77 protein-coding genes, 1 tRNA gene and 1 pseudogene (1 of these 79 cut by a window edge) are annotated in these 115343 nt (G+C 42.0%); 35 read left to right on the top strand and 44 right to left on the bottom strand.

The genetic code is table 11. From position 1 onward, the window contains the following. The first annotated feature begins 63 nt into the window (after window positions 1-63). Window positions 64-375: a hypothetical protein gene (locus tag CDC37_RS21325; RefSeq protein ID WP_096624911.1), complete on the top strand. Its 312-nt coding sequence runs from the start codon at window positions 64-66 to the stop codon at window positions 373-375. On the opposite strand, the gene thyD is transcribed toward CDC37_RS21325, so the two are convergent. After that, on the bottom strand, window positions 376-1296 hold the full coding sequence (gene thyD / locus CDC37_RS21320; RefSeq protein ID WP_096624909.1) for a thylakoid membrane protein ThyD: 921 nt from the start codon (window positions 1294-1296) through the stop codon (window positions 376-378). A gap of 321 nt (window positions 1297-1617) precedes the next feature. Between thyD and CDC37_RS21310 the strand changes: the two genes are divergently transcribed. The 4 genes from CDC37_RS21310 (at window position 1618) to CDC37_RS21295 (ending at window position 5033) form a co-directional block, all read left to right on the top strand. After that, window positions 1618-2637 carry an ABC transporter ATP-binding protein gene (locus CDC37_RS21310; protein WP_096624905.1) on the top strand — a complete coding sequence of 340 codons (1020 nt, stop codon included), beginning with the start codon at window positions 1618-1620 and terminating at the stop codon, window positions 2635-2637. A gap of 320 nt (window positions 2638-2957) precedes the next feature. Beyond that, on the top strand, window positions 2958-3848 hold the full coding sequence (locus CDC37_RS21305) for an ABC transporter permease (RefSeq protein ID WP_442861052.1): 891 nt from the start codon (window positions 2958-2960) through the stop codon (window positions 3846-3848). 108 nt (window positions 3849-3956) lie between these two features. Then, window positions 3957-4310: a hypothetical protein gene (locus CDC37_RS21300; RefSeq protein ID WP_096624901.1), complete on the top strand. Its 354-nt coding sequence runs from the start codon at window positions 3957-3959 to the stop codon at window positions 4308-4310. 264 nt (window positions 4311-4574) lie between these two features. Continuing rightward, a complete protein-coding gene (locus CDC37_RS21295; RefSeq protein ID WP_096624899.1) occupies window positions 4575-5033 on the top strand; it encodes a YbjN domain-containing protein in 459 nt (152 codons plus the stop codon). A gap of 86 nt (window positions 5034-5119) precedes the next feature. Here CDC37_RS21295 and mutS read toward each other — a convergent pair whose 3' ends face one another. Beyond that, the gene (gene mutS / locus CDC37_RS21290) at window positions 5120-7741 is read right to left on the bottom strand and encodes a DNA mismatch repair protein MutS (protein ID WP_096624897.1); all 2622 of its coding nucleotides are present in this window, start codon (window positions 7739-7741) and stop codon (window positions 5120-5122) included. A 564-nt stretch (window positions 7742-8305) separates the two neighbouring features. On the opposite strand from mutS, the gene CDC37_RS21285 reads away from it, so the two are divergent. Next, complete coding sequence (locus tag CDC37_RS21285) at window positions 8306-8941, top strand: hypothetical protein (protein WP_231943140.1); 636 nt, start codon at window positions 8306-8308, stop codon at window positions 8939-8941. 122 nt (window positions 8942-9063) lie between these two features. Beyond that, window positions 9064-10320 (top strand): molybdopterin molybdotransferase MoeA, encoded by a 1257-nt coding sequence (locus CDC37_RS21280; RefSeq protein WP_096624895.1) that lies wholly within the window; start codon window positions 9064-9066, stop codon window positions 10318-10320. Window positions 10321-10567: 247 nt separating this feature from the next. On the opposite strand, the gene bchH is transcribed toward CDC37_RS21280, so the two are convergent. After that, complete coding sequence (gene bchH, locus CDC37_RS21275) at window positions 10568-14272, bottom strand: magnesium chelatase subunit H (protein WP_096626508.1); 3705 nt, start codon at window positions 14270-14272, stop codon at window positions 10568-10570. A gap of 39 nt (window positions 14273-14311) precedes the next feature. Further along, window positions 14312-14533 (bottom strand): hypothetical protein, encoded by a 222-nt coding sequence (locus tag CDC37_RS21270; protein ID WP_096624893.1) that lies wholly within the window; start codon window positions 14531-14533, stop codon window positions 14312-14314. Between the two features lie 594 nt (window positions 14534-15127). On the opposite strand from CDC37_RS21270, the gene CDC37_RS21265 reads away from it, so the two are divergent. Then, window positions 15128-16471, top strand: a complete 1344-nt coding sequence (locus CDC37_RS21265; protein WP_096624891.1) for an APC family permease — start codon at window positions 15128-15130, stop codon at window positions 16469-16471. A gap of 165 nt (window positions 16472-16636) precedes the next feature. Next, window positions 16637-17257 (top strand): SAM-dependent methyltransferase, encoded by a 621-nt coding sequence (locus CDC37_RS21260; protein ID WP_096624889.1) that lies wholly within the window; start codon window positions 16637-16639, stop codon window positions 17255-17257. A gap of 204 nt (window positions 17258-17461) precedes the next feature. Here CDC37_RS21260 and crtO read toward each other — a convergent pair whose 3' ends face one another. The 5 genes from crtO to lysS all read right to left on the bottom strand — a co-directional run bounded on the left by crtO (window position 17462) and on the right by lysS (window position 24564). Further along, window positions 17462-19156: a beta-carotene ketolase CrtO gene (gene crtO / locus CDC37_RS21255; protein WP_096624887.1), complete on the bottom strand. Its 1695-nt coding sequence runs from the start codon at window positions 19154-19156 to the stop codon at window positions 17462-17464. A gap of 163 nt (window positions 19157-19319) precedes the next feature. Then, complete coding sequence (locus CDC37_RS21250) at window positions 19320-20801, bottom strand: cytochrome P450 (protein ID WP_330220823.1); 1482 nt, start codon at window positions 20799-20801, stop codon at window positions 19320-19322. Between the two features lie 192 nt (window positions 20802-20993). Next, window positions 20994-21224: a hypothetical protein gene (locus tag CDC37_RS21245; protein WP_096624885.1), complete on the bottom strand. Its 231-nt coding sequence runs from the start codon at window positions 21222-21224 to the stop codon at window positions 20994-20996. 744 nt (window positions 21225-21968) lie between these two features. Then, the gene (locus tag CDC37_RS21240) at window positions 21969-22898 is read right to left on the bottom strand and encodes a DMT family transporter (protein ID WP_096624883.1); all 930 of its coding nucleotides are present in this window, start codon (window positions 22896-22898) and stop codon (window positions 21969-21971) included. A 169-nt stretch (window positions 22899-23067) separates the two neighbouring features. Next, complete coding sequence (gene lysS, locus CDC37_RS21235; RefSeq protein WP_096624881.1) at window positions 23068-24564, bottom strand: lysine--tRNA ligase; 1497 nt, start codon at window positions 24562-24564, stop codon at window positions 23068-23070. Window positions 24565-25206: 642 nt separating this feature from the next. On the opposite strand from lysS, the gene CDC37_RS21230 reads away from it, so the two are divergent. From CDC37_RS21230 to CDC37_RS21220, 4 genes are all read left to right on the top strand, one after another. Continuing rightward, window positions 25207-26394, top strand: coding sequence for a WD40 repeat domain-containing protein (locus CDC37_RS21230; RefSeq protein WP_096624879.1), 1188 nt, complete (start codon window positions 25207-25209; stop codon window positions 26392-26394). Window positions 26395-26769: 375 nt separating this feature from the next. Then, window positions 26770-28269, top strand: coding sequence for a DEAD/DEAH box helicase family protein (locus CDC37_RS21225; protein WP_096624877.1), 1500 nt, complete (start codon window positions 26770-26772; stop codon window positions 28267-28269). 152 nt (window positions 28270-28421) lie between these two features. Beyond that, window positions 28422-28562 carry a hypothetical protein gene (locus tag CDC37_RS24780; RefSeq protein WP_172892809.1) on the top strand — a complete coding sequence of 47 codons (141 nt, stop codon included), beginning with the start codon at window positions 28422-28424 and terminating at the stop codon, window positions 28560-28562. Window positions 28563-28791: 229 nt separating this feature from the next. Then, entirely contained in the window at window positions 28792-31674 is a 2883-nt protein-coding gene (locus CDC37_RS21220) for a glycerol-3-phosphate acyltransferase (protein WP_096624875.1), read from the top strand. Between the two features lie 308 nt (window positions 31675-31982). Here the strand turns inward: CDC37_RS21220 and CDC37_RS21215 are convergent, their stop codons facing one another. After that, entirely contained in the window at window positions 31983-33395 is a 1413-nt protein-coding gene (locus CDC37_RS21215; RefSeq protein WP_096624873.1) for a lysophospholipid acyltransferase family protein, read from the bottom strand. A gap of 337 nt (window positions 33396-33732) precedes the next feature. On the opposite strand from CDC37_RS21215, the gene topA reads away from it, so the two are divergent. Further along, window positions 33733-35913, top strand: coding sequence for a type I DNA topoisomerase (gene topA / locus CDC37_RS21210; protein WP_096624871.1), 2181 nt, complete (start codon window positions 33733-33735; stop codon window positions 35911-35913). Between the two features lie 394 nt (window positions 35914-36307). Here topA and CDC37_RS21205 read toward each other — a convergent pair whose 3' ends face one another. Next, window positions 36308-37582, bottom strand: coding sequence for a lipopolysaccharide biosynthesis protein (locus CDC37_RS21205; protein WP_231943139.1), 1275 nt, complete (start codon window positions 37580-37582; stop codon window positions 36308-36310). 58 nt (window positions 37583-37640) lie between these two features. Then, window positions 37641-39914 carry a GumC family protein gene (locus CDC37_RS21200; protein WP_096626502.1) on the bottom strand — a complete coding sequence of 758 codons (2274 nt, stop codon included), beginning with the start codon at window positions 39912-39914 and terminating at the stop codon, window positions 37641-37643. A 1281-nt stretch (window positions 39915-41195) separates the two neighbouring features. Here CDC37_RS21200 and CDC37_RS21195 point away from each other — a divergent pair. The 5 genes from CDC37_RS21195 to CDC37_RS21175 all read left to right on the top strand — a co-directional run bounded on the left by CDC37_RS21195 (window position 41196) and on the right by CDC37_RS21175 (window position 47859). After that, complete coding sequence (locus CDC37_RS21195; RefSeq protein WP_096624869.1) at window positions 41196-42500, top strand: O-antigen ligase family protein; 1305 nt, start codon at window positions 41196-41198, stop codon at window positions 42498-42500. A 74-nt stretch (window positions 42501-42574) separates the two neighbouring features. Beyond that, window positions 42575-43768 carry a glycosyltransferase gene (locus CDC37_RS21190; protein WP_197707025.1) on the top strand — a complete coding sequence of 398 codons (1194 nt, stop codon included), beginning with the start codon at window positions 42575-42577 and terminating at the stop codon, window positions 43766-43768. Window positions 43769-43791: 23 nt separating this feature from the next. Beyond that, window positions 43792-44964: a glycosyltransferase gene (locus CDC37_RS21185; protein WP_096624867.1), complete on the top strand. Its 1173-nt coding sequence runs from the start codon at window positions 43792-43794 to the stop codon at window positions 44962-44964. 498 nt (window positions 44965-45462) lie between these two features. Then, window positions 45463-46665 carry a glycosyltransferase gene (locus tag CDC37_RS21180; protein ID WP_096624865.1) on the top strand — a complete coding sequence of 401 codons (1203 nt, stop codon included), beginning with the start codon at window positions 45463-45465 and terminating at the stop codon, window positions 46663-46665. A gap of 465 nt (window positions 46666-47130) precedes the next feature. After that, window positions 47131-47859, top strand: coding sequence for a hypothetical protein (locus CDC37_RS21175; RefSeq protein WP_442861051.1), 729 nt, complete (start codon window positions 47131-47133; stop codon window positions 47857-47859). A 93-nt stretch (window positions 47860-47952) separates the two neighbouring features. Here CDC37_RS21175 and CDC37_RS21170 read toward each other — a convergent pair. The 4 genes and pseudogenes from CDC37_RS21170 to CDC37_RS21155 all read right to left on the bottom strand — a co-directional run bounded on the left by CDC37_RS21170 (window position 47953) and on the right by CDC37_RS21155 (window position 50587). Further along, window positions 47953-48044, bottom strand: a tRNA-Ser gene (locus CDC37_RS21170). Between the two features lie 112 nt (window positions 48045-48156). Further along, on the bottom strand, window positions 48157-49089 hold the full coding sequence (gene crtB, locus CDC37_RS21165; protein ID WP_096624863.1) for a 15-cis-phytoene synthase CrtB: 933 nt from the start codon (window positions 49087-49089) through the stop codon (window positions 48157-48159). Further along, window positions 49073-49231: pseudogene (locus CDC37_RS21160) on the bottom strand (15-cis-phytoene desaturase); the annotation flags it as partial. The gene crtB and the pseudogene CDC37_RS21160, both read right to left, overlap by 17 nt. Window positions 49232-49699: 468 nt before the next feature. After that, window positions 49700-50587: a PhzF family phenazine biosynthesis protein gene (locus tag CDC37_RS21155; RefSeq protein WP_096624861.1), complete on the bottom strand. Its 888-nt coding sequence runs from the start codon at window positions 50585-50587 to the stop codon at window positions 49700-49702. A gap of 423 nt (window positions 50588-51010) precedes the next feature. Between CDC37_RS21155 and CDC37_RS21150 the strand changes: the two genes are divergently transcribed. Further along, window positions 51011-52285 carry a septal ring lytic transglycosylase RlpA family protein gene (locus CDC37_RS21150; protein WP_096624859.1) on the top strand — a complete coding sequence of 425 codons (1275 nt, stop codon included), beginning with the start codon at window positions 51011-51013 and terminating at the stop codon, window positions 52283-52285. 477 nt (window positions 52286-52762) lie between these two features. On the opposite strand, the gene CDC37_RS21140 is transcribed toward CDC37_RS21150, so the two are convergent. Continuing rightward, entirely contained in the window at window positions 52763-53896 is a 1134-nt protein-coding gene (locus tag CDC37_RS21140) for a cob(I)yrinic acid a,c-diamide adenosyltransferase (RefSeq protein ID WP_096626496.1), read from the bottom strand. Between the two features lie 713 nt (window positions 53897-54609). Here CDC37_RS21140 and fraC point away from each other — a divergent pair. From fraC to CDC37_RS21125, 3 genes are all read left to right on the top strand, one after another. Then, on the top strand, window positions 54610-55164 hold the full coding sequence (gene fraC, locus CDC37_RS21135; RefSeq protein WP_096624856.1) for a filament integrity protein FraC: 555 nt from the start codon (window positions 54610-54612) through the stop codon (window positions 55162-55164). Between the two features lie 348 nt (window positions 55165-55512). Then, a complete protein-coding gene (gene fraD / locus CDC37_RS21130; protein WP_096624854.1) occupies window positions 55513-56604 on the top strand; it encodes a septal junction protein FraD in 1092 nt (363 codons plus the stop codon). 194 nt (window positions 56605-56798) lie between these two features. After that, the gene (locus tag CDC37_RS21125) at window positions 56799-57575 is read left to right on the top strand and encodes an ABC transporter permease (RefSeq protein ID WP_096626494.1); all 777 of its coding nucleotides are present in this window, start codon (window positions 56799-56801) and stop codon (window positions 57573-57575) included. 131 nt (window positions 57576-57706) lie between these two features. On the opposite strand, the gene CDC37_RS21120 is transcribed toward CDC37_RS21125, so the two are convergent. Further along, the gene (locus CDC37_RS21120) at window positions 57707-59290 is read right to left on the bottom strand and encodes a sugar transferase (RefSeq protein ID WP_231943137.1); all 1584 of its coding nucleotides are present in this window, start codon (window positions 59288-59290) and stop codon (window positions 57707-57709) included. Between the two features lie 1756 nt (window positions 59291-61046). Here CDC37_RS21120 and CDC37_RS21115 point away from each other — a divergent pair. The 3 genes from CDC37_RS21115 to CDC37_RS21105 all read left to right on the top strand — a co-directional run bounded on the left by CDC37_RS21115 (window position 61047) and on the right by CDC37_RS21105 (window position 65525). Then, complete coding sequence (locus tag CDC37_RS21115; protein WP_157780811.1) at window positions 61047-62444, top strand: hypothetical protein; 1398 nt, start codon at window positions 61047-61049, stop codon at window positions 62442-62444. 138 nt (window positions 62445-62582) lie between these two features. Continuing rightward, window positions 62583-62990 carry a hypothetical protein gene (locus CDC37_RS21110; protein ID WP_157780810.1) on the top strand — a complete coding sequence of 136 codons (408 nt, stop codon included), beginning with the start codon at window positions 62583-62585 and terminating at the stop codon, window positions 62988-62990. 354 nt (window positions 62991-63344) lie between these two features. Then, entirely contained in the window at window positions 63345-65525 is a 2181-nt protein-coding gene (locus CDC37_RS21105) for a GumC family protein (RefSeq protein ID WP_096624848.1), read from the top strand. Between the two features lie 660 nt (window positions 65526-66185). Here CDC37_RS21105 and CDC37_RS21095 read toward each other — a convergent pair. From CDC37_RS21095 to psbQ, 18 genes are all read right to left on the bottom strand, one after another. After that, a complete protein-coding gene (locus CDC37_RS21095) occupies window positions 66186-67670 on the bottom strand; it encodes a glucose-6-phosphate isomerase (protein ID WP_096624846.1) in 1485 nt (494 codons plus the stop codon). A gap of 20 nt (window positions 67671-67690) precedes the next feature. Beyond that, window positions 67691-68665: a glycosyltransferase family 2 protein gene (locus CDC37_RS21090; RefSeq protein WP_096624845.1), complete on the bottom strand. Its 975-nt coding sequence runs from the start codon at window positions 68663-68665 to the stop codon at window positions 67691-67693. Next, window positions 68595-69791 carry a glycosyltransferase family 4 protein gene (locus CDC37_RS21085; protein WP_330220822.1) on the bottom strand — a complete coding sequence of 399 codons (1197 nt, stop codon included), beginning with the start codon at window positions 69789-69791 and terminating at the stop codon, window positions 68595-68597. The genes CDC37_RS21090 and CDC37_RS21085 overlap by 71 nt, the downstream gene beginning before the upstream one ends. Window positions 69792-70240: 449 nt before the next feature. Further along, window positions 70241-71125: a glycosyltransferase family 2 protein gene (locus tag CDC37_RS21080; protein WP_096624843.1), complete on the bottom strand. Its 885-nt coding sequence runs from the start codon at window positions 71123-71125 to the stop codon at window positions 70241-70243. Between the two features lie 130 nt (window positions 71126-71255). Continuing rightward, window positions 71256-72236, bottom strand: a complete 981-nt coding sequence (locus tag CDC37_RS21075; RefSeq protein ID WP_096624841.1) for a glycosyltransferase family 2 protein — start codon at window positions 72234-72236, stop codon at window positions 71256-71258. Window positions 72237-72558: 322 nt separating this feature from the next. Further along, the gene (locus CDC37_RS21070) at window positions 72559-73521 is read right to left on the bottom strand and encodes a glycosyltransferase family 2 protein (protein WP_096624839.1); all 963 of its coding nucleotides are present in this window, start codon (window positions 73519-73521) and stop codon (window positions 72559-72561) included. Window positions 73522-74006: 485 nt separating this feature from the next. After that, a complete protein-coding gene (gene hepA, locus CDC37_RS21065; RefSeq protein WP_096624837.1) occupies window positions 74007-75839 on the bottom strand; it encodes a heterocyst formation ABC transporter subunit HepA in 1833 nt (610 codons plus the stop codon). Between the two features lie 624 nt (window positions 75840-76463). Next, a complete protein-coding gene (hepC, locus tag CDC37_RS21060; RefSeq protein ID WP_096624835.1) occupies window positions 76464-77252 on the bottom strand; it encodes a heterocyst development glycosyltransferase HepC in 789 nt (262 codons plus the stop codon). 885 nt (window positions 77253-78137) lie between these two features. After that, entirely contained in the window at window positions 78138-80372 is a 2235-nt protein-coding gene (locus CDC37_RS21055; protein ID WP_096624833.1) for a GumC family protein, read from the bottom strand. Between the two features lie 29 nt (window positions 80373-80401). Next, window positions 80402-81496, bottom strand: a complete 1095-nt coding sequence (locus CDC37_RS21050) for a glycosyltransferase (protein WP_096624831.1) — start codon at window positions 81494-81496, stop codon at window positions 80402-80404. Window positions 81497-81974: 478 nt separating this feature from the next. Further along, complete coding sequence (locus CDC37_RS21045; protein ID WP_096624829.1) at window positions 81975-83330, bottom strand: NAD(P)H-dependent oxidoreductase; 1356 nt, start codon at window positions 83328-83330, stop codon at window positions 81975-81977. A 550-nt stretch (window positions 83331-83880) separates the two neighbouring features. Continuing rightward, window positions 83881-84435 (bottom strand): dTDP-4-dehydrorhamnose 3,5-epimerase, encoded by a 555-nt coding sequence (rfbC, locus tag CDC37_RS21040; RefSeq protein WP_096624827.1) that lies wholly within the window; start codon window positions 84433-84435, stop codon window positions 83881-83883. A 57-nt stretch (window positions 84436-84492) separates the two neighbouring features. Further along, window positions 84493-85533 carry an NAD-dependent epimerase/dehydratase family protein gene (locus CDC37_RS21035; RefSeq protein WP_096624825.1) on the bottom strand — a complete coding sequence of 347 codons (1041 nt, stop codon included), beginning with the start codon at window positions 85531-85533 and terminating at the stop codon, window positions 84493-84495. Window positions 85534-85787: 254 nt separating this feature from the next. Beyond that, a complete protein-coding gene (gene lhgO, locus CDC37_RS21030; protein WP_096624823.1) occupies window positions 85788-86999 on the bottom strand; it encodes an L-2-hydroxyglutarate oxidase in 1212 nt (403 codons plus the stop codon). A gap of 181 nt (window positions 87000-87180) precedes the next feature. Next, window positions 87181-87954, bottom strand: a complete 774-nt coding sequence (rfbF, locus tag CDC37_RS21025) for a glucose-1-phosphate cytidylyltransferase (protein ID WP_096624821.1) — start codon at window positions 87952-87954, stop codon at window positions 87181-87183. Window positions 87955-88808: 854 nt separating this feature from the next. Beyond that, window positions 88809-89672, bottom strand: coding sequence for an alpha/beta fold hydrolase (locus tag CDC37_RS21020; protein WP_096624819.1), 864 nt, complete (start codon window positions 89670-89672; stop codon window positions 88809-88811). A 276-nt stretch (window positions 89673-89948) separates the two neighbouring features. Beyond that, window positions 89949-91070, bottom strand: a complete 1122-nt coding sequence (locus CDC37_RS21015) for an NAD(P)/FAD-dependent oxidoreductase (protein WP_096624817.1) — start codon at window positions 91068-91070, stop codon at window positions 89949-89951. Window positions 91071-91203: 133 nt separating this feature from the next. Next, the gene (gene psbQ / locus CDC37_RS21010) at window positions 91204-91686 is read right to left on the bottom strand and encodes a photosystem II protein PsbQ (RefSeq protein ID WP_096624815.1); all 483 of its coding nucleotides are present in this window, start codon (window positions 91684-91686) and stop codon (window positions 91204-91206) included. A 387-nt stretch (window positions 91687-92073) separates the two neighbouring features. On the opposite strand from psbQ, the gene CDC37_RS21005 reads away from it, so the two are divergent. Both CDC37_RS21005 and CDC37_RS21000 read left to right on the top strand, forming a co-directional pair. Further along, complete coding sequence (locus CDC37_RS21005) at window positions 92074-92505, top strand: hypothetical protein (RefSeq protein ID WP_096624813.1); 432 nt, start codon at window positions 92074-92076, stop codon at window positions 92503-92505. Window positions 92506-92754: 249 nt separating this feature from the next. After that, a complete protein-coding gene (locus CDC37_RS21000) occupies window positions 92755-93450 on the top strand; it encodes an HAD family hydrolase (protein ID WP_096624811.1) in 696 nt (231 codons plus the stop codon). 180 nt (window positions 93451-93630) lie between these two features. Here the strand turns inward: CDC37_RS21000 and CDC37_RS20995 are convergent, their stop codons facing one another. After that, window positions 93631-94254, bottom strand: coding sequence for a CPP1-like family protein (locus CDC37_RS20995; protein WP_096624809.1), 624 nt, complete (start codon window positions 94252-94254; stop codon window positions 93631-93633). Between the two features lie 704 nt (window positions 94255-94958). Between CDC37_RS20995 and CDC37_RS20990 the strand changes: the two genes are divergently transcribed. After that, window positions 94959-95690 carry a response regulator transcription factor gene (locus CDC37_RS20990; protein WP_096624807.1) on the top strand — a complete coding sequence of 244 codons (732 nt, stop codon included), beginning with the start codon at window positions 94959-94961 and terminating at the stop codon, window positions 95688-95690. 216 nt (window positions 95691-95906) lie between these two features. After that, on the top strand, window positions 95907-96224 hold the full coding sequence (locus CDC37_RS20985) for a hypothetical protein (protein ID WP_096626488.1): 318 nt from the start codon (window positions 95907-95909) through the stop codon (window positions 96222-96224). 145 nt (window positions 96225-96369) lie between these two features. Here the strand turns inward: CDC37_RS20985 and CDC37_RS20980 are convergent, their stop codons facing one another. From CDC37_RS20980 to CDC37_RS20970, 3 genes are all read right to left on the bottom strand, one after another. Beyond that, window positions 96370-98475: a cation:proton antiporter domain-containing protein gene (locus CDC37_RS20980; protein ID WP_096624805.1), complete on the bottom strand. Its 2106-nt coding sequence runs from the start codon at window positions 98473-98475 to the stop codon at window positions 96370-96372. A 103-nt stretch (window positions 98476-98578) separates the two neighbouring features. Continuing rightward, window positions 98579-100459 carry a protein kinase domain-containing protein gene (locus tag CDC37_RS20975; protein WP_096624803.1) on the bottom strand — a complete coding sequence of 627 codons (1881 nt, stop codon included), beginning with the start codon at window positions 100457-100459 and terminating at the stop codon, window positions 98579-98581. A gap of 493 nt (window positions 100460-100952) precedes the next feature. After that, complete coding sequence (locus CDC37_RS20970) at window positions 100953-102947, bottom strand: amylo-alpha-1,6-glucosidase (RefSeq protein ID WP_096624801.1); 1995 nt, start codon at window positions 102945-102947, stop codon at window positions 100953-100955. Window positions 102948-103085: 138 nt separating this feature from the next. On the opposite strand from CDC37_RS20970, the gene CDC37_RS20965 reads away from it, so the two are divergent. Continuing rightward, window positions 103086-103685 (top strand): peroxiredoxin, encoded by a 600-nt coding sequence (locus CDC37_RS20965; protein ID WP_096624799.1) that lies wholly within the window; start codon window positions 103086-103088, stop codon window positions 103683-103685. Window positions 103686-103936: 251 nt separating this feature from the next. Here the strand turns inward: CDC37_RS20965 and CDC37_RS24565 are convergent, their stop codons facing one another. The 3 genes from CDC37_RS24565 to CDC37_RS25605 all read right to left on the bottom strand — a co-directional run bounded on the left by CDC37_RS24565 (window position 103937) and on the right by CDC37_RS25605 (window position 106801). After that, on the bottom strand, window positions 103937-104119 hold the full coding sequence (locus tag CDC37_RS24565; protein WP_157780809.1) for a hypothetical protein: 183 nt from the start codon (window positions 104117-104119) through the stop codon (window positions 103937-103939). Window positions 104120-104259: 140 nt separating this feature from the next. After that, window positions 104260-104715, bottom strand: coding sequence for a DUF2141 domain-containing protein (locus CDC37_RS20960; RefSeq protein ID WP_096626485.1), 456 nt, complete (start codon window positions 104713-104715; stop codon window positions 104260-104262). A gap of 541 nt (window positions 104716-105256) precedes the next feature. Next, on the bottom strand, window positions 105257-106801 hold the full coding sequence (locus CDC37_RS25605) for a FecR domain-containing protein (RefSeq protein ID WP_096624797.1): 1545 nt from the start codon (window positions 106799-106801) through the stop codon (window positions 105257-105259). A gap of 331 nt (window positions 106802-107132) precedes the next feature. On the opposite strand from CDC37_RS25605, the gene CDC37_RS20950 reads away from it, so the two are divergent. The 4 genes from CDC37_RS20950 to CDC37_RS20940 all read left to right on the top strand — a co-directional run bounded on the left by CDC37_RS20950 (window position 107133) and on the right by CDC37_RS20940 (window position 115187). Further along, window positions 107133-108677 (top strand): hypothetical protein, encoded by a 1545-nt coding sequence (locus CDC37_RS20950; RefSeq protein ID WP_096624795.1) that lies wholly within the window; start codon window positions 107133-107135, stop codon window positions 108675-108677. A gap of 47 nt (window positions 108678-108724) precedes the next feature. After that, on the top strand, window positions 108725-109405 hold the full coding sequence (locus CDC37_RS20945) for a serine/threonine protein kinase (RefSeq protein WP_096624793.1): 681 nt from the start codon (window positions 108725-108727) through the stop codon (window positions 109403-109405). Between the two features lie 407 nt (window positions 109406-109812). Beyond that, the gene (locus tag CDC37_RS24560; RefSeq protein ID WP_157780808.1) at window positions 109813-109953 is read left to right on the top strand and encodes a hypothetical protein; all 141 of its coding nucleotides are present in this window, start codon (window positions 109813-109815) and stop codon (window positions 109951-109953) included. An 86-nt stretch (window positions 109954-110039) separates the two neighbouring features. Further along, window positions 110040-115187 (top strand): nSTAND1 domain-containing NTPase, encoded by a 5148-nt coding sequence (locus CDC37_RS20940; protein ID WP_096624791.1) that lies wholly within the window; start codon window positions 110040-110042, stop codon window positions 115185-115187. Window positions 115188-115285: 98 nt separating this feature from the next. Here the strand turns inward: CDC37_RS20940 and CDC37_RS20935 are convergent, their stop codons facing one another. After that, window positions 115286-115343, bottom strand: partial view of a chromosome segregation ATPase gene (locus CDC37_RS20935; RefSeq protein WP_096624789.1) — the 3' end only. 236 nt of this gene lie beyond the right edge of the window; only the last 58 of its 294 coding nucleotides appear in the window; its start codon lies beyond the right edge, outside the window; the stop codon is at window positions 115286-115288.

Genomic DNA, 115343 nt, shown 5'->3' with positions numbered 1-115343 from the left:
AGAGTCAAATTCTATCTCGACCCGGCTCCTGTATCTTGTCTCCTGTATTCTGTCTCCTGTATTATGAAAGAAAAATTTTTAAACCTCCTAAACTTGATTTTAGTAGCCGATGTTTTTCTGGTATTTTTGGGGTTTGCTTGGTTTGCGATCGCAGCTATCGGCAAAGCTTCAGGGATAAATCTCGGCTTTGATTTATGGCATCAACTTTGGCAACCTGTATTTAACCCAGCTATCGGCATTTTGATGGCTGGTGCGCTGGTTTCCGGTGGATTAAGTTGGTTAAATCGGAAATTTGCTCAGAAAGCGGAAACAAACCGTCAGGTCATCTCTACTCCGATGGGAAATGCAGAAGAAAGGATACCGGAGAATAATTAATTATCCCAAAATATCCTTTAGGGCTGGTTGAATATTTTCAAACTTGAAATTAAACCCGGATTCCTGGGTACGTTTCGGTAAGACCTGTTGCCCTTCTAACACCACTACCGCCCCATCACCTAGGAGGGCTTCAATAGCTAAAGAGGGAACGGGAAGCCAGGAGGGGCGATGAAGTACTTTACCCAGATTTTGACATAATTCATGCATCCGTACAGGTTGGGGAGCGGTGGCATTATATACTCCTGCCATGTTATTGTCATTGAGGGCTTGGATAATTAAACTGACCACATCATCAATGTGAATCCAAGAAAACCACTGTTTCCCACTACCGATGGGACCACCAGCAAATAACTTAAAGGGAGTCACCATTTTTGCTAAAGCACCTCCATCCCCTAGGACGATTCCCAGACGGAGAATCACCAACCTGACCCCAGCATCCTTCACCTTTTCGGCTTCTGCTTCCCAAGCTCGACAAACCTCCGCCAAAAAATCATTACCACTTGCACTAGTTTCGTCAAAAGTGGCAGTTTCACTGGTACCGTAAAAACCGATAGCCGACGCATTTACCAGGACTTGTGGTTTCGGATTTGCTTGGGCGATCGCACTCACTAAGTTTGCCGTTGTCAGTTTGCGACTATTAAGAATTTCCTGCTTACGAGTTGGAGTCCAACGACCTTCCCCAATCGGTTCCCCAGCCAAGTTTACCACCCCATCACATTGACTCAAAACCCTTCCCCATTCAGCCTGATTCGCGGATGGAGCAGCAACAATTTCCACATTCGGGAATGCAGAAGCGGGAAAAACCTTTTCTGCCTTGACAGCATTGCGAGTTAATACAAATACTTGGGTTCCCTGCTCACATAAACGTTTTACTAAATTGCTGCCCACAAAGCCAGTTGCACCAGTAATGGCTACTTTCATCAAAATCCTCCCTTCACAAACCCGCTTGAGGTCGAAAGCTGCTGATTATCCTGCATTTCTCACAAGGGAGTCCCCCATTTTGCTTGAACACAAACAAGAAAATAGTTTATTTGCACTTCCTACTCCCCTGGAGACAACCCAGTGGGTCGTCTCTACTCCCCACTCCCGACTGGCTGAAAGTTTGAGGAATTTATGAGAAATCCGGGATTATGATTATTGTATCGGATTTAGAGATTGATGAAATCAGGCAACTCCAATCGCAGTATCATCGCTAAGATAGGATTAAAAGTGTTGAGATTTGTATAGTTAGGAATCTGATCAATGGCTCCCGCAGTTTCGATCCAGAATCTAAAAAAGCGCTATGGGGCGGTTGAAGCCGTAAAAGACGTTTCGTTTCAAGTGGAACCAGGGGAAATTTTTGGTTTACTTGGTCCAAACGGTGCGGGAAAAACAACCACCCTGCGAGCGTTGTGTACACTGACTACCCCTGATGCTGGAAAAATAGAGGTTTCCGGCGTTTCGGTGCTAGAAAACCCCCGTGCAGCTCGTAAACGCTTGGGTTACGTAGCCCAGGAGGTGGCCCTAGATAAAATTTTGACAGGTCGTGAATTGCTGCAACTACAAGCAGCTTTGTATCATTTACCTGCATCCGTGACTAAGGAACGGATTAATACAGTTTTAGATTTACTGGATTTACAGGAGTACGCAGACCAAAAAACCGGAACCTATTCCGGAGGTTTACGGAAACGCCTAGATTTAGCAGCCGGATTATTACACGCACCCGATGTGTTAGTTTTAGACGAACCTACGGTGGGCTTAGATATTGAAAGTAGATTTATTGTCTGGGAATTTTTACGTAAATTGCGCGAAGCTGGAACCACCGTCGTTATTACTAGCCACTATTTAGAAGAAATAGACGCATTAGCGGATCGGGTTGCCATTATCGACCGAGGAGTAGTGATTGCCCAGGGAACCCCCTCCCAACTCAAAGATCAGGTGGGAGGCGATCGCATTACTTTGCGGATTCGGGAATTCTCACCCGACTCGGAAGCCGCACAGGCAAAAGAACTACTCGAAAAATTACCTTTTGTCAAAGAAGTAATTATTAACAATGCTCAAGGTAATTCCTTAAATTTAGTGGTCGCGAATGAAAATAATGCGATCGCCACCATCCAAAATGCTTTAAACACGGCTGGATTACCCATGTTTGGTATCGCCCAATCCCGTCCCAGCCTAGATGATGTCTACCTCGCAGCTACCGGACGCACCCTGATGGATGCAGAACTAGCCGCAGTCAGTAGCAGAGACATCAAAGCTGAGAAAAAAGCCAGTATGAAGTAGCAGGGAGGGAGAGGAAATTTGGCGTTGCTGAATCCTGATATGAATAAAAATGTAGAGAAGCGATATATCGCGTCTCTATGGGGGTTTTACATATCCAACGAAGCAATTTCATACATCAAATCAGCAACCCTGGAAATTTAATCAGTAAGTCGGTGTAAATAAAATTATCGCTGCCGAGCCAAATACGGAAGCTCTACTTTTCTTGACTTAGTACGGTTTTTCTCACCGACTTACTTAATCTGAGTATTTTAGTATTACTAATTATTCGCTGTCTCCCGTCTCCTAAATTCCCAATCCAAAATCCAAAATCCAAAATCAAAATGACTGTCCTTCGTAGCAAACCGGAAATTAACTGGGAGCAAGTTGCATCACCGCAACTCTATGCTGATGCTCCCTCCAGTTGGGTAAGCGAAATTGTCCAAGAAACCTTAGCGCTGACCCGTCGTCTATTTATTCAACTGCAACGTCGTCCTTCTACATTGCTCGCAGGTATTGTTCAACCCGTGATGTGGTTAGTGTTATTTGGAGCTTTGTTCCAAAATGCACCTAAAGGCATCTTCGGAGAAACAAGTAACTACGGGCAATTTCTCAGTGCGGGGGTAATCGTTTTTACCGCCTTTGGGGGAGCATTAAATGCGGGTTTACCAGTCATGTTTGACCGGGAATTCGGCTTTTTGAATCGCTTGTTAGTGGCTCCCCTAGCATCCCGTTTTTCGATTGTTTTTGCCTCAGCAATTTTTATTATTAGTCAGAGTCTATTGCAAGCAGCGGTAATTGTTGCTGCTGCTGCCCTTCTTGGTGCGGGTTTACCGGATGTAGTGGGATTAGGCGCGATCGCCTTAATTGTTTTTCTGCTAGCTTTGGGTGTAACAGCCTTGAGTCTAGGGTTAGCTTTTGCCCTACCCGGACATATTGAGTTAATTGCTGTTATATTTGTCACAAACCTTCCCCTACTGTTTGCCAGTACAGCCTTAGCGCCACTGACATTTATGCCAACCTGGTTACAAGTAATTGCGACCCTCAATCCTTTGAGTTACGCAATTGAACCCATTCGTTACCTCTATACCCATCAAACCTGGGGATTAAACAGCGTCGTCATGCACGCATTTTGGGGAGATGTCACCTTTGGTAGTGCTTTGCTCGTCCTATTTGGATTTGCATTTATTGCCCTATTGGTAATTCAACCCCGTCTACGTCGTACCCTTTCCTAAAAATATGGATCGAAATGTAGAGACGACCCGTCGGGTCGTCTCTACCGTCGGGTCGTCTCTACAATAAAATCAAAATAACAGGTATCAAAATTTGAGGAGTCAAAAACAATGCGTACCCCAACATCTCTATTGACAAAAATTGCCCTTGTGAGTGCTGGTTTGAGTGTGGCAATTATTGCTACACCCCAGACAACCCTTGCACAACAATCAATCAACCTCCAAAATTACGAATCCCCTAACCCAAAGGACCCCTTTTCCCAGGGAGTAGAACAAAATAACTTTAGTATGTTCCAACTTCTACATAATGCCACCCTGGGGAATCTCAACGAAAACTTCCAACCAGGGGAAAGTATTACCGATGCGGTTTCTGCCTTTCGCGCTCGGCAAGCGGAAGCTTTTAGACTGCGACAAAATGGTAATTTGCACAATGGAGCGCCTAATAATTCTACTTCGGAAAAATAATTATTGTTAAGGTCGTTTTTGTGTATCATGAGCGGGCAGGATGCCCGCACTACAATAATAATTCACAATAATAATTAATGATTTTGGAAGTTTTTTTGTAAAATTCCCCATCCCTAAATAACGGATGGCGGAGATAGAACTGCCATTGATTGTTTTTTACCTCTCAAATCTTCTGTTCAATATAACTACCTCATTCAATGACTGCGCTATAACTATAGGGGATAGGAACGGTAAGTATTTAGTTAGATGGAGGAGCATACTGGTATGGCAAGCTACCAAGCAGATTTAGAGCAATTTGGCATCGAAAATAGCGGTATCAATCATGTGGAAGTCATTGAAAATGTGATTGATTCTCTGGAACAGGATGATAGTGCAATGGTGAGCCATCCGGAAGGGGGTGGTTATCTGTGGAAGTTTAAGTACGGAACCGTGGAAGTTTTTGTCCAGTTGACTGGAACTACGGATGAGGATACTTTAACGGTTTGGTCTACGGTGTTAAAGTTACCTGTGAGCGATGAGTTGGGTTTGATGCGTAAGCTATTGTCCATGAATTGTTCAACCACCCTGGAAGCTCGATTTGGGATTATTGATAATCAGGTGGTGGTGTTAGGAAAACGGACTTTAACGGATATTTCTGCGGGGGATGTTTCTCGTTTGATTACCATTGTGGCAACGATTGCTGATAATCACGATGAGTTGTTGCAAGAGGAGTTTGGCAAGTAATACCAGTTTGAATAATTTGAATTTGAAATTGTAGAGACGCAATATATTGCGTCTCTTTACGTAATATATTGCGTCTTTTTATGAACCTATTCCAAATTTTGTAACCCGACGGCGATTTTACTGTGTTGTTCGATTTGTGACATCACCTGTTTGGCGCGTTGGATGACTCTGGGGGGTAAACCCGCTAGTCTTCCCGCTTCGATGCCGTAGGATTTTTGCGCACCTCCGGGTTGAACTTGGTGTAAAAAGATGATTTGGTCGGGTAGTTCCTTAACGGTGACTTGGTAATTAGCAACATTGGGTATAATTCCGGCTAATTCGTTTAATTCGTGGTAGTGGGTGGCAAAAATTGTCCGCCCTTTGATTTCCATTGCCAGGTGTTCTGCTACTGCCCAAGCGATGGAAAGTCCGTCAAAAGTTGCTGTTCCCCGACCAATTTCATCTAGTAAAATTAATGACCTATTAGTGGCGTGATTAAGTATATTTGCAGTCTCATTCATTTCCACCATAAAGGTGGATTGTCCGGTGGCTAAATCATCAACTGCACCGACACGGGTGAAAATGCGATCGCAAATTCCTAATCTTGCTGATGTGGCGGGGACGAAGCTACCGATTTGGGCCATGAGTTGAATTAATCCGACTTGCCGCAGGTAGCAGCTTTTACCACTGGCGTTGGGACCGGTGAGGATAATCAGGTCAGGATTTATCTGGGGCTCGCCGTGTCCGTTGTTCGGAGCAAAATCTAGGGTCAGTTGTCCATTGTTATCGATATTACTCCCTAAATATGTGGAATTGGGGACAAAGAATCCGGCTGGGAGGGATTGTTCCACCACTGGATGTCTGCCATCGACGATGTGAATTTCCCGTCCATCCACCATTTCTGGACGACAGTAACCCTGCATTACGGCGAGTTCGGCAAATCCACACAGCACATCAGCCGCAGCAACTGCCCGTGATACATTACGAATTGTTTCGGCATGATGGCCGACCTCATCCCGGAGTTCGACAAAGATTTCATATTCCAGTTTATTTAAATCATCACGAGCGCTGAGGATACGAGCTTCCCGTTCCTTGAGTTCGGGGGTAATGTAGCGTTCTTCGTTGGTGAGGGTTTGTTTGCGGATGTAGTTGTCAGGAGCTTGGTCAGCTTTGCTGCGGGGGAGACTGATATAGTAACCAAAGGTTTTATTAAAACCCACCTTCAAATTGGGAATACCAGTGCGATCGCGTTCTGTGACTTCGAGGTTAGCAACCCATTCCTGGTCTTCTTTGACCAAGGATTTACGTTCATCCAAAATCGGGTTGACTCCTTCACGGATAATTCCCCCTTCTTTGATGTGGATGGGGGGAGATTCAACGATATGAGCGCGAATTTTGGCTCCTAAGGCTTCTAATTCGGGGTGAACCTGTTGTAAAGCCTTGAGAAAGGGGGATTTAGCAGCAGCCACCAATTGGGCTAAATCGGGTAGTTTGCCTAAAGATTCTGCGAGGGCATATAAATCCCGTGCATTAGCCGTTCCCGACCCTGCACGTCCCGTTAACCGTTCTAAATCGTAGATTTGTCGCAAGAGGCTGCGTAAATCCTGTCTTAATCCCGTATTGGCAACTAATTCGGCAATGGTATCTTGACGAGCGCGAATACCCTTAATATCCAACAGAGGTTGGAGCAACCAGCGTCGTAGAGCGCGACCACCCATAGCCGTATTTGTCCGGTCTAAAGCCCAAAGCAAGGAACCGTGGTAGGTTCCATCCCGGACGGTTTGCATAATTTCCAAGTTGCGACGGGTTTGATTATCAACAATTAAAAAATCCGTCAGGGTATAGGTCTTCAAGGGTTGCAGGGGGATAGAACCCTCCTTTTGGGTATCCTCCAGGTATTCCAACAAACCACCCGCAGCTCGCACCGCCAAAGGTAAATTAGCACATCCCAACCCCTCCAAAGACTTGAGACGAAACTTTGCCAACAACCGACTCCGAGCTTCTCCCTGGGAAAAGGGAATTTGCGATCGCAGACAATAACAAAAACTTCTCGGTAAACATTCCGGTAAATGGGGTGAAGATTCCCCCGGACGCAACAGGGTTCCTAAATCCGGTGCATTCACGGGAAACAACACCTCTGCTGGTTGTAACCGCATCAACTCCTGGGCTAAATGCTCCAAATTACTACCCTGACAGGTGAGAAATTCCCCCGTGGAAATATCTGCATAGGCTAACCCCCAATGCTCATTCGTAATTACCACCGCCGCCAAGTAATTATTGCGACTGGCTTTGAGCATCCCATCTTCCAATAAGGTACCCGGTGTAATAATCCGCGTCACCTCCCGACGCACCAACCGACCCGCAGCCTCCGATGCATCCTCCACCTGGTCGCAAATTACCACCGCAAACCCTTTTTGCACCAGCTCCGTCGCGTGACGTTCCCAAGCATGGTGGGGAACCCCCGACATCGCCACCCGACCCTGTTCCCCAGCTTGTTTACTAGTTAACACCAACTCCAACTCCTGAGCTAGCGTCACCGCATCCTCAAAATAACACTCAAAAAAATCACCCACCCGATAAAACAGCACCGCATGGGGGTATTGTTCCTTCACCTCCACATAATGCTGATACATCTGACTAAGTTTACTTACATCCACCGCACGGTGGTCAGTAATCGAAGAAGTGGCAGAACTTACACCCGTTTGAGACGAAGAATAGGCAGCAGTCATGGTGATGGCGATACCAAGAACAATGAGACAATATCCATCCGATGATATCGCGATCGCCCCGTTGATGGAAAACCAATTGGATTTTATTTATTTTTCCAGAGTTTTTCCCCTAGGGATGCAGGTCAGGAATTAGGTGCTTTTTTATCTGGTGACTATGCTCTGCGTAGTCACCCAGTAATGAGGGCTACCGCCTTTATTCACGAGGCTGGAGCCTCAAAACTTGGACTCCCACGCGGAGCATGGGAGCTAGGGAAAACCAGAAACCCCATATTTGATCTGGTGACTATGCTCTGCGTAGTCACCCAGTAAATGAGGGCTACCGCCTTTATTCACGAGGCTGGAGCCTCAAAACTTGGACTCCCACGCGGAGCATGGGAGCTAGGGAAGGAAGCATCTAAAAACTCATTCCTGCTCCCAACTCCCCACTCCCCATTTACTGCTATTTAAGGGCATTTTCCAAATGATTTGTTAAATTAGGTGGTCATTGAGTCTGTCTTTTGTGCAAGTTTTAACACCAGTGGACAGACAACATACGTAATTTCGTCACAGCCCGTTGAATTAACTATGACATTTAAATTTCCGCTCAAGCTACACAACCAACCCTATCTGCGGTGCATCTTTGCCATTGGATTCGCCACGGCAATTTTTGCCGGTGTCGGGACAACAAGCGTCCAAGCTCAAAGACGGAATCCAGCACCTAAGACCAATCCCGAAGAAGCAGCCAAATATCGTTGGCGTGTTTTTACCCCCCCTGATGGTTCTTTTTCCGTACTCATGCCAGGAGAACCCCAAGCCACCAGTCAAACTCAAAGAACATTTATGGGCGAAATTAATTTACAATTATTTATCGCCCAACCACCTCGACAGGAAGTTGCCTATATTGTTGCCTATAACGATTTTCCCGATAGCTATGGCAAGATGGCTGACCCCCAACAGGTGTTACAAAATGCTCAAGAAATGGCGTTAAAAACCACCCAAAGTCGGCTAGTTAGTCAACGCACTATTCAAAGCAACAATGGACACCCGGGACGGGAAATTGAATATGTCAATCAGGGGGGAAAAATTACCAGAAATCGCCTATATTTTGCCCACGGACGATTATATCAGGTCATGGTAATTACCACACCCCGTCAGCAAAGATTTTTGACCAAAAGTATTCCCGGATATTTAAATTCATTCCAAATCGTTTTGCAACGGTAAGAGGTTGTGTAGATGTAAACGCATGTTGTTGTAGAGACGTAGCAACGCTACGTCTCTACGATAATTGTGGTTTGAACCCAAAATGTGAATAAATATAATTCACCCCTATCCACGGATGACCCATGCTAAATGTAACTACTGCTGCACAGATAATTCTCGATTTAATTCAACCCCTTGACCCCCATCAAGATGGGGAGAGTATTGATTTAAATCATGCCAGGGGGCGAATTTTAGCAGTACCCGTCATCAGCAATTTAGATTTTCCCCACTGGGATAATTCGGCAATGGATGGTTATGCCGTCCGTTATCAGGATGTGCAGGGGTGTGACGAGCAGCACCCAGCAATTTTAGAAATTATTGAAACCATCCCCGCAGGTTCTCAACCCCAAAAAACCCTGGAAGCAGGAAATGCAGCCAGGATTTTTACGGGTGCAATGATGCCAATTGGTGCGGATACGGTGGTAATGCAGGAGGTTTGTCAAGCTACAGGTGATAGGGTATACGTTAAATCTGCTCCCCAACTGGGTCAATTTGTGCGCAAACAGGCTGCTTATTATCAAGCGGGAAATACCCTACTTAGTCCAGGGATAATGATAAATCCGGCGGAATTAGCGGTATTAGCAGCAGCCCAATGTACTCAAGTACAGGTGTATCGCCGTCCCCAGGTAGCGATATTTTCTACGGGGGATGAGTTAGTTGAACCGGATCAAAGTTTACAACCTGGACAGTTGGTAGATTCTAATCGTTATGCACTGTTAGCTGGGTTGCAACAATTGGGGGTGGAAGTAGAGGTATTGGGGATAGTACCTGACCAACCGGAAGCACTCAGGAAAACGATGGAGAAGGCTGTCACCTCTGCGGATATGGTGATTTCCTCTGGGGGTGTTTCTGTGGGTGATTATGATTACGTCGCAGAAGTTATGACTGCACTGGGGGGTAAAATTCAAATGGAAGCAGTGGCAATTAAGCCGGGAAAACCGTTGACGGTGGCGGAATTTGTGGGGAAATTAGGGAATTCGTCCCGTTCCTGCTTATATTTTGGTTTACCTGGAAATCCGGTTTCTGCTTTAGTGACATTTTGGCGATTTGTCCAACCAGCAATTAAAAAGTTATCTGGTTTATCTGGGGGGTGGAATCCCAACTTTGTGAAGGCAATTAGTATGAGTGTTTTGCGCAGTAATGGTCAACGGGAGAGTTATCTCTGGGGAAATTTATATTTGTCTGGGGGAAAATACGAATTTCGGTTAGCTCCGGGTGGTGATAGTTCGGGTAATTTAATTAATTTAGCGGGAACTAATGGTTTGGCGATGATACCTGTGGGAACGAGGGAAGTTGCTGTGGGGGAAGATGTATTAGTTTTGATGTTGTCGTGGATTTGAATTGTATTTTTGGCGACACATATGATTATTTTTTGAGCTTCGCCTATCACATCACGAATTATACGGATTCAAAAGATGTTTGCAGCACATACTTAATAATATGAGACGTAGCAATGCTACGTCTCTACGAGATTTAAATTGGTATTACTTCCCGACTCAAAAAGCGATCGCGATACCCAAAATTTCATATATAGCAATGGTCCTTGAACTTTAACACAGTCGCTACCTGGAATCAAAATACTGTATTTTATACCCTATATCCTGTATTTTCCCTAGGATTCACTCCTTCTAATTCCTCATCCGTCAAGTCATATAATTCCCGTAATTTTTGTAATTTTTCCTCACTTGCATTCCAAAAACCACGTCCGTGAGCTTCTAACATCCGACCGATAATATTCCGAAAGGCTTCGGGATTTGCTTGACGTAATTTGTCTGCCATTTCCCTATCTAAGGCATAGGTTTCTGTTGCTTGGTCATATACCCAATTATCGGTAAAATTAGCGGTTCCTCCCCAACCAATGAGGGCAGTCATGCGTTGAGAAATTTCATACGCACCTCCTGAACCTTGATTTGCCATTGCTTCTGCCCATTTCGGATTTAAAAGTTTGGTGCGGTATTCCATCCGTAATAAATCATCTAATTTCCGAGGTGTGGTATCTTTGGAAAAACTTTCCACAAAGCTAGCAGTCACCTTTTTTCCACTGGTTTTTTCCGCAGCTATTTTTAAACCTCCGGTATTCCCATAATATTCTTGAATATCGGTTAAACCGTATTCCACAGAGTCAATTTCTTGGACGATTTGATTTGTGGTTTGCAGCAAAGTATTTAATACCTCTGGTCGAGCTTGTCCCTTATCTTGACGACCAAAACTAAAGGAATTACGACTTTGCCAAGTATTAGCTAATTCCTCACCCGATTCCCAATTTCCGTCTACCACTTGGTCATTAACCAGGGAACCAAAATCCCCTGCTGGGTTGGAAAATAATCTGGCGGTGGGATTTGCTATTCCTTGAGCTTTTAGAGCTAAAGCATGTTTTCTAATAAAGTTTTCTGATTCTGGTTCATCCAGTTCGGCTGCCCGTTGAAATAGGTCATCTAATAGTTCTATAATGTTGACGAAACTATCCCGAAAAATGCCTGATAAATTGGCTAAAACATCAATGCGGGGATGACCAACTTCTGTCAGGGGTTTTAATTCATATCTGACAATCCGTCCTGTACCCTCCTTGACGGGTTCTGCACCCACTAATTCTAATAAAATTCCCAGGGATTCTCCCTTGGTTTTAATCGCATCTAAACCCCACAACATCACAGCTACGGTTTCCGGATATGTCCCGTTATCCTGTAAATGTTGAGCAATGATTTTTTGGGCGATTTCCCGACCCCTGGCATAGGCAGCAGGGGAAGGCATACGATAGGGGTCTAATGCATGGATATTTCGACCGGTTGGTAATACTCCAGTTCCATCCCGCAGTAAATCACCACCGGGTGCAGGGGGGATATATTCACCGTTCAAACCTCGGAGGAGATTGGTGATTTCGTCGGTATTTTGGTTGAGGAGATTTTGGATAGTTTCGACTTCGGTCGGTTCCGGGTTTTGAGTAGCGAAATATGCATCCAAGTAGGATTGCATTTCTTCTGGGGTTGGTGGTTCTCCCAGGATGTGTAAACCGGAGGAGAATAAGCGGTTTTCTAAAACCTGTAGATATGAGTATACTTTGAGCAAATAATCATTAAAAGCGTGATTACTAAATAATTTAATATTTTCTGGAGTGAAGGCAATTCCTAATTTTTTGGCTTCTGTAAATTCACAATCAGCATCTAATCCTGTGTCAACTATTTTCTGACAAATTGCTGGTTTCAGAAGATAATTTTTCTCCGGGTCTTCTCGATATTCGGCAATTAAATCCCGCAAATTAACTAATTCCTTGTATAAACCTGCTCGACCGTAGGGGGGAACATTGTGGGAAATTAAAACACCGTAACCGCGACGTTTGGCTAAAATCGATTCCGAAGGATTATTGGCTGCATAAATATATAAATTAGGAATATTTCCCAACAAAATATCCGACCAGGAATAACCCGTATTTCCTAACGGAGAACCGGGAAGCCATTCTACAGTTCCATGCATTCCCAAATGGATAATTGCATCAGCTTGGAATTCATTTTGTAACCATTTATAGTAAGCTGCATACTGGGGATGGGGTGTCATATCCCGTTCAAACATTAATCGCATGGGGTCTCCTTGAATTCCCAAGGGTGGTTGGACACCAATCCAGATATTCCCCAGATTTATCCCCCCAATTTGTAATTCATCACCATAGGTTTTGATTCCTGAACTAGTAAGGGATTTCCATTGCTTTTCAATGCGAGTTGTTTGTAAGTAACCTAGCCATTTTTCTAGGGTATGCACATTAACGGTTGTAATATTATTGGCAATGAGTTCCTTGTGATTTTGGGGGTCAAAAACTTCCGCTTCATTTTTAATTGCTTCGTCAGCTTCCTTGACTAACCTGATTAATTCTTCCCCATCGTTCGGAAAATCTCCCACTGTATAACCTTGCTCTTTTAACGCTGTGAGCAACTTAATTAAACTGCGGGGAACATTCAACAAAGCCGCAGTTCCTACTGCTCCATAACCAGGGGGAAACCCATATAAAATAATTGCTATTTTCCTCTGTGCAGGAGGTTTTTGACGCAGATTTATCCAGTTTTTGACCCGATTAATTAACCTGTCCACCCGTTCGGGAATTAAATATATATCTTCACCAACTAATCCACCTAACGGAACCGTATCGATGGCTCCATCTAATTCTGGTAAAGCATATAAAACCACACTTTGTAATCCACCGATTCCCTGACGAGTCCAGGAATAAATATCTTGAATTAACAGGGGTGCAGCGACAAAATAGGGAACATTTTTGGCAGATAAAATGCTTTTAGCAACTTCAATTTGTCTGCCTGCTTCCATTGAACCAGCAGGACCTCCCACCAGGGGAAAACCGATAGTGGAAACAATGGCATCCACACAAATTGCTTGGGGGGATAGGGATTTTATTTCTAAATTACCCTGTTGTCGCTGTTGAAGTTCGTAATTTGTGGTTAATAAATCCCGAACGGCCACATGTGCTTCCACACCATTAATAAAAATGGGGATAGGAATTAATCCAGCTTGTTCAAAGCGACGAATTAATTGGTAAATATATTTTTGCTTAGTAATGACATGTTTACGGTAGAGAAGAATGGCTACCGTAGGTAAAGGTAAGTTAATTTTGTGATGGGATTTGTACCATTGCAAATAGTCTGGGGGAGATTCAAAATAACCCTGATATTCAGGATGCAGTAAACCGATATTTGGGGTTTCGATGACAGGAGGAATTGTACCAACTTGTAAACCCAAATATTTCTCTGCTAGCACCCAAAATAACGCCGCTACATTTTCACTACCACCCGCATTCCAATAACCGTAAATAATCAACCAATTGCGTAAATCTTGAACCTTACCAACAGGAATATATTTAAGTAACTTCGGACCAACTTTCAAAAAACTAATATATCCAGCTAATTTATCCTCTTCCCGACCATTACTAAACTTATCCAAAATAAACTTCACCGGTTTTGGCATTCCCTTAGGTTTATCCCCAATTACAAATGCACCTAACCGGGTCATAGCCATTAATTCCAAAGCCGACTCAAACACCAAACGGATGGGTATATTGCTGATGCGATCGCGCAACCACATCACCTGGTCATAATCAAATAATAAACTGCCAAAAAACCCGTCCGCACCCTGTAAAGCACTTTCCACTATCTCTGGTTGAGTAGTCAGGTCGCGATCGCTAAATACTCGTATATCCAATTCCCGACAGCGCTCCACTGCTATTTTTGCAGCTTGACGGTACAAATCGGCGTTAAATGACTCAAATCCGGCAATCAAAACAATCCGTTTCATACCCCTAACAATCATGCGATCGCGTATTTTGATTTTTCTCTAGGTTAATTTTAACCTGATCCACCCATTTCCGCCTTGATTTTTCCACCGACGACCCACCGAAAATGACCCACCGAAAATGACCCACTGAAGATGACCCTCTGAAAACTGAAGACGACCCACCGAAAATGACCCACTGAAGACGACCCACCGGGTCGTCTCTACTGAAATTTTGGGAAATTCGGGTATACCGTGATTGTATTTTGCATGACTTTTTTTCATGGTTTTCAATATTTGTACATCTATCTCCGGCTAGATTTCAAATAGTTTTTTTTGCTTTTAGATATTGATAACCAAAATATTAATTGTATTTGTAGTTGCAAAAACATTTTTGCTACTTCTTGAGTGTCTAAATCATCAAATTTGGGATAAAGGTTAAAATAGTTTTAATAATCAGGGGGTATTTTTGCCAGTAATTTCTCTTATAATTTATTGTCGAATTTCATCTTCACAAGACTAACGCACAAGCAAGTTATGTCATAGCGACGAAAATTCAGTAATCTTGCAACCGAATTATTTTCCTAGTGATTCGCCCATGTAGGCAAAGCCTTGTCCTAGAAGATGTTTGCACACCCAACTATAACCATGTATATTGAGTTTGAAGTGTAAACGCACATGGCGCAGTTTCTCCCAGAGAAGATTCCAAATAGTTTATTTCTACTCCCTAATCCCTACTCCCTACTCCCTACCAACAAGGGAATGCGGCAGTTAAAATTAATTACTTTTCCAGTCATCCATCTTAATGAAATCATAGAAGAAATTGTGAATAAAGTCTATACTAATTAGACACCAAAAAGTATCACTAACAGTTTGATTATGACATCAAAAACGACAATCACTTCCCCCAGGGATTCCCAGATTAAACCAACACTTTCTACTATTGATGCCGGTGCTTTAATTGTGGGGATGGTGGTTGGTGTCGGTATATTTGAAACACCAGCCTTAGTTGCAGCAAATACGGCTAATTCCCAGATAGCAATTATGGCTTGGATTTTGGGTGGAATTGTATCCTTGTTAGGAGCGTTATGCTATGCCGAATTAGCAACCACCTATCCCCATGCTGGTGGTACTTACTATTATTTGCAACGTGCATTCGGACCTAGATTAGCTTTTTTATTTGCTTGGAGTCGGATGACAGTAATTCAGACTGGTTCGATTGCTTTATTAACCTTTGTATTTGGAGATTATGCTTCCCAAGTATGGCGGTTAGGGGAATATTCATCAGCGATTTATGCAAGTATGGCGATCGCATTATTAACTGTTGTCAATATTCTGGGGATTTACCAAGGCAAACTCACCCAAAATCTCCTGACTTTGGCCAAAATACTGGGGATATTATTGGTGATTGGAGTAGGTTTATTTATCGCGACAACACCAGCTGCACCTGTTACTTCTAATCCGAATCAAACAACTACCTTTGGACTAGCAATGGTATTTGTGTTGTTAACCTATGGTGGTTGGAATGAAGCAGCTTATCTATCGGCGGAGGTGCGCAATGCTCAGAAAAATATGGTATCAGTATTATTGGGTAGCATCCTGGCAATTACCCTCATTTATTTATTGATGAATTGGGCATATTTACATGGTTTAGGATTGGCAGGAATGGCAAATACCCAAGCACCAGCTGCGGAATTAATGCGACGTGGTTTTGGGGAAACCGGTGCGAAATTTGTCAGTTTTCTCATTGCAGTTTCGGCTTTTGGTGCTGCTAATGCTACCGTTTTCACTGGTGCGCGTAGTAACTATGCTCTCGGACAGGATTTTCAGATTTTTGCTTGGTTAGGTAGATGGAGTCGTAATCAAACACCAACAAATGCTTTAATTGTTCAAGGAATTATCGCCATCCTACTAGTTGGTTTTGGTGCATTCACCCGCAACGGCTTTAAAGCAATGGTGGATTACACCGCACCCGTATTTTGGTTGTTCTTTTTGCTATCGGGTATCGCCCTGTTTGTATTGCGCGATCGCGAACCAAGACAAGTCCGTCCCTTTCGAGTCCCCCTGTATCCCATCATTCCTTTACTATTTTGCGCCACCTGTGCCTACTTACTTTACTCCAGTGTCAATTATACCGGTATGGGTGGTAGTCTCGGTCTAGGAATTTTAATTGCTGGTATACCAATTTTATTCTTGGAACAACAAGGGAATCTCAACCCATAAATCATTACCAAACATTACCAAACCAATTCATGTTTGTTGACTGTATTCAGAGGAAAAGCTTTACCGATGACTGTTAATTTTCAACTGTTAACAGGTAACTGTCAATAATTCATCAATTTTCAAGTTTCCATATGCAAATTCATCATCAAGGAGCAAAGTAAACCAATGTTTAGAATTGCACTCGCAACCATTGCCAGTTTAATGTTAGCAAGTTGCGCGGAACAAGTTAGTTCTGTACCGAATAACGAAACCCCATCTAACACAGTTAATGTTCAACAAACAACACCAGCAGAAGCACCCACTAGAACACCGGATGTTGTTTTCGTTCCCACCCCACCGGAAGTAGTGGATAAAATGTTAGAAATGGCTAATGTTGGTAAGGATGATGTCCTCTATGACTTGGGTAGTGGAGACGGACGAATTCCCATCGCTGCTGCTCAAAAATTCGGTACTCGCGGTGTTGGTATTGATATTGACCCGGAACGGGTTCGAGAAGCCAAAGAAAATGCGAAAAAAGCAGGTGTGGAAGATAAGGTTACTTTCCTGCAACAGGATTTATTTAAAAGTGATTTTAGGGAAGCTACCGTAGTTACTCTCTACCTCCTCCCGGAGTTGAATGTTAAATTACGACCACAACTTTTTGAACAACTCAAACCAGGAACTCGGATTGTTTCCCATGCGTTTGATATGGGTGATTGGAAACCAGAAAAAACAGCTACTGTCAACGGACGTACTGTCTATTTTTGGACAATTCCAGAGAAAGTTCCCGCCAATCTTTCTAAATAAATTGACTGGAAATATCTAGAATTTATCTGGTGACTATGCTCTGCGTAGTCACCCAGTGGCTGGAGCCTCACACCCTTGGACTCCCACGGGGAGCATGGGAGCTAGGGAAATGGTAGGCATATTTCCGCCGACTTGTACTAGTCCCATTTGAGTTAAATATTTAATCGTGTTGACTGTCAACAACTAACAGTCAACACATCTATTCTATCGACTTTTCAAAACAGAACTTACCATCGATAACAAAGCTTCCCTCGCATCTTTTAAACTTTGTGCCATTGGTTGTTGAGTTTGCAAAAAGACCCGTGCGCAATTGCGTCCTGGCATTCCGGAAATAGAACCACCGGGATGGGTTCCCGCACCAGTTAAAAATAAGCCTTCAAAGGGGGTTTTATAATTAGCTAACTCTGGTAAGGGTCGGAAGAATACCATCTGTTCTAAAGTCATGTCAATGTGGTAATAATTACCCTTATAGGCTCCTAATCTTTCTCCTAATTCTGCTGGACTTTCCACCCGACGAGCAATAATTGTATTTTTGAGATTAGGTGCATATTCGGCAATTTTATCAATCACCTTATCCGCCACTTGGTGTTTTAAATTCTCTGTCCATCCAGTTCCTTTTAAACCAGTTCCTTCCGTCCCTTTAATTTGATAGGGGGCAAAAAATTCAATCCATAAGGTGTGTTTTCCAGGCGGTGCTAAACTTGGATCAAGGGCACTGGGTAGCGCCATATAAACAGAAGGATTACTATCAGGAATTTCCCCCATCATACACTTGGCATGGGCTTCTTCTACATGGGCAACCGAATCAGCAATTAAAATCGAACCAATGAGATATGCATCTTGATGTTGATGGTGTACAAACCTTAAGGGTTCATCTAGTGCCAAATCTATTTTTAATATAGTTTCATTATTGTTAACAATGCGCCGTTCTAACCGTTCCCATAATGCTGGATCAACTGCATCTACATCAGTTTTATCTAACATTTGTAAAAATAATCTTTGGGCATCAATATTAGAAATTACGCCACACCTCCCTCGATATTCTTGACCACCTTGAACGCGCACACCCACGGCTTTACCATTATCAATTAAGACTTTTTCTACGTGTTTATCAGTGAAAATATCTCCACCTTTACTCTTGACTAAATTTACCAAAGCTTGAACTAAAGCACCCGTACCACCTCGCGGACGCGCCATTCCGGGATTATGGCGCATTGCCATCATCATTGCTCCAATTCCCAAATTTTTCTGGGAAGGTGGAACACCCATTTCTGCTGCTAATCTAGCCAAAGGTGCTTTTAAAAATTCTGAGTCAAACCACTCATTTAAAATATCCTCCGCACTCGATAGCATGTTACGAACAAAATCCATTGTTTTATTCACCGAACCGAGTGTGCTAACTAAATCCTTGATTTTACTGAAATTATAATTACCAGCAATATCAATAATTGATTTTGGAGGTGCATTGAACATTGGTGTTAGAGCATTAATTATCTTTAACCAATATTCCGTATATTCAGCATATTTTGCCGCATCTCTAGGACTATATCGAGCAATTTCCCCACAGGTTTTTTCCAGGGATTTATGACCTAAAAAGTACTTACCATCGGGATGGGGACAAAAGACCACCGGGTCACATGGGAGATATTCTAAACCATATTTTTCCAATTCTAATTCCTGGACAACCGGTCCGAGGTGAATAAATTCGTGGTCAATGGCACATAAATTAAATTTAAAACCGGGTGCAGTTTCTGGTAAACATTCCTCTGTAGTTGCTGCACCTCCAGGTACAGGACGTTTTTCTAACAGAAGCACACTATAACCAGCCTTCAGCAGATAAGCTGCACAGACTAACCCATTATGTCCAGCACCGATAATAATTACGTCGTAGGTTTGCATAGGGAAGCTAAGGTGAAAAATCTATCCAGTTCATATTTCTCATACATCCCTAGAAATTATCAAATTATAGGGAATAGTCTGTGACGGAAGTATGGTAAAAGTGTTTTCTGACTTCATACTTACCACTCACTGACGAGAAATTCTGAACAAGATACTCCTATTGTTATACTTTTTGGGAAATAGTGGACACAGAAACAGAACTTGATTTAGATTTAATTCGCATCGGAACTCCACCACTGGGGACAATTGTAATACCTCGACGCTGGGGATATACGGTTTTTCGGTGGAGTAATTCGAGTTGATAATTTAACATAATAGTTGCGAAAATTAATTTCAATTCATACATGGAAAAGGCTGAACCAATACAACCTCGATAACCTCCACCAAAGGGTAGGTATTCAAATGATGAAAATTTACGTTCGAGAAATCTTTCGGGAATGTATTTGGTCGGTGAATTATAGGCATGGGAACGACGGTGAGCAAGATAGATACAGGGGATTAAAACCGTACTGGGGGAAAATTGATATTTGTCTATTTGCACAGGTTCTTTGACAATGCGAGGGGTACAAATTAAAGCGATGGGATGGAGACGCATTGTTTCTTTACAAACTACATCTAAATAAGGTAATTGAGTAATTTCCTCTGGGGTGGGAATGGGATTCAAACTATTTAATTCCTGAAGCAATTTAGTTTTGACCTGGGGATGGGAATGAACCAGATGGAACAGCCAACATAATACTCCGGAGGTGGTTTCATAACCCAGGAGTAATAGGGAAATTAATTGGTCTTTAAGTTCGGTATTATTTAGAGATTTTCCTGCACTATCACGCGCTGATAGTAACAGGCTTAAAATATCTTGTTTTTCCGATTTTCGCTGGAAATTTGCAGTTGAATTTAGCTGCTGACGACGTTGACGAATTTCCTGATAAATCAAATCATCAATTTGCTTTTTGCGATACAAATAATTACCCCAGGGACTAAATTTTCCCCAATCTTTTTGCAAACTAGGAAAGAAGAATAAACTGGAATACCAAGGAGTGGTAATATCATGCAGCAAACTAGTTAATAAGCGCCGTAGTTTCTGATAATTTTCGCCAGGACTTATCCCAAATACTACTTGTAAGATAATTTGTAAAGTAATGTCTGGCATCATGGATTGCATTTTTACTTCCCTTCCCAGGGGCCATGTGCTGATAGCTTCTTGGGTGATTTGACAAATTATTTCCCCATAGGCTCGAATTTTTTCTCCGTGAAAACTTGGTAATAATAAGTTGCGTTGACGACTATGTTCGTAGGTCGGTTGGAGGACAAGGGAATTATCCCCAAACAACGGTCTAAAAACATAGGTAGGGGTTTGAAAATCGAGTTTGCCGGCCGGAATTGCAAATACTTGCGCGATCGCATCCGGACTACTCAGAAAAACAATAGGAGGGGAATTCCAACCCATAACACGGGTAGTAAATATATCACCTGCCATCGATGCACACCGGTCGAGAAATCGGGTGGGATTGGTAATTAGTTGCAGAGTCTGGATAACTGGAGGGATAGGAATTTCCTGGGGTAAATGCATGGAAATCAAAATACTTAATGAACCTGAGTAGAGAGTTTTCCCTATTTTCCCATTAATCAACTCATTGGTATTCACTGAAAATGAAAATCACCCCGACTTTTTCTGTTTAAGTCGAGGTATGATTTCCTTGCTTGATATTGGAGCTATAGGTAGGTGGATGGTGAAAATTGTCGTTAAGATCAGGGGGTACTTTAATTGCACCTACCAACTTACTTTACTGTCACCTGTCAACCGTCAACGAAACAAAAGTGAAATATCAAGTATGGTCTATTTGACTGTAATATAAAGCTTGCTACCTTCCCCATCTCCACTACGCCATTCTCGTGACCAGGTTTTACCTTTAAGATTATCCAGGTTGAGGTTGTATTTAAATACGCCGACTTTATCATCCGATGAAGCAGTATCTCGATCCATCAGTGTTAAATCAATACGGAAATTAGCATCATTGGTGCTGTAACCATTCAAAATTTGAATCGTATGACCACATTCTTTTTTCACATATTTATTTCTAGCTAAATTCCATGTGACTGAACCATTTACTCTGGCAGTACCATATACTTCTAGAGTATTATCCGCCAGACCATCATTGCATTGTGTAATTTCAGCCTATGCATTGACTGTAAATCCCTGGGTTTGAGCATTTACAGTACCTGGTAACATTGCGGTCGTGGACAGTAAACCCAAAGAAAGTAATAATTTTAAAGATTGAGAACGGAGATTAAACATATAACTTTTATTCCTTTTAGTTAATAAATTAATTCCTAAATTCAACTCTCAATTCTAATTACAAGCAAAGTTGATTTTTATATAGCAAAATTCAATAAATATCCAGAAAAAGTTTTTAAAAACTCTTTCTCACAAGCCTTTAAATATGATAAATGATGTATTTTTACTTGCAATGTGAGACATATAGCAATCCTATTCCAGGAGTAAAAATATCGGTTTTGCCTGTATCTTGTGGGAAAGCTTCCCCTATGACCTGTCAGCTTAACTATCAACAAACCTAAACTGAATATTTTACAAATCCTCAACGGATTGCGATCGCGACTGAACCGCTAGAAAATCACAACTAGGCTGAAATTTTTGTTTGAGAGTCATTGACTACTCTTTTATTTTGTCCAATACCAACTTTTGTTATCAGTACCCTTTGGGGTGATTTATTCACACCAGGACAACGGATAACAATCCAAATTTATCTGCGGTGGAAGTATAAAATCCAACTCACAAAAAAAACTATTTTTTTCATGTATAGGGGATGACATTTGGCGGTTGGTTGAGATAGAACAGTAATGCAATCCCAGCGATCGCAACTAAAACCCCTGCGATCGCTCTTCCAGATATTTTTTCTCCGGTGAACACTGCTAGGGGCAAAATAAAGATAGGACTGGTTTGGAGCAAGGTTTGGGCTATACCTGTCGGAGTTAGTTTAATCGCTGTTTGTTGTAACCAGATGCCTAAATAGGTTCCGCAAAAGGCGGCGACAATGGTGGCAATCACAATCTTCAGGTTTGTGAATTTGCGGAAATCAGCGAAAGATTTGCCACGTGAAAATACTGTGATTAATAGTATTAAAGTCACTTCTCCCGCACTTAAACGTAGCAGAGCGACCCATAGGGGACTAGCCGTTGTCATCTTGAAGGCAGCGCGGGATAAAATAGCACCAATAGAGTTCGTAATGGCAGCTAAAAGACCCCAAGCGGTTCCCCGTAGCAATTGGGAATAACCTCTAAGCAGCTGGTCAGTGGTTCGTTCCGTTATCACCCAAGCGACACCGATAATAGTCAGAAAAATTCCCCACCAAGCTTGAATTTGAAGTTGCTCATCGAGAAATAATAATCCAAAAATGGCAGTGAGGGGGGGAGCTAGGGTTCCCAGGAGTAAGGTTCGACGCGCTCCCAAGGAATTAATCGCCGCAAAAAAAATCGTGTCACCCACACCAATACCGATGACACCACTCAATAATATCAAAGTGAGGGACAATAAGGGTAAGGAGGGTAGGGAATCACCGACAAGGAAAATTGTCAAAATTAAAAATGCGATCGCAATTATGCCTTTGAACAAATTTAATAACAATGGTGGAATTACTTCACCAACTCGTCCGTATAATACAGAAGCAACAGCCCACAACCCAGCTGCACTCAAGGCTGCTATTTCCCCAACAAAGTTACTCATCACCAATTTTCTCCACCACAACACCCATAAGTTTCAATATCTAATATGAAAATGATTTCCTCGATTCCATCTGCTATCTAGTTGGAGATTTGAGAGAATTGGTATTACCTTCATGCAAAAATGGGGGACGAAGAATACCATCCCCCTCCTGTATTCCGTCTCCTCCTTCCTAAGTTTCCGGTTTCAATAAGGGAAAGGCAATCACATCCCGGATACTGGGACTATCTGTTAATAACATCACCAAACGGTCAATACCGATACCTAAACCACCCGTTGGAGGCATACCGTGTTCTAAGGCAGTTAGAAAATCCTCATCCACACCCTGAGCTTCTAAATCACCTGCGGCTTTACGTAGAGCTTGTGCTTCTAAACGCTGACGTTGGTCGATGGGGTCAGTTAACTCGGAGAAACTGTTAGCGGTTTCCCTCCCGACAATAAATAATTCAAATCTTTCCACCAAACCAGGCTTACTCCGGTGGGGTTTGGCTAGGGGGGATATTTCCACTGGGTAATCGAGGACAAAGGTGGGTTGAATCAAGGTGCTTTCCACCTTCTCTTCAAAAGCCAAATTTAGTAGTTTACCGATGGATGTACATTCATCCACACCAGGTATACCCGCATTTTTACAGGCAGTTTTTGCCACTTCTAAATCAGTAAATTCCGTAAAGTCTAAACCCGTGGCTTCCTTAACTACATCATGCATCGTTACCCGTCGCCAAGGAGGTGTTAAATCTACTGGTTGCTCCTGGTAGGTAATTTTCAAAGTTCCCAAGGTTTCTTGAGTGACAGTGGTAATAATCCCCTCCGTTAAATCCATCATATCGTTATAGTCGGCGTAGGCTTGGTACACCTCGATGGAAGTAAACTCCGGGTTATGACGGGTAGAAATTCCCTCATTACGAAAAATCCGTCCTAACTCAAATACCTTTTCAAACCCACCTACAATTAATCGTTTCAGGTGCAACTCGGTGGCAATGCGCAGGTACAGTTCCATTTCCAAGGTATTATGGTAGGTGATGAAAGGTCGTGCATCCGCACCTCCAGCTTCTGCTTGGAGAACAGGAGTTTCAATCTCCAAAAAGCCCCTTTCATCTAGGTAACGACGAATACCTGCTGTAATTTGGGCACGACGGCGAAAAGTTTGACGGACTTCAGGATTAACAATTAAATCTACGTATCTTTGGCGATAGCGTTTAGCAACATCCGTTAAACCATGCCATTTATCCGGCAAAGGTAACAGGGATTTAGTGAGAATGGCAAATTCATGGACATGAATCGATAATTCGCCCTTTTGAGTTCGCTTAATTGTCCCTTTCACGCCGACGATATCACCAGCATCCGTCAACTTATCTAGGGATTTGAAAAAATTAGGAATTTCTGGCATTGCTTCCTCAATCGTCTGCTTTTCCAGATACAACTGGATTTTGCCAGATTCATCTTGCAGCGTACAAAAAGCCAGTTTTCCCATAAATCGCCGTGCCATAATTCGTCCGGCGATCGCAACTTGTAAATCCGCTTCGGCTCCACTTTCCAAGTCTACAAACATTTCTTGGAGTTGAGCTGCTGTGTGGGTTATCTCCCAACGGTAGGCATAGGGGTTCGCGCCAAGTTGCTTAATTTGTTCAACTTTCTCTAAGCGCGTAGCACGAATATCTTCTTCCGACATGGTTAGGAACTCTATGGGGCAAAGTTCATTATAGAATTTTTCGCGTAGAGACGACCCCTCAAGTCGCCCCCAGATTTAACCGGAAAACATGAAAATATATTGTTGATCTCTACCTTTTGGCCTTGTTTTTCTCTGCTGAAATTCGCTAATCTAATAATTAAGATGGAAACCTCGTAGTTGATTGCATCGAAAGTTGTTTAAACTTCGATTATTGGTCTTATGTATAGATACATTAAGGTCCATAAGTAGTGGCGAGGCGACTTTCTTAAATAAATGTAAAATCAAAAGTTTCATCCGTATAAGTACGAGTGACATTTTTTGAAATAGCAAGTTAGAACTTAGGGGAAATCTTGCGTAAGTAAATTTCCATACAGAGTCAAGTAAACGAGTAGATATACTCATAATCTTTAGTACCACCAAGTTTCTATTTCCGAGAATGTCCTGACCGACTTTGAGCGGTATAAGTGCCTATTTTGGCGGGGACTAAGCAACAAATAGTATTTTTTCTAAAACGCGTCCCGTCCTCGCTAATTTTGTGCTAGGCTTTCTTTACTAAGCACGGAATATTACACAATTCCGACAAATCTTAACCACGATTAAGAATAGTGTTATTTTCCAGTTATTGGCATTTTCTGGCAGGAAATGCTGAATTCTGATGATAATTTCTGGTTAATACTGGTTGAGAAAATTATCCCCAAAAAACTCTTTTATCCCACTAATATTTTCCAGCGAGCTATGTTTTTAGAATCCCGTAAAACAAATAACATTTCGATTGTTTCCAAAGCTACAAATTCCCAATTAGAAGCAGTAGCGAAGCAAATCTTAAAAGATAATAAAGAAAATTTAGTTTCCGTTCATAGCGCTGCGACGGTAGCATTTCCGACAAGCAATGAACGAGAAGTTCCCCGTTATGCAGATGCGCAACAGCCACCGATACGTAAACCAGCACGACTCAAATCGCACATTTGGCGGTGTGTGCAGACTTTACCAGGAAATTCACCAGCAGTAGCAATTAGTCCGAATGGGGAATTGTTAGCGAGTGGGAGTATCCAGATTAAACTGTGGGATTTGCAGACAGGGAATTGGGTGGACACCATATCTGGGAATACGGGAATTCTCAAGGCTTTAGCATTTACCCCTGACGGGAAACAGTTGATTAGTGCGGGTTTGAGTCAAACGATTCGTGTCTGGAATCTTCAGAGTGGGAAACAGGTACGTGCATTTACCCCCCATGCTTATGCGGTGAATTCAGTGGCTATCCATCCCCAAGGAAAAGTATTTGCGAGTAGCGATCGCGGTAAAGGGATACAGCTATGGCAACAAGATTGTGAGAGTGCGATCGCTTCATGGTTAACCCATCAGGATTGGGTTTGCAGCGTTAAATTCAGCAGTGATGGTCATTTATTGGCTAGTGGTAGCTACGATAAAACCATCAAGGTTTGGGATGTGGAGGAAGGAACAGAAATTGCCACATCACCGGAATTTTCATCCCGACTCAATCAAATCGCGTGGAGTGGGGATAACTCAGTAATTGCTTGTGCAGGTGCAGATGGAACCTTGGGTCTATGGTTTTTACTCACAGGTGAAATCAAAACCATCAGTGCGGATAGCGATGAAATTTATACCGTTGCTTTTCATCCTCAAGGGAACCTGGTGGTGACAGCAGGAAGCGATCGCACAGTCAAATTCTGGAGTATTCACACTGGTCAAGAAATAGTCCGATTGACTGGCCATGAGAATACAGTGAAAAATATCACCTTCAGTCGGGATGGGGAAACCCTCGTCAGTGCGGATAACGATGGTGTGATTAAAGTTTGGCAACAAGCGTAGTCACCTTCATGGGATTTGGAATGGGGATGACTCTGGGTAGACGGAGGTTCCTTCTTTAGATGTGCAAACAAACAGACGTAGTGAAGAACTGCGTCTTTTTTGTGTTGCGAAAACAAGAGCAGGGAATAGAGACGACCCGATGGGTCGTCTATATAGGGAGTAGGGAGTAAGAGAAACTTCGTTACGTACATCTACGGTTCTGGTGTTAGCAGTAGATGGTTCCCCACCCTGACTAAAAGACTTTTTCCACAGACCCCAAATAGATTTTGCTGAATATGGTTTATTGGTGTACCTTTTGCGTTAATAATTTTCTAGGGGGGATAATTTGTTGATTTATATTTATCCTGTCTGTTGACGACCCGATTCTCCAAAATCATGCCTCGCACACCAACGTTAACTTTTGACCGTGGGACTTTACTGTTACATCCACCACCCCGTGGGAGAGGATGGATGGATTTTGCAACTTGGGATGACCGAGTGGAAAAATTCCGGATTCCGGCGATACAGTATCGTCCCTTGGTGGAAAAAATGCAGGCAGAAAATATTGATTTTGTTGATCAGGCAAAGGGATTTTTTCCATTAGAATTGACTCCAGGGATGGTAATGGAAGCTTACCCCCATCAAACGGAGGCTTTGACGGCTTGGAAATTGGCTGGGAGACAGGGAGTGGTGGTTTTACCCACGGGAGCGGGAAAAACTTATTTGGCTCAGTTGGCGATTGAATCGACTCCCCGTACTAGTTTGATTGTGGTTCCGACTCTAGATTTAATGCACCAGTGGTATGCCCATCTTAAAGCAGCTTTTCCGGATACGGAGGTGGGTTTGTTGGGGGGAGGTGCGCGAGATAAAACACCGATTTTGATTGCTACCTACGATAGTGCGGCTATCCATGCGGAAACCTTGGGAAATATGTATGCTTTGGTGATTTTTGATGAATGTCACCATCTGCCAACGGATTTCTATCGGGTGATTGCGGAATATGCGATCGCTCCCTACCGTTTGGGTTTGTCGGCAACTCCTGAACGTAGTGATGGTAAACACGCAGATTTAAGTATATTAATAGGCAAAGAAGTATACCGTAAGCGGGCTGAGGATTTGGCGGGGAAGGCTTTAGCGGAACACAAGGTGGTACAAATTAAGGTGCAGTTATCGCAGCAGGAACGGCAACGTTATAATGAGTTGATGCAAACCCGCAATAATTTTCTTCGTGATACCGGTATATCTTTGGGTAGCTTGGATGGTTGGCAACGATTTGTTCAAATGAGTGCGCGATCGCAAACTGGTAGACGGGCAATGTTGGCTCACCGTCAAGCGAAGGAAATTGCTATCGGTACGGATGGGAAAATTCGTATTCTAGCGAATATTCTCACTCAACATTATCCAGAAAGGGTATTAATTTTTACGGCTGATAACGCGACTGTTTACCGGATTTCTCTGGAGTTCCTCATCCCAGCGATTACTCACCAAACCCCAGTGAAGGAGCGCCACGAAATTTTAACTAAGTTCCGCAATGGGGAATATTTAACGGTGGTGGCTTCCCATGTTTTGAATGAAGGGGTGGATGTACCTGCTGCTAGTATTGCCGTAATTCTGTCGGGAACCAGTTCGGCTCGTGAGTATACCCAACGTCTGGGACGGATTCTCCGCAAAAATAGCGATGGGAATAAACAGGCGATTTTATACGAAGTAATTGCGGAAAATACGAGTGAAGAGGGAACATCAGCCCGTCGTCGTCTGCAAACGGATAAACCGGAAACCAAAACTAAATCCCCACGGGGTAATCTCCAGGTTGTCTATGGTCAGCCATCGGAAACAAGTGTACCCCGTGCAGCCGAACAAATGAACCTGTGGGATGACTATTCTACCAAGAAGTGAAATACATTCGCGTGGAGTATCGCTGACAATTACTTCTTGTTACAAACCTTAAAGAAAATGTTATCTAGGGATAGTCCGGTTGAAAAATGAAGGTATTACAATCGTAGCGGGCTAACTTGCTGCTCAGTCGTAAATAGGAGGATAACTGAGTTATGTCCGATTTAAACCGAGGCATCATGAAATTTGATGGTGCTGACTCACCAAAACTGGTGATGATTTCTAGTATTATTCTGTTGGGTTCAATTGCGGCGTTAATTTTGTGGGCTTTGCAAACAGCCTATGCAGTTGGTTAATGTTTTGATAAATCTTCCCTGACTCGACTTGTGAGTTCAGCTTTGTGGTGAAATTTTTGGTGTAACCGTAATTTTGACCATTTGTAAAGTTACTAAAAAGACGTTTTATTACTGAATCGAAATGGGCGCGGTGATCCAAACCGCGCCTCTAACTATAAAAATTTTTTGTTTCATGTTTGAATTATTAGATTTTAGATAGGAAGATAAATCTAACTTCTGATATTTGAACATGCTTGGACTTTGGGATTTCGTTTTAATTTTTGTAATCTGTCCGATATTGGGTGCGTTACCATTAGTTGGGTGGGTGACGCAGCTATTAACGCAAGGTAAATTCAGACGAATACCAGCAGGGAAGATAGGGGTAGCAGCAGCATTTTACTATGGGGGAACACCGGTGGGAATTGGAGCGGTGTTGCTGGAGGCTTTTAAGGGGATTGGGGCGGTTTTAAGCGTGCGTGGACTGCTGGGGACGGTTTCCGGTTGGGAATTGGTGGCTTTAGCTGGGGTGGTTGTCGGTCGCTACGGAGCAACTCGCACCGTGGGGACAATCAATGCTGTTTGGGGTTTGTTTGTCCATGACCCCTTGGTTGCTGCTTGTGTGTTTGTCTTGACTGCTGTGAGTTTTTCGATTATCCGCTCCCGTCAAGCTGCAAAATTTGGGGTTTTGATTATCTTCCCCCTAATTGTGGCCATTCTCAACCCAGAGAACGGGTTACGTATTGGTGGGGCGATCGCTCTTTCCCTGGTTTTGGCTTGGATGTATAATCAATCACCCAATATTCAGGATGATGGGATTAGCTTAAATTACCAAGAGTTGCCATCGGGGGGCAATAATTTATTTCGTCGTGACCATAGAATTTTGTCACTGGATGAGGAATTGAGTCCAGAGGTTGTGGGTCAAAAGGCGGCCATGTTATCACAGATGAAGCGGTGGGGTTATCCCGTTCCCCAGGGTTGGATTTTGTTTCCCTACGATGACCCGCAATTATTGTTTGATTATTTACAGCCATCAGAACTTTCGCCTTTGGTGGTGCGTGCTTCGCCGGTATTTGAGGAGGTTGACGGTGCTGCTGCGGGTTTATATGCAGGGGTAATTAACGTCACCAGTCAATCGGCATTACAAGCAGCCATTGCTCAAGTACAAGCATCCTACAATAGTCCCACAGCAATACAATATCGACGCGATCGCCAAATTCAGGATGGAGCAATGGCGATTTTGATTCAGCAGCAGGTGCGAAGTGTGTATGCTGGGGTTGCCTTTAGTCGTGACCCGATGACCCAGGAAGCAGATGCGATCGCCATTGAAGCTTGTACTGGACAGGGAAATTTGGTGACTAGTGGACGGATGACACCGGAGTTTTATCGGGCTTTTGTGTTGGAGTCAGGGAATACTTCCACCATTAGTTTACAAGGGGAAGGACGGATTCCCCCCGTAATTATTAAACAGGTTGCCTATTTAACCCGGAAAATTGAATCCCATTGTTACGGTGTTCCCCAGAATATTGAATGGTGTCATGATGGACAAACCCTATGGATTTTACAAGTCCGTCCTGTTTCAACTTTACTACCGATTTGGACTCGTAAAATTGCCGCCGAAGCCATTCCTGGTATGATTTCTCCCTTGGCTTGGTCAATCCATTGTCCCTTAATTTGTAGCGTTTGGGGAGGGATTTTCGCCCTGATTTTAGGGGAACGGTCTTTAGGATTAGATTTTAATGAAGCTGGTAGATTATATTTTTCCCGTGCCTATGTCAATGCCACATTATTAGAACAAATATTTCGCCGTTTAGGTTTACCAGCTCAAAGTCTAGAATGGTTGATCCAGAATACGGAGTTAGAGAGGATTCCTTGGGACACCCTATTTCGCAACTTACCTGGTTTATTCCGATTGTACGGCAGGGAATTATTTTTAAGGCAAGATTTCCATCGCGATCGCCACCGAAGATTTGCGATCGCGATTTCCCAACTTTCCCAAGAACAACGTGATACCCTAACTCCGACCCGGTTGTTAGCACGGATTGATTATGTGTTGGAAGTTTTACAACGGGCTACCTATTATTATGTGTGTGTACCCTTGAGTGTGACCTTTCGCCAACGGATTTTTCGGGTGAAGGATGGGGATATTGACTATTATCGTACCCCTGATGTGGCGGCTGTACGCTCCCTGTACGACCTTGCAACCTCGGCAAAAAACCTGTTAACGGAATTTGACCCCGATAATGTCTACGAAGATTTACAGGTATCCCAGGAAGGGCAAAAAATTCTCGCTCAATTGGAAGATTTAATCAAAAAATATGGATATTTAACGGCAACAGGTGCAGATATTACTTCCCCAACTTGGTCAGAAGATTCCCAACCAGTCCGTCAATTATTTATGCAATTAATGTTAGGTAATGAAGCCGATTTTGGTCGTCAACGTCGTCGTCCGTGGCGCAGTAAATTTGTCCAAAGTCGCGCTAATTTAAAAGGACAAGTAGCAGAAATCTATGCCCGATTAATTGCCGAATTACGTTGGTGTTTTTTAGAATTAGAAAAATATTTTCTCCAATCAGGATGGTTGCAACAACCAGGAGATATCTTCTTTTTAGAATTAGAAGAAATCCGTCAACTCCTCCACAAAACCGAAACCCACACCATTTCCCGTCTCCAACTACTAGCCTACCAACGGCGATCGCAATATTCCCAACATCAACAAGTTAACCCCGTCCCCCGCATTATCTACGGTAATCACCCCCCCATTTTCGCGACTTTAATGCCTTCCCTTTCCCCCGACCAAGTGTTATCCGGAATACCTAGTTCCCCCGGCTATGTGGAAGGAAAAGTCAAAGTTCTACGCAATCTGCAAGCTATTCCTGAAAACATAGACCAACAGACGATTTTGGTTGTACCTAATGCTGAAGCCACTCTCACACCGGTTTTTGCTAGAGCAGGAGGGGTAGTGATTGAAACCGGTGGACGACTTTCCCATGCTGCTATCCTCCTACGGGAATACGGCATACCCACCATTGTGAATGTGCAAAATGCAACTTGGATTCTTCAGGACGGACAACAGGTATATCTCGATGGAACTCGCGGGATTCTGGAAATATCCAATGATTTACGACCAGGTTAGGAAGGAATATACTGCACACGCTGATATATTTCGCTTTTAGTTTATTGTAGTTGGTGTTCTCAGACCCGCCCTTTTTATATTGGTACAAACCCAGAAATAGCTAATTTTTTGAATCTTTTTTTTCTCGGCGGAGGTTTGACTATTTCTAGCGTCATTTTATTTCTGGATTTTGCCGAAAAACAGATTGATTAAGTAAACTACTCCCGATTCCCTACTCACTGTAAAGACGACCCGACGGGTCGTCTTTACTCCCACGTCAAATAATCCATCACCTATTTTAACTTTTTACTCCTGCATCCCGCATTCTTTCATTCTGCGACTAATTGCTGCATTTGGGCAAACAAAATATTTGTCACTTCGGCGGGAATTTGTCGCAGATATTGACGATTATTTAAATGACCTGCACATATTTCTGTGACGGAAATCGGTTCACCAATCTTAATTGTTGCTTGTCGCCAACCCAATCTGGGTCGTCCAGGTAAAGCATTACGGTCTTGCAGACGAGATACCAGGTCAAACATCAATAAAGACATTTCCGCAAACCTTTCAATACAAGGTTTTTCCTGTAGATAATTACTAGTAACAGCGACAAAACTTTCCACCAATCGCATGTGACGCAAACGTAAATCGGCTTCGCTAGCGACCCAATCTGCTAATCCCCGATCCAAAGCTGATAAATTGTGAATATCCTCAATATCGTCACGATAAATATAACTCCAACCAGCCTCTTCTAAGCGACGACAACGGTCAATTTTTGACCCTTGGGATACAACACCAAAATAAACTTCTGCTACACGTAAAGCTTGGTCTAGTAAACGTTGAATACGTTCCATTAGTATATCTATATCCGACCCGTTGGGGAGAATAATTTCTGGAAATTCACAGTGATAAAACTGACGATAAAAACCTTCCATTTTCCCCACCAATTGTTCTGCCAAGCGCATAATTCTGGCAAAAAATATGGGTTCCAATTCTCCATGATTAGCTAAATCAACTACTTGGGGGGATAATCCGGTATCCCGTTCTAACTTCGACAATAACCAATCCAGTTTTTGCCAAGGAGGTTGGGGATAATGATATTGCACAGTTATCGGAACAATTAACACCATTTCCGGACGATTAGCTTTGTGTAAATCCTCCACACACCAAACAGCTAATTGGGAAACACCCGGTTCTAAAGGACTAACAATCCCACTATGGCCATTTGTAGCACCTTCCGGTGCGATCGCAAAGGGGAATTGACCATCTAAAAGCAATTGACGCACGGTTTGAATCGGCTTTTTATCGATTTTCCGTCCCCGACGTACCGGAACTCCCCCTAACCCAGCAAATAACCATCCTAGCCATTTTCCAGCCCATAAAGTCATACCACGATCATACATAAAATGACTATGGACAGGATTTTTCAGCTTAATCCCCATTTTCCGCGCAGTTCGGGGAATTTGGGTAATTAAATGGGCCATACACAGAGGGTCATCCACCTCCGGATGGCGAAAAGCTATCAGCAACCTGATCTTTCCCGCTTGAAATTGGCGATAAAGTTGCACTAAAGTTTCCATCTGCTGAATTTCTACCCGACTAATACCCGCAGGAAGCCACGGACGTAATCTTACTCGCAGCAGCAGGGGAATAAACAGCTTTGCCAACTCAAAAATCACGCGATTAAATCGGGGTGGGATATATTTCAGGGGAGGCTGAACATGACGAATATCTGCGGGCAAAGCTAATTATCTCCGAAAATACCAGATGTATGCCCATCGTAAATTTTCTGCCGCGATTTCACAATAGTGATTGGGTGATTTATGGTGTTGCGGATTAGCTTTCGTAGACATGGGAAAAGCAGTCCCTAATACATTTGCAGATGGGATAGTAGAGATGCAACATGTCGCGTCTTCACCTACTCCCTGTTCCCTACCATCACGCTTCAGACTTTTTCATTCAGTAGACCCCAATTAATCGATAAATTTCTGGTAGAAAGGATGTATTATATGCAGAGAGGGAAAAATTTTCCGGTCTGTTCCCGATGAAAAACTTGTACAGCAAACCCGAATTAATCCGATGAAACGACTGCTGGTAGTTGAATCTCCTGGAAAGGTGAAAAAACTGAGTCAAATCCTGGGTCATGATTGGATTGTCAAGGCTAGTTGCGGTCATATTCGGGAATTAAGTAATCAGGGGGAGGATGCACTCGGCTTTACCATGACGGAAAACCGGGTAACGTGTGATTATATACCCCGTGACCAAAGAGCCAGGGAAACGATTCAACAATTAAAAGCAGCCGCACGTCAGGTACAGGAAGTAATTTTAGCGACAGACCCTGACCGGGAAGGGGAAACTATTGCTTGGCATTTGCAACAGGCTTTGGGATTGAAAAATCCCCGTCGGGTAGTATATACAGAAATTACCGATGCAGCAGTCAAACAGGCGATCGCTCACCCCCGCAATTTGGACTTTAATTTGATTGGTGCAGGTTTGTGTCGGGATTGTTTGGATAAGTTGGTAGGTTATAAGGGTAGTCCCCTGGTTTGGAAGTTGAATAATGGTGCAAAAAGTGTCGGTCGGGTACAAAGTGCGACTTTACATTTGATTTGTCAACGGGAACGGGAAATTATTGCCTTTGTCCCCCAGGATTATTGGAGTGTTTGGGTGGACTATGGAGAGGGTTTACGAGCTTTTTATCATGGTGATGTGAATGCACCTAGGGATAATTCTCCCCCTACGGAAAATCATGATGATACGGTGACAAAACCCCAGACCACACCGGAATCAACCCGGGTACTATCGGAAGCGGAAGCCAATCGCTTAGTCGAAATTGCCAAATCCCACCCCCATCAAGTCATTCAATACACCGGAAAATTAGAAAACCGTCAACCACCTCCCCCTTTTATTACTTCCACCCTGCAACAAGCTGCGGGTTCGCGGTTAAAATTTGCTCCCGAACACACGATGCAGGTAGCACAAAAGCTGTTTGAAGCGGGTTTAATTACCTACATGCGCACCGATTCGGTCATCCTCAGTCCCGAATTCTGCGATCGCGTTCGTCAATGGTTAGAGACCAACGACCCAGAAAATATCCCTCCCCAAAAAACCCGACACCGCAGTCGTAAAAATGCTCAAGAAGCTCACGAAGCTATCCGTCCCACCGACCTATTCCGTCCCTCCACTCAGTTACGCAGCGAACTTAGTGAAGAGGAATTTAATTTATATGTACTAATTTGGAAGCGAGCAGTTGCATCCCAATGTCGTCCAGCCATACTCCGTAAAACCCAGGTAATTAGTCAATCGGGGGACATTCTTTGGCAAGCACGGGGACAGGTGGTAGAATTTTTAGGTTACGCTCGCTACTGGGCAAATTTAAGTCAAGATACCCTCCTACCCCTTCTCCACCAGGGACAGGAATTAACCTTAACCAATGCAGGACACGAAAAAAAGCAAACCCAACCCCCACCCCGCTACAGCGAACCCAAATTAGTCCAGTTAATGGAACGCAAAGGGATTGGTCGTCCAAGCACCTATTCCCCAACCATTGCCACCTTGAAAAAACGCGGTTATGTCCAACTCACCAAAGCCAACCTGCAACCAACATCCTTGGGGATGGAAGTGGACGATTTTTTGCAAAAAGCCTTACCAGACCTCCTAGAAAGCGAATTCACCGCCAAAATGGAAGCGGCTCTAGACGACATTGCCTCCGGTAAACAGCCCTGGCAAGATTATCTCATCAATTGGCACCAAACCTACTTTGCGATCGCCCTAGCTAAAGCCCAAACCATTGCTGCCAACTTTACCACCAGTAACCCCAAAACTCCAACCCCATCCCCTAACTCCTCCAACTACCAAAAATCCCGTACCCGTTGTCCAGTTTGCCATCACCAGTTAGCCAAAATCCCCAGCAAAAAGCTGAAAAAGAAATATTTTCTTAAATGTGTCAGTGGTTGCGACAATATCGTCATGTTTTGGAACGAACATGCAAAAACTTGGCAACAACCCTCATCTAGTTCCCCCACAGCAACTAAATCCCCGTCCACCCCAGTCCCCACCAAATATCCCTGTCCAGTCTGTCAAAAGCCTTTAGAAGAATATTTTTATCAAAAAGACGGACAACAAAAATCCCTGTTACGCTGTAGCCAACCCCAATCGAGAAACGACAAAAACCACAAAGATGTCGCCTATTTTCAAACACAAAAAGGTTGGTGGAGTCCTAAATATGGAGAATTATCGGTAATCGATGAAGGTAAGTAGGGAGTGGGGAATAGTGATACCAATTTGAAAAAATAATGCAACAGATGAATCTTGTAGAGACGTAGCAACGCTACATCTCTTAACGTGAGTTCGATGATTTATAAAGCCTGAAACTCCTGTCCAGTAACATTCGTAGAAAATAGAAGTTTTTAAAAACCTCATAGGATGTTGAGAATAAAATCATCAAACCTGGAATCAGTCAGTTATTGACTTTGTTCTCAACTCATGGATAAGGTTCCTTTAAACCTTAACTTTCAAAATCATTGATTCACAAGGATTGTAGCGTTTATAATTCGTCGAATTCACGTCTCTTAAATATTTACAGAAATCAAATATGATTCCTGTAATTTTTGGCTACTGAAAAATAGTAAAACAGACGCGACATGTCGCATCTCTACTTGCAAACGAATATTTTGGGAAATACAAATCGACTAGCCCAAAACGTAAACAAAGGTAACATGAGAGCATGGCTAATTAATACAGCCGATGCCACACCAATTATACTAATATTTACGCCAATCAGGAGGGCGATCGCAAACCCAAAAGTAAATATCAAGTTCCAGCGTAAATCCAGGTGGGGTTTACCGATAGCTACTAGTAGCTGGGATGCTGCATCGGCAAAGGGACGGGGAATAGCTGACAAACAAATTAACACAACAATCGGAATTGCTGGTATCCATTTTTGCCCAAACACGATTGGTACATAAATCGGTGCTAAAGTTGCTTGGAGGGTGACAAAGGGAATTATCACCATAGCAATAATTTTCATTGTTTGTAGATAGGTTTTCTGGAAGGATTCGGAGTCCTTTCTCGCTGCACATAAATGGGGTAGGATAGCTGATTTAATCGCGTTAATAATACTCAAACTAATTCCTAAACCTGCATTAAAGCCAAAGAAATATAAACCTAAAGATTCTACACCCAAGAAAGTATATAACATTAAATAATCTAAATTATTCCGCAGTGTATTTAATAATCCAATCAGGAGAATATTCTTCCCGAAGTGCCAGATTTCTGACCAGTATTTAGTCTCTATTTTGCGGCTAGGTCGCCACTGGTGAAAATAGTGATAAATTATCACCTCCAATGGCGCAATCATCACACTTGGTAGGGCAAATGACCACACACCTAACCCTGCAACAGCCAAAATCGCGGTAAAAATACTAGAAATACTAAATTGCAGACTATCCGTCATTGCAATAATTTTAAACCGATTTTCCCTTTGAATCAGGGTTTTTTGAATCCCCACCAAAGGCCAAATCAAATAGGCAATTCCCGATACACAAATTGGCCAAATTAATTCCGGAGTTTTTTGCACCCAAGCAATGGGAATTGAGGTAATACATTGAATTAGAAATAAACCCGTAAATACTAACCAATTCAACCAATAGGCAGAATTACATAAATCTGCTAATTTCTCTTCTTCGACCTGGATGATTTTTGCACCAATACCCACATTGGAAAAACTAACTGCAAATTCCTTGACTGTGAGAACTACTGCACCTAAACCATAATCATATTTGCTCAAATAGCGAGCAATAATGACTACTAGTCCGAGACGCACCACCCGATAAATAATTTCCGCCATTCCTAACCAACTCAGGTTACGCAGAAATTGGTTAGAAAATTTTTGCTTAATTTGTTTAGTTAGTCCCTGGGTGAATTTCACGTTGAATTAAATCCAAAATCTAAAAACCATCAATCCAATTATGTTCTATCCCAATTAATTATCCTCGCAAATTATTCGTAATTACCCCCCACACAGGTACTTGGGAAACCCGCAGTTCCTCAACAGCTTGTTTGAGATGGGAGCGGGTAACTTTACCCAGGCCAACCACCAATACCATACCATCGGTTTGTTGAGCGAGTACGGTGGTATCTAATTTACCTAGGAGATGGGATGTATCAAAAATAATCAAATCAAACTCATTTTCCGCTTGATTAATGAACGATTGCATCCGTTCCGAAGATAACACTTTCGTGGGATTTTTCACCGTTTTCCCGGCGGTGACAATAAATAAATTATCTTCCTGGGGTGCTAAACCAACCACATCACTAAAATCTACACCCTCCTCCAGGTATTCACTTAAACCTTTGAGATTGACCAGGTTGACAATTTCATGGACTTGGGGACGGCGTAGGTTGGCATCCACTAATAATACCCGTTTTCCAGCTTGGGCTGCTATTTGGGCTAAATTTGCCGCTACAGTTGATTTACCTTCGTTGACCCCCACTGAAGTCACCGTCAGAGTATGGGCTGCACTTTCGCTAGTATAGGCATGGATGCGGTTGTATAGGGAACAAAAAGCTTGGGCAAATTGACCAGCTTTCGGGTCGAGTACTACTTCTTCGCTTCCTGGAGAAGTTTTTCCTGGCATTTTTCCCCCAGGTTTTTTCATCTCTTGATAGTAGGGAACTGCTCCTAGTAGGGGTAATCGGGTTGCACGTCGCACTTCTTCGCTGTCGTTAAAGATGTCTTGCAGATTATCCATCACAAACGCAGCACAGGTTCCCAACAATAAACCACCGATAGCTCCCAAGATGATATCACGGGAAGGGGTGGGGGCATAGGGTACTAAATTACCCTTTTGGTTGCGGGGTATGGTAGGTGGCATAATTAACTCCCAGGGGACATCCTGTTGGGCTGCGTCTACCCCTAAAGCCTCTTTTCGCTTGAGTAATTGGTCGAGGGTGTCCGTGGCTGCCTGTAAATCACGTTGTAAATTAATATACTGACGGGAAACGGCGGGATATTCTTTGATTTGCTGCTCCAGTTGCGCTTCGGTTTGCACCAGGGATTGTAAGCTTGCTTGCAAAGCTTGTAATTGGTTGGTTGTATTGGCCAATTGTTGAGTTAAATCGCGACGTACCGAGTTTTGATAGGTGACTACCCGTGCAGGTAAATCCGTCAGACGATTGGTTCCCAGGGCTAATTGAGCTTCTTGCTGCATTAGTCCCATTAATTTCTGTCTTTCTTCCCGTAAATTGATCATCATCGGGCTATTTTCGGTATAACGGGTTCCCATTTCGGCGATTTTGGCATCTAGTTCCCGTACCCTGGTCATCAATTGTTGATATTGGGGTGATTCACTCAATGCAGACGCAGCGATCGCTTCATTTTGTCGCATTCCGATTTGTTGCTGGAGTGATACATACAGCGATCGCGCTTCGGCAAATTTACGTTCGGTTTCCAAGCGTTGAGTTTTGACTTGATCGAGCTGTTTAATTAACTGTTCTCCCTGTAAATCGGGGTTAAACACCCCATAACGCTGTTGAAAACTCTGAAGTTGCGCTTGCAGTGTATTTACCCGCAAACGTACCTGGGGTATCTGTTGATCAACAAATTTAATCCCTTGACGGAGATTGCTTTGCTGTTGTTCGCTGCTATACTTACGATAGGCATCTGCCACCCGCCCTAACACTTCTTCGATTTTGCGTGGATTGGCATGACGATAGCGAACCTCAATTACCCGCGATTCATCTTTACCCTGGGTTATCCGAGAAATCATGAGCATGTTATATCCAATGGCAGCTGGTTTACCATTAGTATTCCCCACCAACTGGTCATAGGTAATATCTGGATATAGGGTTTTTAAATCCTGCACTACCGGGTCAATTACCTTCGGACTTTTCAGCACTTCCATTAAGGCTTGATAATCCAATTCTGTCCGGGTTTGTCGAGATAACTCATTGACATTTTCCTGAAGAGTCTTCGATAGCAATCTCACCAACTCACTATCAGAAGTTTTCAGTGGTTCCACCAGTAGCTGAAATCTCCCTTCATACTTCGGTGTGCGTGTGGAACTCCATAACCAACTGGCCGTTGTCGCACAAATAGCAACGCTCGCAATGACAAATAATCGCCGACGTAAAAGCCCCCAAATCGGAGCTAAAGCGTTGCTCTGTTCCGCAAATTCAAACCGCTTGCTCACCCATGCTGCTTCGGGGGGAACTTCCTGGGAAGGTCTAATGACTTGCAAACTCTGTTCTCTTGTCGGCATTTGTTTTACCATGCTTGCATCGCTTTATCTAAATCTATGTAACTTCTCACTAATTTACCAATCGACCGATTCTAAACCACACCGAAAAATTAATCGTGTTAACACGAGTCTGAACAGCAAAGCGATCGCTACACCGAGAAACCCGCTACACTTGTTAACCCAGAAAGCAGGTGTCGTCACCAAATTCGGCTAAGTCGGCATTCCCATCATATCGAATTGCAACTAGCTGCTTCTTCAGTGTTCCTCAATCAACCGTCAACTAGTATCGAATACCTAGTTAGGTATTTTATAACCAGTAAAGCGCACCCATATCAGCAAGGATGACAATTCAGAGATTGTATACTCCTTACTTACATCTATTTGTTGAAATAATTTAAAGTCCAAAGTATAACAGTTCTACCCCAATAGTCAAATCTTTTGGGAAAATATTTTTGATACTTTACTTTTTAACTTCGGGGAGAAAAATTAACATGGCCAGCTAACCACCTTAGTCACGGCATAACGGAGTCATATCTGACTCAAAAACATCAGTTATGGGATTATCAGCCCTTGAATGACTTACATTCATTACATCTAAGTTTATTGATGATTTTTCTTTATCTAATTTTCAAATAATGATTGCGAATATCAAGATTAATTAAAGTTAGTTTGCTTATCTGGTTGTTCAATATAATCGTTGTATGTATATACTACTTTCTTAGCCTTCCATTCTCAATTTATTTTGTATTGATGCAGGATATATGATGTTAATAGTTCTCTTCATCAAAAATTCATACAGTGTATTATTGAGCTTGCTAATAACTTGATGGGAGATTGGGTATACCTTGCTGGTAAATCCAATGGATGGGTCTAGGGGGAGCAAATCTTCAAGGAGGTGTCTGGTATTGGTAGCTGCCTATGGTAATGATGAGTTATAGAAGGCAGGGAGCAAAAACTCAAGACATTAATATATCAGCTTTTCCCCTCAAATTAATGGTTGCTTATTTTACGCCTAACTTTACTGGGATGTTACTATCTATCCCAGATTACAAACCATGATTATTTATTATTTTGGAAAATAAAAATCATGTTCTATCTCCCAAAAAAAAGTAACAGTAAAGTTATATATGAAATTAATACTTTTAGATTGTAAATAGGTTTACTTGCGAGAAAGTCTTATGTAAGATAATTATGAAGAAATAAAAATTTCTCTGGCTATTGAGTTTGACCACCCCAGTCAAATTTACATGATTACATTACTTTGCTAGAGAACTGAATCCAATATCCAAAATCGAATAACCTATGTCCAACCAGCCAACGCTACTAGAAAAAGTGTTTGTAATTGTGACACTTTTTTTGTCAACAGCAGCCTTAATACCAGTTTTACTGGAAACAGAAGGTGCATCCGGAATTACACCTGACCCCTATACACCCTTGCTATTTATGGGGGTGTATGGGGTGACGGTGATGCTAATTTTGTCGCGGTGGCAAAACTTTATGCAGGTAGCATCCAAAAGTATTTGGTTATGGTTAGTTGTTGCAGTCGCGCTAGCATCAATGGCTTGGACAATCGATCCGGATACAACCAATCGACGAGCGATTTTGATTCTAGGAACGAGCGGATTTGGGGTATATATGGCTGCACGCTACACGATACGGGAGCAATTGCAGTTAATGGCTTGGGCTTTTGGCTTAGTGATTGGTTTAAGCTTTGTATTTGCGATCGCCTTACCTAATTACGGGGTGATGAGCTTTCAAGAAGGGGGTGTTCACGCTGGGACTTGGCGAGGTGTGATGACCCATAAAAACATTCTCGGTCGATTAATGGTATTGAGTGCGATCACGTTTTTGTTTGTGGGTTTAGGAAAACCAGCCAAAAACATCTATCGTTGGTTAGCTTGGACTGGATTAGCTCTATCTGTCGTCTTGATTTTATTATCATCTTCTAAAACAGCCCTAATTGCCCTCGTCTCGCTGTTACTAATTTTACCCTTATATCGTTCTTGGCGACTAAACTACAACCAAGTCATACCAATTGTGATTTTAGTCATTCTTGTAGTTGGTGGTAGTGCCATGGTGATATTTGATAATCTACCAGCCATTGCAGGAGCGTTAGGACGGGATTTAACCTTTACAGGACGTACAGACATTTGGAGTGCCATGCTAGACAAAATATCCGAACGTCCGTGGACAGGGTTTGGATTTAATGCATTTTGGCGAGACTGGGATAACGAAGCAACCGCATACATGTGGCGATACTTAGCTTGGGAATGTCCCTACGGTCATAACGGATTTATGGACTTACTAGCAGAATTGGGGATTATGGGTGTATTTGCCTTTGGGATGAGCTACTTGACAGCCATTTGGGAAGGAATTCGTCTTTTACGGTTAACCCGCAGTATTGAGGGGATATGGGCATTAATGTACCTAACATTTTTGCTGATTTACAACGTTAGCGAAAGTACCCTGTTAGCCACCAATAGTATTTTTTGGATTATTTACAGTAGTACCGTCTTTACGACTATATGCGATCGCCAATTTTTAGAAAAGAGTTATTTACAGTCAGCCTACAGTCATGAAGAAGATCAGGACTGGTTGCTGAATTAATTTTGGCATGAATTCGGGATTATCCCAGCCAACACCATCAATTATCCAAACCTCGGCACAGCAAATTACCACCCATGAAAATCACCCTAGTTTGCCACGATATACCATTTCCACCCCGACATGGTGGTCGAGTTGATATGTGGCGAAGAATTCAAGCTTTTGCGAAATATGACATTGATCTGCAACTAATTTGCTGGACAAGTGAAGAACCGACATCTGAACATTTGCAGAAAATTCAAGAGCATGTATCCAATTTCTATTTAATCAGATATAAACGGGATTTAGTAACCCTGGTTTACCGTTTATTAGACTTAATTCATTATCCCTTAGAAGTAGGTTCGCGAATTGTTCGAGGTCAAGAATTAAGTTCCCTCACAAATCAAGTTCAAGAGTTTCATCCCGATTTGATTTGGTTAGATGGAATTCATGGTGGAGAGATTGCTAAATATTTGAGCCAGAAATTTAATCTTCCCCTCATCACCCGTTCCCATAATATCGAGCATTTATATTTACAACGCTTAAAATCATCTGCCACCGGATTGACGAAAATTAAAAAGATTTTATCAGCCAATCATTTAGAAACCTATGAAAAAGACATCTTGAAGCGAAGTGCTTTGTTTTACGATATTTCTAACGATGACTTAAAGTTTTGGCAAGAGCAAGGATTTGCAAACGGTCGATATTTACCACCATTTATCGATATAAATAACTTCTACGAAACTAGTAGTCCAGCAGAGAAGCTAGAGGTCAAATATGATATTGTCTTTCTCGGTAATTTATTCTCTAGTAATAATGTTGCTGGTGTGAATTGGCTGATTCAACAAGTAATTCCCAAAGTGCGCCAAAAACTACCAAATTTAAAGGTTTTGATTGCGGGAGCCAATCCCGTAAGCAGTATTCAAAAACTATGTGCAGAGACAACTGGAGTTGACCTGTATACTAATCCAGAATCAACCCAACAGGTTTACGAGTCAGGTCGTATCCTGGTGAATCCAGTTCTTGCTGGTAGCGGTGTTTGCATTAAATCCTTGGAAATGTTAAGCGCTCACAAACCAATTGTTTCCACACCCCAAGGAATTCATGGCTTATCCCCAGAAATCAAAAAATATTTTTATATTGCAGAAGAGGCAGAATCATTTGCCAACCAAATCATCGACTTATTAATTAATAATTATCAACCGCCAAAAATTGATATTAATTTACTTAATTCTCAGTTTGGTACTAGCCGCATAGAAAGCCTATTATCTGATTTGCAAGCCTTAACATAACTAATTTATTTATATCCCAGATAATGAAAATCCTCTTTTTAACTACAGTACTTCCGAGCGCAAGGAGAACAGGGGGAGAAATTGCCTCCCAATATTTTATTGATACCTTAGAAAAGCAAGGTCATCAAGTGCAAGTATTAGGCTACCAGCGACAGGGTGACACCTGGAAAATAGCAAACAATGAGTTAGCGATCGCCAAGCGATATATTGAAACTAAAAAAGCTGGATTACACCCTTTGTTCTGGATGGGTACAAGTTGGTTAAAAAACCTTTCTTTCTCCTGTGCTAAATACTATTCTCAAACCTATATCCAACAGGTGAAAAAGATTTTAAGTCAAACTGACTTTCAGATAATTATTTTTGACCACGCGCAAATGGGGTGGTTAGCGGATGATATTAAAAGTTGTATACCCAAATCGACAAAGGTTATATTTATAGCCCATAATATTGAACATCAAATATATCAAGACCAATCAGCAAATGCAGCAAGTCACCTATCACGATACATATACAAACGGGAGACGGAATTAATCAAAACCTGTGAAGATAAATTAGCAACTCTAGCGAACCAGGTTTGGGTCTTAACCGAAAATGATTATCGGTATTTTTGTAACTTGAATCCCCAAACACAAGTATTTAATTTACCGTCAAGACTCAACCCTGTTTCTAGTCAACCGACACAGAAAAACTACGACATTGGAATTATCGGAACCTGGACATGGAAAGCGAATATGGAAGGACTAGTTTGGTTTTTCCAAAGCGTTTATCCCCACCTTCCCTCCGATATATCCATACACATTGCAGGAAAGGGTGGAGAAACACTCTGCCAAAAATACCCCAACGTTACCTATAGTGGCTTTGTTGCAGATGCACAGCAATTTATGCTGGAAGCGAAGGTGATCGCGATTCCTGCAATTGCTGGGGGGGGTGTACAGATCAAAACCCTAGATGCGATCGCAACAGTTGTTCCGATTGTGGGAACAACCATTGCATTTCGTGGTATTTCTAAATACCCTGCTGGTGTCGAAATTGCTGACAGTCCGCAAGAATTTGCCCATAGTCTTAGTCAAACTTTAGTTCTCAATTCTGACCCTGATATTCATACCACTAATCAACTTCTTCAAGCAAGATTAGCTTGGTCTTTCCATCGTCAAAAAGACTTTGATAAAGACATTTATCAAGCGATTCATGCTTAATTAAAAAATTACCTGTATTTCTTATAAGTCTCTGGAAATTACCGGGAGTAGGGAGTGATGGAAAAACTAATTCGTCACTCCAATCAGTTCAATCACCGATGAGATATCCAGGAGTAGATACAAATATTTTGTGATATTTGAATTTATCGGTTAAAGTTGGGGAGTAGTGAGTAGGAACAATATTGACACAGGACTTTTATCGCTAAATAAGCATTTCCGATTCCAGAGAGTTTAATCTTGAAAGTTGATACCCTTTTTAACAGAATTGTTTCTGATGAAACGAAATTTAATTAGCCATTTAACTTCATTTATCTTAATTATGACTTAGAGGATGTTTGTCAAGTGTCATAAATATTTTATCAAACACTTCTACATTTGTTTGTTGTTATAAACTATTCCCGATTCCCTACTCTCCAAAAACCAACTTGTTAAGCATTGAATTGTTAGGTATTGAAATCGACTTTAAAAACATCCTCTTCAATCAAAAGGAATACTTTTATGCTGTTTGAGACCAATCCTTCTCCATCCTTGTCAAATTCATCTTCGCAATTAGAAACAGGTATTTTCTCATGGGAAAATCCAGCCAATCGGATTGCACCTCGCACTTTAATTATATCAATGCGTGGATTCCATCAGGAAGTTTTTCGTTCAGCAGAATACGAATTTGAAGATATTATCAGTACTACTGATAATGGGACTATTACTACTCTTGAAGCTGCCGCATCCACTTTGGGTAATAGCTTGAAAAAGAAATTTTTCAACTATTTAGGTTTAACCTGCAAAAAAAATATTTTTTTTAATGCAGGTTGTCAACCTATCCAGATTCAAAAAAAACATGATATTTTCTTCTTTATTTGTCAACATTTTTGGGATTTAACAACTTTAAACTCTATTCATAACTGGCGGGAAAATAGTCGTTATGCAGTGGCTTGGATTGATGAAATTTGGGCATGTGAATTACTGAATTCTAAAACCAAACTGTGCATTGAACTGCTCAAAAACTTTGATTATGTCTTCACCACCCAATCCGCTAGTACCGACGCGATCGCTAAACTGATTAACCGTCCCTGTATTTTTCTTCCCTATGGAGTCGATGCACTCAAATTTTCACCCTATCCCCATAGATTAGAACGTTCGATCTACATTTATAGCATTGGTAGACGCTCCCCTCAAATTCATCAGCATTTACTCCAACTCTCCCAGCAAAAAAATATTTTATATCTCTATGACTCCCTCAAAGCCTCGCAAATGTATAACTATCAAGAACATCGTGAGCTTTATAGTAATTTAATAAAAAGGTCTCGCTATTATATTGCCAACAAAGCTAAATTTGACCAACCACAACAAACTGGTGGACAAGAAGAAATTGGTTCCCGCTTTTTTGAAGGAGCAGCAGGTGGTAGCGTCATGATTGGAATTCCTCCCCAATGTCAGGTATTCCAGCAAAATTTTGATTGGGAAGATGCAGTGATTCCTATTTCCTCTGACACAGATAATATTGTGGAAATATTAGCGGAATTAGATGCTCAACCCCAACGCTTAGAAAGAATTCGTCGAGAAAATGTGATTAATTCCCTATTACGTCATGATTGGGTTTATCGTTGGCAAAAAATCCTTGATTTCTTTGATTTAAATATGGATACAGCAATGCAAACACGCATTAATTATCTGCGAAATCTAGCAAATTCAATCCATTCCTAAGAGGATGTTTTAGAGGATATTTTAAAAGTCGATTTTAATACTTGAATTATAGTTTTTGGGAATAGGAAGAGACGCGACATGTCGCGTCTGTATTCTCGATGGAAAAATCAGCTTTATCACCCCATCTCCAGAGTCAGGACGATAGTCAAAATATTGATAATTAATACTTGACAAACAATTTTCAACTCCCTATTCCCAATCAAAAAGCAAGTTTTAGGGATTTACTCCAAATGCGGGTTTCATCAGTTCTGGTGTTACCAGTAGATGACGACTACCTAGCAAATTTCCTATACACCTAGAAAACAATGGATTTTTGGTGTTAAATAGGGAGGTGTTGTTTATTCGTCAGCGTACTAGAAAAAGCACGCTGCTCGGAATCAGTCGTTTTTTGACTGACATCCCATCACGGAAGATAATCCTTGGGTAGCTTCAATATTGTTGGTGTCGTCGTCGTCTTGACAAGGAGTGAATGTGAATAAGGTTTCGATTTTTGATCGGCTTCTATTAGTTCTAGGGACAGTAGTTTTAGGTTCCTTGGCTTTTCCTAACATTGCTACTGCTCAGTCCCAATTCCCTAATGCACAAACAGTGACAAATGATACTCAGGTGTCAGTAGAAACAGAAGATATCCCTGTACCAGGTTCCGTAATCACCGCAGCTACGGCCTTAACAAATTCCGCAGATTTACTGACCCCAGAAAATAATGGTAATAAAGCTAACCAGAATATCGAATCTCCAACTCAAATCGCTCAAGCTGATATTGATATCGGTGGTGCGACTAGAGGTGGTTCTAGCTATATCGGGATAGCGGGTAACATCGGTCTCAATGGTGGTCAATCCTCTTTGGGTGACGGAAACTTTGCAGTAATCAGTAAGGTGGGATTAAGTCGTACCCTATCTGTTCGACCCGCAGCCATATTTGGTGATAATACTTCCATACTCATCCCTGTCACCTACGATTTTCCCATTGCTAGTAGTGATGATCCATTTCGTGAACCCTTACCGATTGCACCTTACGTCGGTGCTGGAGCTGCGGTGACAACGGGAGACAACTCGAAGGTAGGATTCTTGCTTTCTGGAGGTGTGGATTTACCTTTAACCGAGAAATTCACAGCTACAGCAGGTGTAAACGTTGGCTTTTTTGATGAAACAGATATTGGTTTACTTTTGGGGGTTGGCTATAATTTCCGCTAATTTCTACTGAATTTCTGGATGTAATCTACTGAATTTCTGGATGTAATAAAGAGGCGTTTTCGGAAACGTCTCTTTTCAAATTTAAGCTAGGAACGGAGAAGGAGGGATTCGAACCCTCGGTACGGAGTTACCTGCCGTACAACAGATTAGCAATCTGCCGCTTTCAACCACTCAGCCACCTCTCCAGGGGTAACAGATACCTATTATATCAAAAAAAAAATCCTAGTCAACCAATAAAAACAAAAAAGGTAGAATACCCACGTCCAAGGGGTTGCTAGACGTGGAACTACCTGAAAATTATAAAACTTGCGATCGCAACCAAGCGGTAGGCAGGCTGCGTAGTTTTTGCCATTGGGGGACGTAAGCACGTTGACTAAAAACGTCATAATTATTGCGCTCAATCCGATCGAGAATGCGACTGTAATGGATTAGGGCAGCCCAAACGGGGAAGCGAGCGTCACGAGCGAGAAAACCGATACCACGTTCGGCTTTGAGATAAAATTCCCGCGCTCGCTCAATTTGAAACCGCATCAGGTTTCGCCAGCGCTCGTCGTTGACTCCATTCAGTAAATCCGCTTCGGTATAATCAAACCGACGCAAATCTTCCAGGGGCAGATAAATCCGTCCCCGTCGCGCATCCTCACCCACATCACGGAGAATATTTGTTAACTGGTTGGCAATACCGAGAGCGATCGCTTCTTCAGTGGGCACATAGGTTGAATCATGGCGCTGCCAAGGAGCAGTTAACTTAGAATTATCTACACCCATCACCGTTGTTGACATTAAGCCAACAGTACCAGCAACGCGGTAGCAGTAAATATATAAATCATCAAAAGAGTTGTATCGGCTGCGATACAAGTCCATCCGTTGTCCAGCAATCATATCGCGAAACGGCTGGATATCCATCGGGAAGCGTTCGAGAGTGTCTATTAAAGCCACATCAAACGCATCTTGGGGATGACCAGCAAAAATCGATTCTAAATGCCCTTCCCAGGCATTTAAAGTTTCTTGGGTAGTCATCGCCGCTCCTGGACCATCGACCAATTCATCGGTACGGCGACACCATGCATAAATTGCCCAGATTGCACGACGTTTGGCTGGACGCATTAACATCGTCCCGAAATAGAACGTCTTGGCGTATTTCGCGGTCAACTGGCGACACAGATTGTAGGACTCTTCCGCAGAGACGGAGGTTTTCATGCGTGGGGGGGAATCAGACAGTTGCAGCATTCGTTGAAGGCTGGAGGGTTTGCAGTTGCTTGGTCGAGGATCTAGCCTCTTGATTTGCTTGGGCGTTAATTGCCTGCGCTGTCAGTTTACCAGAAAGTACAGTACCTTCCACACTGCTCAAATATTGCTGCATGGTGTAACTTTATTTCTTAATGGTTTTGTCGTTTTTATTATACTTTGCAATCCGTTACATTTGGCAGTTAAACCACAAACATATCCAAAATTTACCTTTTAGTGGCTGAATTGAGGAAATAGGGGAGACAGAATACAGGAGACGGGAGGGGAAATGCTTAAGAATACAAAAATACTTAGGGGTTGCCTTGTTCAGTCTCTAAAGCGAATCTAGAAGCCACATACATGGGTCGCAAAATGGTTGTTTCGCTGCTCAGGTTCCAAATTTATTCGGCGATACCACTTTTGACTTTAAGTGCAAGGGTTTTGATTCTCTTGTTTTGTCACAGATTGGGTTACATCTTCCTTCCGCAAACTCTCGCTTGTAAATTAGGGAGTCGGGAGTGGAAAAAACCACTTTTACTGCTTCTGGTGTAAGCCTTACATCACGGCTATTTAGAGATATCTGAGAATATTCTATCTACCCCTGCTCCCATCTTCACAACAATTCCCCTTGAGCTATGGGGATTACCTTTCCTCCGACTTTTACCTGGATTTGTTTCTCTCTGTAAAGAGCTTTGAGGTGTAATCGGGAAGGTCTGCCGATTTCGTAGCCCTGCTCGACGCTGATATCCACAGTGTCGCTGCCAAAGTAGGAATTATGCAATAGGTAGGCAGCTAGACAACCGTTGGCGCTACCTGTGGCTGGGTCTTCGGGAATTCCTAGATAATCACAAAATACTCGGACTTGCAGTTGATTCTCCGGATGGTGGGTTTGGGAACAAAAAGCCAAAATACATTTGGCTTCGGTTGTTGTGATTAATTCAAAATACTTATCTCGGTTGACTTTAATGCTTTTTAATGCTGCTTGATTTTTCAGAGGAATAATTATAAAGGGAATTCCGGTCGATACTTCTTGAATCGGGAAACGGGTGTCAATACTGTCAATATCAAGATTGAGAACGTTAGTAATGGAATCGGCGGATATTATTTGTTTGAATTTTGGGGGTTGTTGCTCCATCCAGAGGAGGGGGAAATGAGGTTGATCATAATCAAAATTTACAGGGATTTGACCGATAGGTAAATTTAATATGATTTCTGGGGCACGTTTTTGGATTATTTTTTGTTGAATGATATACGCAGTTCCTAGGGTCGGATGACCGGCAAAAGGTAGTTCTGTTTCTGGCGTGAATATACGTACAGGATAGCCAGAGGAATGGGGTTGATTTGACAAAATAAAAGTCGTTTCGGAATAGTTGATTTCCTTGGCAATGGCTTGCATTTGCCGACTTGTTAAGGTTCCAGCATTGAGAATTACAGCTAGTTGGTTTCCTGTGTATTTAGTTTCCGCAAAGACATCAACAATGTAAAAAATGAGACTTTCCATTTTGACACCCGGATTGAAATTAGCTGTGACAAAGCATACGATTTTGGCAAAATCATATCGCTTATTGTGACAAAAAATATAAAAAAATTAAATAGAATCTGGGCTATTTGCCGGGAACATCATCCAAAAGTTTTATATGTTTCCTGTCACGAACAAGTTATGATTATCCCTGCGAGGGATCAATTATTTAATTGATTTGGCTCGGCAATTTTGTGATTGAAATTTGTGTGTTTCCCTCAGTTATTGGCAGGCTAGGCTTGGTAATGGTCATCTATCCATCGGTTTGTTTATTCGTTTGCTCGATCAGTTTTTGTGAATGGAAATTTTTTTTGATGCAGCAAAAATGATGATTGTGACCTTGAAGAGTAACGAGTAAATAGTCACTTGATTGAGAGTGCTAGTCCTTGAAAGTAAATTTAACTTATGTTATCGATTGGAATTTTATTTATGACATCATCCTTGGGGTTGATGCCATCAGCAAGAATAATCAATACCACCACAACTTCATCGACAATGGGATTACCAGTCAGTCAGGTGCGGATGATGGGTAAATCCGTTCCCATCTTTGTTGCTCAGGGATGGAAGTATTCTCTTTGGAGTGCAACCCTAATTCCATCGAATTTGTTACCGGAAAATGATAATGATGACAGTCAAAATCATTCATTGCCATCGGTAGATGAAAATGCTGATGATTTTCGTGGAAAGGAGCAAAGTCAACAGCAGGGGAAAACTGTTTCCAGTCAATTTTGCCGAGCGATCGCCAATCAAAATCCTGATACTGTAACTATTTCCCAAGCAACCTCATCAACAAGCGCGAAATTAGTCAAATCCCAAGTGGTAGACATTAGCTGGATTTCCCGACAAATTCTGCGATCGCTACAAACTTTGTTTCGGCTTTCCCATCGATTAGAACAAAAAATCGCACCGACACCAACCTCTGCGGTGGTGATTCATCGCCAAAATAATCACCAACATCAAAACTATGAGGTCTGGCTAAAACATCACTTCATCGCCAAATTGTCAACTCTTGCTGATGCTCAAGTTCTCAAAACCAGACTGAATCGACTGCTCGAAAATACGGATTTTCAAGCTTCCCAATTCAATGCCAAAATCGTTGATGGTATTCCCACTCTGATGGTGGGAAATCGGGTTTTATTGCAAATTACACCAGAGGTTAAACAGCAGATAACTATCAGTGCTGACCTATTAGCAGTTGAATGGCTAAACAATCTGCGTGTCGCGTTTGGACTACCAAGATTACCTCTAGTACAAGCTCAAACGCAAATGTATGGACTTACTCCTTCACGCTCGAAACTATCTGGATTAGCTTCCTGGTATGGTCCCTACTTTCACGGTCGGACAACGGCTAATGGTGAAACTTTTAATGAAAATGACTTAACGGTTGCCCATAAAAGTTTACCTTTCAACACGTTTTTACATGTTCGCAATCGGAAAAATGGTCAATCGGTGATTGTACGGGTGAATGACCGAGGTCCCTACATACCTCCCCGTAGTCTTGATTTATCCAGGGTTGCAGCTCGTTGTATTGATGCTGAAGATTCTGGAGTTGTCGCCTATGAAGCTATAATTATGGATGTGAACCAACCTGCATTCAGTTTGAATCCAAGGGAATTGGGGGAAAAACTAACTCGCAAACGTCAAAAACCTCGAAAAATCGCAATTGTATCAGAATTTTAAATCTAACCCCAAACCCACTTTTTGAGCTTCATAGTAGGTAATTGCAGCATCCAGTCCCTTTCTAGCTTCAGTATGGATAACAACAAACTTCACGAATATTTTTCTTTTAATTCAGAAAAACTGGCGACGCTGGTTCTGCGATCGCTGTCTTGTGATTAATTTCCTTTAAACGTTGGGCTTAATTCCTCTTCCCAAATCACCTCTGAATTATCATCTATACCCTGATCTAGAGAGTAAACTACCTACACCACCGTGAACGGTCGGTGTAGGCTTAGTCAACGGTACGCTATTTTTCACGACTTAAATCGGATTGCTGTAGCAACTCCAAATGAATTGTCAAATCTCATATATAGGGTTATTGACTGTTAACCGTTGACAGTCACCTGTTTCCCGCAGGGTACAAATAAAACCGATATTTTCACCACGGAAACTAGGATTACTATAGTTTGGATTCTCTCCAAAAATTCTAACTTTAAATTAAAAATCAACTCCCCGCTTTAACTCTACTCCGTGGTTAGCGTAATGTTTATGACAAAAGACCTCCGAGTGGATATTCGCCAAGTCAAAATAGGCTGGTTGATTTTGGCAACGTCCCGTAATGATGATCTCGGTGTCGCGGGGTTTGCGCAATAAAGCTTGAACTATCGGTTCAACGGGTAATAACTCTAAATCCACCGTGGGATTTAACTCATCCAGAATAATCGTTTTATACAAACCAGAGGCGATCGCAGTTTTGGCAATTTCCCAACCCCGTTCTGCTTCCACATAATCCAGTTCTTGACGGGAATTTCGCCACACAATCGCGTCCCGTCCACAGCGTTGATGATCGACTACTTCCGGATAGGATTGCTGAAGAGCTGCGATCGCAGCGTCTTCCGTATAGCCACTTCCCCCCTTAAGCCACTGCATAATTAACACCCGTGTAGAACCGGGATGATTAATACCCCTACCAATTGCCTGTAATGCTTTTCCCAGGGCACTAGTCGATTTCCCCTTACCCGCACCAGTGTAAATTTCAATACCATTTAACCCCTGCTGGTGGGCAACTTCATGGTGATGGGGTTTCATTTCCGAATGTAGATCGGCAATTTCCAGTAACTCCTGGGGTGTACTGCGTCCAGTGGCGATAATTTCTAAATCACTGGGTTTAGATTTGAGGGTACGAACCACCTCCCCCACATCTAATAAACCTAAATCTAATACCGGGTTAATCTCGTCTAACACCACCACCGAATACAACCCAGATGCGATCGCACCCTTAGCCACATCCCAACCCCTTTCAGCTTCGCTCCGGTCAAACTTAGTAATTTCATCGGGACCAAAAAACTCAGCGCGTCCCGTCCGCACCTGATCGATCAAATGGGGAAAACCACTTTGTAAAGCCGCGATCGCTCCATCCTCATCGTAATCCCGTTCTGGTCCCTTTAAAAAACGTAACAACAACACCCGATTAAAACCATGACCAGCATGGATACCCAAACCAATCGACCTTAAAACAACACCCAAAGCCGCTTGCGATTTTCCTTTTCCAGCCCCATCATACACATGAATCTGACCTGTAGCCCGTTGTTGGCGCTGCGCAGTCCGAATCCCAATACCATTCCTTGTCATTTCCACTAACACCCTCTCAAAAATTATCACTTACTTGTTTGTAGTTGCGCTCTAGCGCTTTATTCGTTACCCTTTAACGCCATACACTCAACTACAAGCCAAATACAGAAGTTCTATTTTTCTTTACATGGTTTTGTTTTGTCTCACCGACTAAGTAGGTAGGTACAATTAAACATAAAACCGCAATGTAACCGATCTTCGGTTCAAAGCCTTACTCCCGTACAGACGAGATATATCGCGTCTCTTCAGCGTGCAAAGTATAACATTTACCAATCGTCTACTTAATTCTGTATTCACCATCTCCCCAAATCTCTCAAACAATGCGATAATTTCCCGCGTAGCATACGTATATTAAATCCTGTATTTCCGACCCAATCTTCTATAGTCTTTAGATTCAACCATATTTCTATCGCCATATTCGCCATATTTTCCGTCTCACCTTCCCTACTACCTCTTCTGCCAACAGTACGTACATACGTATTAAATCAGATCAGTTTTTCTGAATCAAGCAAGGTGCAGACGAACATGCTATCACAATCACATTAGGAGAGGTTGCATATTTTGGGAATGAAATTATGATTGATTTTGCTCTCTTAATAATTACCTGTATTAATTTAAACTAGTACAACACGGCGTAAATAGCTGAAATTTTCACTTTTGCCTTGACGTACTAGCAAATTCTCAAGTTCAAATTCTAGACAATCAGAAACACTATGCCGGACTTTATTCAATTACCTTCAATTTTTCCCCTTGGTGCGATACTATTCAACTTTTTATTTTTTACCGTTGCCATTCCCATCGAAGCTTATATACTTAATTATCGTCTGAGATTTGACAAAAGAACCAGTATATTTTACTCCATATTTATTAATTTATTCTCTGGAGTTGTCGGTTGGATAGCCTTTTTTCTGATAGAACCCCGTCTTTCAACAGAGCAGCGTTCCGAACTAATTAATTACGTATTTTTTAATCGATTTACTCAACAAAATATCGTACTTCCATATATTTTCATGATAGCTTTGATTATATTTTTTGCTACTTTTTTCCTCAAATATGGATTACTTCAAGTAGCCATTTTCTCCCTACGTGAACCTAGTGAATCGAAACCAGAACCCCTACCCTACACCCAAAGACGCAGCAATAGACGTAACCTCCGCTTGCGCTTACAAAAAACTTCCGTATTTACCACCACATTATTTGCCAATGCTTTGAGTTACGCCGGAATTCTCGGAATACTACTATTTCGTGGATTATTTCCCATGAATTAGTAATTTTGAGAATAAAGTAAACAGGAGACAGGAGATAGTACCCTAGATGTACTACTGAAATCATAAGAAAATGAAAGTGATTTTCCCTAATACCTACTCACCTGCAAATCAGTACAGTATCAAAGTTAATTTGAGGGATATTTCTTTCTAGTCTAACGAACACGAATTACATAGGCGCAAGCCTTAGCCAACAGCTATGACGTAGCTTGCTTCCCGCGTAGCGGGTATTACGTAGACACGTAGCGGCTTGCCGCAGGCTATTACAAATTACGTACGCGAAGCGGCTTGCCGTAGGCTATTACAAATTACGAATTACAAATTATTAAACCATTTCCAGGAAGAAAGCATATGAATATCATTAGAGACTTTTTAGGTATTGGCAAAATTATTGACACAATCTATGAAAGAATCAAATTTCTGCTGATTCCCAAAAAAGCCTTTTCTTGGCAAGTTTTGATTTATTTAAGTTTATTTTCTTGGTTGATGTCTTTATTTTCTGGAGGATTTGTTCGAGAATTAATCGCCCTACTTGGCTGGATTTTCTTAATTGCTGGCACTTCTTGGTATACAACAGATTCAGCCATATTAATTCCCGGTACAAATATGTCAGTCGGTGCAGTGATTACTGGTTTTCTTGTCAGTACATTTTTTGCGAGTTCTCTGGGTCTTGCTCCAAATGAAATATTTGCTTCCCAGCAAATAGTTTTGTGGCCAACTATTTCCGCTATCATCACAGCCATTCCCGAATTTTTTGAAGGTAGTGGAACCGATGTCAAAACCCAACTACCCAAAATAGAAAAACGGGAACAGGTGGTAGTATTACTAGCCTGTTGTATGGTACTCAGCTGCTGGTTACAATTATATTTTGTTGTCGAAGGATGGGCGAAACAATATCCTAGTCTATTAGCTGATAATTTTGCTCAAAGTACATTCGTCATCGGAACCCGTCGCGATCGCATCCCTCGTAAAGGCGCAGAAATCCTGATTAATCTTGCACCAGTAATCGAAGAACGACTCAACGGTAAGCTATGGGTCGAAGAAGTGGAAAGATGGCTACAAGATAACCAAATCCGACAAAAAAATGGTCAACCAACCCAACCCACCGAACTAGAAAACCTCTCGGAACGAGTAGCCAAGCAAACCCTAAAAGGTATAGAAGAACAAAAACTGTGGAAGGTGGAACCACGAGTGAGAAATATTAATAACAGCTATCAACTCGATCTATTAAATGTTTGGCAAGGACCCCAATCCCTGGGTAAAGACGAAACAGATCAAGATAAAAGATTTTTCTTCAAGATTACCTGTCAGATAGACCCCGTATCTCAAATTAGTGGAGAAGGTACAGTCAACCCCCGTCCCGAAGAAAAACTTACAGTCGCTGAAGTCAAATGCGGTCGCAGACCTGGTTTCTTCGTCAGTTCCCTCCCCCCTCGCTCTTGATTTTTTGTCTTGAATTTTGGGAATACTAGAGACGTAGCAATGCTATGTCTCTACAATAATAATTACGATAATTTTGGTTTGAATACGAAATGTAAATAATTATAATTAATGTATAATTTATTACCAAAACTCAGGAACGCCAAATGTCCCATGATATTCCCAATCCAAAATCTAAAATCCAAAATTGACCGATGATCGATCTTAGTCGAACTTTTGTACTATCAAAAAACGTGGTATTGGAAACAATCCGCGATCGCATTTTGTTTGTAATTGTTTTTTATGGAATTATTCTGGCGATCGCATCTCGGATTTTACCGGAATTTGCGGCTTCCACTGAAGATAAAATGTTTTTAGATGTGGGTTTAGCGGCAATTAATCTCCTGGGTTTAATTGTTGCCGTATTTGTTGGGGTGGGTATGGTCAACAAGGAAATAGACAAACGTACCATCCTCATGTTGATTGCTAAACCCGTAGGTCGCAGTGAATTTATACTTGCTAAATACTTAGGACTATCAGCCGTACTCGCCATACTGGTAGCAGCAATGACCGGAATTTATCTGGGTTTTCTATACTTACAAGGTATTCCCTATTCCCTACCCAGCATTTTACTCGCAGCCCTATTTATCCAACTACAAATATCATTGATTGCCGGAATCGCGATCGCTTTTGGAGTTTTTACCAGTTCCCTATTGGCGACAGCTTTAACCTTTGGGGTGTATTTAATTGGCAATATCACCCAAGATATTCTCAAACTCGGTAGCATCACCAAAAACCCAGGAATTGAACGCCTCACCCAGATTTTGTACCTAATTTTACCAGACCTCTCCCGCCTCGACCTCAAAAACGATGCCGTTTATGGCATGACCGCAGTCATCAGACCCTCCCTACTAGCCGACGCTGGCTACAGCATTTTATACGCAGGCATATTATTAGCCCTGGCGATCGCGATTTTCGCCAACCGCGAATTTTAAACACCAGATGTAAAAATGGGAATAGACAACAATGTAGAGACGCGATATATCGCGTCTCTACTCCGACAAACGAATAATCCTCTTCACCAGATAATCACCCAATCCAAAATCTAAAATCCAAAATCTAAAATCTATCGCCCTTTCCCCAACAAGACCACCCGAATTGTCTTAAATACAATCGCCAAATCTAACCAAAATGAATAATTTTTAATGTAATACAAATCATAGGAAAGTTTCTCATAGGCATCTTCAATGGAAGCACCATAGGGATACATAACTTGAGCCCATCCTGTAATTCCGGGCTTCACTAAATAACGTAAATCGTAGTAGCTGATCTCTTTTCTTAATTGTTGGTCAAACTCTGGACGTTCCGGACGCGGACCAATCAAACTCATTTCTCCCCGTACCACATTCCAAATTTGGGGTAACTCATCAATACGCGTTAAACGGATGATTTTTCCTACTCTGGTAATCCGATTATCCTTTTTACTAGCCCATTTTGCACCGCTTTTTTCTGCGTCCTTGTACATGGAACGGAATTTATAAACCCGGAATGGTTTACCATTAATTCCTGTACGCAACTGACTATAAAACACTTCGCCCGGACTATCTAACTTAATTGCGATCGCCACAATTAACATCAGTGGTGATAATCCAACCAGTAAAAATATTGTCAGAATACCATCGACAATCCGCTTCAGTTTCAAATTAAAACTACCAGGAAAGAGATTAAAACCACTACTGAAGGCAAACCAAGTATCTTCTAACAAAGAAGATGGTAACTTGTACCAAAAATTTTCATAAGCTTCCGGTAAACGATAAATTGGAATACCTCGCAAACGTAACGGCATCAATTGACGCACCTGTTCATCGGATAATTCATTTTCAGTTGCGACTATTACCCCCGACCATATTAATTCCGTCAAGCTAGGTAAATCCGCCATCGTTCCCCAGAGATTAATATTTGTATGTTCTTGTAATAACCTCTCACCTAGTTTCTGTTCCTGCTTTTGTACAACCCCAACCCCACCAGCGTCAATGCTTTCCGATTCACCCTTGATTATCTGTTCAGTTTTTCTGCTTTCAGAGAATAAAGCTCTTCCATCCCAGGAATTTTCACCATCGATTTTCATCAAATTATAGGGTTTCACCGATTCCGAAGCCGATTCCCGTAACACCATCAATTTTGCTAGAGGGTGTTTTTCCAAGAATTTATGACAAAAAGTCATCGACTGTTCATTTCTACCCAGGATTAACCACCGACTTTGTTCCGCATGGGAACGAACCCAATTTGCACTCCACAACCTGGAAGTCACAGCCCACAGGGTAAACATCCCCAAAGAAGGAATCAGAGTTTTGCGCCACAACAATTCATTTTGTTGCCAAGCACCAACCAAATAAATTAGTCCCGCAAATATAACGGTGACAACTATATTGGCAACAATTACCCGTGCAGGCGATCGCAAACCAACAATTTGACTATCCGGATGGTAAGTATTCGCCAAATATAACCCCGCCAACACCAGTACAAATAATCCACTAATAAACGGGTCAAAAACACCATCCCAGGCTTTAAAAGCCAACCACTGAATTACTCCAAAGCAAACTAACAGACCCAAAACATCAGTTAGTAGCAGCAATACAGGCAAAGTACGGGAAACTCGATGTAACTGAACCTGGGCTGGTCTTTGACCCACAGAAAATCTGATATCCATTGAATACTTCCTAAAACCTTGGTTAACTAATACTCAAATAGCCCAATCAGTAAATAGGGAATAGTTATCCTCTCCTTTCTCGCTCCCTCTAGGAATTCAATTCGCGAGGCTCCTTCCTAACCGTCGATTCACCAGAAACATCCGACTTCAGGAGAAGTCGTACTACGCGTGTCTACGGGTCATCTCTACTGCTATTGAAAATAAAACTTGTCCAAATAACCATTCCACAAGATATATGCAAATCATCTAAATGTCATTCCCGAAGCTGCAAACTCAGTCCTTGTCCCAAGGACTTTCCCCATTAAATTCCCCATCAAATGTTTACAAGCATTCCCAGATTTAAGGACTAACTCTAAACAATCCCCTCAATCCCTCAGCACCTCACACCCTTGCTCTGCCGAGCGAAACTTTACCTAGGATAAATGCTAACATCCTACTGAGATACAAAAATTTCTCATATACTAAGGGTTTATTCTAGAGTAATGTAAAAAAAACAGCATACTTTCTGTGAAAAGTTCATGAAATATTTATTTTATTACCCATGGAAAAGCGGGTATTTTTACAGAAATTATCAGATGTTTTATCCGAATAGTACATCTTTGGCGTATACGTGTTTTGTTTTATACACTTAATCATGGGATTGATCATAACACCAAATCAATAAAAATAATGAATTATCGTAAACAATTTAGATGCCTGTATCCTGATATTTACTGATATTTTTCATGGAGAACGGTCGTTACATTCGCCTTTTATATGGTGCTTACCCTATTTTACTTATAGATATGTCACCTGTCTGCGATCGCTTACACTGGGGTTAATCATTTTTTAAGACACGCAACTACTTGGTTATATATGTTGCTTTTATCTTTTACGTAAAAGAAAATACTTACCAAAACAACTATGAAAATTTATTGCCCCACAATTATGAAGATATTGCAAAGTGATAATTTTCCTACGTGTATCGTTGAGCTTTTAAGCTAAGGTATTTACCTAAGTACTCCAACATAAAGGTATTTACCTAAGTACTCCAACATAAAGGTATTTACCTAAGTACTCCAACATATAAGTTATTCCCAGTTCCCATGTTCTGCGTGGGAATCCAAGGGTGCAAAGTTCCTGCTTCGTAAACGAAGAATCTACCTTCAAAACTGGGAGACCACCCATAGCATGGTCACAAGAGAAATAATATAGTTTGGATGTTTCCCCCAAGTCTTGCTAGTAGTTCACCATACAAACTTTGATTCATAAACTCAGTTTACTGACTTAAAAAGGAGTAGTGAGTTGGGAAAAAACCACTTTCATATGTTCTGATGTCAGCAGTACGTGTAGGCTACTCCCTGCTCCCACCTGTCAATTTGGGTTTGGTTGAGTACCACTAAATTAGGAATGGCGAAATAAAGTACATGCCTATTGTAATGGGAACTGACAAGTCAGCGCTTGCGCGATACTCCCAGCGTCTAGCCTCCGGCTGATCACATCTCCACCCCAAGTTCGGTTTCGGAACCAATAAGTTCTACACTTTTGCAAGCAAGACATGAAACGCAAGTCAAAAAGCAACGTTTATCCGTTCCAACCGAATCACGGAAGTCAAATTCATTTCAATAAATACTTCAAAATTTACTCCAAATATTCGTATCAAAAAACAGGAGGTTTTCATTCACCTAAACCACCCCAACTAAATCCATCTTGTTCAGCAATTCTGAACTGGTCTAGTATTCAATCTTGTTTGCGGAGTACCACGGGAGCAAGTTGCTTGATATTTCTCGCCGTTTTTAACCTCCCATCCATTGCTGGAGAAAACCAAATACATCCAACTTCTAACGAATCCCCAAAACAGGAAAAGCAGCTGATTGAAGTATTGCCATCTACCTCACCACCCTATCGATCAGGAAAATCTGTTGCCATACCCCAATTTTCCTCCAGCAATGGGGAAATGACACAACCACAAAATCACGGCAACGTGGATTTTTCAACCCCGATTCACACCATTGCCAAGCCCACCCCAGGAGCTGAAGCCTTGGGTGTGGTTAGTTTACAACCCTCCCCAGACAACTTTTTTCCAGTTCCTGTTTATTCTGCATCAGCAAATAATTCTGAAAATTCCCCAGGGGAGGGAAAAGTAAATGTAATCAGTAAGTTAAAGTTAAATCGGTTAAATCGACCTAATCGATTCAACCAGTCAAACAAATTAAATACATTCAACCGCAGTCAGTTTAGGACTGCACCAGAAGGGACGAAAACAAACATCCTTCCCACTCCCAACTGTCCACCCCCAACTGACTTCGTATCAGGGGAATGCAACCTCCCATCTACCCAATCATCCACCCCTCCGAGTTTAGTTGCAACCAGTAACAAAACCAGCACAAATAATCAAGATATCAATGAAATTTTAAATCAACTGGAAGAATTACCGAAACAAGAATTCACCATCCCCATCGAAAGGGGTTATTTACTATCCCCCGCTTTAACCATTGCCAACCCAAATGGTTACGGGGCTGATGGTAGAACCCTATTTGCCTCCGCTAGCTACCAGCGACGCACCCGCTTTACAAAAACTAATGACGGAGAATTGGGTTTGGGAATTGGAGTCGGGAATGCAGTCAAATCCGTGGGTGTTGAGTTAGCCTATACCTTAAATACCTTTGGTACCAGTCAAGATTTTGGTAGTGGTGCATTTAGCATTAAAATACACCGTCGGATTTCCGAGGATTTTGCTGTAGCTGCGGGGTGGAACCAATTTGCCAGTATTTTAATTAATCCCAAAGTACCTTTTGATTACCCGAAAAATTCTTACTATGTGGTAGCCACCAAGGTATTCAAAACCCGACCCTACATCAGCCAACCCTTTAGTAGGGTAGCTGTCACCCTCGGAGTTGGAAGCGGCCAATTTCTACCCTTTGACAAAATCCAAGCAGCTGCTGCTAGAGACGAAGCACCAACCGGACTTGGTATATTTGGCTCCCTCAGCCTTCGTGTGCTGCGTCCAGTCAGTGCGATTGTCGAGTGGACAGGGCAAGACCTCGGTGTGGGTTTATCCATCGTCCCCTTCAAAAACATACCCCTAGTAATTACACCAGCAATCCGTGATATTACTGGTGCGGGAGACGGTGCTAGATTTATCATGGGAGCAGGGGTAGGGATTCGGTTTTGACCTCTAGATTTTTCGGTCAGGGTGATGGGGGGTGAAGGTAGAGACGACCCGGCGGTTCATCTCTACTAGGTAATGAAGTTTCTCCTTCCCCTCCTTTTTCCGTATTCTGTATTCTTTACGTTTTCAATTCAAAAGCAAATGACTGTAAACAAACTTTCAATCTCCGCTAGCATCTTGGGAATGGTCTTATTGTCATTACCCCTGATGAATACACCTGCCCTCGCAGGTCGGTACAATGCATCTAATAACACCGGGACAAATACCTCCAACAACACCGGGACAAATACCTCCAACAACACCGGAGGTAATACCTCCAACAACACCGGAGGTAATAACACTAACCAACAGGGTAAAACTGGGTATAACGCCCAGATAGTAGCCCGAAGTAACGAAATTGCCGCTCGATTACGAGCCGCGATCGCAACTGGTGATCAGCACCTCATCAACGCAATCACAATCGAAGCCCGGCAATTCCTTACTTCCCTCCAACAACCCCAACCCAAACACCTACAACACCCAATGGTGCGATCGCAGCAAGGCTGGTAAAGTAATCATTGGGTAAGTAAACTACGGTAAATATTCCCAGAAGTAGGGTTTTTTTATAGTTGTCTAGTATTACAGATATCTATCCTAAAAACCCGACTTCTGACCCCACACGAAATTTCGGTTTCAATATTTTTTCATTTGTGGTCTATATTAAATAAATTTAACTTACTGAATAGACTTAATAACGGCTTAATATGAAGACTTTAAGATTGAAGAGATATACATAGACGCGGAGCAGATCAATCTCAGATTATCCTCCCGGCAAGCGAATACTGCTGGCGAATTTTTGAAGGACTTTGTCCCTATCCTCTTCCATACTTAAATCTAATTCCAAATACACAAACAACATCAACTATGGCATCTGAATACGAAGAACAGGATTATATCGATATTCAACAATATTGGCTGATTCTCCGACGAAGGTGGCTAGTTATTCTACTAGTCCTTGGTTCCGTATTTGGTTTGGCCGCTTTTTATACTTTCACCCTTAAGCCTGTCTATGAAGCGGGTGGTAAGTTGATGTTGAAACAAAATAGCTCCTCTTCGCTGATAGGGCTAAGTGATAAGCTTGGTGAGCTGAGTGGGTTGACCAACACTAGTAATCCCCTGGATACAGAAGCGGAGGTGATTCGCTCCACTCCCTCTGTTCAGAAAACAATAGAGAAGTTTCAACTCCGCACTCCCAAGGGGAAACCCCTGAGCGTGGAGGATTTTTTGAAAAATCTCAAGGTTAAAAGTGTCCGGGGAACGGATGTGATGGAATTGTCCTACCGCAGCACCGATCCCCAGGAAGCGGCGAATGTGATTAATTTCCTGATGAAGTCCTATTTGGAGGGGAATATCCTCAACAATCGGGCGGAAGCGACGGCTGCTAAGGAATTTCTCTCGAAGCAGGTTCCCCAGTTGGAACGGCGAGTGGTGGTGGCGGAAGCTGATTTACGCCGCTTTAAGGATGAAAATCGGGTGGTGGAACTGACGGAGGAAGCTAAGGTTGGGGTGGAAGCGATGCGAAATCTCTCGGCAGAATTAACGAGGGCCCAAGCTGCCTTAGCCGAAAAAAATACCCGTGTTCAAACTTTACAAAATCAGCTGGAATTAAACCGCCAGCAAGCAGTAGAACTTTCCACCCTCAACCAATCTCAGGGTGTACAGCAGGTTTTAGCAGAGTATCAAAAAACCCAAGATGAGTTAGCAGTAGCTAAAACCCGCTTGACAAATGACCATCCTACAGTGATTAATTTAACAGAAAAAGTTAATGCCCTCCGCAGCCAATTAGAACAACGGGTGGGTAAGGTGATTGGTGGCGGTGTCGCAGTTCCCGAGCGAGATTTACAAATTGGACAATTGAAACAGAGTTTAACAGCTGATTTAGTTAGAGCAGAAGCCGACCGTCTTGCAGCAGAGCAACAGGTACAAGTTCTCTCGCGCGCCTTGACGGACTATCAAAACCGGTTAGCAGCTCTACCTAAATTGCAACAGCGTCAGCGTGCCCTCGAACGTAAACTTCAGGTAGCCCAGTCCACCTATCAACAGGTTCTGAAGCAGTTGCAGGAAGTAGAAGTTGCCGAACAGCAGAAGGTCGGTAATGCCAGAATTGTCTCTCCAGCCCTAGTTCCCGACAAACCCGTTTCCCCCAAAATTATGTTGAATTTGGCTTTAGGTGGATTCCTGGGTGTTCTCCTGGGGGCTGGAAGTGCCCTGTTACTGGAGGCTCTAGACAAAACTCTCCGGGATATCGACGAAGCCAAGCGTCTTCTTGGTTTACCTGTATTGGGAACCATTCCCCAATTGATGGATAAAAAAGGGAAAAAAGCTGGCGATGAAGAGTTACCAGTACTAAACAATCCCTATTCACCAGCCAGTGTCGCCTTTGAGATGTTGCAGACCAATTTGAGTTTTACCGTTTCTGACAACGAATTGCGGGTGATATTGGTGACCAGTTCCGTGCCTGGGGAAGGAAAATCCTTTGTTTCCGCGAATTTAGCCGTAGCCATGTCCCAGTTAGGAAAACGGGTATTACTTATAGATGCAGATATGCGTCGTCCCCGTCAGCACAAAGTTTGGCAGTTGGCAAATATCACAGGCTTGAGTAATCTTCTTGTTGGTCAAGCAGTTCTGTCCCAAGTGACCCATGAAGCTCTGGTGACATTGGATTTGGTGACAACCGGGACAACTCCCCCCAATCCGGTGACGTTGTTGGAGTCGAAGCGAATGGACAATTTAATTAAGGATGTCAGTAGTAATTACGACTGCGTAATTATTGATACTCCTCCCCTGACAGCAGTAGCGGATGCTTTAGTAGTGGGTAAATTGGTGGATGGGTTGTTGTTAGTAGTGCGTCCAGGTATTGTGGAATCAGCGGCAGTGCAGGCTTCTAAAAATTTATTAGAACAGGCAAAGGTTCCCGTATTGGGGATGGTTGTGAATGGGGTAGATGAGAAGAGTGGTTACGGAGGTTATTATTATGCTAAGGGTTATTACGGGAAGAAGGAGTTTGATGGGGAAGAGAAGATTGCAGGATTGAAAATTGGGTAAATAACTGAAATTGACCCCACCCTTATTGGTGTTGATACATTTAGGGGAGCAGAAAAAGTAAATGTATCAAAATTTGAGCGAAATGATATTAATCCTCTCCCCCAATTTCAGGGAGGGGAAACTTGGGTGATCGCGCTTATTTCTGAACCTATCCCAATACAGTTCAGTTAGACTTAAAAGTCTGATTATTGGGTAGGTTAGGTTGAAGAATGTAGAGGCAGAGCCTAGGCTGTGTAGTTTGTGCCTTTTTGGGGTCGCAAATTCATGCACAAACCGTGACAACAAACTTGTTCCAATACTGCGGCTGTTGATACATATAGGGAAGCTCTGCTTCCTGATTTGAGGCAGTAAGTAGCCCTCGTGGAATGCGTCCCCACGCGCAGCATCGGGACGAGATCATCACAAAAACTGTGTGAACTAAGATACTAATGCTAATGGATCAATTTCAACAAAATCAACAGCCAAGAACAAGAATATAGACCCCTCCTCTTAAATTTCCTCAGAAAGGGCTGCTTTTACATCGGCGATTGTAATCATCAGCATCATTGGTGCAGTGGGTGAAGCAACGAAGCCACATTTTTCGTAGAATTGCTTTGCTTGCTTATTTAAGGCATGTACTAAAATTGCCCTAATTCCAGCAATTTCCGCAGCATTAATGAACTATTTTGGTGTTTGACTGGTCTGTTGAAAGTAATATTGCTGATAATATTCCTGATAGGATTGCTGGTAATATTGCTGATAATATTTTTGTCCAGCCAAAGCGATCGCCAGGAAACCCCACATAAACATTCCCGATAAACCAATCATAATCGTAAAAATGGGGATTCCCAACACACAACCAATACCAATGGCTCTTGATGAGGCGATAAACGGATCAAAGCGAATCTCTTCAATTTGCAAAACTTTGATTAATAACAAGAATAATCCGGAAACGTAGGGAATTGCCCCTAGCCAACCAAGGGTGATAAAGGTGTCTATAATACCACTGTCAACCACAATCGAAATCCATCTATTTTCCTTTTCATCGAAAACAAACGTGTTCCCAATCCCGCTCCCCAAGACATTGCTCAAAGCCGCATTTAAACCATCTTCATAGATTTTTTGTCGCACCTGAGCGCTATTATCCCTCTCCAGATTAGTAAAGGATTCCAATCGATCAGTTATCACATCTCCAAAAGGTTCCATTGTACTCAAAGGAACTACACACATCCCAATGATTAAAGCCGAAATAATCAAGCGCATTTGCATTTTCGGACGGATGGATGTGAACATGCTGATGACGGCAAATAGCCAACACCCCCACATTACCCGTACCATCGACAGTAGGAATGACAAATAGCCCACAGCCGCAGCCGGAATTCCTAGGGGACTACGGGTATTAAATAAAAGTAGTAATCCCGACATCATCATCACCGCGAAGGGTCCAGGAGATGCCATCGTACTCCAAACCCGAATTTTTAAGGGTTCGGGTTCTCCCATACTACCCAATTTGGTGCTGATTAACCAAAACCGATCCCACTCCGGAGCCACTAGGTACTGAATGACACCGTAAATACCAGTTAGTAATACAGCCCAAAGGAAAACCCGTTGAAAATTGTCGCGATATTTAGGGTAATTGCGCCAATTAGTGAATAAATACAAACTAAAACTGACTGGTGTTAACCAGTCGAGGAGGGAACGGACAGCGTTAATGGGTGATGTATGGATTAAACCCACCAAAAAGCCGTAAAACAAACCCAAAAGTCCCAAGGCAAAGGGTAAACCCCCTTCTCGATAGGCACGGGGCAGGTATTTTAAACAACCATGCAGGGTAATCAGACTAACCGCAAAGGGAGCAACTAGGATAAACCGGGTGTCATCAAATCCAGCCCGTAAATCGATCATGCGTGATAGCAGGGGTGTCACAAACCACGACCACCAGGCAAAACCGATGTACATAATGGGATAGCGGAGGTACAAAAAAGCACCGACCGCAAAGGATAGTAAGACATAACCCGGACGGAAAAGACTACCCGCACCACTGGCGATACCAGCAATTGAAAATAGGATGAGTGCCCCAATTGCTAACCAAGCGAGAACAGGCTGCTTTTCCAGATTTTCCTCCTCGAAGGAGCTGGTAGTAGAAATTACTGATTTGTAAACCATTGGCTTCTCAATTTTGGCTGCTATATTTTCGATTCTGGATTAACGGGCTGGGGTAGGGAAGGAGTTTGGCGAGAGTCTAACCAGGTTTGTAATCCTTGCCAACGTCCCTTGAGGGAAGCCAGCAATTTTCGTTGGGCGATCGCGCCTTCACTGGGTAGTAACCGCAGGTACTGGACTATACCAAATGCTTCGCGAGTGCCAATTAACACAGCCCAAGTCAGAAATACTAGTCTTTGCCAGGTGGAAAAATGTTCGAGTAGGGCTAGGGTTTCGTTATGGACGGCGTTGGTCCAAGCTAGGTCATTAAAGTTGTCCCGTTGGTCTTCATCAAAGCGTTGGGCTGGATAATGGTCTACAGCAACGGCTGGGTCAAAGATAATTTTCCAGCCAGCTCGTCGTAAAGCCAAATTAAAGGCCAGTTCAAAGTGTACCTGTGCCCCACTACCCCGCATCCGGGTGTCAAAATGCATACCTTGGATGGCGGTACGGCGAAAACTCATATTCACACCCTTGAGGACATCCACTTCCCGTGGTTGACCGACAGCCAGGTGGTGGTTGCCAATTGGTCGGCCAAACCACTGGATAATGCCGACGATTTCCCGTTCACCGGGTTCTTTGATTTGGTCTCCCACCCATTGCCAATCCCGACCTCCGACGGCTCCTATTTGCTCGTCACTCTGAAAGTAGGTGACAATCTGTTCCAGCCATTGGGGACGGGGGGCTGCATCATCATCGGTAAAGGCGATGATATCACCAGTGGCAATGCTTAATCCAGCATTCATGGCAGCCACTACTCCGGGGACACAAACCTGAATCGTTTGTAGTGGTAAGGATTCCCGTTCCCAGGTATCTAAAAAAGTCCAGGTTTGGGTATCGGTATCACGCACCGTCACAATCACCTGATCGACGGGTCGAGTCTGGGCTTTAAGCGCCGCCAAACAACGTTTCAGGTCTTGGGGACGACGATAGGTCGGGACTATGACGGTGACGCGCATTGTTCACAAATTCCTCAAATAAATCCACATAGGCTTGGGCTTTGCTGACCCAGGTATTTTGTTCGGCTACTTGACGGGCTGCTTTACCCATATTTTCCCGCAAAATGCGATCGCTTGCTAATTGACTTAATGCTTGGGCTAACCCTTCCACATCATCGGAATTTTCGAGAACAAACCCGCTTTCTGGGGTGACAAGTTCTGCTCCTCCGGCGGATGTGGCACTAATTACGGGTAATCCCGATGCCATTGCTTCCAATAGAACCAGGGTGCAGGCTTCGTAGCGGGAAGGGAAGACGAAAAAGTCAACGGCTTGCATAATTTTGGCAATATCGCGCCGGAAGCCGGTAAAATGAACCCGGTCAGCAATATTTAGTTTAGCCGCCATTTGGGGGTAGGGGCTACCTTCCGTATTTCCCACGACTACTAGGTGTAAATCGGGCACTTTGACGAGGGCGCGTAAAACCGTGTCCAGATTTTTACGGTTGGTACGGATATCCCCAGCGAACAAGGCTAAACATTTGTCGGTAGGTAATCCCAAATCTTGGGGATCAAGATTTCCGGGGACAAATTCGTCTATATCGACCCCATTATGGATGACGCGGATGTTATTGGGGGAAAGACCTAAATCATTGACCAGTTCCTGTTTAATTTTTTCGGAGACGGCAACAGCGATTTTTGTCCCTTGAAAAGCGGTTTTTTCCCATCCTGCATTTAAGGCGCTGTATAACCAGTGATAAAGTCCGTAGAGATTGCGGTGGATTTTGGCTGTGTGGACGGGGGAACGTCGCCACGCTGTATGAACAAATTGGGAAGTATTAATATCTGAAGGCGCGGAGGTGACAGCCCCGTAAACCTGTACTAGGTCAAATTCCTGGCGGTGTTTTCGTAACCAATTGGCGCTGCGTAGGGAAAAAACCATTTCTTTAATTAGGGCGGTGGGATATTGCTCCACGGGGAAATTGATCCACCGAATCTGTGGTGAAGCTTGTAGGTCTTCGGCAACCTTACGTGCAACTAGGGTGACTTCGTAACCCCGTCGGACAGCTTCCCAGACGATTTCGTAATTGGCTCTACCCTGACCATCACCTTTAATTACATAGGGTGTGATTATACACAATTTAATCATGATGATTTAGAGATAATAATTTAAAATTGAGAGTTTCTACCGTACTTGTGATGCCAAATTTATAGCCTGGAGCAGGGAATAGGGAAAATAGGTAACAATCAAAAATTATCTGTGGAAAATAAATATTATTTCCGATAATTTACAATCCTTTGGAGATTTTATCAAGCCGATTTAGCATCACAGACACAGAAGAACCAATTTTAGACAGTGTATTTTAGATAAATTTATTAGCGCCACAAACACCGATATTTTTAATCATAATCACTGCAACTCATTTATTTCGTATTTTCCATGGAAATATGCTTTTTCCGACAAGAGTCTGAGGATATATTTATCTTTTTCCCATATCTTCCTCCCTGATACTGATGAGCATCATTCAGGGAAGGAACCAGGAACAGTTCCCTATTCCTTTCTAAATGAGTATAGCGATCGCCCATTGAATCGAACATTTAAATATTAGCAGTCTGCCATAATCTTTGGATTTTCGAGCGACGCAGGATTTCTGGGAAAGCTGGTAAGGCTCGACGTTTAAACAAATAAACTGTCATGTGGATAAAAAATAAGGCTACAAATAATAATAATTTCAGGGGATTAGGGAATAAATCTTTGTAGCGCTTGATGCCTACATATAAACGGGCTGCTTCAATGGAGATTTCGTAATTACTGAGGTTGCCAATATCTGCAAATCGCATACTACTTTGGGAACCAGGAGCAATATGCATAACTAAAAGTTCCGGACAGTGGATAATTTTGTAACCACGGCGCAAAGCTCGTAAACACAATTCCGCATCTTCGTAACCAAAGAAAATATTCTCATCCCACTGTTCTTGGTCAAAAAAGTGACGGGGAAACAGGGTTGCATGAATTGCTACGGTTTCCGGTGTGGTATCGGTGGTAGCAAAATAACCTCGAAAGGTGAGCTTTCCGGATACCATTTCTTCTCCCTGGGGAGTGCGACTAACTCCGGATATAATGGTCAACTTTTGCTGTTCGGGAGACATTTGTTTGTAGCGATCAATTGCTTTGACAAAAAAATCAGCTTCCACACAAATATCATCATCGAGAAAGGCGACTAAATCGGTTTCCGAACTGGGAATGGAGTTAACCGCATTATTGCGATTTCCACAGACTCCGGTACGTGGTCCAAGAATATATTTTGCTTCCGGATAATAAGATGTAACAATATTTTGATTTTGTTGCTGCATCTCCACATCCGGGGAATCATCAGAAACCACCACGTGGTCGGGTTTCAATTCCGTATTTGCCAGTGCTTGCAAACAAGCTTGTAATTGTTGAGGACGGTTACGGGTTGTAATACAAGCGGAGATACGCATTTATGTTTTACCTGAATTAAATTAGTTGTGATAAAAATGACAGACAAAATTTAGAAAATATTTAAGCAAATCGAGGTATCTATAACTGGAAGAAAACTAGTACCAAAACGGAGTTAGTCTTAATACCATTTCAAAACCTAGCAGCGATTTTTGCGGGTGCAAAACTGAGGAACAAAGCCACAGCAGTCCGTAAACTAAACTGTTGATGGAGTGACTTCCACAAACAACTACGAGCATCCGTTACCTGTTGCGATCGCATCAATCCTATTCCTAGGCTGGTACTCACAAATCCGCATTGTTTTTGAAAATAGGATTTATAAGCCGACAAACGTTCATCATCCATAAATACCCCATAACAAAACATATCTGCTTGGGCTTTCCGAATTTTTGCCTGATAGTTACGAGTACCACTCTGATTGGTATCGGTTTGTTCGTGATCCCGATAGCGCGTCAGCTTCCCTGGGTAAAAATAAGCACCCATTCCAGTCCGACAACATAAATAATTTATATAGATATCCCAAGAACCACCGACTTCCGGAGGTATACTTTCCGGGTCGATTAATTCCCGCCGCATCACCGCCGCAGTTGCAGAAGATACCGCACGCTGCACCAGAGCTAATTCATAAAATGGTTGATATATCCCTTCTTGCAGGTCTGCGCGTTTATACCTCCGGGAATACTCACAGGTTTTTTCCTCGTCAATCCGACTATCAGCATCAATTACGTAATGGTCACAAAAAGCTAAGGCTAAATCTGGATTTTTTTCCAAGGGAGGAATTAACTTTTCTAAAAAATCCGGCTCCCATAAATCATCATCCAACAGAAAAGCCACATACTTACCCTGTGCCATTTTCAAAGCATTCATGGTGTTAGTGAACATTCCCAGATTCGCTGAATTACGGAAAAACCGGATTCTCCCATCTGCAAATGACTCAATCAGCGATCGCGGATCTTCTGGACTACAATTATCAGAAACAATAATTTCGATATTAGAGTAAGTTTGTCCTAATGCACTGAGCAATGCTTCTTTTAAATAATGAGGACGGTTGTATGTAGGTGTAATCACACTTACCATGGGTAAGTTATTTTGTTCATCAGTAGATATTGCCATATCCAGATACAACCTCTAACTTCATAAAAATTCCCATTTCGATTCGCTGATGCTGTTTACTAGTTTATGACCATTCGTGATGATTAACTGCTTGCTAGTATTTACCTAAACAATAGTTTTACATATACAAAATTTAGATGAAGCATAGCCAGGAAAAAGGCAATTTAGATTTTGTATATGCACGAATTTTTTGGTTGCTAAGAATAAAGAGGGTGTTATATTCTGTTGATATTTATACTACATCATTTATTCACCAATATTTCAGAACTAGTGAACATAGCTGAAAATATCATTTTGCCGTCAGCGCAGACTATTACCACCTCTAACTACTAACAACCTCTGAGCTTTTCTGGGGAAACAGTCTCCACATTTTGCTACTTTTAAGCAGAAAGCGCATGATAAAGTATAATTTGTCGGATGTAGAATATAGGGGCCACTGCCAGATTAGCTGAATAATTTGCCATGTTTTTAACCAGGAAAAAACTCCCTCATAGTAATATTTGGTTCTTTGATATTGCAGATTATTGCCTAGGCTTACCCGTCGTGGATCATTGATTTTCTCGAGAAATTGATTAATGTATTCATTAGTCATTTCAATTCCCGCTAAGTCCCGTGCTGGATTCGCAGATGAACTCTGGGTTGTGATGTGATTATTTGCATCATGAATGCGATAACCACCGAGAAAATCTGGTAATGTTTTGATATCGCCGAGGAAAGAGGTGCAGTAGATAATACATCCATCCATGCAAGTACGCCATTTAACCGCATTCACAGGAAAGACCTGGGAAAGTGCATAACGACGGTAAGAAAGTGCTGATGTTGGCGGGAAAAACCAAGCATTGCCGGTTTTAATAATTAATTCAGCCAAATTATTCGGTAGAGCCAAGGGTGGGGAAGTCTCTAGTTGATTGCCATCGGCATCAATATTTTCTAATTGATGCATCACCCCAACAACTTTTGAGTCAGCAAACTCCCGAACAATCCGCTCTAATTTATTTGGTTTCCATATATCATCTGCGTCGAGAAAAGCAATTATTTCCCCACTTGCTGCGGCAAATCCGGTATTAAATGCACCTCCCTGTCCTTGATTAGCTTGAAAAATCGCCCGAACTCGATCGGAATTTTGTTTTTGAATGTTTTCAATCACCTCGCGACTGTTATCTGTAGAGCCATCATCTACAATCACAATCTCGAAATTTTGGTAACTTTGCTTTAACACGGAAGTTACGGCTGCGGTCAAATAACGTGCATAATTGTAGTTAGCAATAATAATAGAAACCAACATGGGCGTTTAAATGTGAAAGTATAGAATAACTAATAGTTAGTAACTTTGCACTTCTGATGATTACTAAAAAGGAGACAACTTCGGCGAGTTCATGTAACTATCCTGAGTTTTGCATCTTATTGCATCCCACTTCTTACATCCTGAACCAGATTCCACAGATGGATATAGATGTGTGACACATCTAATGTGATAATATTAACCCCTAAAATCTTAAATGTGGATTACACGTAGGTATGCTCTACAAAATCTTTAATTTGCTATAAAGATTCTGCCCACACTCAGGTGTAGGCGGAATTAATGTAGTATGTAGAGATGGAAAACAACCTATAATTATGGTTTTTCCGGATTTTTCACAAACTCCTAAAAATTCCGGTGATTAGTCCGTGATGGAAGTAGGAAAAATCCACTTTCATAAATTCTGGTGTATGTATTACGTGACGGCTACTCCCTGACCCCACCCGTCGTTTTTAGTGTGGTCGAATATTTTAGTTGGCATATCCAGATTGGTGTTGCATTTGGTGATATCGCCAAAACTTACCACGTTGTTCGAGTAAATCTTGATACCTACCTTGTTCAACAATATATCCACCTTCTAGAACTACCACCTTATCAGCCTTGGCAATTGTTGAAAGTCGATGGGCGATCGCAATTACGGTTCGACCCACAGATAGCTGTTCAATCGATTCTTGAATTAATCTTTCGGAGACCGAATCCAAAGCACTAGTGGCTTCATCTAAGATGAGGATTTCGGGATCACGTAGTAAAGCTCGAGCGATCGCAATTCGTTGGCGTTGTCCCCCTGATAAACGTACCCCCCGGTCTCCCAATCTTGTATCAAATCCTTCCGGCATATCCTCAATAAATTCTAGGGCATTGGCTAATTTAGCGGCTTTACGGATTTGCTCTTCCGTTGCATCGGGGGAACCGTAGGCAATATTTTCACGTACAGAGGTATTAAAAATAAATGTATCTTGGCTAACAACGGCCATGCGCTGACGCAGGGTGTTGATGTCTAATGTTCGTAAATCCACGCCATCAATGAAAATTTGCCCCTCTGTGGGGTCGTAAAATCGTGGGATCAAATCGGCTAGGGTGGTTTTACCTGCACCGGAAGAACCTACCAAGGCGGTCATTTTCCCGGACTCAATTGATAGGGTGACGTTATGCAACACCAAATTTTTTTGGTCGTAGGCAAAGTCTACAGAAACGATATCAATGGAACGTTTTAAGCCTTTGAAGGGCAGATAGCCATTTTCAAAGTAGGTTTTGTTGTCGGTACGTAATAATTCCTTAATTGCTTCTAGGGAACCACTGAGGGTACTGAGGAAGGCTAATGTACCATTGATATCCTGAACACTGGGGACTACCCGTACCAATACAAAGAAGAATGTTAATAATGAAGCTGCCGGAATCGTAAACTTGGTAAAGGAAACAATAATCAAGCTAATCATCGCCGTAGTTGCGATCGCTTCAGCAATGGGTTTCACTAATAACCAAGCATAAACGACTTTGTTGGATGCGTTTAACAATTTTAAACTGTTATGATAAAATCGCCGACGTTCGTATTCTTGGGTGGCAAAGGCTTGGACAGTGCGAATCCCGTTAATAAATTCAAAGGCATTGGAATTAAATACGGCGTTGGCTTCAGAAATTCCAAAACTAGCTTCCCGACCTCTTCGATTTAAAGTAGTTAAACCAACCGCTAATAGGGAAAAAACTAAAACGGAAATCAAGGACAATTGCCAAGAAATTAGAAACATGCAGATGAAGTAAACTACCACTACTGCTGCGCGGGTGAGGAAAAAGGCTACTCCTCCAAATACTTGTTTTAGCCTTTCAATTTCCGTTGTCATGGTATTGACTATTTCCCCGGAACGAGTATCGGTAAAATAACCAAGGGGAAGAGATTGTAATTGTTCAAATATTTGTTTTCGTAAACGGTCTGCTAGGAGTAATTGAACTTTTTCGTTGTAAATACCAGCAAAATAACCAAATAGGGAACGAATCCAGGTACTTAATAGAATCAATAGGGAGACAACATAAAGGGGATTAATCACTGCTGCATTGGCACTAATCCAGTTATCAAGAATAGCAATCCCAATTTTCGCTGGTTGATCGGGTGAAATTAAGCTTTGAAGAAAGGATAGTAGAAAACCAATACTCACCCCTTCAAAGGATGCTGTAAATAGGGTAAAGATAACCGCAAGAACAGTAGCCCGACGAAAGTGTTTAAACTCCCGTAAAATTAAATAATTATCCTGCCAAAACTTTGTCGCCTTGACTAGACTTCCCATGAGAGATGATATTTGAAGACCCATAATTTTTTATACGTTTAATTCGCCATTACAGAATAATCGATTTTGATGCAACCTTATTAATATCAGGTTAAGGTGTTGTCAGTTTGGCAAGAGATAGAGAATTAAATTTTGCAGTTAGTTAGGATAGGATAAATAATTTAATTAGTTTAGCGACTGGAATAAAGTGTTTTTGATGACTTTGGCAAGAAGCAACTAGGTGTCTATGGATGATTTGGAGTATTTTCATCAATGAATTTGCCGACTCTGCACAAAATCTGAAAATATTGATTAGTTAATAAGTAGTAGGTGCAATTCAACATAAAATCGCAATGTAACCGACATTCGGTTCAAAGTCTTACTCCTACTCAATGCTCCCTACTCCCTGATCTCAAAGATAATTTTCACCACCTACTTACATAGTTATAGTTAATGACATTTTTTACACTACTTAATCTTGGCACTAAGTATGACTAGTATCAATACCTCATGAATACTTTAAACAAATACTTTAATATATGGGTAGAAAATTGCTTACTGAAAAACCCGACTTCCTCAGTCGGGTTTCTAGTTTGTTTTCCCAACATCTTCCTTCTTTTGGTGGGGATTACCAGATTCCAGCGACAATCCCCTAATCCAATTTGCAAATTACAGGGTTTGACTATCTAAATGTAGTACTTTAGTATCTGATTCAATTTGCCACTTGCTGGTAATTCCGAAAAATCCTTTGCTTTGTGAAAATTCCCGGTTTTGTTCTAATACCTCCTCTAGAGACCAACCCCGGTGTCCAAACAAGGAGATTTCCCCACGCAGAACATTGATCAGTTGGGGTAGGTTATCTAAACCTAATTTGCAAAGTGTCCAAGTTACTAAGTTGTTTTCATCCTGGATATGGAGTTTGAGTCGCTGAAAGATTTTTCCTCTTTTGCCAACATACCATTCTGGAGAAAATACTTCACCGGGAGAATATATTTGCATCACCGTAACCAAGCACAAAAAAACTGGACTCAGAGCAATTAGCAATATCAATGCGACTATCCATTCCAGCACCAATTGCACAGGTTGGCTCAAGTTGCTTGGTGATTGAAAATGTCTTTCTAATCGGGATATATTTAAATAAACTGGTTTTTCCGCTTGTGCGCAGGCTTGTGTCCAGGTTTTGATTCGATATTCTCCCAGATGGGGATCTAAACGAACTATGCTAACAGGAGAATGTTTGAGGCATTTAACTAGGTTCTCAGTATTATCAAGTGCTGGTAAGTAAGGTTGTTTTTGTTGTCCTGCTGGCAAAACTAATAGTTGTCCCATCCGCCATTTCAAACTACAGTAGGGGGAGTCGCTAGTATTTTCTAATTTATTTTCGGTGAAATCTCGACTGTTGTAACTGTTCTCAATTCTGGGAGCATTGTCTAATTTCGGAATTATGGAGGTTTTCATATTGATTATACTTAATTGATTGTCAGACACTTGGACTGGAAGATAGTCCACTGTATAGGCGAATTGATGCTAGTAATGCTTGCAAATTATATATTCCCAGCTTTCCCAAAAAATACTGATACGGTTGCAAGGGCGGTGGACAGTTTTTCTACTGAAGTTTTGCTACTGGTTGGGGGATTTCTTGAGCAGACCTGTTTGCCTAATTACTTATTTTTTCAGAGGTTGATTTCCACAAGATTGCGGATTTCTACTGCTGATTGTTTGTATTTTTTGCAGATTGCTTAATTTCTAGGATACCTAACATCTTTACTGATGACAAAATATTAGGTTCATTCTTTATTCAGTCTTTAATTTCTCGGCTGCTCGCTGCCGGAATTATTAAGCTGTGATAAACTGTCAAAACTGGGTAAATACGTAGTTTTTAACTATAAATTCTCAATGATGATTATAGCATTATCCTACAGATGAATTTGTTTTCTTTGTATTTTTTCACCAAAAACCAGTGAATATTCGTACTCCCTTGATGCGGAGGGAGTGGGAATAAGCTATTTTATTGTTTGGTTGTGTCCCAACAACATGGGGGCTGACTGAAAGCTGTAGGTTTATTGATTGCTGAATTAAAAGGATACAGAACTTTTTAATTGAAGATAGGCAATAGGCAAATAAAAAATGCGATCGCGTCCTGATTACAGGAGGAAATCGCATGTTTTATAGTTGTATCGATATTGAGGAATATAACAAAGACTAAAAACCAAAAACTGTCACCCTACATTTGAAGTAAGTGAGGGTAAGGGTTGAGTAATGGATTAATTTTCCTACTATTCCCTATTCCCCATTCCCTACTTCCTGTCAGTTTTAGGGATTTGTGAGAAATCCTGGTGATGATTACTTTTCGACAGCTTGTTGCAGGGCTAAACGATGTTGCTGGTTGTAAGGAATATAGGTGCTATCGGAATTACTAACTCCGTTGGCAACTACCCCAATTAAATTCAGTTTGGTTAACATTGCTGTAGCTTGGGCTAATTGCGATCGCGTGATTCGACCAATGCTTGCAACCATAATTGTGCTGCGACAAGCAGAACCAGCTAATAAGGCATCAACAATACCCAAAACATGGGGTGCATCAACCAAGACTAAATCGTAATTATCCTCGAAGGTGGCCATTAATTGGTTCATTCGGGGAGAACTGAGTAGGTTGGCTGGGTCAGCTGGTACAGGACCTGCTGTCAGTATATCAATAAACGAGGAACCGGAGGATTGGATACTAATCTGGTTGGGCAAATCCACATCGTTTGCTAGTAAGGTGGATAAACCCTGTTCGTTGGGTAGGTTTAATTGTTTATGTAAACTCGGTTCCCGGAGATTGGCATCAATCAGCAGGACGCGTTTATGTAATCTAGCTGCACTCATGGCTAATCCCAGAGCTAAAGCGGATTTACCATCGTCCGGTAAAGCTGATGTCACCATCAATGATTTGAGCGCTGTTACGGAGTTGAGCAACTCAATATTTTTGTAAATTAAATCCAAGGATTCCCATCGGGGAGAAGACTGGAGAACTTGAATCGTCCAAGGTGCTGATGCATCGGGTTTGCCGAAGGGTAATTTGATCACCGAATCCCGGTTCCTTGCGGGTGGCAGTTTGGGGGTAGTACCCAGTACGGGAATGGCAAATTGTTTTTCTAGTTCGGCAGTTGTGTGGACAGCATCATCGGAAGCTTCCCGGATTGCGGCGGTAATTCCCCCTAAAATTAAACCGACCACACCTCCTAGCATCAAGTTCTGCTGCATGTTTGGTCCCTGAAAAATACCTTTTTGGGGTTTTTCCACCACTTCCCAAACAAATCCACCCTTATCCAATTCCTGACGGAGTTTTTGTTCTGCCCTCAGCAATTCCTCTAATCTTTGGCGATTGAGGTTGACAAGGGGCTGTAAGCGGTTAAATTCCGCCAACAGAGCCGGATAGCGTTTTAATTCAGCTCGCACTTGATTTTCTTTTTGGTTCAAGGTTTGGTCGCGAGCTTGTAACCCGAAAATATTGGTTTGAGCTTCCACTAGTTGGGCTGCCAAATTCAAGTCAATTTGGCTATCATTACCTTGGGATTGCAGGTCGTTGGTAATCACCTGGTTAATTGCATTGGGGTCTCCTCCCAAGGTTTTGGCAACTTCCTGTTGGAGGAGTATTTGTTGGCGTTGACGCTGTTCCACGAGTTTAACTACACTGGGAGCCTCATCGGTAAACCGTAACCTTTCCTGTTCCAGGGCTAAATTGGTTTTTTGGATCTCGTTGAGCAATGATTGGTAGCGGGTTGATTGGCTTAAGCGGGCTGATACCAGGGCGTTTTGGGGTGTGCGTTGCAACTGAGTCCTTAAGGAATTGTATCTTGCTAGAACCTCATTGTGTTGAGCGCGGACATTACGTCGTTCCTGTTCAATTACCGCTAATTCCTGCTCAAGATTTTTGACTTGGGATTCCGGATCAGTTAGGTTTTGGGTTTTACGGAATCTCAGTAATCGGGTTTCCGAATCCGCTAGGTCTTTGCGCACCCGTTCGAGTTGTTCGTTAATCACCTTCAAACCTTTGCTGAGGCGATCTTCCTGCTGTTGTTCGTTGTATTCTAAATAGACTTTTTGCAGGGCTTCGAGAACACGTTGGGTTTTTACCGGGTCTGTGTCGGTATATTTTGCGTCAAATATTTTGGTGGCGACGTTATCTTCTTTTTCCTTAACTTGGGATAACACTAAGGAGCGCCGTACCCGCTCAACCGTCAGGTCGGGATAATCCGCTTCCAACATGGCCACAGCTTTTTGGATGTGTTCGGTATTACGCATCAAATTTAACTGTGTCGCCGTGTCGATCTCGATACTGGGGTCGGTAAATTGGGTTCCAGAAACCTCACCACCTTGCTGTTTACCCCTAAAGTTGGGTTCGACCAGCAGTTGCATTCCACTTTGATAGGTGCTTGGAGTTCGTTTGGTGATGAATCCGGCGATCGCAATCGAAGCTAAGAAAACTCCTAAAAACCAAGGAAATCGCCTGACTAAAATCGCAAACAATTGTCCATACCCCGGATCGTTATCCGTGGCTGGTTTGAGAACTGGATTGACTGTGGTCTGAATCACTTTTTTTATCCCTCAGCTAACAAATCAGTTTATGATTTTTGCAAGCTACAAGCCTGTGCAATTACTTGGTTGACTTTGCCGAAAAAGGCTTCCTCGGAAAAGTTTTGGACGGCATGATTACGTATAATTTCGTAATTCCAGTTTGTGGCTTCAGCTTCCATCAAGGCAGCTTGCAATGATTCCGGGGTCTGACGTTTGAAAAATACGCCGGTTTTACCGGGAATTTGGGTGTCTAAAACTCCACCTGCTCCGTAGGCAACTACGGGTGTACCACTAGCATTTGCTTCTACTGGTACTAATCCATAGTCTTCTAAAGCTGCAACGATTACTGATTTAGCCTCAGCAAACAGTTGTGTGCGTTTAGCGTCACTAACATGTCCTAAAAATTCCACGTTTGGCATTGCCCTAGCTTGTAGTCTTTCCCGTTCTGGACCATCACCAGAAATTAATAATCGCCATCCTAACCAATTGAATGCTTCAATTATGATATCTAGTCGTTTATAGCTAATCATTCGGGCAGAAGCAAGGTAATATTCGTCTTTGACGTTAGAATAGGTGAATTTGTGCGTATCAATCGGATAATTAATGACGATGGCTTGTTTGCCGTAGGTTTTTTGAATCCGACGGGCGACAATGCTAGAATTGGCAATGTATAGGTCTGGTTCCTGGGAATAGGACAGATCCACTTTACGCATCACCCCAAAAATTTGTTCAATTAAAGGGGCAAAGTAACGGTAATCTCCATATTCTCGCAAATAGGTTTCCGTATCCCACAAAAACCGTGTGATATTGTGACAAAAACAAATATGTTTGGCACCGGGCTTTTTTTTGACCGCCTTCGCAAAACTGGTACTACTGCTAATGATTAGATCGTAGTCTTGTAAATCCAGAGACCGAAATGCCGGAAAATAAAAGGGTGCCATGAGGCGAAAGTATTTGGCTGCACCAGGGATTTTTTGTAAAAAGGTGGTATTAACAATCCGGTCGCCTAAATCAATGGTGCGATCGCGGTCATATAATGATGTATATATATCAGCGTCGGGGTAGCGTTTACATAGTAGTTCAAATACACGCTCTGCCCCACCACGCTGGGTTAAATAATCATGGACGAGAGCAATTTTCATATCAGTATTCCCTGAGTTTTTGAATATGAGTTGGCATAATGCCTCCACATCTGGGTGTGTCTCTAATGGTCAATCGCCAAATAAATGCGAATTCTATTGTGATAGTTTTCTCCCTTGAGTTACCCCGGATTTCTCACAAGTAAGTTATGAGTCTTGAGTGAAGGATTAATTTCCCTTCTACTCCCTAATCACTATTCCCTACTCCCTATCGGTTTTAGGAAATTGTGAGAAAGACAGGTTACGTAACTTAGATTGGTGAAATTGCAAATAAATCAGTTAATATAATTTATTTTTAAAGCTATATAACCAGTGTGATTGTGCCCTACACCTTTGTAAATCGTCGCAACCGACGGTTTCTTTATATTATGATTACTCCTAGGTCTAAATGCATGTCATCTGGATATATTTACAGACATTTAAAACTAAAAATATCAAATCTAAATAATTCGGTTGCACGATTTACGAGGATTTACGGAGTTTAAACTGCTGCCATTACTTTTTGAGGGGCAAAATAGGCATCTTGTTCCGCGCGTAGGCGATCGCACAGTCTACCCGTCGGCAGTTCGACATCATCGTAGGTGAGTACTTGATCTTTGGGGATATCCCGTTTGAGACGACATCCTTCCGCTAATCCCATTGGTAATAGTTTTTGCTCTCTGGTAATATCTGAGCGCTCACACTGTCCGTAGGTCATGTAGTAGCCAATACCATCTAGGGTTTCTCCAGCCTTCAGGTCAATTTTGGCGGTGGTAACCACATCTACCTGGGGCGCTCCCAGGGGACTGAGGACAGAATCTTGGCAGAGGACGACACGAGCCACGGAAATCGGCACTTCAAAATGACACAGGTGGTAAGGGGTATAGAAACTGTATAGTGGTCCTTCCCCAAGTTTATAAAGGTTTAAATAGTGCTGTTGTTTCGGGTCGTCATGGGTTGCAAATACAAACACACCCGGACCAGGTTTGACACCGACAACGTAATCAACGATACCACCAAGCGCCTTGAGTTGCTCCACGTCATACATTTTGGTGATATCGTCCACATGACCAGTATAGTTGAGATTAAACCGCTCAATTAGCTCCTCTTTGTGGCGATTAAAGTCGTAACCAATCATACCCCGTTTAGCAATGGTCATCCCAGTCGCATTCGCCACGATTGCCTGCTCAAAGGAAATTTTGGTGCCATCGGCGAAGCTAGTCACCATGTGGGCTTTTTGTTTCCACTGCCGTGCAAAGGCTTCCTGGGTGGTAGGATTGCGGTAGGGGTCTTGCAAGCCTTTGATATTACCGCACAGCAGGGGAGTTAAACCGATACTTTTCACAAATCGGTATAGATTCGCCTGTACTCCCGGTTGATCCCCATCACAAGCAGTGAGAATCACCCCCGCTTTATCAGCGTAAACCTTGAGAATACAACCAATTGTCCCATCTAATTCCGCATTCATCATCACCACATGTTTGTGGTTTGCGATCGCCTCCATGACCACCTGTGCGCCAAATTCCACAGCCCCTGTGACTTCAATCAAGGCATCCAAACCCTGAGCGCGACATAATAACATAGCATCATCAGTGACCGCATATGCACCGCGAGCGATCGCGTCTTCTAGTTGGGTGATATTGGTGACTTCTTGAACTGATTCGATACCTGCCTCAGCGTAAGCACGTTTGGCAGCTTCCAAATTACGGTTAAAAATTGCTACCAATTCCATTCCCGGTACGGAGTTAATAATTTGGTTCGCAATTCCCCGTCCCATGAAACCCGCACCAATCATCCCCACCTTCACGGGATTACCAGCTTCTGCCCGTGCTTGTAATGCGCGATCGACAATAATCATTAATTCTACTCCTGTACGTAACTCTTTATTTTGACCCTGAAATTTTTAGTCACATAACTTCCCAATTGGTTCCACTGATGAATCTACCTACTTGCTCAATAAGGAAGTTAGCAAGCCCTAATTAAGTACTCACCCTGATGCAAATTTCACGCTCTGTAATATTCTTCTGTTCTGGAGTAGCATCACCCTATCCGTATATTTTCCCTCAGTAAAATTATGTATCTGAAACTCTATGTATTTAAAATCACATTTTACCATCTGGGGAATTAACAAGATAAATATTTTGCTCCAGTCCAGCGCATAAAAGTGTTTGAACAATTCAGAGCTTTTGGATAATCCAAAATCCAGACATAGACCTCAAAGCTAAACTCTTGACTCAGAGGGAATCTCCACCCAGGTTAGAGACATCTCAAATCTATTTCCGGATTATTTAGATATACTTTCCACGGTCAATCAGTGAGATTTTAGTTGAGATAAATCCCTAAAGGTCAACCGTCAACAAACCCCAAGAAAAATATCTCAGCGTGCAAACTATAATCCAAAATCCCAATTAACCTTCCGCAGCTCCCACGGTCATCATTCGGAGTAAAGGCCAATTTAAATCTTTTTCCGAAATCTCCGTAACTTCCATCGGCCATTGGATATTGAAAAAGGGATCATTATAACGTAAACCTTTTTCGTAACCGGGTGTATAAAATTCACCGACTTGGTACAGAACTTCCGCACCATCGGTCAAAGCTTGGTATCCGTGGGCAAACATTTCCGGTACGTACAACGCTCGATGATTGTCAGCCGTCAATTCCACCCCAATATGTTGCAAAAAGGTTGGCGATTCGGGACGCATATCAATAATTACGTCGTAGATTTCACCTTTGACGCAACGTACTAGTTTAGTTTCTGCTGCTGGAGGAGTTTGATAGTGCATCCCCCGCAGTGTACCTTTTTTATAGTTAAATGAAAGGTTACATTGGGCAACAGCAGGTTTTAAACCGTGTTCTTCAAATTCCTTAGCACAAAATGTCCGGGCAAAGAAACCACGATGGTCGTGTTTTTCTTCCAATTCAATGATATATGCCCCTTTCAGTTCTGTTTCAATAAAACGCATGTTTCCCTCAATACAAATTAATTATTAGTCAATACTAGTCAATTCCCTATCCAACAGTTACACGCCAACAGTGGTTTTTGTCCAGAAGAAGTCCTTGTCAATTTGTTGGGTGCGGATTAAATATTCCAGTTGTTTTAAGCGGGTAAATCCAGGTGAATTAAACACTTCTGGAGTCATATCAATCCGAGAAAAGATGTCATACAATTGCTTTGCACCTCGTTGTGCATCCCAATCACATTTAAACCCTGGTAAAAGGGTATTAATTTTCTCAAAGGAAACCCGATAACTGCGATTGTCCGCACCCTGTGTACCAAAGCTGAGTTCACAACCAGGAAACACCTCTGCAACGATTTCGGCAATTTCTTTCACACGATAATTATTGCTAGTGTCACCAACATTAAATATTTGATTATGAACAATATCCCTTGGTGCTTCCAATGTACAAACAATCGCTTTGCAAATATCTAAAGCATGAACTAAAGGTCTCCAAGGTGTACCATCACTAGTCATTTTGATTTGTTTCGTTGTCCAAGCTAATCCTGCTAAGTTGTTCAACACAATATCAAACCGCATCCGGGGTGAAGCTCCAAAGGCTGTCGCATTTCGCATGAAGGTGGGGGAAAAGTTATCATCTGCGAGGGGTTTTACATCCCGTTCCACCAGGGTTTTACACTCAGCGTAAGCAGTTTGGGGATTAACGGGGGATTCTTCGGTGACATCACCTTCTGTTGCAACTCCGTACACACTACAGGAAGACATGTACACAAAACGACGTACTCCCGCTTTTTTTGCCAAATTGGCAAGACGTAGAGAGCCTTTGTGGTTAATATCATAGGTAATGTTGGGGGCAAGTTGTCCGGTGGGGTCATTGGAAAGTTCTGCCATGTGAACAATGGCATCGACACCTTGGAGGTCTTCGAGTTCAATGTGGCGGATATCTTTGTTGAGAGTTTTAGCTGTGATATTGGTACCGTTATATAGCCAACCAGTTTTGTAATAACCTGTATCTACGCCAATTACTTCATGACCGCGTTCAATGAGTAAAGGTGGTAATAGGGAGCCTAAGTATCCTTCTGTACCAGTGACTAAAACTTTCATGATTGCAGTTCCTGTAGAATAGTGGAATAAATGAGTTGATGAGAGGGTGTAATCGCAGTTAATTCTGATTTTAATTCTGCCGTTACACACCCCCGATAATGAATTTGGTTAAAGGTTGACGGTTAACTGTCAACAAATTTTATCGCGAGTAAAAAATATAACCATTACGACTGGAAGTAATCGTAAATATATTTACGTGAATTCTAGTTTACAAGGTAATGGTAAATTTGCCTCACGAAAAATATCGTACTGTTCTAGACTGAAACGGTACGTACAGAAGTAGGCTGAGGAATTTCGGCAACAATTGCTTTGCCGATTTCCAAGGATGATGTGGCTGCGGGGGAGGGAGCATTGCAGACATGGACAGCATTTTCGGTGTGGATAATCAAAAAGTCATCCACTAGTGCGCCATTTTCCATCAAAGCTTGAGCGCGTACTCCTGCATGGGTGGGAATTACATCTGCGGCTGTTACTTCCGGGATTAGTTGCTGGAGACTACGTACAAAGGCGGCTTTACTAAAAGAACGGATAATTTCTTTAATTCCTTCGTCGGCATGTTTAGCAGCTAATTTCCAAAAACCCGGATAGGTCATGACCTCAGCAAAATCCCGTAAATCGAAATCAGTTTTGGTATAACCTTCCCGTTTGAGACTGAGAACCGCATTGGGTCCAGCGTGGACACTACCATCAATCATGCGGGTAAAGTGGACACCTAAAAAGGGAAAAGCTGGATTGGGTACGGGATATATCAAACCCTTGACTAGATAGCGTTTTTCCGGTATTAGCTCGTAATATTCGCCTCGGAAGGGAACTATTTTCGCTTGCGGATTCACCCCTGCTAACTTGGCTATGCGATCGCTAAATAATCCAGCACAGTTAATCACAAATTTGGTCGCAAATTCACCGTTATTGGTTTCAATAATTTGGCGATCGCTGGTGGATATAATCCGTAAAACTTTGGTATTTAGACGTAATTCACCACCTTGAGTTTGTATCGTTTCCGCGTATTTACAACAGACCTGCTTGTAGTTTACTATACCTGTCGTTTTCACGAAAATTCCCCCCACACTACTGACATGGGGTTCATATTCCTTCACTTCCTCTGCCGAAATCCGCTTGACTGGGATACCATTATCCAAACCTCGCTGGTATAAATTTTCCAGTCGAGGCAGTTCAGCTTCCTTTGTGGCGACAATCACTTTACCGCAGACTTCGTAATCAATGCCGTGTTCTTGACAAAATTGCACCATTGAGTTAGCGCCATCACGACAAAACTTCGCCTTAAAGCTACCGGGTTTATAGTAAACTCCCGAATGAATGACACCACTATTGTTACCCGTTTGGTGAAATGCCCACTGGCTTTCCTTTTCTAGGACTAAAATTCGAGCATGGGGATATTTTTTACCTAACATCATCCCCGTCGATAGTCCAACAATACCTCCACCAATTATCGCAAAATCATACATAGGTGCGCTAACCCCTGTAACTAAACTCTATTATTTTCGATTTACAGCTTTTGTCCCAGTTTTCAAGCATTTACACCCACATTTGGCGCAAATCCAGAGAAATTGTAGGGAGTGGGGAACTGGGAGTAGTGAAGGAATAAGATAACTTAGTTTTCCATCTCCTGTTTCCTAATATTCTCTCCTACCAAACTTTCCAGGGAGCTTTGTTACTACTCCAAAGTCCTTCTAGGTAATTGCGGTCTCTGAGGGTATCCATCGGTTGCCAAAAACCGTCGTGTTTATAAGCACTGAGTTGTTCTTTAGCAGCTAATGTTTCTAGGGGTTCCTTTTCCCAAACGGTTTCATCTCCAGGAATCAGGTCAATGACCTCTGGTTCGAGGACGAAATAACCACCGTTAATCCAAGCACCGTCACCTTCTGGTTTTTCTCGGAAACTACTAATTTTGGTTTGTTCTGCACCGAGGACAATTGCACCAAATCTTCCCGGTGGTTGCACCGCAGTCATTGTTCCCAAGGTTTTCTGGTTTTTGTGAAATTCCACTAATTCCGTAATATTCACATTGGAAACACCGTCACCATAGGTAAAGCAAAAGGTTTCGTTTCCAATATGTTCCCGTACCCGTTTCAACCGTCCTCCGGTCATGGTGGTTTCTCCGGTATCGACCAAAGTCACTTTCCAAGGTTCCGCTTTACCTGCATGGACATTCATTTGATTAAAACGCATGTCAAAGGTGACATCTGACATGTGTAAAAAATAATTAGCAAAATATTCCTTAATTACATACCCTTTATAACCACAGCAAATAATAAAATCATTAATACCGTGGGCTGAATAGGTTTTCATGATATGCCAAAGAATTGGCTTACCACCTATTTCTACCATTGGTTTTGGTTTGATACTGGTTTCTTCGCTTAAGCGAGTTCCTAATCCCCCAGCCAAAATTACTGCTTTCATATCTGAGCCTTTGTTGAAATAGGTAGATGAACAGTGAATTTAAATTCTTTTTCCTGAGAAAATAAAGTTAGTATCAGTGGGAATTTAAGGTTTTAGGAATGGATTTGATATTCCCATAATCGTTAACTTAATCATTCCAATCGCCGTCACTGCTTTTGCTTTTCTCAGTATCTAATCTAACCGTATTTTTACGATAATATATAAAGTCCTGGTAAACTCACCGTTTATATCTGTGAAAAGATGAAAAAGCCTGTTTCTCTAGTTAGTACAGAATTGTCAAGGGAAGTTTTTGATATCAGTAATTATCAGAATCTGATTTGAATATTGATCATGAGTTGCGTAGCTAAGGAACAGGGTTGGGTGGAACTCTTAAGGAAGCTGTACTTAGTTTTTTCAAAAATAAAATATTACTCCTAATAGTTGATTTGCACTATTTTGATGCTATTTACTCTTAACTAGGGTTTGTTTAGAATAGTAAAACTCTTATCTTGTAAGCTTTTGAGGGTAGTTTAGTCGCCAAAAGTGCAAAGAAATAGGTGTACAGGAGCTACAAAAACCTTGCATCTGTCATTTTTTGGAGCTGATGAAAAGTAGAATTGTTGGCTTCAAACTACTCCCTACCCTCCCTCAAAGACTTTTTCCGCAGATTCTAACTACCACCTAATACTTGACCAACCCAGAATAACGACTGGGAGTCAGGGAGTAGCCATCTCGTAGATGGGAATAACGCAGTTTCTCTTTTCTTTGAGGTCAGAAGCCGCTTTTAGACGCACATGTGGCGTTGCTGTCCTAGAATAGCTTGGTCGGAAAGTTTTCCGACCCCTTTAGAGTTAGAGACACCACATGTCGCATTTCTACTCCCGACTATCGATAGATTGGGAGCAGCGCAGGAAGGGTAATAAATCTGGTAAAATGGCTTCGTGGTAGTGTTCTTGGGGATAGTGTCCAACGTTATTGAGACGGATGAGTTCACCGTTTTTTAAGTTGTTACAGAAGCTTTCGGCCATTTCCACGTTTAACCACGGGTCAATCATCCCCCATTGGATGAGAACGGGTTTTGACCACTGTTTAAATCCGGTTTCAATCTCCGTCATGGCTTGATGCAGATCAAGGTTACGGATTGTTGCAAGTAAACTGCGTCCGGAAGCAGAAGTGGTTAAAAATGGTTTGCGATATACGGTTAAATCTTCTTCGGGAATTACATAACGCGCTCCCCCTTCCAAAGTTCGATCTACCAGCAGGGGGTCTTGTACCATCATATCCCCTGCTAAGGGTAATCCCATTTGTTGAATTTTCCAGGGTAATTTTGCATTTGGGGAAAGGGGTGCATTTAAAATTACAATATTGGCAATCCGGTCGGAATTACGTAATGCGTATTGAAGACCGACGGAACCGAGAAAACCTTGAACCACAAGGGAAAATTTCTCTAATTTTAGGGCATCAACGAAATCTGCCAAGGCGTTAACAAAGGCATCCGGTGTATAATTAAAACTACGTTGATCGGGTTTACTGGAAAAACCACAACCCAACCAATCTGGGGCGATCGCATGGGTTCCCTGGTGGGCTAATTTGGGAATAATATTACGCCATGAGTAACTCTGGGATACGATTCCATGCAGCAAAATCACCGGAATTAAATCACTGCGACCGATGGGTTTGGCTTCGCGGTAGAACCATTCAAATTGGTTGATTTTAATTTTTTGTTCGGAAACAGACATTATTATTTTGGATTTTAGATTTTAGATTTTGGATTGGGGGTGAGAAGTTGGGTTTTGATGACAAATGTCTGGTATTCTAGACATATCAATACCAATCTTCGGAAAGTTGCCCAAAGCGTGTCTAAAAAGCCCGACTTGTGATAGATTTGGCATCTGAGATTTTAGATTCAGCTTTGTTTAGTCATTTTGGCTTCACAAGGTTCTGATCTTAAATAATCTGATCCCAAATTTCAGATTGCTATTTATATATCGTTCGCAACAGACAACAGTCACCAGTTAACTGCTAACAGAATCTATCATCTCACGAATTGCGATCGCGGTGGCAGGAGCAAGTAATACACCGTTACGATAGTGACCAGAGGCGATGAAAATGCGATCGCAGTTGGGTAATTTTTCAATGATGGGTGCGGGACGACCTTCGGGTCGGGGACGTAATCCTGACCATTGTTTAATAATTTCGGCTTGTGCGAGTTCAGGACAAAAGCTAATGGCTTGGGAATACACTGATTGGAGTAATTCCGCATTCGGAGGTATTTCACCCTCTTTGTTGGCAAATTCGACTGTAGCACCAATCCAGTAATCTGTAGGAGGAGCGATTCCCCCATTACAGGGGACAATGTGTACATCATTCCCTGTGAGTGCGGGTTGAAATTGACTATTTCCTAAAGGATGACCTAATCTGACCTGTATCGCCTGTCCCAATACCGGACGAATATCAATATGTTGCTGTAAACCTGCGGTTAAGGCTGAGGAACCCAATCCAGCTGCAATTACTACCCAATCGGCTCCCATCTCTGACTGGTGCGTAACTACCACACATTTGCCATTGGGAAGATATCCTATTTTAATAACTTCCGTACCAAACTGGGTTTTTACCCCTCGATATTGTGCTGCTTGAATTAAACCTTGGGTTAGTAATGTCGGATCAAGTTGTCGATCGCAGGGTGAATAAACTGCTCCTAATACCCCTGGATGCTGCACCTGGGGACAACTACTATAAACCTGCTGCGCATCCCATACTTGCAAATCCCAACCCTGGGTTTTCCTAATTGCTGCTAAATCCTGCCATTGGGAAACACCCCAATATTCCCCAGGAGCATCCGCCATCAGCAACATTAACACCCCTTGGCGATTAAAGGGAATCCGCGTTTTCGTGATTTCCTCAATTTCTGGAATCCATCGGTTGTATGTTTCGATACTTTGATGCCGCATCCGCCAAGCCTTACCCTTGATTTTCTGGCTGATAATTCCCATCAATACCCCCAAAGCCGCACCGGTCGCTGCTTGAGCGGGGTATTCCCGGTCAATCACCAAAATATCCAAACCAGAAACTTGACTCAATTCGTAGGCGATCGCAGCACCAACTACACCGCAACCAATAATAACTACACGTGTCATGGAAGAAACCCAAGGATAAGGAAAATAGCGGTTAAATCCATGCTCAGGAAGCCAGAATTAACCCACTTAAAAGCAAAATTAATTCTAACTTCCCAAGTCAACCCTCAACTGTCAACCATCAACCGTGAACTAATTAACCTTCTTCCCCGGATTCCAGTGCGGGGGTTTGCGGCAATTCGGGTAATAAATCTAGGAACTTTTCAATACTGGCATAGGCAGCATCATAACTATTTAAAGCCACACGTTGGTTCCCGTCGCTAGCAGCTTGGTCAATTTTAACCAAACTATTGAACAAGTCACGGGTAATTTGTCTGGCTTTAGATTGCTCACTTGGTAACAAATTCGGCACAATATAATTCATATCATACCGTGCTTCCGCCATTGGTCCGTGAATAAAATTACCAACCTTGATCCAATCCCTGTTCTCAATCAAGGACTGTAATTCCGCCGCGCGATCGCGCACTGCATAAATATCCGTCGCATATTTCTGGATTTTCTCCAACTGCGCAGGTGTATAGACTGGAGGTGGAACAGCCTCCGTTGGACTTCCACAGCCGACCAGGAAAGTTGTAATTAATACTAAAATTAGGGAAATGAATGTTCTTTGACGCGCCATAATATAGAGCTAAACCTGTTTGCCAATCAACAGTGTCATTTTAAAACGTTACGCGTATATTCTCGTTTATATTTACTAGAGATTTGCTAAAAATTTTTCTTGACTCCGTGTTTATCACTCAATAAATGCAATTTGTGATACAAAAATTTCACCCTCAGCAAAATCCACAGATTGCCAATTCACTTTTCCATTCACTATTCCCACGAGAAAATTTCCCCACCCGAAAAACCAGTTTTATACCAAAAATATATCCAGAATGCATCATTTGCAGTTGCGAATCCGAAAAACTGTTGATAAGCTAAAACACCAACAATGCCCATTCTGTCAAGATGTTTTTAGAATTGTATCAATAACAAGTTCATTTTTCATCAAAAGGAGTATCCCTTAGTGAACGCAGCGGAGATGGCAACCAGCCTAGAATTTGCTAGCAAAATCGCTACAGTTGTAAATCTATTCAAATTTGAATTTCCCGATGCCCGTTCCGACCTCAAACCTTGGCAAAATGACCCCGAAACCCGTGAATTTATTGACCCCGACTCCATTGACATCGGCTTCCATTTTCCCGGTTTTAGCCGCTCTTGGAAATGCCGTAGTTTATTATTCCAAATTCGCTTTTACCAAGACCAATTCAGTCAAGTTCGTCGCGCTATCGGTGTGGAAATCGCCGGTTTTGATCACCAAGGAGAAGCTTGGCGACTTTCAACTGTCGAAAGCTGGCAAGTAGTTGGTAATACCCAACCAACAACGGAAATTACTGATAAACTCAAAAACTTCTGTCGGCAAATTTTGGAAGTTTTTAACCAAAATACAGAATATTGACGGGTGGGAAGAAGCAGGGGAACAGGGAAGGGGGGATAGAAAATAGTCATCAGCAGCATTTGGGGGCTTTGCACCAACCTCAAACTGAATAGTTTAAACTATTCACTCGAAAATTAGTCCCTCCCTAATCCAAAATCTAAAATCCAAAATCCTATGAGTTTTCCCTAACCCTTTCATCAGTTATTTAAAACATTATCCATAGTAGCTTAGGTTAATCTGTAAATAAAATTAATATCATATTTTTAAAAAATGTTAAGAGTTTTTACAGATTTTGACGGGCCAATTATAGACGTATCCCAACGCTACTATCGGGTTTATCAGTATTGTTTAGAGCAAACTCGCCTTCCAGAACAACAGATAAATATACTTACCTATCCAGAATTTTGGCAACTAAAACGCGATCGCGTTAGTGAGGTCAAAATCGGGGAAATGTCTGGATTAACCTCAGAACAAGCTCAGGCTTTTTCCCAACTACGCAAAAAAACCGTCCATACCCATCCCTACTTTGAATACGATACCCTAGTTCCAGGGGCAGTGGATGCATTATCGAAGTTAGTATTTACAGGTGTTGATATCGCCACGATGACAATGCGTCGCACCAGTGAGTTGGATTTTGCTTTACAGAAGTACGACCTCGGACAGTTTTTCCCCCTAAACCGTCGTTTTTGTCTCAGTGACGATTACGTGAAAACCCGCGATGTCGATGATAAACCCTTACTAATGGGTCGTTCTTTAGCCCAATTAGCACCCGCAGTTGATACCTGGATGGTGGGAGATACGGAAGCAGATATTGCGGCAGCAAAAACCCATAATATAAAAGTAATTGCCGTTGAATCAGGAATCCGCGATCGCGCTCAACTCGAATCTTTTCAACCGGACTTTATTGTCCCCAATCTACTCAGTGCGGTCGAATTAATTTTTTCCTACTCAACTGTGAGTTATTAGTAGTAGTCTGTGTCTTTAGTTCTGATGGGTTTGTAGTTGTGGCTCTAGCCCCAAAAAAGCTTTAATATCAAAGCACTAAAGCGCTAATACGTGCCTTTTTTAACCCATCAAAATCCATGACATGGAGTACTAGTTTATAGGGAGATGAAAAGCTCCCTATCCCCATAATTTTTGGCAAAATTAACGCAGAAAGCTGGAAAACAACCACATAAATATAAATGTGACTACGGTTGAAAACTGCTCCACACTCACCGGCTCCAGCAAGGTGACAGGTATAAAAAAAGACAATAACGTGCCACTAATTAAGCCTGTGCATAAACCGATAAAGCTTAACAATACTGCTCGACCAAATCGACCTTCCTTACGGTTTAAGAAGTAGGTACTGACACAAAAACCAATAATTAATGCTAACTGCAAAAATTGACCGGGATTATTCGGATAAAATAGGCAAAACGCACTTAAACCAGAATAGCAAGCCAGTGGTAAGACAATCTCCATCAGACTTGGTTTGTCCATCACCCCTTGCAACCAACTGGGATTCCCTTCAAAGGTTGGTTTAGTTTCTTGGGGAGGGGTTTGTACTAACTTTTCTGGAAAGCGGATTCGCTCAGGTACTTTAATTTTTCCTTCCTGACGCATTCGCAATCGATCCATTAAAATCGCATCGTAAGCCATTTCGATGGACTCTCGTTCTTTAGCATCGCCGCTAAAGTTTTCCAAAAGACGATTCCGAACGCTTTGAATTTCGTCGAAACTAGCATCCTCTGACACCCCAAGTTTTTCGTAGGGACTGTGATCGCTCATGGGAATTAAATAAGAATAACCTTAATAACGGGTGATTATATACAGCAAAAATCAAACAAGTTCTGTTTATTGATTTTACCTGGTCTAAAAATCAATATCGATTATCTTAGTCCGCTATCTGAATCCGCAAGCTAACACCAGACCAGGTAATCGAACTGGTAGTTCCAACTATAGCTACTTTAACATATTGCCATAACTCAGTGTATCCCCTCATGCCGTTGAATTTTTCCGGCTTTACTCTAGAATTTGAGCAAAGAATAATTAAAAGGTTAATTTTTATGAAGTTCATACCCATTTTATTGCCAATCTACCCGCAAAACATTCCCTAGTCCATAATTAATTGGTGATTTTGCGAAATTTTCATTAAGATTGTTTGTGGCATCTAGTTTTAAAATCGATTTTTAGCTCAATCGATGGGCAATACCTAGCTACCAGGAATAGACAGTATCTTAGTTTACAATTAAGGTACGACTAATTTATTCAGTGTAGCGGTGCAAACAGTTGAAAAATGGTTTGAGAAGTGCGTTCAAGATTGTATCTTCGGTGATTCTCTCAATAGAGAAAACTGATTACACAATCTTTAAAGAAAATCAGGGAATATGCATTTTCTCCTTGTATATGCTTACATAACCATTTATGCCCATACTGCGCGATCGCGCAATTCAAATTGTTAATCCTATAAATTTTTGTGCAAAGAGATGGTCATGGCTCCCGCCAAGATTCTTGTAGTTGATGACGACCCTGCGGTTCGGAATCTTATTCAGCGCTTTTTAAGCAAACAAAGCTACCAAGTAGAAGCTGCTGAGGATGGAAAAAGTGCATTAGCACTATTCGAGCAATTTAACCCGGATCTAGTTATCCTTGATGTCAATTTGCCCGATGTCATCGGCTTTAATCTTTGTCAAGAGATGCAAAGTCGAAATGGTGTATTTGTACTGATGCTCACTAGCCGTGCGGATGAAGCAGATAAAATTCGTGGCTTTTCCAAAGGTGCGGATGATTATCTAACTAAACCATTCGGATTGGGTGAGTTAGAGGTACGAGTTGCAGCTATCCTCAAACGTCAACGTGTAGTCACCACCGCAGAACAAAAACGCCTTGTTTTTGAAAAATTGATGATTGATCCAGTACGTCGCGAAGTCACCTTGAATAGCACGCCAGTACTATTAACTGCTTTGGAATTTGATTTGTTACATTTCCTAGCAAGTCATCCAGGTCGGGTGTGGCGACGGGCTGAATTAATTCAGGAAGTATGGGATTATGAGTATGTTGGCGATCAACGGGTCGTAGATGTACACATTGGGCAGATTCGCAAAAAAATTGAAGCGGATGCTAGCCAACCAGCTTTAATTCAGACTGTTCGTGGAGTTGGTTACAAGTTCGAGTGTCCAACTGCATCCTCAACAGTGACGGATACGAGTAAATCAATGGTTTAAGTCATCCCACAGATTGGCTTTCCTGATTGATTCATTCTGCCAGCGTCTCGTTTGAGATGCGGATAACTCGTATCCGCATCCAAATTAATTATTTGAATCATTTTGATGAGCCAAAATTTAAGTTTTATTACGAATAATTGTAAATTATTTGGGAAATTGTTGATTTTCTGATCATGGTTTTAAGGTAGAAACAAGGGCATGAATAGGTTAAAAACCATGATTAATAATCTGCAAAAATACCAATTTGTCTGCACTCTTACCTTTGGCGATATTTACGGTCAAATCATAGTGTGGTTAATTACAATTACAGTGAGTTTGGCTACTGCATTAGCTCTGATGGGAGCTCGCAGACCCGTCTATGCCTTGGCTGGAGTAGGTTTGATTGTTTTATTGTCGTTACCATTTTTGCTATTTGCATTCGTTACTACCTTACTCAACCACATCGAATTAAGACCCGTTGACACCGCTACACAAACATCGAAAACAGGTACATCTAGCACAGAAAGTCAGCCCGCTTTACGAGCAACTACCTAAATTCAATTTGGTATGGAAGTAAAAAATCTTGGCGTGGCGATGGTAATCCTCCAGGTCTCAAGCCAAGTCAAGAAAACTACCAAATCTCCAGGGACACCGACAGCTCGATGTGGTGTCCCCTGACAAGAACTACGCCTTGTTTGAGCTATTCCCTAGCCTCATCAAGGGAAATTCGCCGGGGAAAGTGGAAAACAATTAAAGAAATCTGTTTAGAATTACGAGCAAGTGCTTCGGTGGTTATCCCCAGTATGGGAAGACCGGGAATAGTTGCATCACCGTTGTTGGTTAATATCAGCAAATCATCTGGTTCAACAATTTTTAAAATACCCTGAACAAAATTACCTTGAATCACTTGCTGGGGGATATCCATCATTTCTGGAATACCGGAATCAGCAACAATATCCTGGGATGGGGATACTTGCAAAAATTGTAGGGGTGCTTTCAGTTCATTGGCTAAAATTTTGGTCAACGCAAAAGTTCTGATAAATGTCACCGAATTCACATCAGTTTCTAAAATTGGTAAAAATACCCGCTTAGTTGTTTTAATCGGATGGGTAAAGCGGGTAATCAGAACTGGAATGGGACTGCGACGGATGAGATTATCAATGGCACTACCAAAAAAATTATCTCGATAGGTGGAAAATCCCTTCCAACCGCAGATAATTAAATTGGCGTTGTGTTCAAAAGCAGTTCGCAGGATACCTTTATCAATCGAGTCATCTAAGCGACCAATCGGCTCCACCTGTGCTACTGCTGCGTGGGCTATAGTTTCCGCCGTATCTAATAGCTGTTGTTGTTGGGTTTTTGCCTCCGGCAGAATTTCCCCTTGATTATCAACAATAATATGCAATGGCAGCAAAGTTCCATTGGTGGCTTTAACTAAAATTAAAGCTAGCTGGAGTAAATTGGCTTCCGTATTCGGATTGGCAACCGGTACAACAATCCGATAGCGAGGTAATTGATAGGCTTGATGTTTCGTAAATTTTTGTTGACTTTGAGACTGAGATGGTTTCTCCGGTTGGGATTTTAATCTACTACCCCAGCGATTAGTCACCCAAGGGGAGGCAATACAGGTGACTAAAATCATGGCAATAGTTCCATTTACCGTTGATTGGTCTACCAATTCGATTTTGTAGGCGACGGTGATAGCTGCTAAAGTAGAGGCAGCTTGGGCAACGGATAGACCAAACATGACCATACTGTTGGCAAAATTAAATCCAAATAGTCTTCCCGAACCCCATGCAGGAATCAATTTAGCAATAATTGCCACCGATATCATTACCCCTGAAACCATTAGGGATTGCCGTTCTTGCAGTAAAATCATGGGGTTAACTAGCATTCCCACGGAAATCAGAAAAAATGGCACAAACAAAGTATTACCAATAAACTGAATCCGATTCATTAGGGGACTGAGTTGGGGTATTAGCTGGGTAATACCAATTCCCGCCAAAAATGCGCCGATAATTGGTTCAATTTCGATTAATTGGGCAATATAGGAAGCGACAAATAATGTTGCCACCACAAAGATAAATTCAGCCCCTTCGTCATGGCCAAATCGCCGGAAAAACCATCGACCGATTATTGGTACTCCCCAGAGAATTGCAAAGGTGTAAATCGCTAGAGATGGGATTAAAAACAGCCAAAAATTCAGGTTCAGGTCGCCTTGGTGAGCTCTAACTACTACTGCTAATACCAACAAAGCTAACACGTTGGTAATTAAAGTTCCCCCCAGAGTTGTAGTTACAACTTGAGTCCGCATGATTCCTAGTTTACTGGCAACAGGTAAAGCCAGAAGGGTATGGGAAGCAAAACAAGATGCCACCAGAATCGAAGACAATAAATTGTAACCTAGTAGCATCATCGCCCCTGTACCCAGAACCATCGGTACAGTAAAGGTGGCTAACCCAAAAATGATGGCTTTATCGGCGTTATATTTCAAGTCATCTAGGCTGGTTTCTAATCCAGCCATGAACATGAGAAATAGCAAACCAACCGTTCCCAACAGAATAATTGTGTTATCCCTGGCTAAAAGACCTAAACCATTTGGTCCAATAATCACCCCCGCAATAATCAACCCTACAATTCCCGGTAAACGCAGCCTCTCAAATAACAGCGGAGCGATCAACATAATCGCCATGATAATCAGAAAAACTGCTACTGGGTCTTTTATGGGGGTCGAGAGGACAGAAGCAATAAAAGGGTAGCGAGGAAGCTGCCAAATCGTGGCAAAAATAATGCTCAAATTTTCCATTTTGGAATTGGGAAAATGAAACTATTCCCTATCCAGTATTTCACTACTTTCCCCAAAATAGACTAGATTATACAAATAATTAGACCTTGGGTTTTGTGGGAATTTAGCGAATATTCACTTCTGGTAAAAATTGTTCTATTTGTAAATCTTGTAATTTGGTGGCTGATTGACTATTGATAAAGGAACTTGTGCTGGTGGAAATGGGCGTATGGACAAATCTACTAGTATTAAAAGTAGCTTTTTGTTTAGCAGCTATATCCTGGGCAATATCAATAATTGATTGGGAAGAATTGGCTTGGTTTGTTTGAGCTTGGGCAAAAATACGTTGTTTTTGAGTGTATTCAATTAATTTTGCTTGGGCAGTGGCATAAACTGGTGTATCACGGGGTATTTGTTCTAAATACTTAAGGGCATTGATAAAATCTTGTTTTTCTGCATGGTTATAGGCGCGCTGAAGTAAATAGGTGGCGCGGATGTGACGTTTCTGGCTGTATTCAGCTAATTTACGTTGGACTGTATCCGCCGCAGGACTGGCTGGGGGAATTTGATGGAGATATTCTAAAGCGGTACTGAAGTCTTTTTCTGCCGCTCTTTCGTAAGCTTTAGCCAGTAACTCGTTGGTTTCCTCCGTCAGTTTGGCTTGGGCTGTTTCTACGAATTTATCAGCTTTGGTTTGCCAGTATAAAATATCTGGTAGTTGGGCTGCAACCCGGACAACCTCTGACCATTCTGCTTGCTGGTAGGCTTTTTCAACTATTTTGTATTTTTCGGCTGCGTGGTGCCATTGTTTTTCCCAGGATTCAATGGTTGCCTGTGCCTCTGGATATACATTGCTCGAAGCCGGAATGGTTTTTACCAGGGCGATCGCATTTTCTAGATCTCCTGATTGAAACTGTTCTGTCGCTTTGTACAAAACATCATTTTCCGAGTGGGCTGGTGTATTATTTAACAGCGAATATACTCCAAAACCCATCACCACTGAGTTCGCAATTAAACCAACTTGCATCCCCGTTAAAAGTGGCGAATGGGAGGCAGTATCAGATTTAGATGGGGGAGGATAGGGGTACCAATCTTGGGTTGGGGAGCGCCGTTGGGGATCGACAACCACAAATTCCGCATCGAGGGTTTCAATTGGCGGTTCTACTGGTATTTGTTGGAGAATTTGTAAAATTTCACCCGCAGTTTGGAAGCGTTGTTCGTGGTTATAGCGGGTCATCTTACTCAAAACAGCTGCTAAATAATCACTAACTACCACCTCACGACTACGCCACAAAATTTCATTGGTGTGGGGATCGACTTGGAGTTGGAGAGGAGTCAATCCAGTCAGAGCTTGAATGGCAATCATCCCCACTGCATAGATATCGCTACAGGGTCGGGTTTGACCGATGAATTGTTCGGGAGGAATGTACCCTAAAGAGGTGACAGGTATCCGATAAATGGGTAAATCCGTCTCGGAAGTGAAATCCATCGGTTGAATCGAGCCAAAATCAATCAGCACCAGTTTACCGTCACTAACACGGCGAATTAAATTTTCCGGTTTGATATCACAGTGAATCACACCTTGGGAATGGATAAACTCCAAAGTTGTCAGAACATCCATCAAAAACTGGATGACTTCAGTCTCTCCCCAAAAGTAATTACTACAGGAATTAATTGGCAATTCCGCACTTAAACCATGACCCTCCACAAATTCCTGTACCAAATAAAAACGCTCGTGTTCTTCAAAACAGGAAATTAACTCCGGTATTTGGCTATGATGTCCTAGTCGTTTGAGTGTTTCAGTCTCGGTTAAAAACCGCAGGCGCAGCGTTTGTAAATGGCTAGGTTGAAGACTAGTTGCTTTCAACTGCTTGATGACACATTTAGGACTTTTAGGGTTATCTACATCGACAGCGATGAATGTTTGCCCAAATACACCTGCACCTAGGCTTTGGACGATTTGGTAACGTCCTTTTAACACTTTACCGATCATGTGGTGAGTCATGAGCTGGATACTTAGTCACTCTTTGTTTAGGTTTTCTTTGGCTGCCCCCTAATTTCCGGAATTCCTTGTAAATTCCTTCTATTTAACTTCTAAATTCTTTACCTAAATAATTCTGCCATTGTTGAATATACTTAATTTTAATGAATTTTTTACACAAAATATTCAACTTTATTTAGGCTTCATTGATGTCACAAATATTGCTTATATTCTTAAATGTTAGCAACATTGACGACAATGTGGGTGTGACAGTTTTACTGGTTGCCACATTGTTAAAAGGGAATAGGTCGGAGACAGGAGGGGAGAAGGGAAAATGATTAATATGGGAATCTGCTGGGATTTTGAGGATAGGGAGTAGGAAAAAACTTTTCAAGTCTATGGAGTTTTGATGCACCAGCCCAGCCTATGCCAACAGAAATCAAATACTATTCCTGTAGTACTAAAATACTTAGAGATATATGAATATCGTAATTTCCCCTTCTTTGATGCTTTCCTACTACCCCTGCTCTTCCAGGTGTCGCATCACTTCGGCGACAGACCAGGCTTGAGCGATCGCGCCTTTGGGGTGGTGGGGAAAATCACCGTCGAATATTTCGGAAATTGAGCCAATACATTGGCTGTGGTAAAAATGATCGATTAAGGGTTGCCAATCAAAAGGAAGGGGTTGATGGGGGTAAAATCGTTGCCAAGACCGGATAAAGGGACCTATTAACCAGCACCACACGGTCCCTTGATGGTAGGCGCGATCGCGTTGTTTGGGGTTGCCTTGGTAGATACCGATATATTCTGGGTCTGTGGGGGAGAGCGATCGCAATCCGTAGGGTGTGAGTAAGTGGTTACGGGCTACTTCCAGGATTTGCCGAGCTTGGGAATGGGGAAAGGCACAGTGGGTTAGGGATAGGGCAATAACTGCGTTGGGACGGATTTGGGTGTTGCGGCGGTCATCTAGTTCGATGGTGTCGTATAAATAGTTTTTTTGGGGATGCCAGTATTTTTGTAAGGAAATGCGTACCTGTTCGGCTTGTTGACTATAACGACGAGCTTGTTTACCGTAACGGGCTGAGTTTTCTGGGTGGTCGTATTCGCTTAAAATTTCAGCCCAACGACTAGCCCAACACAAAACTGAATACCATAAAGCATTTATTTCCACTGGTTTACCCCATCTGGGGGTGACGGGTTGACCATCAACTACCGCGTCCATCCAAGTCAAAGCAAAGCCGCGATTATCCCAACTAACTAATCCGTCGGTGGAATCGACTTGGATGTGGTAACGGGTTCCACCGACGAATGCTTTATAAATTTGCAGAAATGTCGGATATTGTTCTAGTAAAAAATCCCAGTCGCGGGTGGCTTGTAGGTATAAACCTAAACTTTCAACCCACCACAAAGCTGCATCAATACTGTTATAAAACGGTTCGTTATCCTCATCGGGAAAACCGTTGGGAATCAACCCATAACGACAATAACGGGCAAAGGTACGCAATAATCCTTTTGCCAAGTCATATCTTTGGGTGGTTAAGGTTAATCCCGGTAGGGCAATTAGGGTATCTCGTCCCCAATCATTGAACCAGTGATAGCCTGCAATCACCGATGTACCAGCGATGGAAGCACGATAAACGATAAATTGGTCACTAGCCCGCAGCAAATCTGACCAGAGACGGGAATGGGAACCAGGAAATATTCCCTCTAGGCGATTTTGCTCTGTTTCTAAGGCATCCGTAAATACATCATGACTTAAAGTTTGATTTGTATCCACTGGTATGCCCACCCTGGCCTCCAAAGTGATCTTATCCCCCGGCTCTAATTCTACCGACAAATAGCCCGGACTATATAAATGTTCGCGATCGCCTAATCCCCGCTCTGTTTCTGCTAATAAACCGTAATTCCAATACCATATCCCGTCTGCATGGTATTCTCCTTGACTCCAGCGTAAGTACCAAGGTGTACCAAATTTTCCCCCATTAATCGCCTGAAAAGCTACCTGATGGTCGGTTTGTAGCTGGGAAAATCGCAACTGCTCCACTTGTAGTTGTTGGTGATGAAAATCACGGTCAGCAATCAACACCCGCAAATACAAAACTCCCCCTGTCACCCCCTCATAACAATATTGCACCAGCAATCTTTGTCCCTGGTGGGGATGGTCGCGCATATTTGGCAATATGAAACTGCGACTCAAACTCCAATCATCTTCCCCCCAAATCCACCGAGGAGAGGGGTTGGTGACAAATTCACGTAAATATTGCTGTCCATCGGCTTCAATTTCCCCCGTCCCCCAATAATTTGACCCTAAACTAATTGTTCGTCCCGGTAACTCTAAACTCGCTTGTAAATGGGACAACAACAACACCCGACCCGAAGGCGGATTTTTCGCCGCAAATAACCAACCGTGATACGTCCGTGTTCTCACATCGCTGACAGTACCGCTCGCAAAGCCACCTAACCCATTCGTCAGCAACCATTCCCTGGTGTCTAAGTTTTCTAAATTATTCATGCGCTACTCACAATCGTTATGAGTATGATATAGTTGTAACAGTTCTTAATCAAAAACATCACAGTTTTGGTGAATAAGATCAACAAAAAGATCAAAATTAACAGCCAAACTGAGAAAAATAGATATCGTTAGGAGAGTATAGATATGGAAGGATGTCTCCGTGTTGGACAATCAGCACCTGACTTTACCGCAACTGCGGTAGTAGACCAAGAATTTAAAACCATTAAACTGTCCGACTATCGCGGTAAATACGTGGTTTTATTTTTCTACCCCTTAGACTTTACCTTCGTTTGTCCCACAGAAATCACCGCATTTAGCGATCGCTACGAAGAATTTAAAAAACTTAACACAGAAATTCTTGGTGTATCCGTTGACAGTGAATTTTCCCACCTCGCGTGGATTCAAACCGACCGTAAAAGCGGTGGTGTCGGTGATTTGAACTACCCCCTAGTTTCCGATATCAAAAAAGAAGTTAGTGCAGCTTACAATGTCCTTGATCCAGCAGCAGGAATCGCTCTGCGGGGATTATTTATCATCGATAAAGATGGTATAATTCAGCACGCGACAATCAACAACCTTGCCTTTGGTCGTAGCGTTGACGAGACATTACGGACACTACAAGCGATTCAATACGTACAATCCCATCCCGATGAAGTTTGTCCTGCGGGTTGGCAACCGGGAGACAAAACTATGAACCCCGATCCCGTGAAGTCGAAGGTTTATTTTTCAGCAGTTTAAGTAAATTTTCGGGTACGTAGAGACGTTATATAAGTTGTTCCCAATTCAATTTGCATCTTTGAATGGTGTTAACTGTTAACTGTTGACTGTTAACAGTTAACAATCCCATCGGATGATTATGCAAAAAATACTTATTTGGTAACTGATAACGTCTCTATAATCTCATCAGATTTAGAGTCATTAGAGCAAAATCCAAAATAGTAATCGCCAAGATATTGCGATCGCGTCTCTAGATTACGCTTCGGTCGCAATTACCCGTTGTCGTTGTGTAAGTCATTAGAGCAAAATCCCAAATAGTAACCACCAAGATATTGCGATCGCTTCCCTAAACTACGCTTCGGTTGCAATGACCCGTTGTCGTTGTGTAAGTCATTAGAGGATGTTTGCCAAGTATTAATTATCACTATTTTGACTATCGTCCTGACTCTGGACATGGGGTTATAAAGCAGATTTTTCCTTCGAGAGTACAGACGCGACGTGTCGCGTCTCTTCCCATTCCCAAAAACGATAATTCAAGTACTAAAAATGACTTTTTAAGCAACCTCTTAGAGTCAAATCCAAAATCCAAAATAGACTAACCCAATAGATTTCTCAGTCGAATTTGAATATTGGTCAAACCAGCAACTAAAACAGCAGAATCAGAGAATCTTGGTACACCCGTAATTACAGCAGGATTTTGAGAAAAACCAAATTCTTCGGTTGGTATTCCGAGACTATTACGGTTTAATTGACCGTCACCATTAGCATCATGAAAAAGTGCCACTGCATAATTTCCTGCCTTGAGATTATTTAAAGTTATTACCATTGGTGTCTCAGAAATTTGTACGCATTTCGCTTTCACTGCATTTGCTTTGCTATCAGGAAAACCTTTACTACTAGCAAATAGACTTAAACAAACCTGTCCGCGTTTATTTCTAAATCCATCAACTTGAATATTTAAAGTACTTTGATTTATCGCTCCACTGACCGGAAAAGCAAACAAATTTAGGGACGTAGCCAAGATAAAAGTGCCGATAGCTAGATTTTTCATGGTATTTACACCAAAACTTAAAAAAAATTTACACATCTAGCCATTATAGTATAGGCAAAATTTTGTTTCCGCAAAGTTTATGTTTTGATTTGTAGTCGAATAACGGTAATCTTTAGTTAATATTTCCTCATGAATTACCAACATCAGCAACCATAGAACCTGAATTTTCTGAATTCTCTCGAAAATTAGAAGTTGGGTTTTTAAAAGAAATTTATTTGTAAATCAAAAAACGATAATTCAAGTGAAAAAAAATCAAATGTTAAAAATGACTACCTTATGACTTACGCACTTGTGAAGAGAAATCAGGTGTTTGAGATTGCTACGTAAGCAAGTCGATCCGCTGCGGGTCTAACTTTTTATCCTACGGTCGATCCGCGTCTCTACGTTTCAGAATTTTTCCTCATCCCCCAGTTCTACCGTCAACAAAACACCCAAATCAATTATTAATGAATAATGAAAAGTCGAGTTTTTTGGCGGAATCAAGACCTCTCTCAAAAACCCGACTTTGAGGACGAGTATTTCGTAAGCACTAACAAACCACCTAATAGCCCGTTCTAGATGCTCCCGAATTATTCAGATTTTCCTCTGGTCTGCTATTGGGTGGTTCCAATCTACCTGGAGGTCTGCTGTCGGGTTGCTCTCTCGAAGGTGATTCTGGTTGAGGTTGGGGAACGGGTCGTTCAATTGGTTGTTGGTTAACTGGTGGTCGGGTGAGTGATTCTGATTGGGTTGGTGGATTAACTGGTGGTTGACTGCTTGGTGGTGGATTGACAGGTGGTGGTTGACTGCTTGGGGGTTGGTTAATTGGTGGTGGTGGACTACTTGGTGGTGGATTGACAGGTGATTCTGGTTGGGTTGGTGGATTAACGGGTGATTCTGGTTTGGTTGGTGGATTAACGGGTGGTTGACTGCTGGGTGGTGGATTAACGGGTGATTCTGGTTTGGTTGGTGGGTTAATGGGTGGTTGACTGCTGGGTGGTGGATTGACAGGTGATTCTGGTTTGGTTGGTGGGTTAATGGGTGGTTGACTGCTTGGTGGTTGACTAATTGGTGGTTGGGTAGGTGATTCTGGTTGGGTTGGTGGATTAACGGGTGGTTGGGTGGGTGATTCTGGTTGACTAGTGGGTGGTTGGTTAACGGGTGGTTCAGATGGGGTTGGTGGTTGATTAATGGGTGTTTGATTAACAGGTGGATTATTAACAGGGGTCTCTCTGACTCTTCTACTTTGTCTACGGTTTGCTGGGTCGATGGAATCGGAACTATCCGGTTTACTGGTGATGGTAGAGTCTTGATTGTTGTTACTGGGGGTTGTTGATGCTGTGGAGGTATCTGTACTTAATTGCGCAAAGGTGGGGTTTGTGATTACCCCTTCTCCTGTTACGGGTTTTTGTTGGTTTAATGCTTCGGTAGTTTCTACTCTAACGCTATCAAGTGCAGCATCGGTAGCAATTGTGGGATTTGTATTGTTAAGTTCTAATCCCCTGACCAAATCGCTGGTTTCGTAAAATTGTCGCAAATCGAAGTCATAGAGTCCTTTTAACTTACCCTTGACGACTAACATCATCTGTCCTGCTTTGAGGACATGGCTGTTTGCTTCATCCTTGTCAAATACTTCGATTCCACTGTTGGTTAAGGCTCCCACAATGGTTGTATCGGTTTTTTCATCGTAGCGTAAAAACAAGGCTGAACCACGAACGGCAGCAGCAGCGCTAGGTGTGCGCACTCTGGTTGTCCCCCTACCCGGAGGAATCAGTAATAATACGGTTCCGTTACTGAGGCGAAAGTTACGGGTTTGTGGTAAAAATCGAAATACGGCTTGTTCGCCAACCCGCGCTAGGGAACCGTCATTAAATCGCAGTTGGGCTAGGGAGGAGCGTCCTGTTGAGAGTCCGTCTCCAGGAATCATCGCATCTGCGCGACGCGCTTGCCGTTTAGGGCGATTTTGGGGCATTAATTGCACCAAATTGTAGATGTCCTGGACTATCGCACGGGTTAGGGGTGTGGATGCGATCGCTTTTGTGGGGATTGGCAGCCAAGCCAACCCAGACAAGCTGATTACCAATAACGGGAGTACTTTACGCTGCATAGCTAGCTGCCTCGAAACCTCTTTTCTACAATTCAGCCACGGATAGAATCTGTCTCTATAACGTTTCTATATATTTATAGCAGTTTTTTGTACGTAAATTTGCGTAATTTTTATTAAAGCTTCAAAATATAAATACTAACTCAATTCGTTGATAAAAGACAAAAATTCAGTACAAGCGGACATTATTCCCTATTGCCTTGGTAGCTTGTTTTACATCATCTGCCGTACTCTAAGTTGTGCTTGATTGCCTCGGTAGTGTGATAAAGTGAAAGGCTGATACTGGAACTTTTGCTCGATTGTTCAGGTCTCCATTGCCTAAAAAAGCCCAACAATGCCATCAAAACCTTGGAAAATCAGCTTTTCTGGGATTATTTTAACTTCTTGTGGTTTAATCAGTTACCTAGATGCAACTAATGTACGGGTAGCTGCTTTGTCCCTAAGTCCAACCGAGAAATCCCATGTTTTCAAACATCAAGAGCAACCACAATTTAAAGATTCTACCGACCACTTTCCCCCACCATCGATCAAGCAATTAGCATACCCATCAGGGTTGACTAAGTTTAGGGATGATAGGTTCCCTGGTTTACAAAATCCTGATAATTTTGTCGTTCATAACTGGGATAACATATCATTGACAACATCGTCTATGATAATTTCACCTAGGGAGGTAAAGGGGAATCAGTCCTTAGATAGGAATTTTGAGTCTGATGCTGTCATCATTTCTAATATAAATCCGGGTTTAGATTTGAATGCTTCTGTCACCCTATCCCAGCATTTCTTGGCACAGGTGGAGTTTGCGTCCGATTCTCCAGATTTAGAATTAAGTAATCAAGCACAACCCTCTCCATCATCTGTTCCCGAACCCCTATCTCCAAGAACAGAACCATCCAGGGAACCCCCCCAATTAGATGCTCAACCAAGCGAAATTCCTACCCCTTCCCCCCAACAGATTGAGCAGCGTTTATCAGAACCGGTTTCTCCCAGTTATGAACAACGACGGGCTAGACTATTGAAAATACTGGAAAATCGAAGGAATCTCCGACCGAATCGGGAATTAGGTGATTTGCTGGTACGGGAAAGTCCAGATTTTGTCCCCCCCTTAGAGCAGCAACCACCTCCATCCCCCCGCAGACCTCCGGAACCGTTTGGTTATTTTTTCGGACATGTCAGTTATTTTCAAACAGATAACTTATTTTCGTCTCGAATTGATAGAATTGATGATGGATTGATTTATGGTGGATTAAGATTCGTAACTACTCCTATTCCCCTAGGTTCCCGTACCTTTTTGAGCGGTTCGGTAGGAGGAAATTTAATTAGGTACATAAACCAGTCTGAATTTAATTACAACCAATTCCGTGTAAGTGCGGATATTTTTTATCGCTTTAATCGCCGGATGTATGGTGAATTTGGTTGGAGTAATCAACAATTATTTTATTCCCGCAGTGGGGAACAGGCTAATTTCCAGGCTGGAGACAGGTTTTTAAACGAACATTCATGGCATGTATCCATCGGTAGACGCGATCCCCTCTCTTCCCAATGGATATTCGATAGTTACTATGAACTGAGAGCAAGCTTTACTGACCCCCCAGCAAATCGCGATCGCATCATTAATACTCTCTTTCTCGGACTAAATTACTATCCCCAATCTCCTTTACAGGTCGGTCTGAATTACCAATACTATCGAGCAGATTTTACCGAACGCGATCGCGATGACCAATATCATCGTTTATTTACAAGTCTCAATTACCGTTTATCCAATATCAGTAATCTGAATTTGCAAGCAGGATATACCTTTGGAGACTCGACCCAAAGTGATGTTGACTTTAACGGTTGGTTCTTCAGCTTAACTTATGGTTGGGAGTTAGGAAGATTTTAACCTGATGGGATTACAGTATAAGGTAAATCTTTGCCTGTTCAGCAACAATGGATAATTTCGAGATTCACCAGTTTGTGGGGATAATTGAGAATGAATTATTACCTCAACTCAAACTTATCAGTGTTTCCCCCTATGACCCAATTCAAGTTGATTATCTACCCCATCCTTGGCAATTACTAGGGGCGGGGAATTACGCCGCAGTCATGGCCCATCCGAATTATCCTGAACTGGTTGTCAAAATTTATGCCCCCGGACGACCAGGGTTGGAGGAGGAACGGGAAGTCTATCGACGCTTGGGTGTTCACCCTGCTTTTTCACGTTGCTTTTATGCTAACGACCATTTTTTGGTGTTGAAGCGATTGTATGGGGTGACTCTGTATGATTGTATGCACAAGGGTTTAAGGATTCCGAAACAGGTTATTCTCGATATTGACCACGCTCTAGATTATGCACGCGATCGCGGTTTGTTTCCCCACGATATCCACGGTCGCAATGTGATGATGTGGGAAAATCGCGGCTATGTTGTTGATATTTCTGATTTTCTCCACCAAGAAGCCTGTTCTAAGTGGGATAATCTGAAAACGGCTTACTATTGGATTTATCGTCCGATTTTATCTCCTTTAAGGATACGTCTATCCTACAGAACTCTAGATTGGGTTCGTAAAACCTACCGGATTTTGTCTAATTTCTACAAAGCCTGTTGTCGGCCATTTAATTCCAGATTTTAGATTTAAAAGTTGTTTTTGACACTTAAATTATTTTTTTCGGAGCATGGAGTAGGGAATCGCGAGTATTTAATAACGGTAAATGTACTGTTTGAGTTTTTTCCTTTACTTGAAAAGGTGGTTGATAATTTTAAATACGTTTATCGACCACTATCAAAATTTAGTGAAGTACAAAAATACTTGTGAAAACCCTATGATACGGACACCATAACTGCTATTTTATATTTCACTGAACTAGGGGCTACTGTATGTTAACAAATGTAAATATTTGTAGATTTATTTAAAATATTTTCTGAATTAGAAACTAGGAAGTGCATAAAAATACCCTTCCAGTCCTATGGAATTCTATGGTTGATTGTAAAACTATAAAGTTAAATAAAATATAATCACCAGGATGAAATTGAGGTATTATGAATCACAAGTTGATTGCGATCGCCTCAAACACATCTAACTTACCATTTTTCGACACAATCGAATTAATTTCTCCCGATAAAGTGAGTAGTCGTCATGTAAACATTACACCAGTAATGCGTGAAAATGATTTCTTCTGAATTCCGACTCCCGACTCCCCACTCCCTATTCCCCAATAGACGAAACTTATTTCAGATTTTAAATTATAAAATAAGAGGTTGGTCAAATGTCCCCCTTTGGTATTGCCACCAGTCGTTCAATTGAAGTCAACAAAACTCATGCTGCAAGATTATGGGTAGTATTGATTGGTGTGAATAAATACCGAGATAAATCCTTGTCTTCGCTACGTTATTCAGCAATTGATTGTCAAGGATTAGGGGAAGCATTAAGGGATGCAGGGGAGTATTTTAGCCAAACCCATTTTAAAATCCACCATGATTTTGCAACCAAATCACCAACTTTAGCTAATATTCGCTCCAGTTTAGAAGAAGTAGTAAATGCAGCAAAATCAAAAGATACTGTTTTGTTTTATTTTTCTGGACATGGAATCTTAGGTCCGAATCACGAAGCTTTCCTATGTTTGCATGATACAGATACCCAGAATTTAGAATCTACAGGTTTAAGTATATCCACAGTTTTAAGTTTATTGGCTAATTGTGCGGCTCAAAATAAACTAATTGTGTTAGATGCTTGTCATAGTGGTGGGATGAGTTTACGGCATCAAAATTCTGCTATTTCTGAAAATATTACGCCTCAGTTAGTTAGTGTTTTACAACAAAGCGCTGCTAGTGGTCAAGGATTTTATGCTTTACTTTCCTGTGATAATAATCAGCAATCCTGGGAATTCAATGAACTAGGTCATGGAGTATTTACCTATTATTTAATGCAGGGATTAAGGGGTGGTGCAGCTAATAGCCAAGGTTTGATTTATGTCGATAATTTATATAAATATGTATATTATCAAACCCTACAATATATAGATAAATATAATCAGCAAATTCGCTTAATAAATCAGCAAAATCAAAGTAGAGGTTTTACTGATTTGCTCGCTGAATATACTTTACAAACCCCGAAACGAATCGTTGAAGGTATTGGTGAATTAATTATTGGCAAAAAACCGGAAGATGAACGAGGTAGTGACTACCGTCGTCTCGGTGTTGTTGTCGATGGGCTGTTGCAAACAAAAACCTGCTTGGACATTAGTAAAATTCTCCGAAATCAAGGTGATTTTGAACTAGAATATTTACCGGCAGCAAAATCAGGTGTCAGCGCAATTAAAACCAGTTTAGTTAACTGTTTAAACGCCAAGGCAACAGAAACAGTTTTAATTTATTTGCGGGGTATAATTGCAAAAACCGATGAATGGGAAGGATTTATCTTCGGGGAACATATTCGGATTAAACGCTCCTGGTTAAAACAACAATTACAGCGCTGTCCAGCCAAACAGATAGTGATTATCGATTGTATTAGCCATTCAGAAAGTTCAATATCCCTAGCTGCATGGATGCAAGAATTACATACTAATTCTCCCCAAGGACAATGTTTAATTGCTTGTGTGAATCCGCATTCGGAGTCAGAGATTTTTTCCCAAGTTTTACTGGAAACCTTAAATAGCCATCATCAAAATCATGGTTTATCAGCCGCTGGTTGGATATCTCAACTGAAATTGTGTCTCGCGGGGAGTGATATACCTCTATATTTATGGCTTTCTGGTGCACAGGGAATTATTGAAATATTACCCGTACAAACCCATCTGCATAAACAAAAAACGAGCAAGGATTTAGGTGTTTGTCCCTATATGGGATTAAATGCGTTTACAGAACAGGATTCTTTATATTTTTATGGTCGAGAAGCCCTGATTCAAGAGATAGTTCATCACATTAGTAATCAACCATTTTTAGCCCTAGTAGGTGCTTCAGGAAGTGGTAAATCTTCAGTCATTCAAGCTGGAGTAATCCCGGTTTTACGTCAAGGGAAACAAATACCCGATAGTCAAAATTGGGTGATAAGAAAAATGCGTCCCGGTGTGAATCCGTTGATGAGTTTAGCTCAGGTATTAGGAGAAAATAATCAGTCCCAGATGAAACTATCTGCGGAGCAAATTGAAGGTATTGTTTATCAAGGTAGTGAAAATTTTGTCTATTGGCTGCGTCTTTGTCCCGAACCAATGTTGGTGTTGATCATCGATCAATTTGAGGAAATATTCACCTTAGCTAGTGGAAAAGAACGGGAAGAATTTTTAAAATTGATTTTTGCAGCTTTAGAATTTGCCCCAGATAGATTTAAAGTTGTCATCACCTTACGGGCTGATTTTATCGCCGCCTGTTTAGAACAGGAAAAACTAGCGATCGCTCTGCGAAATTATACCATTTTAGTGCCGCCCCATTTAAGTTTAGATAATTATCGTCGAGTCATAGTTAATCCTGCACAACAGGTTGGTTTGCAAATTGAACCGGAGTTAGTGGAAGTTCTCCTGCGGGAGTTAAACCATTCAGTGGCAGACTTACCATTGTTAGAGTTTGTGTTAGAGCAACTGTGGCAATATCGCGTCAATGGACGGTTAACCCTGGATGCATATCAAGAAAAATTAGGGGGGATTCAAGGCGCTTTAGAAAGGTCTTCCCAAGCTGTATATGATAGCTTAAATCCGCAAATGCAAGCCTGTGCTAAGTGGATTTTTCTCGCATTAACCCAACTAGGAGAAGGTACGGAAGATACCCGCAGACGGGTGTATAAATCGGAATTAATTGTGGCGAAATATCCGACTGATTTAGTGGAAAAAACCCTCAAGGTTTTAACTGATGCCAAATTAGTTGTGATGGGTGTGGAAGACAAGGAAAAAATTACCGGAATGGGTAAGGGTGTAAGTGAAAATCATCTCCATAACCTATTTAGTTCGCATCAGGTGACAGTCGAAGTTGCTCACGAAATTCTGATTCGTCACTGGTCTACCTTACGTTGGTGGTTAGAAGAAAATCGTTCCCGTTTACGAGTGCAGCGTCAAATAGAAGAATCTGCCCAATTATGGTTAGAAAATAATTGTTGTCCAGATTTTTTATTACAGGGTGTCAGACTTGCGGAAGCGGAAGATATATATATTAACTATACAGACGAATTAGCAACGGATACACAGAAATTCATCGCAGCTTGTTTAGAAGCAAGACAATTACAACAATTACAGGTGAAACGACGATTACGGATGACCCAAATTGCCGTCGTCGTCATGGGTAGTTTAGGTCTAATAGCTTGTGGATTAGCAGGTTTTGCCTATCAACAAAGTCAAAAAACAAAATTAGAAGAAATTAAAACCTTAAATTCCTTGGCAGAAAATTATCTCCTCTCCCATAAACAACTTGATGGCTTAGTTACAGCGATGAAAGCAGCTAAAAAAATCCGCAGTCAGGTGAATTGGTGGGGATGGGATCACGTAAATCAAATGGAAGCACAACTGCGTACAGAAAAAAATCTGAATCAAGCGGTGGTTGATATTATGGAAAGTAACCGCTTATCAGGACATAACAGCCTAGTTATGTCAGCTAAATTTAGCCAAGATGGACAAACAATTGCTACTACTAGCGCCGATAAAACTATTAAAATTTGGCAAGCCAATGGTAAGCTTTTAAAAACCTTAGTTGGTCATCAAGATACAGTTAATGATGTGGATTTTAGTCCTGATGGTCATCTAATAGCTTCTGGAAGTGAGGATAATACTATCAAACTATGGCGACCAGATGGTACTTTAATCACAAGTATTAATGCCCATAGTGCGCCCGTATTAGCGGTAAAATTTACCAAAAATGGGGAAGAATTAATTTCCGCAAGTAGAGATTTAAGCCTGAAATTCTGGAATCAACAAGGTCAACATTTACGAACTCTATCTGCGGAGAATCTGGGGATTACGGATATACCCCAAGCTTTTCATCTGACTGCGGATGGAACAACCCTGATTTTGGCAATGCCAAAGGGGGAAATTATCTTTGTGAATATGCAGGGGGAGAAAATTCAGACATTTCAACTACCCCAACAAGATATGGATGAAAATGCGAAAATCAGTGCGATCGCATTTAGTCCTAATCGTCAAACCCTAGCAGTGGCAAATACCCAGGGTAGGGTGTTAATTCTCGATCGGGATGGCAAAGTTGTATATCGATTTCAAGACCACAGTGCTAAAGTAACCCGTTTGACCTATTCCCCAAATAGCCAAATTCTGGTTTCTAGCAGTACCGATAACACCATTAAAATTTGGGGTTTAGACGGAACATTATTGCAAACTTTAGCTGGACACGGACGGACAATTAACTATGTGGCTTTTTCTCCCGATGGTCAAACTTTTGTTAGTGCTAGTGATGACAAAACCGTCAGATTATGGCAATTAAATAATATCATTCCCCTCAGTTTACGCGGTCATGAAAGAGACGTAGTAGACATTGCCTTGAGTCCTGATGGTAACTATTTTATCTCAGCTAGTGCCGACGGAACATTGATTTTGTGGCATAAATCTGGGAAAATTTTACATAAATTTACCGGTCATCAACAAGAAATTAATAAAGTAGTATTTTCCCCTGACCAGCAAACTATTGCTTCCGTAAGTGTTGATAATACTATCAAGCTTTGGCGACCGAATGGTAATTTAATCAAAACCATTCCTTTGGAAACAGATTGGTACAGTAATCTTACCTTTTCTCCCGATGGTAAAACTTTAGTTTATACCAATACAGATAATACCATTAAACTTTGGCATCAAACCACTAATAAAATTCACACCTTATCAGGACACAACTATTGGGTGACAAGCCTCAGTTATTCCCCAGATGGTCAAATTCTGGCTTCTGCAAGCGCAGATCAAACTATCAAATTATGGAATCCCCAAGGTAATCTCATTAAAACCATACCAGCCCATGATGCTTTAATTTGGCATGTCATTTTTTCTCCTGCTGGCAACTTGTTGGCATCGGCAAGCCATGATGGTAAAATCAAAATTTGGAGTCGCAACGGGGAACTAATCAGAACAATTAATGCCCATAACCACGAAGTAAACAAAATTAGTTTTTCTCCCAATGGCGAATATATTGCTTCTGCATCCGATGACCAAACCATCAAAGTATGGACGACCCATACCGGTCAACTGGTGAAAACTTTAACTGGCCATAATAGTAATGTGCGCAGTGTGACTTTTAGTCCCGATGGCAAATATATAGTTTCTGGAGATTCTGATAATCTGATTAAAATTTGGAATTTTACCAGCCTTGCATCCTCAAAATTAGATTTTGACTCTTTGTTTAAGCGGGGATGTAAATGGCTTCATAACTACCTGGAAAATCATCCCAATTTATCCGCAGAAGAACGCTATATTTGTCAAGGGGGAAATAGATAATTTTGGCATCTAGAGACGTAATATATTGTGTGTTTGTAGTGTAGAGACGTAATATATTACGTCTCTACATGCTGTTGTATTTTTTTGGCAAATTGCTATTACAACATCCGATTCACGGCTTCCAAGGGAATCGGCTTACGTTGAATATTTAAAAAT

The sequence above is a fragment of the Calothrix sp. NIES-3974 genome, from assembly GCF_002368395.1.
Lineage (GTDB): Bacteria > Cyanobacteriota > Cyanobacteriia > Cyanobacteriales > Nostocaceae > NIES-3974.
This window is presented reverse-complemented; position numbering and strand designations above follow the sequence as displayed.

Excerpts from the sequence above, each read along its gene's own strand:
- CDC37_RS21325 (WP_096624911.1), top strand. The coding sequence starts at position 64 with ATGAAAGAAAAATTTTTAAACCTCCTAAACTTGATTTTAGTAGCCGAT.
- thyD (WP_096624909.1), bottom strand. The coding sequence starts at position 1,296 with ATGAAAGTAGCCATTACTGGTGCAACTGGCTTTGTGGGCAGCAATTTA.
- CDC37_RS21310 (WP_096624905.1), top strand. The coding sequence starts at position 1,618 with ATGGCTCCCGCAGTTTCGATCCAGAATCTAAAAAAGCGCTATGGGGCG.
- CDC37_RS21305 (WP_442861052.1), top strand. The coding sequence starts at position 2,958 with ATGACTGTCCTTCGTAGCAAACCGGAAATTAACTGGGAGCAAGTTGCA.
- CDC37_RS21300 (WP_096624901.1), top strand. The coding sequence starts at position 3,957 with ATGCGTACCCCAACATCTCTATTGACAAAAATTGCCCTTGTGAGTGCT.
- CDC37_RS21295 (WP_096624899.1), top strand. The coding sequence starts at position 4,575 with ATGGCAAGCTACCAAGCAGATTTAGAGCAATTTGGCATCGAAAATAGC.
- mutS (WP_096624897.1), bottom strand. The coding sequence starts at position 7,741 with ATGACTGCTGCCTATTCTTCGTCTCAAACGGGTGTAAGTTCTGCCACT.
- CDC37_RS21285 (WP_231943140.1), top strand. The coding sequence starts at position 8,306 with ATGACATTTAAATTTCCGCTCAAGCTACACAACCAACCCTATCTGCGG.
- CDC37_RS21280 (WP_096624895.1), top strand. The coding sequence starts at position 9,064 with ATGCTAAATGTAACTACTGCTGCACAGATAATTCTCGATTTAATTCAA.
- bchH (WP_096626508.1), bottom strand. The coding sequence starts at position 14,272 with ATGAAACGGATTGTTTTGATTGCCGGATTTGAGTCATTTAACGCCGAT.
- CDC37_RS21270 (WP_096624893.1), bottom strand. The coding sequence starts at position 14,533 with ATGAAAAAAAGTCATGCAAAATACAATCACGGTATACCCGAATTTCCC.
- CDC37_RS21265 (WP_096624891.1), top strand. The coding sequence starts at position 15,128 with ATGACATCAAAAACGACAATCACTTCCCCCAGGGATTCCCAGATTAAA.
- CDC37_RS21260 (WP_096624889.1), top strand. The coding sequence starts at position 16,637 with ATGTTTAGAATTGCACTCGCAACCATTGCCAGTTTAATGTTAGCAAGT.
- crtO (WP_096624887.1), bottom strand. The coding sequence starts at position 19,156 with ATGCAAACCTACGACGTAATTATTATCGGTGCTGGACATAATGGGTTA.
- CDC37_RS21240 (WP_096624883.1), bottom strand. The coding sequence starts at position 22,898 with ATGAGTAACTTTGTTGGGGAAATAGCAGCCTTGAGTGCAGCTGGGTTG.
- lysS (WP_096624881.1), bottom strand. The coding sequence starts at position 24,564 with ATGTCGGAAGAAGATATTCGTGCTACGCGCTTAGAGAAAGTTGAACAA.
- CDC37_RS21230 (WP_096624879.1), top strand. The coding sequence starts at position 25,207 with ATGCTGAATTCTGATGATAATTTCTGGTTAATACTGGTTGAGAAAATT.
- CDC37_RS21225 (WP_096624877.1), top strand. The coding sequence starts at position 26,770 with ATGCCTCGCACACCAACGTTAACTTTTGACCGTGGGACTTTACTGTTA.
- CDC37_RS24780 (WP_172892809.1), top strand. The coding sequence starts at position 28,422 with ATGTCCGATTTAAACCGAGGCATCATGAAATTTGATGGTGCTGACTCA.
- CDC37_RS21220 (WP_096624875.1), top strand. The coding sequence starts at position 28,792 with ATGCTTGGACTTTGGGATTTCGTTTTAATTTTTGTAATCTGTCCGATA.
- topA (WP_096624871.1), top strand. The coding sequence starts at position 33,733 with ATGAAACGACTGCTGGTAGTTGAATCTCCTGGAAAGGTGAAAAAACTG.
- CDC37_RS21200 (WP_096626502.1), bottom strand. The coding sequence starts at position 39,914 with ATGCCGACAAGAGAACAGAGTTTGCAAGTCATTAGACCTTCCCAGGAA.
- CDC37_RS21195 (WP_096624869.1), top strand. The coding sequence starts at position 41,196 with ATGTCCAACCAGCCAACGCTACTAGAAAAAGTGTTTGTAATTGTGACA.
- CDC37_RS21190 (WP_197707025.1), top strand. The coding sequence starts at position 42,575 with ATGAAAATCACCCTAGTTTGCCACGATATACCATTTCCACCCCGACAT.
- CDC37_RS21185 (WP_096624867.1), top strand. The coding sequence starts at position 43,792 with ATGAAAATCCTCTTTTTAACTACAGTACTTCCGAGCGCAAGGAGAACA.
- CDC37_RS21180 (WP_096624865.1), top strand. The coding sequence starts at position 45,463 with ATGCTGTTTGAGACCAATCCTTCTCCATCCTTGTCAAATTCATCTTCG.
- crtB (WP_096624863.1), bottom strand. The coding sequence starts at position 49,089 with ATGCTGCAACTGTCTGATTCCCCCCCACGCATGAAAACCTCCGTCTCT.
- CDC37_RS21155 (WP_096624861.1), bottom strand. The coding sequence starts at position 50,587 with ATGGAAAGTCTCATTTTTTACATTGTTGATGTCTTTGCGGAAACTAAA.
- CDC37_RS21150 (WP_096624859.1), top strand. The coding sequence starts at position 51,011 with ATGTTATCGATTGGAATTTTATTTATGACATCATCCTTGGGGTTGATG.
- CDC37_RS21140 (WP_096626496.1), bottom strand. The coding sequence starts at position 53,896 with ATGACAAGGAATGGTATTGGGATTCGGACTGCGCAGCGCCAACAACGG.
- fraC (WP_096624856.1), top strand. The coding sequence starts at position 54,610 with ATGCCGGACTTTATTCAATTACCTTCAATTTTTCCCCTTGGTGCGATA.
- fraD (WP_096624854.1), top strand. The coding sequence starts at position 55,513 with ATGAATATCATTAGAGACTTTTTAGGTATTGGCAAAATTATTGACACA.
- CDC37_RS21120 (WP_231943137.1), bottom strand. The coding sequence starts at position 59,290 with ATGGATATCAGATTTTCTGTGGGTCAAAGACCAGCCCAGGTTCAGTTA.
- CDC37_RS21110 (WP_157780810.1), top strand. The coding sequence starts at position 62,583 with ATGACTGTAAACAAACTTTCAATCTCCGCTAGCATCTTGGGAATGGTC.
- CDC37_RS21105 (WP_096624848.1), top strand. The coding sequence starts at position 63,345 with ATGGCATCTGAATACGAAGAACAGGATTATATCGATATTCAACAATAT.
- CDC37_RS21095 (WP_096624846.1), bottom strand. The coding sequence starts at position 67,670 with ATGGTTTACAAATCAGTAATTTCTACTACCAGCTCCTTCGAGGAGGAA.
- CDC37_RS21090 (WP_096624845.1), bottom strand. The coding sequence starts at position 68,665 with ATGCGCGTCACCGTCATAGTCCCGACCTATCGTCGTCCCCAAGACCTG.
- CDC37_RS21085 (WP_330220822.1), bottom strand. The coding sequence starts at position 69,791 with ATGATTAAATTGTGTATAATCACACCCTATGTAATTAAAGGTGATGGT.
- CDC37_RS21080 (WP_096624843.1), bottom strand. The coding sequence starts at position 71,125 with ATGCGTATCTCCGCTTGTATTACAACCCGTAACCGTCCTCAACAATTA.
- CDC37_RS21075 (WP_096624841.1), bottom strand. The coding sequence starts at position 72,236 with ATGGCAATATCTACTGATGAACAAAATAACTTACCCATGGTAAGTGTG.
- CDC37_RS21070 (WP_096624839.1), bottom strand. The coding sequence starts at position 73,521 with ATGTTGGTTTCTATTATTATTGCTAACTACAATTATGCACGTTATTTG.
- hepA (WP_096624837.1), bottom strand. The coding sequence starts at position 75,839 with ATGGGTCTTCAAATATCATCTCTCATGGGAAGTCTAGTCAAGGCGACA.
- hepC (WP_096624835.1), bottom strand. The coding sequence starts at position 77,252 with ATGAAAACCTCCATAATTCCGAAATTAGACAATGCTCCCAGAATTGAG.
- CDC37_RS21050 (WP_096624831.1), bottom strand. The coding sequence starts at position 81,496 with ATGAAAATTGCTCTCGTCCATGATTATTTAACCCAGCGTGGTGGGGCA.
- CDC37_RS21045 (WP_096624829.1), bottom strand. The coding sequence starts at position 83,330 with ATGATTATTGTCGATCGCGCATTACAAGCACGGGCAGAAGCTGGTAAT.
- rfbC (WP_096624827.1), bottom strand. The coding sequence starts at position 84,435 with ATGCGTTTTATTGAAACAGAACTGAAAGGGGCATATATCATTGAATTG.
- CDC37_RS21035 (WP_096624825.1), bottom strand. The coding sequence starts at position 85,533 with ATGAAAGTTTTAGTCACTGGTACAGAAGGATACTTAGGCTCCCTATTA.
- lhgO (WP_096624823.1), bottom strand. The coding sequence starts at position 86,999 with ATGTATGATTTTGCGATAATTGGTGGAGGTATTGTTGGACTATCGACG.
- rfbF (WP_096624821.1), bottom strand. The coding sequence starts at position 87,954 with ATGAAAGCAGTAATTTTGGCTGGGGGATTAGGAACTCGCTTAAGCGAA.
- CDC37_RS21020 (WP_096624819.1), bottom strand. The coding sequence starts at position 89,672 with ATGTCTGTTTCCGAACAAAAAATTAAAATCAACCAATTTGAATGGTTC.
- CDC37_RS21015 (WP_096624817.1), bottom strand. The coding sequence starts at position 91,070 with ATGACACGTGTAGTTATTATTGGTTGCGGTGTAGTTGGTGCTGCGATC.
- psbQ (WP_096624815.1), bottom strand. The coding sequence starts at position 91,686 with ATGGCGCGTCAAAGAACATTCATTTCCCTAATTTTAGTATTAATTACA.
- CDC37_RS21000 (WP_096624811.1), top strand. The coding sequence starts at position 92,755 with ATGTTAAGAGTTTTTACAGATTTTGACGGGCCAATTATAGACGTATCC.
- CDC37_RS20995 (WP_096624809.1), bottom strand. The coding sequence starts at position 94,254 with ATGAGCGATCACAGTCCCTACGAAAAACTTGGGGTGTCAGAGGATGCT.
- CDC37_RS20990 (WP_096624807.1), top strand. The coding sequence starts at position 94,959 with ATGGCTCCCGCCAAGATTCTTGTAGTTGATGACGACCCTGCGGTTCGG.
- CDC37_RS20985 (WP_096626488.1), top strand. The coding sequence starts at position 95,907 with ATGATTAATAATCTGCAAAAATACCAATTTGTCTGCACTCTTACCTTT.
- CDC37_RS20980 (WP_096624805.1), bottom strand. The coding sequence starts at position 98,475 with ATGGAAAATTTGAGCATTATTTTTGCCACGATTTGGCAGCTTCCTCGC.
- CDC37_RS20975 (WP_096624803.1), bottom strand. The coding sequence starts at position 100,459 with ATGACTCACCACATGATCGGTAAAGTGTTAAAAGGACGTTACCAAATC.
- CDC37_RS20970 (WP_096624801.1), bottom strand. The coding sequence starts at position 102,947 with ATGAATAATTTAGAAAACTTAGACACCAGGGAATGGTTGCTGACGAAT.
- CDC37_RS24565 (WP_157780809.1), bottom strand. The coding sequence starts at position 104,119 with ATGTCCAGAGTCAGGACGATAGTCAAAATAGTGATAATTAATACTTGG.
- CDC37_RS20960 (WP_096626485.1), bottom strand. The coding sequence starts at position 104,715 with ATGAAAAATCTAGCTATCGGCACTTTTATCTTGGCTACGTCCCTAAAT.
- CDC37_RS25605 (WP_096624797.1), bottom strand. The coding sequence starts at position 106,801 with ATGCAGCGTAAAGTACTCCCGTTATTGGTAATCAGCTTGTCTGGGTTG.
- CDC37_RS20950 (WP_096624795.1), top strand. The coding sequence starts at position 107,133 with ATGCCATCAAAACCTTGGAAAATCAGCTTTTCTGGGATTATTTTAACT.
- CDC37_RS20945 (WP_096624793.1), top strand. The coding sequence starts at position 108,725 with ATGGATAATTTCGAGATTCACCAGTTTGTGGGGATAATTGAGAATGAA.
- CDC37_RS24560 (WP_157780808.1), top strand. The coding sequence starts at position 109,813 with ATGAATCACAAGTTGATTGCGATCGCCTCAAACACATCTAACTTACCA.
- CDC37_RS20940 (WP_096624791.1), top strand. The coding sequence starts at position 110,040 with ATGTCCCCCTTTGGTATTGCCACCAGTCGTTCAATTGAAGTCAACAAA.